Here is a 112,960-nt window from a genome sequence, read left to right as displayed (position 1 = left end):
GCGCCGACTGGGGGCTGCCTCCGTTGCCCGGCATCCGCCGCCTGCCGTACCTGCTGCGGGAAGTGTCCGGCCGCTACCCGATGGACGACCGGATGCTACTGGTCACGGACGGCGGGCACTACGAGAACCTCGGCTTGGTCGAACTACTCCGGCACGGCGTCACCACCGCCGTGTGCGTGGACGCCAGCGGGGGCTCCGGGGCCTTCGCTGCCGCCCTGGGCGAAGCCATCGCCCTGGCTCGGGAGGAGCTCGGCGTCGAGATCACGATCGAGCGCGAGGACTGGCAGAAACTCGTTCCCGGCAGCGCCCCTCCCCTCACACCCCAGCCGCCTCAGGCGGGCCTGCCGCCCCCGCCCAACCCACTGGCCGCCCTCGATCTCCGGCTCTCGGTCGACACAGTGGTCGAGGGCCAGATCGTCTACCCGTGCGCGCTGGTGGACGGGCACGGCCAACCACTGGGGACGCGGGGCCGGCTGATCGTCGCCCGGGCCACTCTGACCCCCGACATGTCCTACGCACTCCTCGCCTACGCTCAGTCCAACCAACAATTTCCGCACGACGGCACCAGCGACCAGTGGTTCGACAGCCGGCGATTCGACGCCTACCAGGCACTCGGTTACCGGATGGGCCTGCGGGTGGCGGAACTGCTCCCGATGGACTGCAGCGCGCCCAACTGGAGGCCGTGGCACCGAGGAGCAGGACCCGTGCGTGACGGCAGGGCGGGCGGAACAGTGACCTGAAAAACGACCCGTTCCGTGAGATGAGGCCTACGGCCAGAGGTGGAAGTTTCGCTGCCTCCTTGAGGAGGTGGCCGACACGCGGTGGGCTGCCTTCCTCGCCGGCGCGCCGGCATAGAACCCGACACGCCCCCCCGAGAGCACACCGAAACGCTGCTGGCTGGAGCGTGTTGTGGAAGTGCTGCTCCACAGGGTCCCGTTGAGGACTGTGACCGGAGTCCCCGATCATCACCGGCGGGCGCGGCCTGGCCTGCAGGCGCATCTACGACCGCAGGGTCGGCTGCTCGTCTCCGTGGTCCAGGAGGGCCTGTTCCGGTCCCTGTAGCCGGCCGCAGGTGACGGGCCCGGGCCCTGCCGGGAGTGCTCACACCCGCACGGGCCGGGGGCTTCTCCGTCGCAGCCAGGCGCGCAGTCCGCGCGCCGGTTGTGACGGGCCCTGGCCGGGCCTGTGGTGGTCCCGAGGGGCGGACGGCGGGGCCGACCGCGCCATCGTTCCGTGGTACCGCTCGAGGACCTGTTCTCCAAGTACCCTGCCGGGCCCGGCGGGTGGGGCCGGCGGTTCCGCGAGCCGGGTGACCGTGCGTGCCATCGGCGGGATGGGCCGGGGCGCCGTGCGCCTCACCGGTGCGGTGCGGCGGGCGGCCGGGCGCGGGGCGGACGAGTGGGTGCGGGCCTCCTCGACCGTGCGTGCCAGCTCGCTGCGCAGCCAGTCGATCTCGTCCGGGTCCTGAGCGGTCGTGATCTGCTCGGCGAGCTGGGCCGAGGGTGAACCGGGAGCGCCCTGGCCGACAGGCGCCGGCCGGAACCGGTTGACGTAGGCTCGCTCGTACGGGTCCTTTACCAGATCGGCGACTTCGACGGGCGTGAGGAAGGCGGCCAGGGCTCCGGCCCGCGCCCAGGGATCCTCGGCCTGCCGCAGCAGGAATCCGAGCCGGCGGCCGCGCCAGTTGCGGGCGCGCAGATCCACTCCTGCCGTCAGCTGGCTCCGCAGGGTCTCGGGCGTGCGCCCCTTGAGCAGACGCGCGTTCTGCGGACCGGACGTGAATTCCTGCAGCTCCTCGGCGAGATAGAGCCAGACCACCGTCCGGTAGCGGTTGAGGTAGAAGGTCACGGGCACGAGCAGGCCCAGGCGCGCGAGGCGGGTGAACCGGCCGGCCGGAATCTCCATGAGCGCGGCGCCCTCCGCGGTGCCCACGGCCCGCACGCGCTCGCGCACGGTTTCCGGGAAGCCGTCCTGCGCACGGAGCCGGTCGATCTCCGCACGCTCCACCCGGCGGCCCCCTCCCCCGCCCTCGTCGGGCACGGTCCGCACGCGGCCGAGCTGGACGGCGAGGTCGAACTCCCCTCGCTGGAGACCCAGTTCGCGGGCGGCGTGGCTCGCCGTGCAGGTGCCGGAGCGGGCCGGTCCGAAGGTGTTTGCCGACATGGTCGTACTCCCCCGTGGAGTGGTTGGCTCACGCCCTGTGCGATCGCCGTGCACACACCGTAGCCCGTGCGGCACATCGCGTGGCGGGCCTGTGGATAACTCCAAGGAGGCTCGGGAACCCGCTGGTCAGAGGTCCACGATGGGAGTCCGCTCGGGCTGTCGGGCGTCGACGCCGAGGTGCTCGCCGACTCGGTTGACGAGCAGGGTCATCTCGTAGGCGATCTGCCCGATGTCGGCCTCCGCCCCGCTGAGCACGCACAGACAACTGCCGGTGCCGGCCGCGGTCACGAACAGCACGGCGTCGTCGTACTCGATCATCGTCTGGCGCACCCTGCCCGCGCCGAAGTGGCGTCCGGAGCCCTTGGCCAGGCTGTGCAGCCCGGACGCCACCGCGGCCAGGTGCTCGGCGTCCTCCCTGCGAAGGCCCGTGCTCGCTCCGGTGACCAGGCCGTCGTTGGACAGGACCAGCGCGTGCCGCACATGGTCCACTCGCTCGGTCAGATCGTCCAGGAGCCAGCCGAGTCCCTGGTTCTGCCCCATTTCCGTCTCTCCCCGTGTGACGTCTCCCCCTGGCTGGAGGAACTTCCCCGCCAGCCTTCCCCACGTGCGCCGTCCGGGCAAGCAGGATGGGCGGCATGGCACAGAAGATGACCGACGAGGAGTGGCGGGCCTTCGTCTCGGAAGGCACCCGCACCGGCAAGCTGTCCACCGTTCGCGCCGATGGGAGCCCCCATGTGGCTCCGATCTGGTTTGTGATGGACGGGGACGAACTGGTCTTCAACACCGGCCAGGACACCGTGAAAGGGCGCAATCTCGCCCGTGACGGGCGGATCGCGCTTTGTGTGGACGACGACCGGCCGCCGTTCCACTTCGTGGTGCTGACGGGCCGCGCCCGGTTGTCGGAGGACCTGGACCAGGTGCGCCGTTGGGCCACCCGGATCGCCGCCCGGTACATGGGCGAGGACCGCGCCGAGGAGTACGGCGCCCGTAACGGCGTTCCGGGTGAGCTGCTGGTCCGCGTCACCATCGACAAGGTCGTGGCCGTGCGGGATCTGGCGGCCTGAGCGTCGGGCTCAGCCGACCGAGTCCAAGAGCCGGGCGGTGTGCATCCGCCCGGCGTACTCGACGAGCCGGATCAGCACCTCCTTGCCGGAGTTGCGGTCACGCGCGTCGCACAGCACCACGGGCGTACCGCGGTCGAGGTCGAGGGCCCGGGAGACGTCCTGGGCGCCGTGGGCGCGGGCCCCCGTGAAGCAGTTGACCGCCACCACGAACGGAATACGCCGGTGCTCGAAGTAGTCGACGGCGGGAAAGCAGTCCTCCAGGCGCCGCGTGTCGGCAAGGACGACGGCACCCAGGGCTCCCTGTGAGAGCTCGTCCCACAGGAACCAGAAGCGGTCCTGGCCCGGTGTGCCGAAGAGGTAGAGGGACAGGCCCGAGCGGATCGTGATGCGTCCGAAGTCCATGGCGACGGTCGTGGTGACCTTCTGATCCACGCCGTCGGTGTCGTCCACCAGCCGGCCCGCCTCGCTGAGCAGTTCCTCGGTGCGCAGCGGCCGGATCTCGCTGACGGCCCCGACCAGGGTCGTCTTGCCGACACCGAATCCGCCGGCGACCAGTATCTTCAGCGCCAGGGCGGAGTTGTCACCGGCGGTGTCGGTGTGCTCGGAGACCATGATCACTTCTCTCGGGAGGACTGGCTCTGGTCGACGTCTGGGTGCTCCGGTGGTGAAGCCAGCATCATGACAACCGGGGCACCGGTGCGGGCGGTTGGACCGAAACGAACCTGATGTGACCGGCTCGGGCCCGGTCGGTGGCACAACGAGTGCGGTTCGGTACGCTCGGGGACGTACGGCGGGTACGGAACGTTCATGTGCGGCGCTCGCGCGTCCTGTTCGTCTACAGCGCCCGCAGTCCCTCGATGACCTCGCGCAGAATCCGCTCATCGGGCAGGTGGGCCGGGGGCACGGGCCGGCTGACGGTCACGCGGCCCAGTCCCAGGAGGTCTCCGAGGAGCACCCTGACCACGCCGACGGGGAGGTCGGCGTCCGCGGCGAGTTCCGCGACCGACTGCGTCTCCGTACGGCACAGATCGATCAGGGTGCGGTGTTCGGGGCCCAACCCGGTGTCGTCGTCGAACGCCGGTGCGGCGGGGTCGAGGGTGACCAGCGCGATCAGTTCGAGGCGCACGCCCGTGGAGCCCGGCTGGGTACGTCCGCCCGTCACGGCGTACGGGCGGACCAGCGGCCCGGCCTCTCCGTCGTACCACTGGCTGCCCGGCTCCCGCGGGCTGCCCTTCGGGTCCTGGTCCATCCGTGCCGCCTCCCCGGCTCAACCTGCGGCGGGCGGCTGTGCCGCGAGACGCGGCGCGGTGCGGAGGTGCTCGCCGACCCGCTTGACGAGCCGCGCCATCTCGTAGGCGACGAGACCGATGTCCGCGGTGACGGCGGTGAGCACGGCCAGGCAGGATCCCTCGCCGGCGGCGGCCACGAAGAGGAACGCGTCGTCCATCTCGACCATGGTCTGGCGGACGCCGCCCGCTCCGAAGTGCCGCCCCGCCCCTTTGGCCAGGCTGTTGAAGCCGGAGGCGACGGCGGCGAGGTGCTCGGCGTCCTCGCGCCGAAGGCCGCTGGACGCGCCGACGGCCAGGCCGTCGTTGGAAAGCACGACGGCGTGCCGCACCTCCCCCACGCTCATCACCAGGTCGTCGAGCAGCCAGTCCAGTTCGCCGGACCGCCGGCCGGCCCTCGGGTTCGGGTCCTGGATCATGCCGGGTCTCCTTCAGTGCTTTCACGGTCCGTGCCGGGCCCGGGTGCGGCTCCGCGTCCGGGCTGCCTGCCGCCGCCGCGCACCCAGCCGTCGCGGTAGGCCGCCATGCGGTCCCGTACGAGTTCGGGCGTGCGCCGGTCGTCGCGCTGTGGTGCCGGTGCCGCCGTGGGCTCCTCGGGGCGCTGGTGCCGGAGTTGTGGGGCGAGGCTCGCCTGGCGCACTCGGCGCGGGAGGTCCTCGGAGAGGGCCTCGGAGTCGTTCGGCGGGCGGTGCGACCTCAAGGTGGTGACTCCGTGGGGCGGTGGCTCGTGTGCGGTGCGCCGGGGATTCGGCTCGTCCGGGGGGTCGTGCGGGACGGGGGCGCCGGTGGGAGGGACGGGGGCGCCGGTGTGCACGACGGGGGTGGTGGAGTGCGCGACGGGGGTGGTGGCCGCCAGGGCGGGCCGGTCCGGTGGTGCGGCGACGGCCTCCTGGTGCGGGGTCGCCTCGGGCACGCGCGCGTAGGCGGGTTCCGGCCGGTCGGGGCGAGCTTGCCCGCCGCGGTCGTGGAAACGTTCCGCCGGACTGCTGTGCAGCAGGGCGGTCGGCACCAGGACGACGGCCGTGGTGCCTCCGTAGGGGGAGGTCCGCAGGTGGACCTTGATGCCGTGCCGGGCGGCGAGCCTGCTGACCACGAAGAGTCCGAGGCGGTCGCTGTCGAACAGGTCCAGGGTTTCGGACTGTTCGATGCGCCGGTTGGCCTCCGCGAGGGTCTCGGCGCCCATGCCGAGTCCGCGGTCCTCGATCTCGAGGGCGTAGCCGTTGCCGACGGGTTCGCCGGTGACCCGCACGCGCGTGTGGGGCGGTGAGAACTGGGCCGCGTTCTCGACGAGTTCCGCGAGCAGGTGGGTGAGGTCGGCGACCGCGGCGCCGATGACGTGTGTCTCGGGGAGCTGGCGCACCTCCACGCGCGCGTAGTCCTCGACCTCCGACACGGCGGCCCTGGCGACGTTGGTCAGGGAGACCGGCATGCGCCAGGCGCGGCCGGGAGCCGCACCGGAGAGGATGATCAGGCTCTCGGCGTGACGTCGCATGCGGGTGGTGAGGTGGTCCAGACGGAACAGGTCGCTCAGTTCGTCGGGGTCGTCGGAGCGCCGTTCCATGCTGTCCAGGAGACTCAGCTGGCGGTGCACGAGCACCTGGCTGCGGCGGGCGAGATTGACGAAGACACCGGAGATGCCGCCGGCGAGTTCGGCTCGCTCCACGGCCGCGGTCAGGGCGGCTCGGTGCACGGTGGTCAGGGCCTCTGCGACCTGCCCGGCCTCGTCCTCCGCGGGTGGTCCGGCCGGGGCCTCGGCCTGGATGTCGATCTCCTCGCCCGCCCGCAGTCTCCGCATGGCCTCCGGGAGTTTGCGGCGCGCGATCTCCAGGGCGTCGTTGCGCAGGCTCACGAGTTCCACCACCAGCGCGCGTCCGATCCGGACGGAGATGACGAGTGAGGCGGCCACGGCGGCGAGACCGAAGAGCACGGCGGCGCCAGCGGGGCTGAACGCGCCGTGGGTGACCGGGTCCGCGCTGCCGGCCACGGCTCGGCCCGCGTCGGTCGCGATGGCCCGCATTCCGTCCTGCACGCGCGCGTGGGCGGCGTTCCAGGCGGCCTGCGGTGCCGCGTCGGCCGGCTTCGTTCGCGGCCCGGAGCGGAGAACCCCGTCCTCTGCGGCGACCAGGGCGGTGTAGGAGCCGCTGTCGGCGAGGTGGCCCCAGTCGGCACGCTGGGTGCCGGGCAGGTCGGCGACGGCCGTGTCGGTGAGGGTACGGCGTGCGTCCACGGCGGCTCCGAACAGCCGCAGCCGGTCGCCCTGCAGCGATCCCGCCGCCCGCGCTCCGCTCAGGACGGCGTCCTCCTGGGCGAGCGCCTCGGCGGCCCGGGAGAATTCGAGGAGCACGCGCGCGTGCGGGCCGACGTCGGACTGCTGGATGCCGGTGAGGGCGCCGTCCACGGCGAAGGCCGCCCCGATGATCTTCGTGTACTGCGCGAACGCCTCGTCCCAGCCGGTCGTGTGGTCGAGCACTGCGGTGCGCAGTGAGCGCAGGTGCTCGGCGCCGGTGACGAACGCGCTGAGGCGTCCGGAGACGCCCCCGGGCAGTTCCTCGCCGTCGGCGACCGTGCTGTCGCCGAGCCGCAGCCGGTCCACGGCGCGGTCGGTGCGAGCCGCCAGGCCCTGGAGGTCGTTGCCGTCCGTCGCGCCCGGGGCGCCGGCGTAGCGCACGGCCGCGGTGCGCTCGGCCTGGAGAGCGGCGACGGCGGCGGCCACCGGGGTGCGCAGATCGGCGTCGACCTGCTGGGACAGGCGCAGCCCGGCGATGTCCTGGGCGGTGCTGACAGTGGCGTACGCCCACAGGGCGAGCAGGGAGACGACGGGGACCATGAGCAGGCTGACGACCTTGGCGCGTACGGTCCGTGGCCGCAGACGCCGGCTCTTCACGCGCGCGCGAGCTTGGTCCGGGCCGGTTCCTCCCGGGAGGCGGGTGTCCTCCTCGGCGGGTGGCCCGGCGTGCGCGCGGCGGCCGCGCGGGGGGCGCCCCGGGGCGGCGTTCTCGGTGGTTCGGGGTGGGCGCATGGCCTCCTCGCTCGGGACGTGGGTCGGGGGCGCTCGGGCGGCTCCCGCTAGCGGGCGGCGCTCTCGACGGGCCGCTGGGCGGAAACGGACGCCTGGCGCTCGTCCGCCGTGGGCGAGAGGGCGACGAAGGCCGCGGTGATGAAGAGGTAGGACCCGAGACCGACGGCGAGGGGGAAGATGAACTGCATCGCCGTGGCCCCGGGCAGGACCTGGGGGGACGGGTGCACCCGCACGCTCACCGCGAACATCCCGGTGTAGTGCATGCTGCTGACGGCCGCCCCCATGACGAGAGAGGCTGCGGTCACCGCGCGCGGCGACCTGATGTTGAGTCCGGCCCACAGGGCCGCGGTCGCCGCCACCACGGCGATCAGCACCGACACCGCGACGAGGACGGGGTCGTATCCGACGTCGCCGTGCAGCCGGACGGCCGCCATGCCCAGGTAGTGCATGCTGGCGACGCCCACACCGGTGGCGAGTCCGCCGAGCACGAGGGCGCGGTTGCGGTCCCGGCTGTAGCCGACGACGAAGACGCCGGCGCAGACCACGCACACGGCGACGAGCAGGCTGAGGATGGTCAGCGGCACGTCGTAGCGGATGTCGGTGCCGCTGACGCGGAAGCCGAGCATGGCCACGAAGTGCATGGTCCAAATACCCGTCCCGATCGCGGAGGCGGCGGTGACGAGCCAGTTGCGGCGCGAGCGGCCGGTGGTGGCGAGCGCGCGGACGGTGCAACGCAGTCCGAGTGCGGCGCCTGTGCAGGCCATGACGTACGACAGCACGGGGGTCAGCCAGCCGAAAGCGGCGTGGTCCAGGTGTCCCATGGCCCCGGGACGCTAGCCGGGGCGGGGGCGCACAAGGGGGGCGCATTTCGAAAGGTGTTGGAATATGACACAGCGATGCGACGGAACGATCGCATCCGGCTCGAACGTGCGCACAGAGGCATCCCTCGTGACGGTGAGGAATCATGCGGAACATGAGCGACGACCACACACACGTCCAGGAGTTCTTTGCCGCCCGGGCCGCCGACTGGGACAACAGGTTCCCGGACGACGCTCCCGCGTTCGCGGCCGCCGTCGCCGCACTCGGGCTGCGAGCGGGTGACCGCGTATTGGACGCTGGCTGCGGAACAGGCCGCGCCCTGCCGCCGCTACGGGTCGCCGTGGGCCCCTCAGGGGTGGTGCTGGGCGCCGACCTGACCCCGGCGATGCTCGCGGCCGCCGTACGGGCGGGCAGGGCGCGTGAAGGGCTGCTGCTGCTCGCCGACGTGGCCGCGCTCCCGCTGCGCCCGGCATCCCTCGACGCCGTGTTCGCCGCCGGCCTGATCGCTCACCTGCCGCACCCGGTGGACAACCTGCGGGAGCTGGCCCGGGTGGTACGGCCGGGCGGGGCGCTCGCGCTGTTCCACCCCATCGGCCGCGCGGCCCTCGCCGCGCGCCAGGGACGGCAGCTCACGCCCGAGGATCTGCGGGCCGAGCCCAACCTCCGGCCGCTGCTCGCCCGTTCGGGGTGGCGCATGACGTCGTACACCGACGAGGACGCCCGCTTCCTCGCGCTCGCCGTGCGCGAGAGCTGAGGGCCGGGGAGGGTCAGACCCGTCCGGCGACGGCGGCCGCGAAGGCGTCGAGGGTGTCGAACATGACGTTGTGCCCGGCGTCTCGCACCGTCAGCACCCGCACCCCGGCGGCTTCCAGCCGCTCCCTGCCCGCGAGTTCACCGCTCCGCCCGCCCTGAGGTAGACGCGGTCGACGTCCAGGCCCTCCAGGACCGTGCGCATCACGGGGTCGGATCCCCGTCTCAGGGCGACGGCGCTGCGGTGCAGTGCGCGCGGGTCTGCCAGCCGCATGGTGGCCGCCCAGAGCGGACCGACGTTCTCCAGCACGCGCGCGTACTCGTTCTCGACGAACTCGTCCTCTCCGTGGGCGGCGATTCTGCTGCTGCCGGCGGTCCACGGCGGGGAGGCGTCCAGGTTGGCCTCGGCGAGGACCAGCCGGGAGACGAGGTCGGGCCGTCGGCGCGCGAGCACGATGGCGACCGCGCCGCCCATGCTGTGCGCGATCAGCTCCGCACGCGCGACTCCCGCCTCGTCCAGCGCCGCCGCGACCGCTTCGGCGTGCTCCTCCAGCGTGTATCCGAAGTGCCGGGGCCGGTCGCTGATGCCGTGTCCACCGACGAGAACCAGTGGTTCACCCTGCTGGCGTTCCTGCGGCATCTCAGGAACCCAGCGGCCCAGGCCGTCGTGCTGCGCCGCCGGCTGGCGTTCCTCGAGGAACCGGCGAGCTTCTTCTACGACGGCGACCGGCCGCTCGCCGCCGAGGAACTCAACGACCCGTTCCGGCGCGGGATCCTCACCATCGCGCGTGCCACGAGCCGGGCCGAACTCACCTGGCTGCGCGACACCCTCGCCTCACTCGAGGGGGCCGACCGCTGAGACGAACCGGTGCCACACCGGGCGACCGCGCGGCACTGGAAGCGGCACTGGAGCCGGCCAGACCCGATGTGGCCGCCCGTATGCCCCCGCTCGACGGATCCGCTTCAGCCCTCGACGCTCTTCACCGCGTCGTCCCTCTTCTGCTGTCGAAGCTCCAACTCTACGTTGAGTGGAAGTAGATGAGCGATCGGCAACAACCCCGTACCTGGGGAGGAGGGTGGTCCCGTGTTCGACACGATCCGCGCATACGCCGCCAGACTCCGCACCTCCACGCCCGCACAGCCGGCGGGCGCTCGACAGAGGCGCGCACACAACTTGTTCGAAGCGGCGGCCGTCTATGTGGCGGCCCGGGTGGAGGACGACCAGGACGGCGCCGACGAGGCCGCGGCCTGGGTGTCGCCGGAGGCGCTGTCGTTCGGCGTGAGCGAACTGGCCTGCCGGGCGGTCGTCACGCTGGCCCGGGAGCGGGGCGAGTCGCCGGGTGCGGTGGCCCGGGATCTCCTCGGCCTGCCCGCCGCGTGAGGAAGTCCCGTGGAGACTGTGGCCGTTTCGCCCCCGTCCAGGTGGAAACCTGCAGGTCCGCGTGGTGTGCGGAGTCGTGACAAGGGCCTTCCCGCCGCACTAGGGTGCGCGCCGATGGACGAACCACTGGGGAGGCAGGGATGGCCGGGCCGGACGATGAGGCCGTCGCCGCCGCGGACGATGCGCTGTATGTGCTGACGGCGGTACTGATGACGCCGGCGCAGTTCCCGAGCGTGCTGGGCGACGACTACCCGGAGGCGTGCGCGACGCTGGGGCTCGCCCCCCTCGCCGACGGGTACGGCCTGGTGCTGGGGCAGGACGGGGACGGCGCGCGCTGGACGGTCGTCATCGACGACGTCTCGCTGGTCGCCGTGGCGATCGCGTCCTGGGACTGCGGCATGGAGTACGAGCTGTCGCCGGACGAGCGCGCCGTCGTGACCGCCCTGCCGGGCTGGCCCCTGGCCGTGGCCGTCGCGGCACCCGGCGTCCCGGCCCCGCACGACCCCGGGCCCGACGCGGCGGACCGTCCCCCGCTGAGCCCCCCGGACACCAGCACCTGGGGTCCGGCCCAGCGCCGTCTCGGCGCCGACGAGATCGCCCTGCAGTGGACGGCGTGGCGGCAGCAGATCAACGACGACGAGTTCGCCAGGCCGGGCGACCGCACCCAGGCCGCCGAACCCTCCCCGGAACGCGCCGAGGTGGGTACGGGGAGCGCGCCGAAGGGCGGACACCGGGGCGTCAGGCGGGTGCTCGCTGAAGCGCGCGCCTATGTCGACTCGCCGCCGCCGCTCGGCCGTGTGCGCTCCTCGTTCGCCCCCGGCGACGCCCGCACGCTGCGCGCCGACGGCCCGGGCTGGTCGATCGTGGCCCGCACCGACGACATCGCGTTCGTCCTGCTCGACGACGAGCCGGGCGAGGTGCTGCCGATCGGCCGCGGCCCCGAGCTGCCGGGGCTGCTGGAGGCGCTCGACAAGATGGCCGTACGGCCCATCTGAGCCGATCCGCGCCCGCCCGTCGGGGGCCGTGCCTCCGCGGAGGCACGGCCTCCGACGGCTCCGCGGCTCCCTACGAGGCCCCGGCGGCGTGCCAGGCCGGGCGCGGTGATCGACGGCCCGCCCGCCGTCGCCTCAGCGGCCGACTTCCTTGCGGCTGATCCGGCGGAGCCTGCGCCGCTGCGAGGGGTCCAGCGTCAGGTACGCGGCCACGGGAACCCCCACGACGATCAGGAACGTCACCCACCAGGGCAGCCATATCAGCAGGATCAGACCGACCGCCACGCCCCCTGCGGCGATCTTCGCGTTCTTGGACATGAGCGTCGCCTCCTTCGCGGCCACTGCCGCTCTCTGCACTGAAAACGGCTTCCCGCTCGCCGCGGTTCCGGGCCTCGCCCCTGAGACATCCCTGAGGCACGCCCCCTAATGGTCCGACGACCCAACGTCGGACCACCCATCGATCGACCGGCTTCCGTCGAACAGATTGTGAAGCGGAAGAGGTCACGGCGCCAGCGTTGCGAAGCCCTCTCCGCCGAGTGCGTCCCGCGACGGCACGAGGCCGGGCAGGCATGACCCGCCGCGGGGTGAGGCGCGGCGGGGTGAGGCGCGGCGGGGTGAGGCGCAGGACGCTGTGAAAGGACCGGGGGTGGCACGAGCTCGTGCCACCCCCGGTCCTTTCACAGCGTCCTGCGCGCGTGGACGTCAGCCTCGCGCCCCCAGCAGGTGGTCCATCGCCAGCTGGTCGAGCTGCTCGAACGCCATGCCACGTGCGGCGGCCGCCTCCACGTCGAAGTTCTCGAACGCCGTGCGGTCGGCGAGCAGGGCCTGGAGGCCGTCGCCCGCGGTCGGCCGGGCCAGCTGGTCCAGACGCGCGGCGCGCAGCGCCTCCTGCACCTCCGGGTCGGCCCGGAAGGCTGCGGCACGCTCCTTGAGGATCAGGTAGTTGCGCATGCAGCCGGCCGCCGACGCCCACACACCGTCGAAGTCCTCGGTCCGCGGCGGCTTGAAGTCGAAGTGCCGCGGTCCTTCGTAGCCGGCGGTCTCCAGGAGGTCGACCAGCCAGAACGCAGCCCGCAGGTCGCCCGCGCCGAACCGCAGGTCCTGGTCGTACTTGATGCCGGACTGGCCGTTGAGGTCGATGTGGAAGAGCTTGCCCGCCCACAGGGCCTGAGCGATGCCGTGCGGGAAGTTCAGGCCGGCCATCTGCTCGTGACCGACCTCCGGGTTGACGCCGTACAGCTCGGGCCGCTCCAGGCGCTCGATGAACGCCAGGGCGTGGCCGACGGTGGGCAGCAGGATGTCGCCGCGGGGCTCGTTGGGCTTGGGCTCGATGGCGAAGCGGAGGTCGTAGCCCTGCTCGGTGACGTACTCGCCGAGCAGGTCGAAGGCCTCCTTCATGCGGTCCAGGGCGACGCGCACGTCCTTGGCCGCACCGGACTCGGCGCCTTCACGGCCGCCCCAGGCGACATACGTCCGGGCGCCGAGCTCGGCCGCCAGGTCGATGTTGCGGATCGTCTTACGCAGCGCGTAGCGGCGGACGTCCCGGTCGTTGGCGGTGAAGGCGCCGTCCTTGAAGACGGGGTGCGTGAAGAGGTTCGTGGTGGCCATCGGGACCGTCATGCCGGTGGCGTCCAGGGCCTGGCGGAACCGCTTGATGTGCGACTCGCGCTCGGTGTCCGAGGAGCCGAAGGGGATCAGGTCGTCGTCGTGGAAGGTCACTCCGTGGGCGCCGAGCTCGGCCAGGCGCTGCACCGACTCGACCGGGTCGAGGGCACGGCGGGTGGCGTCGCCGAACGGGTCCCTCCCCTGCCAGCCGACGGTCCACAGGCCGAAGGTGAACCTGTCGTCGGGGGTGGGCTGGTAGCTCATGCGGTGGCTCCTCAGTGCGTTCGACTATTTCGTCATGGCCGTTTACAAATTAGTATGCGGGCGCACGCCTGGGAAGAGACAAGATGACTTTTGAGAGCCGCGGAGCAGGGAGAGTCCGATGTCAGCAGCCGAGGGTCCGCTCGTCGTCGGCGTGGACACGTCCACCCAATCCACGAAGGCCCTGGTCGTCGACGCGGCCACCGGGCAGGTGGTGGCGAGCGGCCAGGCGCCGCACAGCGTCACCTCCGGCGCGGGCCGGGAGAGCGACCCGCGCCAGTGGTGGGACGCCCTGTGCGAGGCGCTGCGCCAGTGCGGCGACGCCGCCCACGAAGCGGCCGCCGTGTCGATCGGCGGCCAGCAGCACGGCCTGGTGACGCTCGACGAGCACGGCGAGCCGGTGCGCCCGGCGCTGCTCTGGAACGACGTCCGCTCGGCGCCGCAGGCCCGCCGGCTGGTGGAGGAGCTCGGCGGTCCGAAGGGCTGGGCGGAGCGGACCGGGAGCGTGCCCGGCGCCTCGTTCACGGTCACGAAGTGGGCGTGGCTGGCCGAGCACGAGCCCGAGGCGGTCCGCGCGACCAGGGCGGTGCGGCTCCCCCACGACTACCTCACGGAGCGCCTGACCGGGCAGGGCACCACCGACCGCGGCGATGCCTCCGGCACCGGCTGGTGGGCCTCCGGCACGGAGCGGTACGACGACGAGACGCTCGCGCACATCGGGCTCGACCCCGCGCTGCTGCCCCGGGTGGTGCGGCCGGGCGAAGTCGCCGGAACCGTGCGCGACAGCCATGACCTGCCGTTCTCCAAGGGCACGCTGGTGGCCCCCGGCACCGGCGACAACGCTGCCGCCGCCATGGGCCTAGGACTGCGGCCGGGCACCCCGGTGCTGAGCCTCGGCACGTCCGGCACGGTGTACGCGGTCTCCCGGCACCGCCCGGCCGATCCGACCGGCACGGTGGCGGGCTTCGCCGACGCGCACGGGGACTGGCTGCCCCTGGCCTGCACCCTGAACTGCACGCTCGCCGTGGACCGTGTCGCCGCCCTGCTGGGCCTGGACCGCGAGGCCGTGGCGCCCGGCGGCTCGGTGACCCTGCTGCCGTACCTGGACGGCGAGCGCACCCCGAACCTCCCGCACGCCTCCGGGCTGCTGCACGGTCTGCGCCACGACACCACCGGGGGCCAGCTGCTGCAGGCCGCGTACGACGGCGCGGTGCACGCGCTGCTCGGCGCCCTCGACCTGGTCCTCGACGAGGACGCGGACCGCTCGAGCCCCCTGCTGCTGATCGGTGGCGGCGCGCGGGGCACGGCCTGGCAGCAGACCGTGCGCCGGCTGTCGGGGCGTCCTGTCCAGGTACCCGAGGCGCGGGAACTGGTCGCCCTGGGCGCGGCGGCCCAGGCGGCCGGGCTGCTGAGCGGCGAGGACCCGGCGGCCGTGGCCCGCCGCTGGAACACGGCCGCGGGCCCGGTACTGGAGGCCGTGCGACGGGACGAGGAGACACTGGCCCGGATCAGCGGGGTACTCTCCGACGCGGCCCCACTGCTGGAGCGGGGGACGGACGCCCGCTGAGCCGCACGGCCCAGCCCCGGACCAGGAATCGACGGAGGCATGACCGCACCGCTGCACGAGGCCCGTCCACCGGGCGCGGGCCGGCCACTGCCGGACACCCAGCAGGGCATGCGCCGGCGCAACCTCGCCCGGGTGATGCACGCCGTCAGCGCCGAGGGTTCGCTGTCGCGGGCCGCGGTGGCCTCGCGCATAGGGCTGACGCGGGCGGCGGTGTCGACCCTGGTGGACGAGCTGATCCGCTCCGGACTGCTGGAGGAACTGGGCCCCGAGCGGCCCGGCCGGGTGGGCCGACCCGGATCGGCACTGGCGGTGAGTGGCCGTGGCCCCGCCGGTATCGGCGCGGAGATCGGCGTCGACCACCTCGCCGTGTGCGCGGTCGACCTGCGCGGCGCGGTCCGCGCGCGTGCCGTACGGCACGGCGGCAACCGGGGCCGCGCGCCCGAACCGGTGATCGAGGAGCTGACGGCGCTGGTGCGCCGGGTCGTCGCGGAGGCCGAGCGGGAGGAACTGTGGCCCGCGGGGCTCGCCGTCGCGGTGCCCGGCCTGGTAGCGAGGGACGGTCGTACGGTCGTACGCGCCCCCAACCTCGACTGGCGCGACACCGACCTCGGCGCCCTGCTGCCCGGCGGATGGCCGCTGACCGTGGGCAACGAGGCCAACTTCGGTGCCCTCGCCGAGTTGTGGCTCGGCAAGGGCACCCCGCCCGACTTCCTGCACGTGTCGGCCGAGATCGGCATCGGCGCCGCGGTCGTCGTCGCCGGACAGCTCCTGCACGGGACCAGGGGGTTCGCGGGCGAGCTGGGCCATGTACCCGTGCGGCCCGACGGGCCCGCCTGCCCGTGCGGTGGCCGTGGCTGCCTGGAGCAGTACGCGGGCGAGGAGGCGGTGCTCCGCGCGGCGGGCCTGGAACCGCGGGAGGACCTGGTCGGTCTGCTCGCGGAACGCGCCGAGGACGGCGACGAGGCCGTACGAGCGGCGCTGCGCGACGCCGGTAAGGCGCTCGGCATAGCCCTGACCGGAGCGGTGAACCTGCTCGACCCCGAGACCGTGGTCCTGGGCGGTGCCCTGGCAGGGCTCTCGCCCTGGCTGCTGCCCACCCTGGAAGCGGAGTTGACGGGCCGCACCGCCGGTCCGGCCTGTCCGGTGACGGTGTCCCGGCTGGGCCCCGAGGGCCCCCTGCTCGGCGCCGCGCACTCGGTCGTCCGGGCGGTACTGGACGATCCGGCGGCGGTGGCGGAACGATCCTGACGGCACTTCTCGCGCCGATCCGTGAACCGGGGGGAGACCGGATGACCGACTAGGTGCCGCGTGCGGACTGGATCAGGACTCAACCCCGGGCGCTGCTCGCCTCGTGCGTGATCATGCTGGACGAGCGGGATCGCGTCCTGCTGCTCCGCTACGGCCCGGGCGGTCCCGTCGCCGGACCATGGTGGCTGCCCGGCGGGATGCTGGATCACGGCGAGGATCCCTGGACGGCCGCGCGCCGGGAGATGCGCGAGGAGACCGGCATCGAGATCGGCCCGGTGCCCGCGCTGCTCGGAGTGGACCACCGAGTGGACGTGCTCGGCACCGGACCGGTCCTCGACTGCTTCTTCCACGGCGGCACCCTGGCCCGCGACGCCCGTGTGCGGCTCAGCGCGGAGCACGACCGTCACGGCCTGTTCGCGCCCGATGAACTGGACGGGCTGCCCCTCGCCGCGAAACGCGGCACGCTGACCGCGCTGTGCGCGGCGGCCAGGAACGGCAGTGCGGTGTACCTGCGGGAGGGCGAACCGCTCTGACGGGGCGGAGCCCCTTGCCGGGCCCGCCGTCGCCGCTGACCGGAAGGGGGCGGGGACCCCGGCCGCCCCGCCGGAGAGACCGGTCTTCGCCCGAATGGGTGGCCGAGTTGTCCACAGGCCTCCGTTTGTCCCCGGAAGTGCGGCGCACCCTTCTGCCCAACCCGCCCGCGCCGTACCGTGATTCGCACGAGACGGGACTGCCGGGCCGTCAGATCCGGCACACCGTCCGCGCGATGAAAGGGACACACGCACGTCGGACGGCAGTGGACTGACACGTATCGGGGGACGCATGCACGGGGAGACGACCGGGCTCTTGCGCCGCGACGCCATCGGGCTTCGCGAGGTCCTGTTCCAGAGCATCACGGCGATGGCGCCGGCCGCCGCGGTGGCCGCGTCGATTCCGTCCGGCGCCGCCTTCGCGGGCGGCAGCCTGCCGCTGGCGGTGCTGGTAGCCCTGGTGGCATGCCTCTTCACCGCCTCATGCGTCGCGGAACTCGCGCGGGAGCTGCCCGCGGCCGGCTCGGTCGCCACCTACACGGCCCGCGGACTGCACCCGGCAGTCGGCTTCCTGGTCGGCTGGGGCTACGTCTTCGTGGAGATGCTGGTCCCCCCGTTGCTGCTCCTGCAGCTGGGCTTCACGGTGGCGGGCACCCTGCACGACGAATGGTCCTCGTACCCGGTGGATCTGTGGTGGCCGTGGTCCCTGGCGGGCACCGTGGTGATCGCCGTCGCCGGATACCTCGGCGTCCGCGCCTCGGCCCGCTTCGGCACGGTGCTCGGCGTCTTCGAGGTTCTCGTCCTCCTGGTGTTCGCCGTGCTGCTCATCGCCAAGGCCGGTGGCGCCAACACCCTGTCGGTCTTCGGCACTTCCCACACCGCGCACGGGTACGGCGGAGTCGGTGGCGTGTTCGCGGGGTCCGTGTACACCGTGCTGGCGTTCGCCGGGTTCGAGGCGGCGGCACCGCTCGCCGAGGAGACGCGTGAACCTCATCGGACGATGCATCGCGCGGTCCTCGGCGCCGCCCTCGGCATCGGCCTGTTCTATGTGATCACCACCTATGCCATGACCGTCTACTTCGGCCCCGACCGCTTCGCCGGGTTCGGAGCGTCGGGCAAGGCGTCCTGGGAGGGAGTCGCCCGGGCCTCGTTCGGCCTCTTCTGGGTGCTGGTGTTCCTCGCGGTGGTCAACTCCACCATCGCCAACGCCAACGCCTGCGCGAACGTGTCGACCCGCACGGCCTTCGCCCTGGCCCGCATCCGGGTCCTGCCCCGGCTGCTCGCCACGCTCCATCCCCGGCACCGCTCCCCCGTGGCGGGCATCGCGGTGCAGACCGTCGTGGCGGTCGCCGCCGTGCTGGGACTGGGTTTCGGCTACGACCCGCAGACCGCCTTCCTGCTCCTCGCCACGGTAATCGTCACCGTCGTCATCGGCGTCTACATCGTGGTGAACCTCGCCTGCGCCGGCTACTTCCTGCGGGCCGGACGGGACGCCTTCAAGCCCGTACGGCATCTGCTGTTCCCGGTGCTGGGAATCGCGGCCTTCGTGCCCGCGCTGCTGACGGCCGCCGGGCTCCCGGTGTTCGACTTCGTGACCGAGCTGACCCCGCCGGTGTCCTACGCGGGCCCCGTCGTCGGCGTCTGGATGGCGGCGGGCGTGGTCGTGCTCATCCTGCTGATGCGCCGTCACCCGGCGCGAATAGCGGAGACCGCGCGGGTGCACGTCGACGAGTACGACCCCGCCCATCACCGCCAGGACGGAACCGTGCCCCGCTGACCCGCGACCGCACCCGGAACGGCGCGGCTCCGCGGGACCCGAACGGCCCCACCCCACGACCCCGGCCCACGTATTACACGTACAGGACCACCCGGGCAGTCCGGCCACCGCACCACCCGTGCTCGAAGACCGCCCCGCCAGAAGGGACCCATGTCACGATGACCGACCCCCGGATCCTCACCGTGCGCCCGGAGCCGGACCAGTACGCCTGGACGTTCGGCGGGGCGGCGCCCCTGGCGCGGATCGCGCCCGGCACGGTGCTCGACCTGTACACGGAGGACTGCTTCGCCGGCCGGGTCCGCTCCGAGAAGGACCTGGTGTCCGAGGTGTGCGAGTTCCCGTTCCTCAACCCCCAGACCGGCCCCTTCCACATCGAGGGGGCCGAACCCGGCGACACCGTGGCCGTGCACTTCGTCTCGGTCGAACCGGCCCGTGACTGGGCCGCGTCCACGACGGTCCCCCTCTTCGGCGCGCTCACCTCCACGCATGCCACGGCCACCCTCCAGCCGCCGCTGCCGGAGCGGGTGTGGATCTGGCAACTCGACCTCGCACGGCGCACCGCACTCTTCCAGGCACGGGACAGCGACATCGAGGTGGAGCTGCCCCTCGACCCGATGCACGGCACGGTGGGCGTGGCGCCCGCCGGTCTCGAAGTCCGCTCGGCGCTGGTCCCGGACGCGCACGGCGGGAACATGGACACCCCGGAGATGCGGGCGGGGGTCACCTGCTACCTCGGGGTGAACGTCGAGGGCGCCCTGCTCAGCCTCGGCGACGGGCATGCCCGTCAGGGGGAGGGCGAGACCTGCGGGGTGGCCGTGGAGTGCGCGATGAACACCGTGGTGATCGTGGACCTCCTCAAGGACGTGGCCACCCCCTGGCCCCGGATCGAGTCGGACACGCACATCGTCTCGACCGGCTCGGCCCGCCCGTTGGAGGACGCGTTCCGGATATCGCAGCTGGACATCGTGCAGTGGCTGGTGCGCGACTACGGGTTCAGTGAGCTGGACGCGTACCAATTCGCAACCCAGGCCGTCGAATCGCCGTTGGCCAACGTGTGCGACGCGAACTACACGTGCGTGGCCAAGCTCCGCAAGGAGTGGCTGCCCGCCCGGGAGACCTACCGCGGTGTGCACGCCCGGCTGCGGGAGACCGCACGGGCCCTGCGCCACTGACGGCTCCGCGGGCCCTGCGCCACCGACACCTCCCGCACCGCCGACGCCTCCCCCGCAGCTGACGCCTTCTCCACCCCCGACGCCTCCAGCGCACCGTCCGGAGCCCCCCACTTCCCGACTCCGCGACTCCCCCGCATCAGAAAGGCATCCCGCCCATGGACATGGACCTGAACCAGGCGAAGCCGCGCCTCAGCAGACGGCGGCTCCTGAAGGGCGCGGCCCTCGCCGCCGTACCGTACGCGCTGCTCACCGACCCGAGTGCCCGTGCGCAGACCGCTTCCGTCGACTACCCGCCCGCCGAGTGGCAGCCGGCGAGCGCCTCCAACTACACGTCGGCCGGCCGGCCCGCCGAGTACACCGTGGATCGCGTGATCATCCACGTGACGCAGGAGACGTACGGCAACACGCTGTCCATCTTCGCGAACCCGCAGAAGAAGGTGTCCGCGCACTATCTGGTCCGTTCGGTGGACGGGCACGTCGCCCAGTGCGTGCACGAGGCCGACATCGCCTGGCACGCCGGCAACTGGGGCTACAACACCCGCAGCATCGGCATCGAGCACGAGGGCTGGGTGGACCGGCCCGCCTACTTCACCAACGCGCTCTACGAGCAGTCGGCGCAGCTCACGGCGGCGATCTGCGACAAGTACGACATCGCCAAGGACAGGGAGCACATCATCGGCCACTATCAGGTGCCCGGCACCGACCACACCGACCCGGGCCCGGGCTGGGACTGGGTCCGCTACATCAGAATGGTCAATTTCGCCTGACGCAGGGCCGGCGACGTCGAACCGGTTGTCCGCGCGGACACGGCGCGTGACGATGGACCCGGCCATGGCACCGCCCATCGCCGGAGCATCACCGCCGTATCAGCGCGCATCACCGACCTGCCCCCTCGGAGGAGGCCGAGTTGACCGATCCGTGGGTGGCCCTGGAGCCCGGGGCCGACCCCGCCGAGCACGTCCGGGCGCTGCGCCGGGCGCACGAGACGTTCACCACGGCGGGTACGGTGCCGCGACCGGTGCGGTCGGTGGTGGCGGAGTCGTGGCGGCGCAGCGCTCGGGCCGGGGTCGGCCCGGACGGCACCGCGAGCGTGGAGCTGACCGAGGGCGACCTCGGCGCCTATCGGGCGGAGCATCCGCTCGCCCGGGTGATGCCGCTGTTCCGGGAGCTGATGGGCACGTTCGCCGCGGACGGCGAGCACCTGCTCGCCGTGTGCGACACGCACGGCAGGCTGCTGTGGGTGGAGGGGCATCCGGCGACCAGGCGCCTGGCGGACGGGATGAACTTCGTTCCGGGTGCGCGCTGGTCGGAGACGGCGGTGGGCACCAACGCTCCGGGGACCGCGGTCGCCGTGGACCGGCCGGTGCAGGTGTTCGCGGCCGAGCACTTCATACGGCGGGTGCAGCCGTGGACGTGCGCGGCCGCCCCGGTGCACGATCCGCGCACCGGCCGGGTTCTGGGCGCCGTCGACATCACCGGCGGGGACGGGTTGGCCCACCCGCACAGCCTCGGCTTCGTGCAGGCGGTGGCGCGGGCCGCCGAGGCCCAGCTCGCGCTGCTCGCCCCTCCCCAGCGTGCCGCGGACACGGCGTTCCTGAGCGTGCTCGGGCGGGACGAGGCCGAGCTCGTCCTGGCGGGGCGGCGGATCAGGCTCAGCCGTCGGCACAGCGAGATCGTCCTGCTGCTGTCCCGGCATCCCGAGGGGCTGACCGGTGACGAGCTGCTGTGCGCGCTGTACGCCGACGAGTCGGTGACCCCCGTGACGCTGCGGGCAGAACTGGCCCGGCTGCGCAGGCTGCTGGGTCCGGGCCTGCTCGCCTCCCGGCCGTACCGGCTGACGGCCGCGGTCGAGTCGGACGCGACGGTGGTGGAGCGGCGGCTGGAGTCGGGCGGGCTCACCGTGGCGGCGGAGGCGTACACCGGCCCGCCGCTGCCCGGTTCGCGGGCCCCGGCGATCGTCCGGCTGCGGGAGCGTCTCGCCGAGGAGCTGCGGACGGCGCTGATCGCGCACCGCGACCCCGACCTGCTGGCGCACTGGGCGCACGCGCCATGGGGCGAGGACGACGTCGAGGTGTGGCGGGCGCTCGCCGCGGTGCGTCCCACAGCCCCCGCACGGGCCCGGCTGGCCGCGCTGGAGGCCGAGTTGGCGGCACCGGCCGGCCGGGCGGTGCCCCGGACCTGCAGCGCAACGTGGTTGCAACGTCGGCCCGTCTAGCCTCTCGCCGAATGCTGCCCAAGGGCGGGCAGCGCTGCACCGGGAGGCAGACCAGCATGACTCGTTACGCGGCGCCGGGAACCGAGGGCGCGATCGTCTCCTACCAGGCGCGCTATGACCACTTCATCGGTGGCGAGTACGTGCCGCCGGCGCGCGGGCAGTACTTCGAGAACCCGTCGCCGGTCAACGGGCAGCCGTTCACCGAGATCGCGCGCGGCACCGCGGAGGACGTCGAGCGGGCGCTGGACGCGGCGCACGAGGCCGCTCCCGGGTGGGGACGTACGTCGGTGACGGAGCGCTCCGACATCCTGCTGAAGATCGCCGACCGCATGGCGGCCAACCTGGAGGCGCTCGCGGTCGCGGAGAGCTGGGAGAACGGCAAGCCGGTGCGGGAGACGCTGGCGGCCGACATCCCGCTGGCGATCGACCACTTCCGCTACTTCGCGGGGGCGATCCGGGCGCAGGAGGGGTCGCTGGGCGAGATCGACGACGACACGGTGGCGTACCACTTCCACGAGCCGCTCGGGGTCGTCGCGCAGATCATCCCGTGGAACTTCCCGATCCTGATGGCGACCTGGAAGCTGGCGCCCGCGCTGGCGGCGGGGAACGCGGTCGTCATCAAGCCCGCCGAGCAGACCCCGGCCTCCATCCACTTCTGGATGAGCCTGATCGCGGACCTGCTGCCGCCGGGCGTGGTGAACATCGTCAACGGCTTCGGGGTGGAGGCCGGCAAGCCGCTGGCGTCCAGCCCCCGGGTGGCGAAGGTGGCGTTCACCGGGGAGACCACGACCGGGCGGCTGATCATGCAGTACGCCTCGGAGAACATCAAGCCGGTCACCCTCGAACTCGGCGGCAAGTCGCCGAACATCTTCTTCGACGACGTCTGGGCGCACGACGACGACTTCCGGGACAAGGCGCTCGAAGGCTTCACGATGTTCGCGCTCAACCAGGGCGAGGTGTGCACCTGCCCGTCCCGTGCGCTGGTCCAGCGCGGCCACTACGCCGAGTTCCTGCAGGCGGCGGTCGAGCGCACCCGGGCGATCAAGCCGGGGCACCCCCTCGACACCGACACGATGATCGGCGCGCAGGCGTCCAACGACCAGTTGGAGAAGATCCTCTCCTACTTCGACATCGGCCGGCAGGAGGGCGCGAAGGTCCTCACGGGTGGTGAGCGCATCGAGTACGACGGCGAACTGAAGGGCGGCTACTACGTCCAGCCCACCATCTTCGAGGGCGACAACCGCATGCGGATCTTCCAGGAGGAGATCTTCGGCCCCGTGGTCTCGGTGGCGTCCTTCGACGACTTCGACGACGCCATCAAGATCGCCAACGACACGCTGTACGGGCTCGGCGCGGGCGTGTGGACGCGGGACATCAACAACGCCTACCGCGCGGGCCGCGCCATCCAGGCGGGCCGTGTGTGGACCAACTGCTACCACGCGTACCCCGCGCACGCAGCGTTCGGCGGCTACAAGCAGTCCGGCATCGGCCGCGAGACCCACAAGATGATGCTGGAGCACTACCAGCAGACGAAGAACATTCTTTGTTCATACAGCCCTAAGAAACTTGGCTTCTTCTAGAGCCTGAAGTCGGGTTGCCTGGAGGCATCGTTGGACTCCAGGCAACCCGACACGGTAGGTACCTGCTGTAATCAATCGGGTTCTTCGCGTTACCGTCTGGCATCCGAGAGAGTTCCCGCCGGACCAGTCGCGGACCAATAGCGCCGAAGGACATCACTCCACGCGCCGCCCGCTCGCGACCGCAGCGACCCGCCGATACTCGGCAGCGGCGCCCGAACAGCCGGCAGTTGGCGTCTCCGCCCGGGCGGCCAGTACTCCCAGGAGGCCCGAGTCGAGGTGGGCACGCCTGCCGAGCCCGACCGGGTCATCCACTTGGTAAGGGTTGTTGCTCACCAGCACGGCATCCGGCCCGTCCACGGTGAGCGGCCCTGCGCGCACCACCAGCTCCGGTCCCTCGTGGCGGGCCAGGAACTCGGGAAGGATGCGCACTGCCGTGCCGAGTTTGTCGTCCCGATAGGCGGGGTCCTGTACCAGGGCGGCATAGGCGCCGAACGACACGTTGTTGACGAAAACCCGCTGGCCTGCGTATCCCAGGTCCACGTGCAGTTCGACGCCATCCGTGAGGGCCTCCAGCGCGGCCGAAGGGTCCTCACGGTCCAGACCGAGATCCATCGCGAAATGGTTGCGGGTACCCGCCGGAACGACCAGGAGGGCAGGGCGCTCTCCGCAGCCACCTCGGCGACAAGCGCCTGCGTACCGTCTCCGCCGGCCACCCCCAGTAGATCCGCACCGTCCTCCACGGCACGTCGGGCGACAGTCGCCAGGTCCTGGGGCAGGGAATGACCGATCAGGAAAACCTGAGCTCCGAACGCACGTGCTCGTTCCGCGATGCGGAACCGGCTTGCTTTCCCTCCCCCGAACGCGGATTCACGATCAGATAGGGCCGCCGTGCGCCGGTCGTCAGCCGCGACGCCTTCTCGGTCACAGTACGTCCCCGGAAGCCGCATGCGTCAGCCCGGCGCACACCACTGTCGGCAGCGGGACTGCCGCGATCACGCCCGCGGCTGACAGCGCCGCCCCCCGCCGGGCCGACGGTCCGGCGATTGCACCTGCGGCCACCGCAACCATGGCACGTCCTTGGCAGTTACGACCTACGGCATCAGCTTGCGACTCGGCCGGGGCATCCGCACCTGGCGCAAGCACCGCCGCAGCCGGGCACGGCCGCCTCGATGCGACCCGCCGCAGCCCGTGCCAAGGCAGTCAAAGTGCGTCAGCGCGGAAACACCCGGCGAGGAGGTCTTGTCGTTTTCCCGCGACTGGGGCTGGGCACCCGATGACCATGGCGACGCGTCCGGTTCCGGTGCGAACCATCCTCGCCACCATCAGTCTGGTGCTCGCCACCTACGGCCTGCTCGAGCTGGTGGTCCAGGCTCGCCGGGTCCTGATCTGGGCGGTCATCGCGGTGTTCTTGGCCGTCTCACTTCATCCGGCGGTCGAAGCGCTGCAGCGACGGATGCCGCGGTGCCGACGGTCGGTGGCCACCTTGCTGGTCTTCCTTGCCGCGGCCGTGGCCGTCGGCGCAGTGGTCGCCCTGTTCGTCATTCCCCTGGCCCAGGAGGGAAGCCGGTTCGCCGGTCGTCTGCCCGCGATGATCAGGGACGCCCAGGTCGGCCGCGGGCCAGTCGGTAACCTGCTGGAGCGGACGCACGCTCTGCGGTATGTCCATCAGCATCAGGCGCAGATCCGCGCGTTCGCGACTGGGCTGGGCACGCCCGCCTTGAAGTTCATCCGCAGTGCCGCGAGCACCGTGGCAGGCGCTCTCACCATTTTCGTCCTGGCGTATCTGATGGTGCTGGAGGGCCCCAAGGCCGTGGATCGGTCGCTGTCCCTCGTGGACGAGGCGGCCGCGGCCCGGATACGCCGCGTCGGAGCCGCGTGCGCCCGTACCGTCAACGGCTACCTGACCGGAAACTTGCTGATCAGCGTCATCTGCGGGCTCCTGACCTACGTCATGCTTCTGGTTTCCGGAGTGCCGTTCGCCGGCCTGCTGGCCCTCTTCGTCGCTCTGACCGACCTCATTCCCCTGGTGGGGGCCACCATAGGAGCTGTCGTCGCCTCCACGGTGGCGTTCGTCCACTCCCTGCCGGCAGGCATCGGAGCCATCGTTTTCTTCATCGTCTATCAGCAGGCCGAAAACCACCTGCTGCAACCCGTCATCCTGTCCCGGACGGTGAAACTCAACCCCCTCACCGTGCTGCTGGCCATCCTGATCGCCGCCGAAGTCGCCGGGATCCTCGGTGCCCTCCTGGCGATTCCCGTCACCGGCATCATCCAAATCGTCCTCAAAGACATCTGGACTCACCGCGACGGTCGGCCGCCGGGGCTGCCGTTGCGGGCAGACAACAGCCCCGAGAAGGCCGACCGGTCCGACGGTCCCGAATGACCGCCGCATGGAAACAGGCCGCCACAAGCGCAGCGAGGAGCTGGCCCACTACGTGGTCACACCGTGGAAGGGTGCTTTTCCAGTTCTCTGGCTCGGGCGGAACGTGAGTGCGGCCCTGATGGGCCGATACCCGATACTGCCCCGGCCAATCGGGCGCGGCGCCCGACGGCATGATCGCCGTCACAGCCGCGCGCTACTGCGATGAGCGTGAAGGACCGCCCGCGGGCCGACAACCCCCGGAGGTTGCGCGGTGTCGCCGCTCGCCGCGTCCGGCCGATCCGCCCTCCGATCAGTGCTGGGGGTGCGGATGTGCGTGGAACAGCGGGCGCCGCTCGGTGGGCCTGCCGGCAGCCAGGTGGCCGATCTCGACGCGGGTCATGATGGCGCGTACGACCTCAGTCAGGCCCAGAACAATGGCCATGATGCCCACTACCAGGGTGAGTGTCGCGATGGAGGCGAACGGCATGATGATCATCACGATGCCGGCCATGGTGCCGATGATGCCGAAGGCCACGTGCCAGCCGCGGGCCGGCATGGCCTGGTCGGAGGCTGCGGCGACCGTCTCCAGGGTGCCTCGCATCAGCCAGCTGAAGCCGATCCACAGGGCGAGCAGGAAGGTCGACTCAAGGGGGCCCCGGAAGCAGATCAGTCCCAGCAGGACGGAGGCCGCGCCGGTGATGAAGTGCAGTACGCGAAGGTGCCGGGGTACGTGGGTGCCGAAGGCGGCGGCGAGTTGGAAGACACCGGTGGCCAGCAGGTAAACACCGAAGAGCACACCGACGACGCGAAGCGTCTCGCCCGGCCAGACCAGGGCGATGACGCCCAGGGCGATGGTGGCGAGGCCCATGGTGAGCAGGATCTGCCAGCCCATGTTCGCCAGGGCGGCCAAGCCTTCGGCCGGGCGACCCTGTGGTGGTTCGGTGCCGCGGGGCGGAACGGGGCCGGAGGATTCGGAAGGGGATGCCATGGCGTCTGCCTCCTCCTGAGAGCAGCGTGGTCACGTCCGTACATGTCCATCGTCACCCGATCAGCCTCATGTTGCTGGGTGGGAAAACGAGGGGGCACTGGGGCGAATGAGGCATGTCGAGTGTCCCGTTCAGGTTGACGACGGAATCCACCCATGGGGGGTGATGACGGCACGTCCTTGGATCCTGCCGTCGTGCAGGAGCTGGTACGCCTCGTTGGCGCGTCGCAGGGGAAAGTGCTCGACCAGCACTTTGATCTTTTCCTGCGCGCAGTGCTTCCGCGGCTCGCAACCCGGCCATCGATGCACCCACGATGACGATCCGGCCGCTGGCCCGGAACTCGCGCACCAGCTCCGCGACCGTTGCCCGCAAGGTCATGACGTCTCGCCCCGCTCCTCGCCGTCCAAGCGGTCGATCACGATCGCCTGCACCGGGCACGCCGCAGCGGCTCGCTCGACCTGCAGGCGCCGCTCGTCATCAGGGTTCGGCTCATAGGTGAGCGCCTCCTGACCGTTCAACCTGAAGACCTCGTGCGCCAGATACACGCACTGTGCGTATCCCTGACATCGATTCAGGTCCACGACGATCCGCATGGGCAGACTCCTTCCGCTCTGCCTCCGCCCCACGGCGACCATCGACCCGGTCATGCAGCCTCGATCATGAAGCCCAGGGCCGGTTTCTCAAGCCTCCCGTCAGGCGACGGGGCCGGATGCCCCACCCGCCGCCCCGGCCAAACCACCGAATGAGCAGGTTCGGTCCTGTTCGCTGCGCCGCTTCCTTCACGGTGACGCTTGTCGGCTGTGAGCGTGGGCGTAACAAGCAGGGGCGCTGCATCGACGGTGTCGGCATCAGGGTGTGCCCCGGTCGTCACGCCCCAAAAAAATTGAGCCGTCACTCCCCGGGGTCAGGCGATCTCCGGGCGGCTGAAGCCACCGATCACCAGGCCCCGCTCCGGCCGCCCTCTCGGCGTCCAACCAACCCGACCGCGTCCTGGCGCTTGCGCCGAGTGGACACACCGCCGCGGCCAAGGCAAGGACGGCCAGCGTGCCGAGAGGACCGCGACGGACAGCTCGCGCTGAAGAGCGACATCTGCTGGCACTTGTGCCAGCCGGTCAACGGTTACCTTCGTCACTTCGACATTTCCATACGACGTATGGTAACAATGGATACACGCTTCCATACGACGTATGGAACTGCTCGCTCGGACCGCACCGGGCGCCACACATCGCCTGGCAGAACCGCCGTTGGCGCAGATCACCCCCTCGAGAAGGAAAGATCATGAACAAGCTCGCGAAGCGCATCGCCCTCACTGTCTCCTCCGTCGCGGTCGCCGGTGCCGCCGTTCTCGGTGCCGGTGGCACCGCTTCGGCCGCGCCCCTTGCGTCCACGCACGCCCAGCGCCCGACCGACGGGGCCGTGGCCGCTGATTACAGCTGGGACCACGGTGTCGGCTACCTGCTCGAGCGGGGCTACTCCTGCGACGAGGCCCGCGGCTGGCACCAGGACCACCACGGCACGGATTCCGCCCGGCACGACTGCGACGGTCTCTACTACCGCGATGGCCACTTCTACCGCGGGGAGGGCGAGGGACACGGCTGGACGTCCGAAAGGTCCTACCGCCACGACGGGAACCGCTGCGAGCACGACGGCGTGGGCAGGCACCACCACGAGCTGAGCCGCGACGACCGGTGAGACGGGTATCGGCCATGTGCGCAAGCAGTTCCCCTCGGCCCTGTCCCTGCCGGCGGCGGGGATCCGTCCGGCGGTCCGGGGGCGGCGTCCCCGACCGCCGGCCGAGCGAGTGCAGCGCCACTCCTCATGCGGTGCGCCGGTGCCGTCCGGCGCCCGCGCCCTGCCGTACCGCCTCCAGCCGCGCTGCCTCTTCGCCACAGGCCGGTGTGAGGCACCGCCGAGCCATACCCGGGAGCGGAAGCCGATGAAGAAGTCCTTGAAGGCCGTGGAACGACGGGTGGCCGTACAGCTGGTTGTCTCGCACGTCCACTCGTTGCCCCTCCACGTACGTCTGCGCTACGAGCCCGCCGATCCCTATGTCGTCCGTGCCGCCTTCTTCGTCGACTGTGACGAGCCGGTCGAATGGGTCCTGGGGCGGGATCTTCTGGCTGACGGTCTGGAGGGTTCCGCAGGCCACGCGGACGTCCGGATCTGGTCGGCCACAGGGCGGGGTGACGAGTCGATCTACATCGCCCTCGGGTCCTCCGCAGGCACCGTCCTGCTCGAGGTCCCCGTGCAGGACATCTCGTCCTTCCTTCAGGACACCCAGGCTCTGGTGCCACGGGGGACCGAGTCCGGGCTCATCGACTGGGATGCCGAACTGGCACACCTACTCCCCCAAGGCTGACCGCCGACCATCCATGCTCAGAAGTAAAGGAACCAGTGTCATGTCCCAGCACCAGCTCCGCGTCTACACCCTGCGCAGCTCCGACGCGCTCGCCGCCTACGAGAAGATCTGGGCGCAGCACATTCCCGGTATGGCCAAGCACCGGATCACCACCCACGGCGTCTGGACGGTGCCCGCGGCGCCCGCAAGCGACACTCCCCGGCTGTACGCCCTCGTTTCCTACAAGGACGCCGACGACGTGCAGGAACGGCTGGAGGCATACCTGTCGAGTCCTGAATTCCGCGCGGACATGGAGGGCTTCGACATCAGCCAGATCGTCGGCCTCGACGAGATCCTGCTGACGCCCACCGTGGACTCTCCCTTGCACTGACGGTCGGCCTGCGACGGGTGACACGGCCAGAAGGGCCGCTACCCGGCGGCCCTGCGATGGTGGTTCCGGTGTCGTCGATGGCGACCCGCCAGTGGTGGCCCTTGCCGGTATCGATACCGATCCATGAGCAGGGCACCTGTGTGGTCATGTGCGTCTCCTCGGACTCGGACAGCGTGCCGTTCCGGTCCAAGGACGGCTCTGCCCTGCGTGACCGGGCCCGGCAGCCGCGGCCGGCGTCGAGGTGGGGACCGTGACGAGTCGGTTCACTACAACCACGACCGGTACAGAGTCGATCGCTGAGACCAAGGGCGCCCTTTGTCCGGCAGCCACCGTTGGCCACATCTCCGTGATGGCCCCGGCCGAAAGCAGTGGGCCGACCGCCACCGGTCCTTGCGGTAACCGCGTCTCTGTGCAGCCTCTTTGAATCCGACGACAGCCCTTCCGATGGCCCTCCCCGGATGACTCGAAGCACCAGGAGTAAGACCCAATGAAGTCATTGAGAACTGTGATCCAGGGGCTGCCTGTGAAGCTCGTCGGCGTGCATGCGACGTCCTTGTCCATGATCATGAATCTTCGGTACGAGCCGGGTGATCCCTATGTGGTCCATGCCGCATTCACCACCGATGTCGACAGCGACGAGCTGGTGGAATGGATCATCGGGCGCGATTTGCTGATCGCCGGCCTGGAGGGCCCTGCCGGCGAGGGAGACGTTCGCATATGGCCCACCGGCGAGGAGGGCTGCCGCGACGTGTACATCCTTCTCAACCCGCCGTCCGGTACGGCCCTGCTCAAGGCCCCAGCGCAGGAATTCAAGGCGTTCCTGCAGGAAACGGAGGCAGTGGTGCCCCGGGGGGCCGAGCTCGGCCACAGTGACTTCGACCGCTTGCTGGCGCACTTCCTCGCCGAAGGGTGAGTCCTGGCAGGGTGCGACCTCAGGCAGGCACACGGACGTCTGCGCCTCGGTGTTCACCGCCAGGGTGAGTGGATGTCGGCAGTCGCGGTGTCCTGGGCGGCCGGGCCGAAGCCAGGCTCGGTCAGGATGTCCGCCGCGACTCCGCGGCCGACCCGCCCCGGTGAGACCAGCCGCCACGCGGCAACCCGCTACCCGCGTCGCCCACCTTCCCGCGCTCCGTAGCTCGCCGCTCGTCGGCAGGCTCTGCCGCAAAGACGCACCTGAAGGCGTTTACGTCGTCGTGGTGCGCCCTGCAGCGGAAGTCTGGCAGCCGTTCGTCCGTTTCGCGCTCGCCCCGCAAGCCCGCTGGTGGACGACGGCCGAGTTGCGGTCAGCCGGAGTGCCGGCCGAGCCTGCTGAATGGCTCGACTCATGGACGGCTACTGGGTCGGGCGGCTGCTCCGATGAAGAGATCTCGCTTGAGTGAGCGGCTTCAACGCCGACCGTGCGCTCGCTGGGCCCCGCTCCCCGAACCCTGACGGGCTGTACACGCCGGTGCAGCGTAACGTCGTTTTGTGGACTTGCCTGCGGACAGTCTCGTGTCCCGTGCCGCGCGTGAGGTCAGCCTGCGGGCAGACCAGCTGATCCATGACGTCGAGCGGTGCCTGCAGCGTGGAGTCCCCGAGGTCTGGGAAGACCCCGACGTAGCCCGCATGACGGCAGAGAACGTCACCGAACATGTTCTCGCGGCGTTGGCCGGCCTGGTACACGGCATCGAGCCGGACCAGATCGAAACGCCGGCCGCAGACCCGGACCGCGCGCGCCGACTTGCTCGGCACGGGACACCCGTCAGCGTGATACTGCGGTCCTTCCAGCTGGGGCAAGGTGTCATGCTCGACCGGCTGCTCGAAGAGATGCCCCGGCTGACCGACGACGCCGGATTGATCAGTGCAGCGACGCGGAAGCTGATCTGGACGATGGCCGGGTACGTCGATCGCATGTCGGAGCAGGGCGTGGCGGTCTACCAGCGGGAACGGGACCGGCGACTGCAGTGGCGGCTGTCGATGGTGAACGAGGCGGGCAGGCGCATCGGCACCACGCTGGACATCGCCCGCACAGCCCAAGAGCTGGCGGACCTCGCCACCGAGAATTTCGCCGACCTCGTCACCGTCGACCTGCTCGACTCCGTGCTGCGCGAAAATGGCAGCCCTGTGAGCGGCCTTCCGACGCTCCGGCGGGTCGCTCAACGATCAGTGGTCGAGGGCGACCCGGAATCGACGATCCGACCGGAGCAGCTTCACGTCAGCCCGCGCGGTTCACCGTCGGCTCGCGCCCTCGACACCGGTCAGCCCTCCCGACACACCGGCCCGCCAGTGCCCCGTGACGCCGGCGACGCCGACGACCACCGGACCCACTCGACGCTGGTGGTACCGCTGCGGGCCCGAGACTCCACCCTGGGCGTCGCGCAGTTCATCCGGCACCGCAACCCCGACCCCTTCGACGACGAGGACCTGCTCCTCGCGCAGGAGATCGCCGCCAGGGCGGCGGTGGCTGTCGACAATGCCCGCCGCTACACACACGCCCGTGCGACTGCCCTCACCCTCCAGCGCAGCCTGCTCCCGCAGCACACCGCACAGCAGTCGGCCGTGGAGACCGCTTGTCGCTACCTGCCCGCAGGGGACCAGGCCGGCGTCGGCGGCGACTGGTACGACGTCATCCCACTGTCCGGAGCCCGCGTCGCCCTGGTGGTGGGCGATGTGGTCGGACACGGCATCCACGCCGCCGCCACCATGGGGCGGCTGCGGACCGCCGTCCGCACCCTGGCCGACATCGACCTGCCGCCCGACGAACTCCTCACCCACCTGGACGACGTCGTCATCCGCCTGTCCGCCGAATCCTCCACAGACCCGACCATCGAAGAAGCCGGGGACATCGGCGCCACCTGCCTGTACGCCGTCTACGATCCCATCTCACGCCAGTGCGTCCTCGCCCGCGCGGGGCATGTGCTGCCCGCCGTGGTGGGCCTTGACGGAACCGCCGACCTCCTCGAACTGCCACCCGGACCACCGCTGGGCCTGGGTGGCCTTCCGTTCGAAGCGGCGGAGTTCGACCTCCCCGAAGGCAGCGTCCTCGCCCTCTACACCGATGGCCTGATCAAAGACCGCGACCGCGACGTCGAAGCGGGTACCGCCCTGCTCCGCCAAGCCCTCGCACAGCCCGCTTCCTCCCTGCAAGCAACCTGCGACACCGTGCTCGAAGCCCTGCTGCAGGCTGATCGACCGCACGACGATGTCGCGCTGCTCCTCGCACGCACCCACGTCCTGAGCGCTCGCCAAGTCGCCAGCTGGGACCTGGACGCCGACCCCGTTTGCGTGTCCCGGGCCCGGTCGAACGTCGCTCAACAGCTGAGCGACTGGGGTCTGGAGGGGGCCGAGTTCTCCACCGGGCTCATCGTCAGCGAACTGGTCACCAACGCCATCCGCTACGGTCGTCCTCCCATACGGCTGCGCCTGATCCATGACCGTGCCCTCGTGTGCGAGGTCTCCGACACGAATAGCACCACCCCTCACCTGCGCCGGGCCCGCACCTACGACGAGGGGGGACGGGGCCTGCTCCTGGTCGCTCAGTTCGCCGAGCACTGGGGAACGCGGCACGCCCGACACGGCAAGACGGTCTGGGCCGAGCTGAGCGAGAAGGAGTCCGCTGGATTCCCGGCATGACATTCCCTGCAGGCGCGACGACGGACGGAGCTCTGCAGTAAGCGGACGCGTCGACCACTGGCTCGGGGGCTCAGTGGGAACGACGTTCGATGCACTGCTCGAACCAGATCGTCTGCGGCTCTGGCTGCGGCGGCAGCCCCAACGAGCGGTGAGGCCGCGTGCTGCTGGAGTCGGTGACCTCGCAGACCAGAACGCTGTGGCGGATCAGCCGCGGCTCCGCCGCCCGACGGCGGAGCCGCCCCAGCAACCCGGACCGCGGTGCTGCCGTGACGACCGCGGACGTCAGACCCACTTGCTCACGGCCGTTCCTTCAGGCCGGGCGGTCACCGTGCATCGGTGTCGAACAAGCGGCGGGCATTACGGGTGGTGAGGTCCCGCCAGGTAACGGTGGCGGACGGCTGCACAGCGGAGTCGATGGAGGTGACCTGAGCGAGCACCGCGTCGATGGGCGTCCAGCAGTAGTCGCTGCCGTAGAGGAGACGCTCGGTGCCGAACGCCGCGCCCAAGGCCGGGACCTGGCGCGGGAATGGCGTGCCGGCCATGTCGTACCAGAGCCGGCCGAGCTGCTCAACGGCGCTCGGGGAATCGACGGCGCCGCCGCCGACGTAGGTTCGGAAGAGTTCCATCCGGTCGGCGAGCAGCGGCAGCACACCTCCGCCGTGTGTCAGGATCCAGCGGATTCGCGGACGGCGGGCGAGGACACCGCGCAAGAGCAGGTCGCTCGCCGTGCGGGCAGTGTCGAAGAGGAACTCCAGCATCGGCCGTGGCCGGCCCAGAGCAAGCTCGTCGGCGTGGGGCGCAGACGTGGGGTGAACGAAGACGACGGCGCTGCGGCGGTCGAGCTCCTCCCAGAGCGGCTCGAACCGGGGGTCACCGAGGTAGAGGCCATGGTGGTTGGTTTCCACCACCACTCCGTCCGCACCGAGGACGTCGAGCGCGTGGGCGGCCTCGGCGAGCGAGCCCTCGACGTCCGGCAAGGGCAGGGAGGCGAAGAGACCGAACCGCTGCGGGTCCTCCGTGCGGACCCGGGCGCCGAACTCATTGACCTCACGCGCGAGAGCGCGGGCCTCGCTGTCGTCCCCGAAGTGCACTCCGGGCGAGGAGATCGACAGGTAGGACTTGTCGATCCCTGAGCGCTTCATCATGTCGAGATGCTCATCGACGCTCCACCCGGGCCAGCCGGGCATCCCGTCGGGATGTTCGACACCTGCGGCTCGAGCCGCCGCCACATAGCTGTCGGTGACGAAGTGGGCATGCACATCGATGAACCCGGTCGCGGCCATACGATTCCCCCTTTCTGCGGGGTCCCTGTCAGTGCCGGCCACCGTAAGGAAGCGTGCCGTACATTGGCAGCAGTGATTCCGATGAATGAAACGGCGACCGCCGACGGTGGTGCCCCCAGAAGACGCGGGGGCCGGCCGGCTGAGGGACAACCGGTGATCGACCGGGCTTTCGCCCTGCTCGGCAGCTTCGACGGTGACCATCGTGCGCAAACGCTTGCCGAACTCGCACAGCGAAGCGGCGTCCCCCGCAGCAGTGCTCTCCGGCTCGCCCGGTCTCTGATGAGAGTGGGCGCTCTGGAACGCCTCGGCGACGGTCGGTTCGTCGTGGGTCTTCGGCTGCTGGAGACCGCTTCCCTGGCCCCGCGCGGTCACGGGCTGCGATCGGTGGCGATGCCGTTCATGGAGGATCTCTTCCACGTCACACGTCAGCATGTCCTGCTCGCCGTGCGGGACCAGGGGGAGGCGCTGCTCGTCGAGCGGCTGTCAGCGCGTGATGCGAGCCCTGTGCGCTACCGCGTGGGAGGCCGCCTTCCTCTGGCATCCACCGGCGTGGGACTGGTGCTTCTCGCCTTCGCACCGCCGGCCGTCCAGGAGCAGGCCATCGCCGCCTATGCGCCGGAGCACGGCGACGACGACATCGGCACCCCCGCCGACCTGCGCCGTGTGCTGGCGGAGGTACGGCGCGGCGATCACGCTGTCGGCCACCAGAGCCGTCCTTGGCAGGTGAGCACCGTGGCCGCGCCGGTGCGTGACGGCGGCGAGGTGGTCGCGGCGTTGTCGGTCGTGGCGTCCGGCACCGGTTCGCCGAACCCGGGGTACGGCCCGGCCGTGCGCGCGACGGCGCGGGCGATTTCCCGCCGTCTCGTCGAGGACGGTGGTCGGACCATGCCAGTAGAAGCCGCGCACGGGCACCGGTAGCGTGCCCGGGCCGCCCGCGCCGGCTGCCGTTGTGCGCTCCTTCGAGCGTCCGGCCCGGTGGTACGGGGTGGACCCCTTGGGGCGGTACCCGACCCGCTACATGTGCACGACAGGTGCGGCGTTCTCGTCCTGCCGGGGCACACCCCGGCGGTAGAGCAGGGCCGTGACGATCAGGCCGGTGACGAAGACGGCCGCCGACCACCAGTAGGCCGTGGAGTAGCCCGCGAGGCCGGCCTGGGCCAGGACGCCGGGGTCCTTGGGATCGCGACCGGAGAGGTAGTCGGTGGCGGCGCCGGATGCCATCGTGCTGAGCAGGGCGATGCCGATGGAACCGCCTACCTGCTGCAGGGTGTTGACAGCGGCCGAGGCGACGCCGGCATCGGTTGCCTCCACGCCAGAGGTCGCCAGGCTCATGGCGGGCGCGATGACCGTGCCCAGCCCGATGCCGACGAGCACCAGCTGGGGCAGTACCTGCGTCACGTATCCGCTGTTCAGGTCCAGCCTCGTCATCCATATCAGCCCAGCGGCCGCAAGGGTCATGCCCAGCGGGACCACCGGCTTCGGTCCTATGCGCGCCACCAGGACGTTGTTGGCCACGGCGGAGGCGGACGACGAGGCCACTATCAGGGGCAGGAAGGCGAATCCGGTGTCCAGAGCGCTGTATCCGAGGCTCTGCTGCAGGTAGTAGGTCAGGAACAGGAACACGCCGAACATGCCCGCGCCGGTGACGAAGAGGGCGGCGAACGAAGCCCCGCGGTTGCGGTCCAGCAGGACCCGCAGGGGCAGCAGCGGAGACGCCGCCCTGCTCTGCCACCACACGAAGACGGCCACCAGGACGGCGCCGGCCGCCAGCAGGCCCCAGGTCGCCGGCGAACCCCAGCCGTGCGTCTCGGCGTTCGAGAATCCGTAGACCAGGCAGAACAGACCGATGGAGGCCAGCAGGGTGCCGGGTACGTCGAGCTTGGAGGACGTGTCGCGCGGGGTGCGGTGCAGCAGGGCCGCCCCACCGACGAACGCCACCACCGCGAAAATCACGTTGACGTACATGGTCCAGCGCCAGTCCAGGTACTGGGTGAGCACGCCGCCGAGGATCAGGCCGATGGCTCCGCCGGCACCGGCGACCGAGCCTGCGACGGTGAAGGCTTTGGCCCGCTCGCGCGGTTCGGTGAAGGTGGTCATCAGGATCGAGAGGGCGGACGGGGCCAGCAGCGCGGCGAACAGCCCCTGCACGGCACGCGCGATGACGAGCGCGTCGAAACCGTTCGCCGCGCCCGCAACCATGGAAGCGGCCGCGAAGCCAGCCAGACCCACCAGGAAGGTCACCTTCTGACCGGCAAGGTCGGCGACGCGGCCGCCGAGCAGCAGCAGGCTGCCGAAGGCCAGCGCGTAGGCGGTGACCACCCACTGCCGGTCGGCGTCGGAGAAGCCGAGGTCGTGCTGGGCGGACGGCAGGGCGATGTTCACGATGGTGCCGTCGAGGACGCCCATCAGCATGGACAGCGAAACGACCAGCAGAATCCACCAGCGCCGCTGGTGGACCTGCTCGGGCATGTTCTCAGGTGCGGTCTCGGCGCCGCGAGCAGCGGCGGTGGCGTTCTGGGACATGGGGGGGCAGTCCTCCGGACAGCTGATGTGGGGGATGGCGGAAGAGAGGAGAACGGCCGAGAGCAGGTACGGCTCGTCCGGCACGGGGCGCCACCTCGCGCTCGCGGCAGTAGTACTGGGCGCCATGGCCGCCTCGGTGAACAAATGGGTGACGCGGCTCGACGAGGCCGGCGATCTCCCGCTCGGGAAGGAGATCGGGAACAAGCCGACGACCATGGTCATTTCACGGGTCGGCACCATACGGCTGCCGTGCAGAGGCTGTGGAACCACCCCGCCGGGCGGCGTTCCTGGATGTGACGGGGGGGTGGCTCCCGCATGCCGCACCCTAAGATCCCCCGACTGCGAGGCGCGCTCAGGAGCCTGCCTGCGGCGCAGCGCCTCAAAAGGTGTGGCTCAAAGGCCGGTTTCCCGGCCGTCACGATCGCCGGTGAGCCGGCTTTCCAGACCGGTGATCAGCGTGTCCAGCACGAGGCGGAACATGTGGTCCTGGTCAGCGCCTTCTGGGACTACGTCCGCAGAGTCAGGGTGTGCACCCCCGTCACTGTCGTCGAAAGCGGAGGACTTGAGGGTCGACCACTGGTGGAGCGAGCCGTTGAGTTCGGCGGCGAGGACTCCGATGACGACGGCGACCATCAGTGCGGCGATCTCCGAGACCTCTGACCGCGGAACCCCGGCAGCCGCCACGATCGCGGTGAGCGCGGTCCAGAACGGGTCGTCGGGCTGGATGAAGTCCGGCTGGTGGCTGAAGGAGTAGGCCATCAGTTCGGGGTGGCGGTGTGCCAGCGTCCGGAAGTCCATGGCGAGCAGGCGGATCCGCTCCTGCCAGGGCGCGTCCTGAAGCGTCACGGTGCGGAACTGGGCTCCGACCATTCTCGTCACGCCCCGCAGCACGGCTTCCTTGTTCGGCACGTGGTGGTACAGCGACATGGGATTCGCGTCGAGTGCGGTGGCGAGTTTGCGCATGGTGAGCGCCTCGACCCCGTCCTCGTCGATGAGCCGCAGGGCAGCGGCGTAGATCCCGGCCTCGGTCAGAGGCACGTCCCTCTTCCTCGTTCCCCGCGGGGGACGCCTCACCTTTTGTTCCATACCTCGTACGGTATCAGTTTCGTACGCCGTATGGAATGACCTGAATCACAGCGCTCACCAGGGCGACCGAGCTTGCTTCACGCTTCCATACGACGTACGGTATCAATTCCATACGACGTATGTTTCCGTACGGCGCCACGGCATCGACCTGCGCAGCGCGCCCTTGCCCATCCCCTCCACCCCTCCGCAGAGGAGCAAGCCATGACCACGCACTCCGCGAACGACCTTCGCCCCATCCGGTCCCCGCGTGGGATGCCCCTGCTCGGCAACACGCCGCAGATCCCCGACACCAACCCGGTCGAGTACTTCGCCGAGCTGTCCAAGCAGTTCCCCGAGGGCATCTACGGCTTGGACATCGCCGGTATCGAGCAGATCTTCGTCTACGACCCGGACCTGGTGGCCGAGGTCTCCGACGAGACGCGGTTCTTCAAGCAGATCGAGAGGACGCCGCTGCAGCACGTCCGGGACTTCGCCGGCGCGGGCCTGTTCACGGCCCACCAGCACGAAGAGGAATGGGGCATGGCGCACCGGATCCTCCTGCCGGCCTTCAGCCAGCGCGCCATGAAGGCTTACTTCGGGCAGATGCTGGAGATCGCCCAGAACCTGGCGGGCAAGTGGGAGCGCCGGGAGGGCCAGCCGGTCAACATCACCGACGACTACACCCGGCTGACGCTGGACACCATCGCCCTGTCGGGGTTCGGCTACAGGTTCGACTCCTTCGCGAAGGAGGAGCTGCACCCCTTCCTCAAGGCGCTGCTGGAGGCGCTGATCGAGTCGCTGCGGCGCTCGCAGGAACTCCCGATGATGACCAAGCTCCGCAAGGCCGATGCCAAGAGGTACGGCGCGAACATCCAGATGATGCAGGAGCTGGTCGAGAGTGTGATCAAGGAGCGCCGCGAGGGGCATTCCAGCGGTGAGGACGACCTGCTGGGTCTGATGCTTCAGGCCACCGACCCGGAGACCGGCAAGAAGCTGGACATCGACAACGTCCGCGACCAGGTGCTGACGTTCCTGATCGCCGGTCACGAGACCACCAGTGGTCTGCTGTCGTTCGCCACGTACTCGCTGATGCGCAACCCGTCCGTGCTGGCCCAGGCGTATGCCGAGGTGGACCGCCTGCTGCCGGGCGACACCGTTCCGGACTACGACACGATCATGCAGATGGACGTCATCCCGCGGATCCTGGATGAGACGCTGCGCCTGTGGGCTCCCATCCCGTCGTTCGGCAAGACGGCGCGGGAGGACACCGTCATCGGCGGCTGCTACGAGCTGAAGAAGGACACGAAGGTCCTCATCCTCGAGGGCCCGCTGCACACCCACCCCAAGGCGTGGGAGCGGCCCGACGAGTTCGACATCGACCGGTGGCTGCCGGAGAACCGGGTCAACCACCACCCGCACGCCTACAAGCCGTTCGGCAACGGCCTACGTGCCTGCATCGGCCGGCAGTTCGCGCTCGTCGAGGCCCGCCTGGCCCTGGCGCTGGTGCTGCAGAAGTTCAAGTTCGCCGACACCAGCGACTACAAGATGGACCCCCGGGAGGCGCTGACGCGCAAGCCCGGCGGCTTCGAGCTGGTCGTGCGCCGTCGGCAGGAGCACGAGCGGACCGTCTTCGGCGTCGCGGATGTGCAGACCGGCGACACGCAGGCGCAGGCCGCGGTCAGCGGTGTCGGGGTGAACCTGACCGTCGCCTACGGCTCCAGCCTCGGCTCCTGCGAGGACCTGGCGCGTACCATCGCCGACCGCGGTGAGCGCTCCGGGTTCGGCACCACGCTGGTGAGCCTGGACGAGCTTGGTGACAACCTGCCCACCGAGGGCCTGCTCACCGTGGTGGCCGCCAGCTACAACGGCAAGGCCCCCGACAACGCCCAGCGCTTCGACGACCTGCTCGCCGCCGGGCTGCCCGAGGGCTCGCTGAAGGATGTGCGGTTCGCGCTGCTGGGCGCCGGCAACACCCAGTGGGTGGCCACCTACCAGGCATTCCCCAAGCGGATCGAGGAAGGTCTGCTGGCCGCCGGCGCCACCCCGATCGTGGAGCGCGGCATCGCGGACGCCGCCGGTGACTTCGACGGCATGGCCACGCGGTGGATGGACAACCTGTGGGCCACCCTGGCCGAGGAGTACGCCGCCGACACCTCCGAGGCGAGCGGCCCGCGCTACCAGGTCCAGCTGCTCACCGAGTCCGACGTGCGTCCCGCGATCGTCTCCGAGCAGGCGTACCCGCTCACGGTGGTGGCCAACGAGGAACTCGTGGCCGACGCGACCGGCCTGTGGGACTTCAGCATCGAGCCGCCGCGCCCGTCCGCGAAGTCCATCACCGTCGAGCTGCCCGAGGGCGTCACCTACGACACCGGCAACCACCTGGCCGTCTTCGCCAAGAACGAACTCGCCCTGGTGGAGCGCGCACTGAGGCGGCTCGGTGTCGAGTACGACCAGGTGCTCCGGCTCGACCAGCCGGCCGGTGGCCGCACCCACCTGCCGGTAGGGACTCCGGTCACCGCGGGCATCCTGCTCACCGAGTTCGTGGAGCTGCAGGACGTGGCCACCCGCTCCCAGATCCAGACGCTGGCCGAGTACACCGAGTGCCCGTGGACCCGGCCGCAGCTCCAGGCGTACACCGCCGACACCCAGGAGGCCGAGGAGCGCTACCAGAAGGAGATCCTCGGCAAGCGCATCTCGGTGCTGAACCTGCTGGAGCGCTTCCCGGCCGTCGAACTGCCGCTGGCGGTCTTCCTGGAGATGACGGGCCCGATCCGCCCGCGCTTCTACTCCATCTCCTCCGCCCCGTCGGCCAACCCCCGCCATGTGCGCCTGACCGTCGGCCTGCTGGAAGGTCCGGCCCTGTCCGGCGACGGCCAGTACCGCGGCACCTGCTCCGCCTACATTGCGGCTCTCGAGCCCGGGGACGTCGTCTACGGCTACGTCCGCGTCCCCTCCCCCACCTTCGCACCGCCCGCCGACCCCGCCACCCCGCTGATCCTCATCGGCCCCGGCACCGGCATCGCACCGCTGCGCGGATTCCTGGAGGAGCGGGCGACACAGCACGCGAACGGCACCCAGGTGGGCCTGTCCCAGGTGTTCGTCGGCTGCCGCCACCCGGAGCACGACTACTTCTACCGCCAGGAGATGCAGGACTGGGAGCAGACGGGGATCGCACAGATCCACACCGCCTTCTCCGCGGTGACCGGCCACCCGGCCCGGTTCGTGCAGAACGCCATCGCGAACGCCGCCGACACCGTCTGGCAGGCCATCCAGGACGGCGCGTACATCTACGTCTGCGGCGACGGCCGCCGCATGGCACCCGCTGTCCGCGAGGCACTCGCGGCCATCCACCGCCAGAAGACCGGCAGCGACGACGCGACCGCCCAGCAGTGGCTCGCCCAGCTGGAGGCGGACGAGCGCTACCAGCAGGACGTCTTCGCCTGATCCCCCAAGACGCCGGGAGGCGTGCGGCCCCGTCCTGCCACTCCCCGCACGCCTCCCGGCCACCACAAGCCATGCAGAGACCCTGTGGCACCGATGTCCCGAACCGTCGGGCGGTGCCGCTCACAGAAAGCAGATCGTCATGGACACCATGCTCGCCGGACGCTTCCACCTGGACAGCAAGAAGTTCGCCGTGGAAGAGGTCCCCATCCCCGTGCCCGGTCCGGGCGAGGTCCTCGTCGAGGTGAAGGCCGCCGGCGTCTGCCTCTCGGACGTCCACCTGCTCGACGGCTCCCTCGTCCCGCTGTTCGCCACCTCCGACACGGTCACCGTCGGCCACGAGGTCTCCGGTGTGATCCACACCCTCGGCCCCGACCTCAAGCGCGGTCTGCCCGTCGGCACCCGCGTCACCCTGGAGGCCGGCAAGACCTGCGGCACGTGCGCCGGATGCGTGCGCCGCCGGCCCTGCACCCAGATGCTGACCGCCGGCATCGACTACGACGGCGGCTGGGCCGAGTACGTGGTCGTCCGCGAGGACACCCTCATCCCCATCCCCGACAGCCTGCCCTTCGACCAGGCGGCGATCATCCCCGACGCGGTCTCCACCCCCTACGCCGCCGTCGTCGCCACCGCGGGCGTCCGTCCTGCCCAGTCCGTCGGCGTCTGGGGCGTGGGCGGAGTCGGCGCGCACAACGTACGCCTCGCCCGCCTGGTCGGCGCCGCCCCGATCATCGCCGTCGACCCGCTGCTCACCGCCCGCGAACGCGCCCTGGCCTTCGGCGCGGACTACGCCCTGGACCCGGCAGCCCCCGACTTCGCCGACCAGGTCCGCACGGCCACCGGCGGACGCGGCCTCGACTTCGCCTTCGACTGCGCCGGCGTACCCGCCGTCCGCGACCAGGCCGCCTCCGTGCTCGGCCTGGGCGGCTCCCTGATCCTGGTGGGCATCACCCCCCGGCCGCTGACCATCACCGAGGGCCTGACCTTCAACTACCTGCAGAAGCAGGTCCGCGGCCACTACGGCGGTAGCCCCGAGTCCGTCTCCGAGCTGGTGCAGCTGACCGCGGCCGGACGCCTCGACCTGGCCCCCTCCATCACCGACCACATCCCGCTCATCGACGCGGCCAACGCGGTCAGCCGTCTGGAGAACAAGATCGGCGACCCGATCCGCCTCATCCTCGTCCCCTGACACCCGTCAGCAGGACACCAAGCCACCCTGGGCAGGGGTGAGTGGGCGCCGGTGCTTGAGGGAGCACCGGCGCCCACGATTTCCCGGCAGCCAGAACCCGTGGAGATGGAGTCATGCACACCACCGAAGCACCGGGCCGCACTCCGCAGCGCAGCGACGCTCGTTCGAACCGCCGACGCATCCTCGATGCTGCTCAGCGGAGACTGCGGGACGATCCCGACGCGAGTCTCGACAGCATCGCGCTGGCGGCCGGCATCGCACGACGCACCCTCTACGGGCACTTCTCCAACCGGCATGCGCTGATCGCCGAGTTGACGCAGGAAGCAGCCCGGGCCCTGCAACAGGCGTTCGCCACAACCCGTATACCGGGTGCTGATCCGCTGGAGGCAATGACGCGGATGGCCCTGGCGGCCTGGGCGGTGGGCGACCAGTACCGCATGCTGATCTCCCTGGGGCGACACCATCCGGGAGAGGAGATGGTCCGCGCCACCTTGGCACCGGCCCGCGCAGAGGCCATCGCGGCCATACGCCGTGGCCAGCACGAAGGCGTGTTCGCGGACCACGTCCCCGCACCTGTCCTCGCCCAGGCACTGGAAGCCCTGATGCTGGCCCTCGCCGAGGAGAACACCACGCCCACCTGGGCGAACCCCACCGGTGAGGCTGCGGCGACCGCGTTGCTCGTCGCTGCCGGCGTAGCACCCCAGATCGCATCGCGCCGAGTTCGGGCCGTGTTGCGTGAGTGAGCGTGACGCCCGGTCGGGACGGCTGTACCCACTCGTTGACCAGCGTCGATCGAGACGCAGCTAGAGGGAGGGTCCGTGCCGTGTCGCGCGTGCCTGCGGCACGAGGCTTCGGCCTCTTCATTGTCCCTGTGCCGCTGTGTCGCTTTTGTCCAGAGATTCACCCTTGTAGGAGTTCATTCATGCCCGCCATCCTGATCCACGGCGTACCCGACACCCACCATGTGTGGGACGGCGTGCGCGAGCATCTCACCCGCAGCGACGTGGAGGCTTGGGACCTTCCCGGTTTCGGTTCGCCGCGACCCGAGGGCTTCAACTGCACCAAGGAGGAGTACGTCTCCTGGCTCATCGAGCGGTTGGAGGTAATCGGCGAGCCGGTCGACCTGGTCGGCCATGACTGGGGCTGCCTCCTCACCGCGCGCGTGGCTTCCGTACGGCCGGACCTGATCCGCACGTGGGCCGGCAGCAACGGTCCGGTCAACGCCGAGTACGTCTGGCATCCGCTGGCCAAGCTGTGGCAGGACCCGGTCGCGGGCGACCGCTGGGCCAAGGAGTACGACGCGGCCGCGTTCGCCGAGGACCTGACCGACAACCTCCAGATCCCGGCTGAGCTGGCCGAACAGACGGCCGGCCGCGTGGACGAGACCATGCGCGACAGCATTCTCAAGCTGTACCGTTCCGCATTGACGGTCGGTGCGGAGTGGGAACCGGATCTGGCGGACCTGGCCGGACCGTCCCTGGTGTTCTGGGGGGCGTTCGACCCCGTCTGCCCCGTCGAGTTCGGCGAGAAGATGGCCGCTTCCGTGCGCGCCACCCGTTTTCTGAGGCTGGACAGCAGCCACTGGACGCCGATCCAGAAATCGGCCGAGGTCGCCGCCGCCCTCGAGGAACACTGGAGCAGCTCCCGGGGGTGACTGGCGCGCCCCGCCACGAGCGCCCCTGGGTGCGCTTCGGGCGGCGCTCACACCGTGCCGCCCGAAGCACGCCGGCGGCGGCTTCGTGGTGGGCGTCGCTGACGTCCGGCTCACCGGCATCGATGAAAAGGCTCACCGGCTGAGAACCCGCTGAGCGTGGCGACCGCCGCGGGCCCTCGGCCGATCTCGCGGCGGGTCCGACGCGATAGGGCCGTGGGCCTGGGCCGATGACACCGCAGGCGACCCAGTCCGCAGGCAGGGGCCGCCATGCGCAACCGGTGTCCACGTCCTCGTGGATCGCCGGCGGCCCGGCTGCAGTGCGACGGTTGCCGTCGTACGGGGTCCCTCGCGCCTCGGCCGGCGGCGGCGCACATCGCGCCGGACTTTCAGGCGAGATCGGGCAGCGGGCGCCGGGTGACGTCGTGCGCTTCGTCCGGGGGGAGGCCCAGCATGCGCAGGACCATCGCGGCCAGGTCGGAGGCGGCCTCGTCGCCGTCGAGGTCGGGGCGGGCCAGCCGCAGCGCGACCAGGGACAGCAGGGTCCCGCCCAGAGCGGACAGGGCCGTGGTCGGGTCGATGCCGGTGAAGCGGCCCGAGGCGATGCCGCGTTCCAGATCACGAAGCGCTCGTGGGGACAGGCCACTCTCGGAGTGGATGTGGGCCAGGCCGCGGTCGCGCAGGATCCGCATGAGCTCGGGGTGTGAGTCCACCATCCGTGCGGTGAGCCGGAAACCCGCCGCGACGAGCTCGGCGGGGTCCTCGATCCCTTCCACACGCTCGTCGATGACCTGGCCGAACTCCTCCAGGGCGTCGGTCACCGCGGCGTCGAACAGCTCCGTCTTGGACTCGAAGTGGTTGTAGAAGGAGCCGAAACCGACGTCCGCGCGCTCGGCGATGGCCTGGATGCTGGCGCTGGTGTCCCCGGTCTCCGCGAGGATCTGCCGGGCCGCACGGATCAGTGCCTGACGAGTCTCGGCGCGGCGCCGTTCGAAGCGGTTGCGGGGTGGGGCTGACGTCGGCATGCGACCGATTGTAACAACCAGGGCGATGACACCTCCATGACTGATGATTCTCTCAGTTCTTTGTGTCTGCTCTATTGACGATGAGCAACGGCAAAGTTGATGATTTCCTCATTACGGCAATGTTGCTTGGAGGGCACCATGTCCCACACCCCCGTTAACAGGGCCGATCGCCAGACGCCCCACCAAGATCTCCACAGCGAGCTGGGCGCCCTGCGCGGTGAGCACCCCGGACGAGCGCGAAACCCCGTGATCAAGGCGGCGGACCTGGCCTGGCTGGAGTTCGAGAAGCCGGACCTGGACCGGGCCGAGGTGTTCGCGCGTGACTTCGGGTTCGCGATCGCCGCCCGCACCGAGCGGGAGCTGTGGCTACGCGGCACGTTTGCGGGCTCACCGTGCATGGTCATCCGGCGGGGGCAGGCGTCCCGCTTCGTCGGGCCGGCGTTCCGTGCGGCCGAACGGGCCGATCTGGACCGGCTGGCCCGGGCGACCGGCAGTGACGTCCGCGACATCGACGTCCCTGGCGGCGGACAGGCGGTCGCCCTGCTCGATCCCTCGGGCTTCCCGGTCCGGGTCGTGCACTGCGCCGAGCAGCTGCCCGCTCTGCCCGAGCAGCAGCCGCTGATCCTCAACACCGGCACCGAGTGCCGTCGTACGAACGCCACCCAGCGACCGCCCCGCGAGCCCTCGCGCATCCAGCGGCTCGGTCACGTGGTGCTGGAGACGCGCGTCTTCATGCGGGCCCTGGACTGGTACCTGGACACCCTCGGGATGATCGTGTCCGACTTCCTGTTCCTGGACGGGCAGCGCGGGCGCGGGCCGACCATGGCGTTCATCCGCTGTGACCTGGGAAGAGTGCCGGCGGACCATCACACGCTGGCCCTGCACCTGGGGCCCGGCGCCGGGTACGTGCACTCCGCCTACCAGGTCACCGACCTCGACGCGATCGCCGCCGGCGGCGAGTACCTGACCGAGCGCGGCTACCAGCGCAGCTGGGGCATCGGCCGACACATCCAGGGCAGCCAGCTCTTCGACTACTGGCGCGACCCCGACCGCTTCATGCTGGAGCACTTCGCCGACGGCGACCTGTTCTCCTGCGACCTCGAACCCGGATGGGCTCCGATGTCGGCGAGCGGCCTGGCCCAGTGGGGGCCGCCCGTCACCCGCGACTTCCTGGGCACCAGCCCGTCCCCCGCCAAGCTTCGCGAGGTCATGACGGCCCTGCGCGGCGACAACGAACTCGACCCCGCACGCCTGCTGGGCCTGATGAAAGCGATGACCTCATGAGCACCAACGTTCTGCGCACCCCCGACGGCTGGTGGGCCGTCCGGGACGAACGCGCCGTCCGCATCGAGACCAAGGCGGTCACCACCGCCGAACTGCTCGCCGACCGGGCCGCCGTGCGGGAGGCCGCCGCCTCCACCGACAGCGGCACGCCCGTCGCCGACCTGGTGGCCCTGCCCCCGGTCACCACCCCGTGCCGGGTGGTCGCCCAGATGGTCAACTACCGCAGCCACGCCAAGGACTCGGGCTTCACCGGCGACATCCCGCCCACCTTCTTCCGCAAGGCATCCGGCTCCATCAGCGGCCCCCACGACACGATCGTCCGCCCAGCCCACGTGAACTTCCTCGACTACGAGGTGGAACTCGGCCTCGTCATGGGCGCACCCCTGCCGGTGGGCACCGTCGTCGAGGAGCAGGACCTGCCGCGCTACGTCGCCGGGCTCGTCCTCACCAACGACGTCAGCGCCCGCGACGTCCAGCTGACCAAGACCCAGTTCTACGAGAGCAAGTCCTACCCGACCTTCACGCCCACCGGGCCGTACCTGGCCCTGCTGGAGCCCGAGGACTTCGCCCATCTGCTGAACCTGCGGCTGCGGCTGAACGTCAACGGCGTACCGCGCCAGGACCGCACCCTCGCCGACATGATCGTGCGGCCCGCGCAGGCGCTCACCCTGCTCGCCCGCTTCCAGACCCTCGACCCGGGCGACCTGCTGCTCACCGGCACACCCGGCGGCACCGCCCTGAAGGCCCCGCCCAAGCCGGTCGAGAAGATCGCGGCCCTGCTGCCGCCCGCGCTGAAGTGGAAGGCGTTCTTCAACGGCCAGGCCAAGAACCCCCTGTACCTGCGCGACGGTGACCTCGTGACCGCCACCATCGCCACCCCGGACGGGCGGATCGACCTGGGCGAGCAGCGGACCGCCGTGGGGGCCGCGACGTGAGCGCCACAGCCCGCAGGCCGGTGGTGATCATCGGCGCGGGGCCCGTGGGAGTCACGGCCGCGCTCCTGCTCGCCCGACACGGGGTGCGCAGCCTGCTCCTCGAACGCCACCCGGACGTCTACCCCCTGCCGCGCGCCGTCGTCGTGGACGACGAAATCCGCAGGGTCCTGCAGAGCGTCGGCGTCCACGAGGAGTTCGCCGTCATCGCCCGTCCGGCGCCCGGGCTACGGCTGCTGGACGCCCGGCGCCGCGTGATCAGCGAGTTCCCGCGGTCCATGCACGGACTCCACGGCTTCCCGCAGCTGAGCATGTTCAACCAGCCCGAACTGGAACGCCTGCTGCGCGACGCTCTGGCGCGCCGCCCGGAGTGCGAGCTGTGGAGCGGGGTGGAGGTCGTGTCCGTCACCCAGTCCGACACGCCGGACACCGGCGCACCCGACGATCCGACGGGTCCCGTCCGGGTCACCTTCCGGCGCGTCGGCAGCAGCGAGGAGGAGCACCTGTGGGCCGATGCCGTCCTCGGTTGCGACGGTGCCGGCAGCCTCACCCGGGAGGCCATCGGCGCCACCTGGGAGGACCTGCACTTCCAGGAGAGCTGGCGGGTCATCGACGTGCGCACCAGCCGGTCGGTGCGTACCTGGGAAGGCGCCGAGCAGATCTGCTGTCCCACCCGGCCGGCCACCTTCATGCGCATCGGCGCGGACCGCTACCGCTGGGAGTTCAGGCTGGCCGACGACCAGAACCTGGAGGGCCCGGACGGATGGGAGCGCCTGCGCGGGCTGGTCGCCCCCTGGGTGGACCTGCCGGCCTCGCGGAGCGACGACTTCGAGGTGATACGGCAGGCGCAGTACACCTTCCAGGCCCGTCTCGCCGACCGGTGGCGCAAGGGGCGTGTCTTCCTGCTGGGCGACGCCGCCCACCTGACCCCGCCCTTCGTCGGGCAGGGTCTGTGCTCCGGCCTGCGCGACGCCAACAACCTCACCTGGAAACTCGCCCGGGTCCTCCGACAGGGCGCGCCCGAGGAACTGCTGGACACCTACGAACGCGAGCGCAAGCCGCACGCCCGCCATGTGATCCGCGTTGCGGTGGCCGTCGGCTGGGCCATGACCGGCGGCCAGGACCGCGGCGCGGCGTTCCGCCGGGCCGTCGTGGGCACGCTCTGTCGCATCCCCGGCGTGACCGAGGCGGTGAGCCGTGACCTCAGCCCCGCTCTGGCCGCCGGCCCACTGGTACGGCGCCGGCCCAGGCCGGCCGGCCGCGCGCTGGCCGGCACCTTCTGCCCGCAGCCCTGGATACGGCACGACGGCCGGCGAGTGCGCCTCGATGACGCCGTCCGGGACGCCTTCGTCGTCCTGACCGCTGTGCCGCCCACGGCGCGGATGACGGCCGTGGCCACGGCACTGGGCGCCCCGACGATCCACGTCGACGACCTGGGCGACGACGGCACCCTGGCCGCCTGGCTGGCACGCGGCCGGGCCGACGCCGCCCTGCTGCGCCCCGACCGCGTCGTACTGGACGCCGTCCCCACCGGCACCGGCGACTTCACCGACGCCGCCGCCTGGGCTCCCCTGCTGCACACGGCCCGCCGCCCCGCCGAAGCCCGGCCCGCACCCTGACGAGGAACACCACACCATGACCGCCCCGCACTCCACGCCTTGCCCGGAGCCCTTCCTCTCGCCCGACCCGACGACGGCCGCCGGCAGCCGCATCGCGGACTTCGCCCGCTGGGCCGCCCGGCACCGGGGCGTCGAAGGGATCCAGGACCCCATCGACTACCAGGCCCTGCACCACTGGTCCGTCACCGACCTGAAAGGCTTCTGGGCCGCGGTGTGGGAGTACTTCGACATCGACACGACGGCTCCGTACGAGCGGGTACTGGCCGAGGAGACCATGCCCGGCGCACGCTGGTTCCCCGGCGCCACCCTCAACTACGCCCACCACGCGCTGCGCAACCTGCACCCGGACGCACCCGCGATCATCGCGCTGGACGAGACCGGAGCCGCCTACGAGATCACGGGCCGGCAGCTGCGCGCCCAGGTCGCCTCCGTCGCCGCCACCCTGCGCGACCTGGGCGTCGAACCGGGCGACCGGGTGGTCGGCTACCTGCCCAACACCCCCCACGCCGTCATCGCCTTCCTCGCCACCGCCAGCCTGGGCGCAGTGTGGTCCGTGTGCGGCCAGGACTACGCCCCCAAGGCCGCAGCCGACCGCTTCGCCCAGCTCGAACCCACGGTGCTCGTCACCGCGGACGGCTATCTCTTCAACGGCACGCGGCACGACCGCCGCGCAGCCTCGCTTGACCTCGCCGCGGCCCTTCCCACCCTGAAGGCCACGGTGCTCGTGGACCACCTGGGCCTCACCTGGCCCGAGACCCAGCACAGCAGCCTGGCAGTGCCCTGGGAAGACGCCGCCACCCGCACCGAATACCTCACCATCACGCCGGTGCCTTTCGACCATCCACTGTGGATCGTCTTCTCCTCCGGCACCACCGGCCTGCCCAAGGGCATCGTCCACGGCCACGGAGGCGTCCTGCTCGAACACCTCAAGATCCTCGGCCTGCACTGCGACCTGGGCGTCGAGGACCGCCTGTTGTGGTACACCACCACCCACTGGATGATGTGGAACCTGGTCGTCTCCACCCTGCTGACCGGCGCCACCACCTGCACCTACGACGGCAGTCCCGCGCCGGTGGCACGCCCGGACGTCCTGTGGGAGCTGGCGGCCCGCCACAAGGTCACCATCTTCGGCACCAGTCCCCAGTACCTGCTGGCCATGGCCAAGCTGGGCATCGAACCCGGCGTACACGACCTGACGGCCATCCGGGTCATCGGCAGCACCGGCTCCGCCCTGCCCGCCTCCGCCTATCCGTGGGTCCGCGACCACGTGGGCGCAGGCATCCAGCTGGCCTCCACCAGCGGCGGTACCGATGTCGTCTCCGGCTTCGCCGGCAGCGCCCCCATCACCCCTGTCTGGGCGGGCGAGGTGTCCGCCCCCAACCTCGGTGTGGCGCTCGCGGCGTACGACGGCGCCGGACGGCCGGTCGTCGACCAGGTCGGTGAACTGGTCGTCACCCGCCCGATGCCCTCCATGCCGCTGTACTTCTGGAACGACCCCGATGGCAGCCGCTACCGCGACACCTACTTCACCGCCTACCCGGGCGTGTGGCGGCACGGCGACTGGATCACGGTCACGGGTCACGGCTCGGTCATCGTCCACGGCCGCTCCGACGCCACCCTCAACCGCAACGGCGTACGCCTGGGCAGCGCCGACATCCACGACATCGTCGAACGCCTCCCCGAGATCAACGAAGCCCTCGTCATCGGCGCGGAGGAACCCGACGGCGGCTACTGGATGCCACTCTTCGTGGTCCTCGCCGACGGAATCGAGCTGGACGAGTCCCTGCGCGACCGGATCCGCGACGCGATCCGCGTCGGCGCCTCCCCCCGCCATGTCCCCGACGAGATCGTCGCCGTGCCGGCCATCCCGCACACGAAGACCGGCAAGAAGCTCGAGGTCCCGGTCAAGCGCCTCCTCCAGGGCGCCCCCGCTGAGCAGGTCCTCCAACCTTCCGCGGTCGACAACCCCGACCTGATCGCCTACTTCACCGGCCTGGGAGCCGAACGCCGCCATGCCCGCCGCCCGCACACCCCCGAAGGCGTCTCGTGATCCTGTCCGCCTCCCTGACCTGTCTCATCGCATTGAGCTTCGCCCTGCTGGGCGCGGCCAAGATCCTGGCTCTCGGCCCGATGTCCGAGCTGGCCGCCCACGCCGGCTTCACCACCGCGGCCTACCGGGTCATCGGCGGGCTGGAGCTGGCGGGCGCCATCGGCGTGGCCCTCGGCCCGGTCGTACCGTTGTGCGGCGGCCTGGCCGGCATCGGACTGCTGATGCTGCTCGCCGGTGCCGTGACCACGCACGTACGCAAGGGCGACGGGCTGACCAGGCTCCTCCCCGCGGTGACGTGCGCGGCCCTGGTCGCCTGGTATCTCGTACTCCTCGCCGGCCTCTGACCCGTTGCGGGGGGCTGTCGGCGGCCACTCGTCCTGTGAGCGAGCCCGCGGCGGGGCTGGCAGACTGAATCTGTGGTTCCGCTGATGGTCGCGGCGGATGAGATCGCGTCCTCATCGCTTACCGGCGCCAGTGTGGTGTCAGCCTGCGCACTGCTCTTCACCGTCGCGTCGTTCTGGTGGCTCAACGCCCGACAGGGACGCCTGCAGGCGTGGGAGCCTCATTCCTTCGCGACGATCGTCCACGGTTCCACGGCACGCCTACGACTGCCTCTCGTCCTGCACAACACCGGTCCCAAGCCGATCGTCGTGCAGGACCTCATCCTGACCTTCCCTGACGAGCCCGCCTCTCATCTGCCACTCCTGTGGGTGTCCTCCCCCTCCCGGCTCCAACCGGGGCCGGACGAGGAGGCGAAGCTGCCGGCGGGGTTCGTCGTGCCCGGCAGAGAAGCGCGACAGCTCTTCCTCGAGTTCGAGGCACCGTTTTCCGGATTCCTCCCGGAGGCCCGTGACTACAAGGCCCAGATACAGGTGCGGGTCGGCCACCGCAAGGGTTGGCGCCCCTTGCTGACGTTCAGCTTGAGGGCCGCCAACATCATCGATCCAGATCGCTACACCGTTTACAACAACGCACCGCTCGAGCTGACGAAGGAAGACCAGAAAAGAGCGGATGCCGCGCTCCTCGAACTGCTGGAAGAGCACGGGGACGGCTCCCCTCCGGGCGGCCGGAGACAGGAAGGCCCTCCCAATGACGAAGGTGACGCCGACACGAGCCGCTGACATCGCCGTCCGTCCTCTGACGTGGACAGCGGTGACACCGGGCCCGCCGGGCCACTCGGTCGCCAAGGGCCCCGACCGGATTTGCCGAGCACTCGACGCGAGAGCGCAGGGAGGAGAACCCGGGGGCGCCGGAGCTGCAGCACGCCCGTCCGGAAGCCCCCGCCGGCGCTGCTATTCCGCACCCGCCCTGGAGTGACGTGGGCGCCCGAAGACGGCCCTACAACCTGTGCCATGTCGTACCGCAAGACTCGCACGCCAACACCGCAGATCACGCAGCAAGATCCGGACCAGGTGCGGACCAACTGGGCTCAGCAGCAGACGAAGAAGCCGGGTTTCTTCTAGGCGCGGGAAACGGGCGCCTGACCTGGGCAGATGCCCGGCAGGCGCCCTTCCTGGCGCACATCCGCTCCCACCGGGCCGGCGCGCGCACTGTGCGGGGTCGACGCCGGAGGCCGACCAGAACGAGCCGCCTGCGTGCCGCAGGTCGTGGGGGACGCTTCGCCACCTTGAACACCGGTCCGGCCGGCCCGAGGGCGACCGGATACAGTGCGCGGGACGGCAGCCCGGTCAGGGAGGGGAAGCGTGACCGACACCAGCAACACCCGGCCCGTCGAGGGTGTGGCGCAAGCACCGCGGCAGAACCGGCTGCACCGCCTGATGCGCCACATCCCCCTGATCGCCCCCGTCCTGCTGTGGGCCGTGCCCTGCTGGGTGCTCCTGTACAGCGGCCAGCACTGGCCGCTGCCCGTCGCGTCGGCCGGCACCCTCCTGTTCGCCCTCGGCCTCATCGGTATGCCGCTCGCGATGGTGCGCGGCCACGGCCGGCGTCAGCAGGACCGGGCGGCGATCGTCGGTGACACCCTGCTGGGCACCAGCTGGGTCCTGTTCACCTGGTCGTTGCTGCTCGGCGTCCTGTTGCGACTCGTCCTGCTCCTGGCCGGCGTCGGCGGGAGTCAGGATCGGGCCCGGATCGTCACCTGGGCCGTCCTCGGCGTGACCGCCGCGCTTCTCGCCTGGGGGTACGCCGAGGCCCGTCGCGTGCCCCGGGTGCGCCGGCTCGACGTGCCGCTCCCGCGGCTGGGTGCCGGGCTGGACGGCACCCGTGTCGTCCTCATCACCGACACCCACTACGGCCCGCTCGATCGCGCTCGCTGGTCGGCGCGGGTGTGCGAGACGGTGAACTCCCTGGAAGCCGACCTGGTCTGCCACACCGGCGACATCGCGGACGGTACGGCCGAACGCCGCCGCGCCCAGGCCGTCCCCCTCGGTACCGTGCGGGCCACCCGCGCCCGTGTCTACGTCACCGGCAACCACGAGTACTACAGCGAGGCCCAGGGCTGGGTCGACCTGATGGACGAGCTGGGCTGGGAGCCGCTGCGCAACCGCCATCTGCTGCTCGAACGCGGAGGCGACACCCTCGTGGTCGCCGGCGTGGACGACGTCACCGCCGAGTCCTCCGGCCTGGAAGGCCACCGCGCCCACCTCGCCGGTGCCCTGCACGGCGCCGACCCCGACCTGCCCGTGCTGCTCCTGGCACACCAGCCCAAGTTCGTCGACCGGGCGGCAGCCGGCGGCATCGACCTCCAGCTCTCCGGCCACACCCACGGTGGCCAGATCTGGCCCTTCCACCACCTGGTCCGCATCGACCAGCCGGCCGTCGCCGGGCTCAGCCACCACGGCGCCCGCACGCTCCTCTACACCAGCCGCGGCACCGGCTTCTGGGGCCCACCGTTCCGCGTCTTCGCCCCCAGCGAGATCACCCTGCTGGTGCTCCGCTCCCCGCACCTGCCCGCTTCGCCGTAGCACGAGGCGGGCCGGCACGGGCGCTCGGAAGCGACGCGTGTGGCCCGCGCCCCGTGTTCGTCTCAGCCGCCGCGCCGCACCCGGGCCGCCTTACGGGCCTCCGCGAGCTTGCGGGCCTCGCTGCTCTTGCGGGACGACCCGCCGCCCGAGCCGCCCTTCGCGTCCTTGGTGCTGCCCAGGCCGCGGAACGGGGCGTTGTGGTTCTTGGGGCGCGGCACGGCCGGCCCGCCGTCGAGAGGCCGTCCGGAGGGGGCCTTGGCGCCGGTGATCCGGCTCAGCTCCGCCTCGCCGGAGCGCACTTTGGTGACCTTGGGGGCGACGCCGGCGTCATCCATGACCTGGCTCGTCTCGCGGCGCTGGCCCGACATGGCGAGTGTCACGACGGTGCCGGATCGGCCGGCCCGGGCCGTGCGGCCCGCACGGTGCAGGTAGTCCTTCGGGTCGGTGGCCGGGTCGACGTTGACCACGAGGTCGAGGTCGTCGACGTGCAGGCCGCGTGCGGCGACGTTCGTCGCCACCAGCGCGGTGACCTGGCCGTTCTTGAACTGGGCCAGGGTCCGGGTGCGCTGCGGCTGGGACTTCCCGCTGTGCAGGGCGTCGGCGGCGACGCCGTTGGCCCGCAGGTGGCGCGTGAGCTGGTCGACGCCGTGCCTGGTGTCCAGGAACAGCAGGACGCGGCCGTCCCGGGCGGCGATCTCCGTGGTCACGGCGTAACGGTCCGGGCCGTGCACGAGGAGGACGTGGTGCTCGATCGAGGAGACCGCGCTGGACGAGGGATCCACGGAGTGGACGGCGGGGTCGCGCAGGTAGCGCTGCACCAGCTCGTCGACGTCGCGGTCGAGGGTGGCGGAGAACAGCATCCGCTGCCCGTCCGGACGGACCTGGTCCAGCAGCTCGGTGACCTGCGGCAGGAACCCCATGTCACACATCTGGTCGGCCTCGTCCAGGACCGCGATGCGCACCCGTCCCAGTCGGCAGCCCTTGCGCTCGACCAGGTCGTGCAGCCGGCCGGGCGTGGCGACGACGATCTCGACGCCGTCCCGCAACGCGGCGGCCTGCCGTCCGATGGACACTCCGCCCACCACGGTCGCGAGCCGCAGCCGCAACGCCTCGACGTACGGGGTGAGCTCCTCACCGACCTGCTGCGCCAGCTCCCTGGTGGGCACCAGGACGAGCGCCAGCGGCTCCTTCGGCTGCGCACGCTGCCCGGCGGTCCGGGCGAGCATCCCCAGGCCGAAGGCGAGCGTCTTCCCGGATCCCGTGCGGCCCCGGCCCAGGACGTCCCGTCCCGCGAGCGCGTTCGGCAGCGCCGCCGCCTGGATGGGGAAGGGCACGGTGACGCCGTGCTCGTCGAGCACCCGCAGAATCTCGGCCGGCAACCCCAGCTGCGCGAAGGACGCCGTCGTGGGCACGGCCGAAGCGGCGCGCGACGCCTCGGACACCTCGTCCTGCTGCCGGGCATCGGCACGTGCTGATTCGCTCACAGTGAGCCTTCCTCCGAAGGGACCGTACCGAGGAAGGCGCGGCGGGGACGCGACGACCGGCCGGCGACACCGAACGGGGCACCGGCACAGCGACGCCGCAAACGCACAACGCTAGCACGGGTCGCGCCGCCCGGGCCTCCCGGTCGCGCCGCTCAGCCGGGCGACGACAGCCGGATCCGCCTGTGCGGATCGCCTCGGGCGTCGATCCGGTCAGGAATCGGCTGAAGGACGCCGGGACTTTGCGCAAGGGCTGTTCGAAGCGGTGGATCAGCGGTGTGATGGAAGCGGTTCCAGGGAGGATCGCCGGCCGGGCAGCGCGCGGCCGGCCGGGTGCAGAACGGTGGATGCGATGTCCGAGTCCAGACCGCCCTCGGCCGCCCGCGTCGTGGTGGGGGTGAGCGGCTCGCCGGGGAGCCTCGACGCGCTCGGCCGCGCGGCCGTCGAGGCCAGGCGCCGCGGAGCGGAGCTCTGGCCGGTGCTGGCCTGGGAGCCGCCGGAGGGAGACCCGACCGCCCGCAGGTTCCCGGCCGCGGCCGCCATGGCCGGGAAGTGGGAGCGGCTGGCACGGGAGCGGCTCGACGAGGCGCTGTGCGAGGTGTTCGGCGGCGCCGACCCGGGGGTGCCCGGGCGGGCGCTCGTCGTAAGGGGTGCCCCGGGACCGGCGCTGGTGCGGACCGCCGACCGGGACGACGACATCCTCGCGATCGGCGCCGGCGGACGGGGCCGGCTGCTGCGCGTCCTGCGGCCGTCGGTCGGCCGGCACTGCCTCGCGCACGCCACCTGTCCCGTTCTCGTGGTGCCGCCGTCCCCGCTCCAGGCCGCGCTGGCGGCGGCCCACCGCCGCAACATCTGGCGGCTGCGGCTGGACACCGGCCATGTGCAACGCGAGTTCGGGATCCTCCCGCCCGACGCCTGAGGCCGGCAGCCGCGCCGAGACGACGAGCGCGCCGGCCAGCGCGCCCAGGATCCGCTGCCGCTCCCGTGCGGCGGGCGCCGGGACAGGCAGGCTCGCCACGCCTCCGGGGCCGGTGACGCCGTTCGAAGATCTCGGCGGCGTACGCTCGTGCGCATGGTTGGGCATCGGATGGTCGACGTGAACGGCGTTCGCCTGCACATCGCCGAGCAGGGCGACGGCCCTCTGGTGGTGCTCCTGCACGGCTTCCCCGAGTCCTGGCACTCCTGGCACCGCCAGTTCGGCCCGCTGGCCGACGCGGGCTTCCGGGTGGTCGCCCCGGACCAGCGCGGCTACGGACGCAGTGACCGCCCCGAGAACGTCGACGCGTACACCATCCTCCATCTGGTCGGCGACGTCGTCGGGCTGATCCGGGCCCTCGGCGAGGAGAAGGCGTACGTCGTCGGGCACGACTGGGGTGCGCCCGTCGCCTGGCACACCGCGCTGCTGCGGCCGGACATGGTGCTCGGGGTGGCCGGCCTGAGCGTGCCGCCGCCCTTCCGGGGCTCGGAGCCCCCGCTGCCCGCCATGGAGAAGCGGTTCGGCGGCCGCTTCTACTGGAACTACTTCAACCGCCCCGGCGTCGCCGACGCCGAGTTCGCGAAGGACACCCGCACCGCTCTGCGGAAGTTCGTCTGCTGGGGTTCCGGCGACGGCCTCGGCGGCGGCGAGGTCGGGCAGCCGCTGGTCGACCCCGAGCGCGGCTGGCTGGCGGACATGCCGGATCCCGAGGTGCTGCCGGGGTGGTTCACCGAGGAGGACCTCGACGCGCTCACCGAGAGCTTCTCCAAGGGCTTCACCGGGGCCCTCAACTGGTACCGCAACCTCGACCGCAACTGGGAACTGACCGCTCCCTGGCAGGGCGCCACCATCACCCGGCCCGCGCTGTACGTCTACGGCGACCGCGACGTCGTCCCCGCCTTCCCCGGGACGCCCGAACTCATCACGAGGCTCCCCGCCCTGATGCCCAGCCTGTGGCGCGAGCCCGTCGAACTGCCCGGTTGCGGGCACTGGACCCAGCAAGAGCGTCCGGACGAGGTGAACGCTGTCCTGGTCGAGTTCCTCACGGCGCTCTCCCGGGCCTGACCGCTTCCCGGGCCCCTGCCGTCACTCGGGGGCGAAGGAGAAGCTGCGCCACAGCCCCGTGGTCATGACGACCTGGTCCGACGCCCCGATGTCCAGGTAGTTGCTCGCCCCGCCCGGCGGCACCGTGCAGTCGGGCGTGGTGAACAGGAGCAGGTTGCTCTGCGTCTGGTTGTTGACGTGCGTCACGCCGTCGAGGAACCGATGGCATCCGTGGATCGGCGGGTTCGAGATGGTCTCCACGAGCCTGACACCGTTGCGCGCCACGATCTGACCGGACGCCTGGTCCTCGCAGGCGGTGAGCGCGATGCCGAGCACCATGATGCCGGTGAGCGCGACCAGCGACCGTGAAGAGGGCATCGAGCCTCCTGAGGGACGGGGAGCTGCGAGGGACGTGATCCCGCCACCACTATCCGTCAGAGCCGTCGGACCCGCCCGGTGGGTACGACCGTTGCGGGCACGAGACGGGACCGGTCGCTCGATGGCGGTGATTGGCCGGCCGCCGCGCGGGGGCACGAGGCGAAGGGTCCCGCGTCGGCCCCCACGACCAGCGTGTACCGCGCGGACCGGGCCCGGCGGGCCGGAGCCGGATCTCCAGCTTACGCTGATCGGAAGGGGGGTGCATTCGGGTGAATCGGACACCGAGAGGGGTGCTTCGATGGGCGACTATCCCCTGATCGAGAACCACGGTCTGGTCGGCGATCTGCAGACGGCGGCGCTCGTGACCACCGACGGGACCGTCGACTGGCTCTGCCTCCCCCGGTTCGACTCGCCCAGCGTGTTCGGCGCGCTCCTGGACAGGGGCAAGGGCGGCCACTGCACGGTCCGTCCGGGCCACGAGACGTACGCCACCAAGCAGTTGTACCTGCCGGACACGGCGGTCCTGGTCACGCGGTTCATCACCGAGGCCGGCGCCGGGGAGGTCCTGGACTTCATGCCCGTGACCGGGCCGGTGGCCACGCCCAGTCACCGGCTGGTGCGCATGGTCCGCTGTGTGCGCGGCAGCATGACGTTCGACGTCGGCATCGCGCCGCGGTTCGACTACGGCCGCAGATCGCACCGGCTGCACATCAGGGAGCAGGGAGCGGTGTTCGCCGCCGAGGACGGCACGGAGCTCACCGTGCACCCCGTCCGCGAACCCGACGACGACCGGCTGGTGGACGTTTTCACCGACCGGGGGGACGATCTGCACTTGACCCTGTCCCTGCAGGCGGGCCAGCAGCGCGGGCTGGTCCTGGAGTCGGCGGCCGCCGGGCCGCCCAGGCAGATCCGGCTCGCCGAGTACCAGGAACTCTTCGAGGAGACCGTCAGGTTCTGGCGCTCGTGGCTGACCCAGTCGCAGTACTCGGGACGCTGGCGGGAGACGGTGGAGCGCTCCGCGATCACGCTGAAGCTCATGACGTACGCGCCGAGCGGCGCCCTCGTGGCCGCCCCGACGACGGCGCTCCCCGAACAGCTGGGCGGGGAGCGCAACTGGGACTACCGGTTCACCTGGATCCGTGACGCCTCGTTCTCGGTGTACGCCCTGCTGGGGCTGGGGTTCACCGAGGAGGCCAGGGCGTTCATCGACTGGCTGTCCGACCGGGTCAGGGAACGGGCGGGCAGCGACGGGGACTCCGGGCCGCTCAACATCATGTACCGGGTCGACGGCTCCTCCGACCTGGAGGAGGAGATCCTCGACCACTGGGAGGGCTACGAGCGTTCCGCGCCGGTGCGGATCGGCAACGGTGCCGCGACACAGCTCCAGTTGGACATCTACGGCGAGGCGCTGGACAGTATCCACTTCGCGCACCGGCACGGGATCCAGATGGGGCACCAGGACTGGACCTCGCTGCTGACGAACCTGGAGTGGCTGGTCGACCACTGGGACCAGCCGGGAGAGGGCCTGTGGGAGACCCGCGGCGGCCGCCAGCACTTCACGTACGGCCGCGTGATGTCCTGGGTGGCGTTCGACCGCGCGCTGCGGCTCGCCGAGGCGAACGGCCGGCCGTCCGTGGCCGAGCGCTGGAGCCGTGAACGGGACGCGATCTACGAGCAGATCATGGCGAACGGGTGGAGCGAGGACCGGCGGGCCTTCGTCCAGCACTACGGCAGCGACGTGCTGGACTCCTCGCTGCTGCGCATGGCGACGGTCGGCTTCATCACCCCCGAGGATCCGCTGTGGACGTCGGCCCTCGACGCGATGGAGGCGGAACTGGTCAGCGACAGCCTGGTCTACCGCTACAACCCGGAGGCCTCGCCTGACGGCCTGCGCGGCTCGGAGGGCACCTTCTCGCTGTGCACGTTCATGTACGTCGACGCCCTGGCGCGTGCGGGGCGTACCAACCGGGCGCGGCTGGTGTTCGAGAAGATGATGGGGTACGCCAACCATCTCGGGCTGTACTCGGAGGAGATCGGCCTGACCGGCCGTCAACTCGGCAACTTCCCACAGGCGTTCACTCATCTCGCCCTGATCGACGCGGCGCTGACCCTGAACGAGGCCCTCGACCGGCGCTAGCCCGGGGCCGGTTCGGCCGGCGGCGCGGGTCCGAGGAGCACGAGTGTGTCGCCCGGCTGCGCGCCGACCGGCAGGGTCTCGGTGACGGGTTCCAGCCGGCCGTCGCGCCGTACGACGAACAGGGCGTCGTGTCCCGGCGGTTGGGGTGCCGACGCGGGCTGTACGTGGAAGCGGGCGCCCCGCTCGTGGCGGGCGGCGAGGGCGTGGCGCACGAGGGTGGGGCCGAAGAGGGTGCCGCGGGCGGTGTAGGGGGCGACGACGCCCGGGCTGCCGGGAGGCGGTGCCACACGGTGGACCGGGCCCTCGACGCTGTCCTCCATGACGATGGAGGCGAGGGCGTTGAAGTCGTCGTCGTCCGTGAGCAGGAGGACCGAGGTGATGCCCTCCAGCCGGCCGCTGGGGTCGGCCGCGACGGCCATCAGCTCCCCGGCGGCCAGTTCGAGCCCCGCCTCCCGGATGCGCTCCCGCTCCTGCGTCGAGCCCGCCCACATCAGCACGTCCAGACCGGCGGTGCGCAGCGACCGGGCGAGGTCGACGACCCAGGGCTCGCCGCCCACCAACAGGGGGCGCGCCCGCGCGGGCAGGGCGACGCCCAGCGCTCCGGCCACGGGTCTCGCCGTCAGGGCGTAGATCACGACGGTTCCGACGATCACCAGGAAGGTGACGGGGAGGATCTTCGCGGCGCCGCGCAGTCCCGCGGCGGTGAGCGAGGCCGAGAAGGTCGTGGCGGTGGACGCGGCCACGATGCCGCGCGGGGCCATCCAGCCGACGAAGGCCCTTTCGCGGTGCGTCAGTTCCGTCCCGGTGGTGGACAGCACGGCCACCAGGGGCCGGACCACCACGACGAGCACGACGACGAGTACCGCCGTGGGAAGCAGCACCGGGACCAGGGACCTGGGCGTCACGGTGGCCGAGATGGACACGAACAGCAGGCCGATGATGAGCTGGACGAGCGTCTCGAAGAACGGCCGGCGGGCGGGCATGTCGAACCCCGGGAGGTTCGCGGCGGCGAGTCCGGTGACGATCGCGGCGATGAGTCCGGTGTCGTCGAACACCATGTCGCAGCCCGCGGCCACCACGACCACGGTGGCCAGTTGGGCGAGCGTGCCGAGCGTCTCGCCGAGGCGGAGCCGGCGGAGGGTGAGCCACAGCAGCGCGGTGCCCACCGCGCCCCCGGCGATGCCGACGGCGAGGCCGGCGACGAACGAGCCGACGCGGAAATGGCCGCTCTGCAGGCCGCCGGAGACGATGGAGTGGAACACGACGGCGCCGAGGATGCCGCCGACGGGGTCGATCAGGGAGCCCTCCCACATCAGGACCCGCCGGACCCTGTCCGCCGGCCGGACGTGGTCCAGCACGGGACCGACCACCGTGGGCCCGGACACCACGAGAATCACACCGGTCATGCTGGCAACGGCCGCCGGCACCCCGAACAGGGCCGGCCCCAGGCCCATGACACTCCCCCAGGTGAGCAGCACCCCGAACGCCATAAGGCGCAGCACGACGCGGCGGGTGGCGCCCCTGAGGTGGCGCAGGTCGAGTCCCAGTCCGGAGTCGTAGAGGATGATCGCCACCGCCACCGACACCAGCGGGGAGAACGCCGGCCCGAGGAGCTTGTCGGGGCGGACGACGCCGGTCAGGGCTCCGGCGGCGAACCCGGCCGGCAGCAGGGCGAGCAGGGCCGGGATGCGCAGCCGGCTCGCGAGGATCTGGCACCCGACGGCGAGGGCCACGGTGAGGCCGATGCCCAGCAGGATGTCGTCCGTGCTCACCCGGGACCCGCCGGGCGGTCAGGCCTCGTCACCGATGTCGCCGCGCCGCAGATCGGCGTCGGTGAGGCCCTCCAGCTCGCCGTGGGTGTCCAGCCAGTAGAGCGCGGCGACGGCGGGGACGATGAAGACGACGGCGACCAGGGTGACCAGGCCCAGCCAGCGCAGTGTGCTGTGCGCGCCCGCCCCGGCGGCGACGGTCAGGGAGGTCGGGATGAGGTAGGGGCGCTGGGCCATGCCCCAGGCGAGGATCGACGACGCGACCACGCCGACCGCCGTGACCCTGGACCAGGCTCCCGAGGGGCGCCACAGCAGCCAGGCGGTGGCGAGCGTGCTCAGCGCCGCGAGGACGACGAAGACGAGGCCCACGCCGTGCGTGAGCCCGTGCCACACGTAGAGGGCGTCCCCGTGGGTGACGCCCAGTGTGATCACGGCGAGAACGGCCACGGCGGCCAGGGCGGCCCATGCGCGCCGCCGGAAGTAGGCGTCCAGGTCGGGCGCGTCGAAGCGCCGGGCGTCCGCGGCGAGGAAGACCGCGCCGAGCATCGCGGTGGTCGCGATGGCGAGGAGGCCGAACAGCAGGGACGTGGGGTTGGCCCAGACGTCCGTCGACGCCTGGGTCGTGGCGGTCACCCGGCCCGAGGCCACTCCCCCGGCCGCGGCACCGAGGAAGAACGGTGTCAGCAGCGAGGAGACGGCGAACACCGCACCGTACAGGCGGCGGCCGGCCAGCTTCGTCAGGGGCTTGCGCAGTGCGAAGCCGGCCCCGCGGAGCACGGTGCCGACGGCGGCCAGGGCCAGCGGCAGCCACATGGTGGTGAACACCTGCTGGAAGAGGACGGGGAAGCCCGTCCACATGATGACCAGTACGAAGATCAGCCAGACGTTGTTGACCTCCCACACGGGAGCCATCGCGTGGTCGATCAGCCAGCGTGCGCGTCTGCCGCGCTCCGCACCGCCCGCGATCAGGTCCCAGAAGCCGGCTCCGTAGTCGGTACCGCCGCCGCAGGCGTAGGCGGCGACCGCGAGCAGCAGGACGACGGCGATGACCCCGGCGATCACAGCCGGCTCCCCGTGGAGCGGGGCCCGTAGGGGGTGTCCGTCTCCGGTGTCTCCCGCGCTTCCCGCGGCCCGCCGGTCCGGTCGGCGAGCCGCCAGCGGGTGCGCATCTTCAGCAGCACCGCCAGGAACGACCCGAAGACGAAGACGTAGACGAGGACGATCAGGCCGAACATGGTCCACAGGCTGCCGGAGCGGGTGGCGGTCACCGCTTCGGCGACTCGCATGTTCTGGTACACGATCCAGGGCTGGCGGCCCACTTCGGTGGTGATCCAGCCGCACTCGACGGCGACGACGGAGGCGACTCCGGCGACGGCCGCGCACCGGAGGAACCAGCGGGATTCGGGCGCCCTGCGGCGCAGCAGCCACATCGCCGCGTACCAGAGCGCGAGCAGCACCAGTGCCGAGCCGATGCCGACCATGGTGTCGAAGGTCCAGTGGGCGATGGTGGCCTCGGCGGGTGTCGGCCGGTCGGCCGCGGGCACGGAGGTGAGCCCGGTGACCTGGGTGTCCGGGCGGAACCCGGCCAGGATGGAGTCGAGTTGCGGGATCCGGATGCCGCCGGAGATGGTGCCGTCCGGATGCAGCCGGCCGTAGATGTACTCGGGCTCGTGGGTGTCGGTCTTCCAGACGATCTCCATGGCGGCGAACTTCACCGGCTGCTTGTGGAAGACCTGCCGGGCGATGGAGTCGCCGAGCACGAACTGCACCGGGGTGAGCACCGCGGCCAGCGTGAAGGGGATGGTGAAGCCGAGCCGGTGGTAGTGGTTCCGGCGGCCGCGCAGCAGGCCGACGGCGTACACGCCGGCCACCACGAAGCCCGCCGTCACGAACATCGCCACGACGAAGTGCCAGTACTGCGGGCCGAACATGGGCGTGAAGACGGCCTTCCGGACGCTCACGTCGACGGGGTTGCCGGCGGAGTCGAGGGTGAAGCCCCGGGGGGTGTTCATCCACGAGTTGGCGGCCAGGATGCCGAAGGCGCCGAGCAACGCGGCGAAGGGCAGCGGCAGTCCGAGCAGGAAGTGCGTCCGAGAGGGCAGTCTGCGCCAGCCGTAGAGGTAGATGGCGATGAGGACGGCCTCCAGGAAGAACGCCCACGCCTCGACGCCGAACCCGATGCCGAAGACATCGCCCCACCGGCCCATCATGCCCGGCCACAGCAGTCCGAACTCGAACGACAGCACGGTGCCGGTGACGACCCCGATCGCGAACTGGACCGCCATCACCGCCGACCAGCGGCGCGCCAGCAGCAGGGCGGTGGGGTCGCCGCGGCGCAGGCCGTAGCCGTGCATGACGAGCGTGATCAGCGGCAGCGCGACGCCGAGGGGGACCAGGATGATGTGGGAGGCCAGGGTGAAGGCCATCATCGACCTGGCCGGCAGCGTCTGCGGCGGGACGTCGGCCGCCAGCAGCAGGACCGTGTGCATGTGTGCCTCTCGGGCCGACGCGGGTGGGGTGTGTCAGCCGCCGGTGGCGAAGCCGGGGAAGAGCGTCATCCCGCCGTCCACGAAGAGGGTGGTGCCCACGACGTAGTCCATCAGGTCGGAGGCGAGGGCGACGACGGCGTTGGCGATGTCCTCGGGGTCGCCGATCCGCTTGTACGGGATCAGCCGCATCAGGTCCTCCTCGGCCTCCGGCGTCTCCCAGGCGTCGCGGTTGATGGGCGTCCTGATGGCCCCGGGGGCGACCGCGTTCACACGGATCCCCTTCGGGGCGAGTTCCTGCGCCAGGGTCGCCATCATCATCTGCACGCCGCCCTTGGACGCCGCGTAGTTCACATGGCCGGTCCACGGGATGATCTGGTGCACCGAGCTCATGCAGATGATCTTCCCTGCGGCCGACGACACCTCGGGGACGACCCCGCGGCGCAGGAACTCCTTGGCCGCCTCGCGAGCACAGAGGAACTGCCCGGTGAGGTTGACGTCCAGGACCTTCTGCCACTGGGCGAGGGTCATCTCCGCGAGCGCGGCGTCCCGCTGCAGTCCCGCGTTGGCGACCAGGATGTCGATCGTCCCGAACTCCTGGACCATCCGGTTCATCATGGCGACGACCTGGTCCTCGTCGGACACGTCGGCTTCGTAGGCCTCGGCCCGCACGCCGAAGCCGGTGATCTCCCGCACCACCTTCTCGGCCTCGTCGCGGCCGGCCACGTAGTTCACCACGACGTCGGCACCGGCGCGGCCGAGGGCCACGGCGGTCGCCCTGCCGATCCCGGAGTTGGCGCCGGTGACGATCGCCTTCTGGCCCTTCAGCAGGTGGGAGGGGGGAATCACGGCCTGGGGTGTGCCCTCGGTGGAACTCACGATGTGCTGCTCCTCCACTGCGTGCCCGGACGGCCGGGCACCTGGCCCGGAGGGTCAGGCACCAGGCAATCACCGGGTGGCCGTACCCGCATGCCGCGGCGGACGCGGTTGCGCTGCCCGGCTGAGGAACTTCGCCCGGTCGGACTCCGGGGCGGGGCGGCGGGCGTCAGCCCAGCCGCCGCAGCAGGTGGTCGCCCACGCGGAGGGCGTTGGCGATGGCCGTCAGGGACGGGTTGACCGCGCCGATGCTCGGGAAGAAGCTCGTGTCCACCACGTAGAGGTTGTCCAGGTCGTGGGCCTTGCAGTCGAGGTCCAGCGCCGAGGAGGCCGGGTCGGTGCCGAAGCGCACGGTGCCCGCCTGGTGTGCGGTGGCCCCGATGGGCATGCCCTTGTGCAGGTAGATGCTGCGGGAGAGCAGGCGGTGCTCGTGCATGCCGAGATGGCCGAGCATGCGCTGGAGCTTGTGCCGCAGGCGCTCCAGGCCCGCGATGTTGTTCGATTCGTCGAGCGTCAGCCGGATGCGGCCGTCGGCCTCCAGGGTCACCCGGTTGTCCGGCCTCGGGAGGTCCTCGCCGCACAGCCAGAAGTCGACGGCGTGGTGGGCCAGGACCTCAAAGGGCATGTCCGGTGCCACCGATCCGGCCCAGCGCGGTGCCTGGCCGTGGATCTGCTCGGAGTCGGACTTGCCGAGCATCTGGATCCCGCCGAGAGGGTACTCGAAGTCGTCCGCGCCCAGGTACCAGTCGTGCAGGGCGAGCGTCTTCTGGAACTGGGTGTCGTTGGGCTCCTTCGAGATGGCCATCAGGGCGAGGTTGTTGTGGCGCATGTAGTTCCGGCCGACCACGTCCGAGCTGTTGGCGAGGCCCCGGGGGTGTTTGTCGTCGGCCGAAGCGAGCAGCAGCGCGGCGGAGTTGACGGCCCCGCAGGCCACGACCACGACGTCCGCCGAGAAGCGGGCCTCCTCGTCACCGGGGAGCCGGGCGACGACGGTGGTGACGCTGCGTCCGGTCGGGTCGGTCTCCAGTCTCGTCACGCGGGCGTGGGTGACCATGTCCACGTTGGGGTGTTCCAGCGCCGGCTCCACGCAGATGACCTGCGCGTCGGACTTGGCGCGGACCAGGCAGGGGAAGCCGTCCACCCGGTCGCAGCGGATGCAGGCGCTGGTGTGCGTGGCGCCGCCGTACTCGTCCTGGGTGAGGTTGACCCCGATCGGCAGGTGGAAGGGGTGCAGCCCCTGCTTCTCCAGGTCGTGGCTCAACTGCTCGATGCGCGGCTCGTGTTCGACCGGCGGGTAGGCGTACTGCGCGCTGCTCGGCCCTTCCCACGGATCCTCGCCGTGCCGGCCGTGCACCAGGTAGAGGTGCTCCGCCTCGGTGTAGTACGGCTCCAGGTCCTCGTAGGCGAGCGGCCAGGCGGGCGAGACGCCGTCGTGGTGGCGGAGTTCACCGAAGTCCTCGGGGCGCAGCCGGAACAGGGCCGCGCCGTAGAACTTGGTGTTGCCGCCGACGTAGTAGTTCACCTCGGGCGGGAACTCGTTGCCGTGTCTGTCGAGCCAGAACTCCGGGGCCCGGTACTTGGCCTTGACGAACACGGCCGTGGAGTCCCAGTTGTCGCGCTCGCGCCGCAGGTAGCCACCGCGTTCGAGGATGAGCACCCGTTTGCCGGAGGGGGCGAGGCGGTGGGCGATGGTGCCGCCGCCGGCACCGGTGCCGATCACGATGACGTCGTAAGGGGGCAGGGCGTCCACGGCAACCACCGTCCTTGTCGTGCGGTCCGACCGGTGCGGGCTTCGCCTCTTCGAACGTACGCGCCATACGGCGGTGCGGCACCTGGAACGGGCGGCGCCGGCCCGGGTCAGAGAACGGCGACGGGGTTCACCGGCGAGCCGGTGGCGGCCGGCAGCCGCAGCGGCGCGACCACGCACAGGAAGTGCCAGCGTCCCCGCTGTTCGCACACCGGTACCAGTTCCTCGAAGTCCAGGTAGTCCAGCAGGTACAGCCCCATGGCGTTGACGGCCAGCACATGCACCGGGAACCCGATCCCCGGCACCGCGCTCGGCGCCGTGTCGCTGTTGCCGTCCGAGCCCAGGACGGACACCTGGCGCTCGGCCGGGAAGTCCATCGCGGTGGGGTGGAGTCCCGCCCGGGCCCGCGCGACGTCCCAGGCGCCGAGCGTCCGGCGGCGCAGACGGTGCCCCAGGCGCACGAACAGCAGATCGCCGGGTCCGACCGTGGTCCGCTGTGCGGTCTCGGCCGCGGCCAGCTCCTCCGCGGTCACCTGGTCGCCGGGGTCGAGCCAGGGCACGCCGCGCAGACGCGGGATGTCCAGCAGCACACCGCGGCCGACGATGCCGTCCCGCACGAGATCGAGGCTCAGGGACTCGGCACCCTGCGGTGTCACGGTGCTCGCCGGGACCCCGCCGTACAGCTCGCCGTCGAAGATCACGTGGCACAGGGCGTCGAGGTGGCTGTCGACGTCGCCGTGCACGTTCATGGCGAACCGGTCGCGGGCGAACACGAGTCCGTGCTCCGTGTCCTCCCGGGCCGTCGGTGCCGTCATCCGGTGGGACGCGGGCTCCGGGCTGTCCGGGCCGGGCCGGGTCTCGACGGGCGCGGCCAGTGACACCGTGCGCCCTGAGCGGACCTCGGCGGCGGCCGCCACCACCCGCTCGGGCGTGAGCCGGGCCGGCGCGCCGCGCGGCTCCCCGCCGGCCGCGGCCTGGTCCCGGAGCCGGCGGTACAGATCGCGGAAGGCCGCTTCGGACATGGGCGTCCCGGGATCCATGGGTTGCTGCCGCGAAGTCATCGGGAACCCCTCCTCGTCCGCACCGGCCGGTGCTCGGGGCCGTCGTCCCAGGTGGCGGCGGGCCGGCCGTCACGAAGCCGCTCACGGCCGCGAGGATCACCACGGGGACCATCGCGGCGCTGCCGAGCACCAGGACGACCAGCGGCACGCTGCTGACCGGGAGCCGCAGCGCGGCGGCGCCATGCCCGCCGCCATGCCGGGGAGCCCGCCGCGGGCCCGAGGAACAGCGACGGAAAGACGGGACCGCCCCGGAGGCTGCCGAGGCAGCGTGCGCACGCCGCTCCCTTGCAGAGCAGGGTTCCTCCCGCGTTTCGGCCCGGATTCGCCTGCGGTGCGTCGAACTCCTCGGCGCGCCTCTCGTCATTGGAGCACCCGCTCGCGGGCCCCGCACGTCCGGGACGGGCCCCGCAGGTCCGGGCCCGGCGGGCGTCCGGGGTTCCGGGCCGGGCGCGCTTCCGGCAGCCGCCGTCCGGGGTGCCGACGTGGCCCGGGCGTCCACCCGATCCGCCGGGTGCCGGCGTAGCCCGGGCATGTGCCCGATGTGCCGGTGGCCGACGTGGCCCGGGCATCCGCTCGATGTGCCGGTGGCCGACATGACCCGAGTGCCCCACCCGGTGTGTGCCGCGGGCCGTTCGGGTGCCGGTGGGGCCCGGGCGCCGCACCCGGTGTGCGGGGCACGGCCGTGCACTCTTCACTGGAGGGAACAGGTCGTTCCTAGGTCACGGGAGTCGCGTCATGACAGACCATTGGAGACGGGGTGCGGCGGCGGCGTTGCTGGCCGCGGTCGCGATCGCGACGGCCGGGTGTTCCGGCGGTTCCGGGAACACGTCCGGCAACGCGAGCAAGGCGGCCTCGGCGGCCGCCTCCGCCGCCTCGTCCCTCGCCTCCCGGGGGACCGACGCGCTGGCCTCGGCCTCGGCGGAGGCCAAGCGCAAGCTCGACGAGGCCAAGGGCGGGGTGAACGCGAAGGACGAGGTGACCCTCGGCTCCGCGGCCGTCGGCGCCGACGGCCGCGCCGCGGTCAAGGTGACCGCCAAGAACACCGCGGGCTCCGCCAAGTCGTTCGCCGTCCAGGTCAACTTCACGGACAAGAGCGGCAATCTGCTGGACGTCACCGTGGTGACGGTCAAGGACGTGGCCGCCGGCGCCACGGGCGAGGGCACGGCCCAGAGCAACCGCAAGCTGACCGGCGAGGTGAAGGCGGCCGTGGGCACGGCCCTGCGCTACTGACCGCCGCCCCGCCCCCGTACGACTCCCCGGCTCCGCCTCGGCCACCGGCCGTGGTGGCGGCGCCCGCCGCCACCACGGCCGGCTCGGCGTGCCCGGGGACCGGGGGCCGGGTCCGGCGCCCGCGAGGCGTGTCGCCGCCTCGCATTCGCTCGTTGTTCCCGGCGCGCGCAAGCCGCATGAGTGAACCGCCATTCGGGTGAACCGTAGGGCGCTCAAACCGTGCGGGACCACGGGAGACGGTCTCATCGGGGATATCTCGCGAGCATGTGCGATCGCTTCGAAGTGGCACACCTGCCGTTGAGCTGTCCAAACTGAACTCGCAGTTGGTGATCAGGAATGAGCATGCGCGATCCAGAACGTTTTTCAGGAGATCGAATGGTGGAGCAGTCCTCCGAGATCGATATAAACGGGCCGGACGCACGTGCCGTCACCTTGAACGGCGCCGGCCCGACCCCCGCGGACACCGAGCGACAGCTCGCGGTCGCCCTGGCCGAGCTCGTGAACACCGAGCACGTCCCGGTCGACAGTCACTTCTTCGCCGATCTCGGCGCCAACTCCCTGGTCATGGCCCAGTTCTGCGCACGGGTGCGCAAGCGGGCGGACCTGCCCTCCCCCTCCATGCGGGACATCTACCGGTATCCCACGATCCGGAGCCTGGCGGCCGCGCTCACGGAGGCGCCCGCGCCGGTGGATGCGCCGGCGACCGCGCCGGTGGCGCCCCCGGCGCCGCCCACGCCGGCGACACGCGCGAGCCGGCTGAACCACATTCTCTGCGGCACGGTCCAGTTGCTGGTCTTCCTCGGATATTCCGTCGTCTCGGGGTTCGCCACCGCCACGGGTTACGAATGGATCGCCGGCGGTTCCGGGCTCGCCGACATCTATCTGCGGTCGCTGCTCTTCGGGGGCATCGGGTTCATCGCCCTGTGCGCGTTCCCGGTCATCGTGAAATGGACGCTCGTCGGCCGCTGGAAATCGACGGAGTTTCCCGTGTGGGGCCTGGCGTACCTGCGCTTCTGGCTCGTCAAGGTGCTGCTCCACGCCAATCCGATGATCTTCCTGGTCGGAACCCCGCTGTACGTGATGTACCTGCGGGCCCTCGGCGCACGGATCGGCAAGGGGGTGACGATCCTCTCCCACTCCGTCCCGGTCTGCACCGACCTGCTGACCATCGGCTCCGGCACGGTGATCCGCAAGGACTCGTTCTTCCTCGGCTACCGGGCCTACGCCGGCCGCATCCAGACCGGCGGCATCACGCTCGGCCGGGACGTGTTCATCGGCGAGAAGACGGTCGTGGACATCGACACCGCTATGGGCGACGGCGCGCAGCTCGGCCACTCCTCGGCGCTGCACCGGGGCCAGACGGTCCCCGACGGCCGGCGCTGGCACGGCTCTCCCGCGGAGCCCACGGAGACCGACTACGTCAGGATCGCGCCGGCCAGGTGCGGCACCGCCCGCCGGACCTGGTTCGGCCTCGGCACGCTGCTCCAGATGTTCCTCGTCTACATCCCGCTGGCCGTCGGCGGCATCTACATGCTGTTCACCGAGGTACCGGCGATCGGCAAGCGACTCGACCCGCAGACGGCCCCGTTGACGCGCTCGGAGCTGCTCTCCGACGCGCTGGTGCTGTCCGTCGTGCTGTTCTTCGGGTTCGTCGTCCTCGGCATCGTGACCCTGTACACGGTGCCGCGGCTGCTCGGACTGGTCGTCAAGCCCGACAAGGTCTATCCGCTCTACGGGTTCCACTACGCGCTGCAGCGGACGACGGCCCGCCTGACGAACGTCAAGTTCTTCGCCTGGCTCTTCGGCGACAGCTCCTACATCGTGCACTACCTGCGGGGGCTGGGGTACGACCTGTCACGGGTCGAGCAGACCGGCTCGAACTTCGGCACCGAGGTGCAGCACGAGACGCCTCTGCTGGTCTCCGTCGGCAGCGGCACGATGGTGGCCGACGGACTCTCCATCGTCAACGCCGACTTCTCCAGCACGTCCTTCCGCCTCGCCCGGGTGTCGATCGGCCCGCACAACTTCCTCGGCAACAACATCGCCTATCCGGCGGGCGGCAGGACCGGCGAGAACTGCCTGCTCGCGACGAAGGTGATGATCCCCCTCGACGGCGAGGTCCGCGAGGGCGTGGGGCTGCTCGGTTCGCCGTGCTTCGAGATCCCGCGCACGGTGGAACGCGACGCGCGGTTCGACCACTTCAGGTCCGGCGACGCGTTCCGGCGCCAGCTCGCCGCGAAGAACCGCTTCAACCTCCGCTCGATGGTCGCCATGCTGCTCGCGCGGTGGCTGCACACCTTCGCGCTCACCCTGTTCGGTCTCGCCTCGGTGGACCTGTACGGCGTGGTCGGGCACCTGGTGATCGGCGGGTACCTGGCGTTCACGCTCGCGTTCTCCGCCGCGTACTTCATCCTGGTGGAGCGCTGCATCGGGAGGTTCCGCGCGCTGCGCCCCCAGTTGTGCTCCATCTACGAGCCGTACTTCTGGTGGCACGAGCGGCTGTGGAAGGTGCCCGACCAGTTCCTCAACATCTTCAACGGCACCCCCTTCAAGAGCCTGGTCTGGCGGCTGATGGGCGTGCGCATCGGCCGCCGGGTGTTCGACGACGGCTGCTACCTGACCGAGCGGACGCTGACCACCATCGGCGACGACTGCACCCTCAACGTCGGCAGCAAGATCCAGTGCCACTCGCAGGAGGACGGCACCTTCAAGTCCGACGGCACCACGCTCGGCGCCGGCTGCACGCTGGGCGTCGCCGCCCATGTGCACTACGGCGTGACCATGGGCGACGGCTCCGTGCTGGCCCCCGACTCCTTCCTCATGAAGGGCGAGGAAGTCCCCCCGAACGCACGGTGGGGCGGCAATCCCGCGGTGGACATGCCGGAGGCCGACGGCCCGTCCGGCGCCGTCCGCCGGGCCCCGTCACAAGCCGGCGCCACTGCGACGAACGTGAGCTGAGAAAGGCCGATCGATGGGAACGCGCGTGGAAGCGGACCGGGAGTTCTGGAGCCGTGTGCTGACCGCCGGCGGTGCCACCACGGTGCCCCGGTGGGTGCCGGAACCGGTTCCGGGAGCGGCCGAGCACGAGGTGCAGGTGCCAAAGGACGTGGCGGAGGCGGTGCGTGACCTGGTCCGCCACCGGGACGTGCCGGTCAGCGCGCTGCTGCTGGCCGCGCACGCGAAGGTGCTGGCCGCGCTGTCCGGCGAGCCGGAGGTGGTGACCGGCTACACCACCGGGGTGCGCGGCGAGCCGCTGCCGTGCCGGCTGGCGGTCCCCCGCGGCTCGTGGCAGGACCTGGTGGCGGCCGCCGAGCGCGCCGAGGCGGAGGTGCTGGCGCACCGGGAGTTCCCGGTGGAGAAGCTGCGGCGCGAACTGGGCGTGACGGAGCCGCCGTACGAGGTCGTGTTCGGGCCCATCGGGGCCGACGAGGACCACGCCGACGACGGCGTCCTGCATGTGCGCTGGTCCGACCGCGGCGGACGGCTGACGCTGCGCCTGCGCCACCGCACGGACGTACTGGACGCCGCGGCCGCGGCCCGGGTCGGCGGTTACCACCTGACGGCCCTCCGGCTGCTGGCGGCCGACGCGGACGCGGACCACACCCGGCAGAGTCTGCTGTCGGCCGACGAGGTGCACGAGCAGCTGGAGGCACTGGCCGGGCCCCACCGGCCGCTGCCGGACGCACGCGCCCACGAGCTGTTCGAGCAGCGGGTACGGACGCACCCGCGGGCCGTGGCGGCCGTGCACGGCACCCGGGAGTGGACGTACGAGGAACTCAACCGGCGCGCGAACCGGCTGGCGCGGGCGCTGCTGGAGCGGGGACTGGGCCGCGAGGGCGTGGTCGCCGTCGTCACCGAGCGCAATCTCGACTGGCTGGCGGCGACGCTGGCGGTGTTCAAGGCGGGCGGCGCCTACCTGCCGGTCGAGCCGCACTTCCCGGCGGGCCGTATCGCGGCGACGCTGTCCCGGGCGGGCTGCCGCCTCGTCCTGACCGAGACGGGCAGCACCGACACCCTCGACCAGGCCCTCGCCTCCGTACCGGGCGCCGAGAAACTGCTGGTCGACACGGCGTACGCGGAAGCCCACGACGACGGCGACCTCGGCGTGCGGGTCGACGCGGACCAACTGGCCTACATCTACTTCACGTCCGGCTCCACCGGCGAGCCCAAGGGCGCGATGTGCGAGCACGCGGGCATGCTCAACCACCTCCACGCCAAGATCGACGACCTGGGGATCGGCGAGGGCTCCGTGGTGGCGCAGACGGCCCCGCAGTGCTTCGACATCTCCCTGTGGCAGCTGGTGTCCGCGCTGCTGGTCGGCGGGCGCACCCTGCTGGTCGAGCAGGACGTGATCGTGGACGTGGAGCGCTTCTGCGACACGCTGGTGCACGGCCGGGTCGCCGTGGCCCAGGTCGTGCCCTCCTATCTGGAGGTCGTGGTCTCGTACCTGGAGCGGCACCCCCGCGCACTGCCGGACCTGCGGTGCGTGTCGGTGACCGGGGAGGCGCTCAAACGGGAGCTGGCGCAGCGCTGGTTCGCCATCCAGCCGGGGATCAGGCTGCTCAACGCCTATGGGCTGACGGAGACTTCGGACGACACCAACCACGAGGTCCTGGACGGGGTGCCCGACCGGATCCTGCTCGGGCGTGCGGTCAACAACGTGCGCGTCCTCGTCGTGGACGAGCATCTGTCACTGGTGCCGCTGGGCGCCCCCGGGCTGATCGCGTTCTCCGGTGTCTGTGTGGGCCGCGGCTACGTCAACGACCCCGAGCGCACCCGCGAGGCCTACCGCACGGACCCGTACCGGCCCGGTGAGCGGCTCTACCTCGGCGGGGACTGGGGACGCTGGCACCCGGACGGCAAGCTGGAGTTCCTCGGCCGCCGGGACAACCAGGTCAAGATCCGCGGCTTCCGCATCGAGATCGGCGAGATCGAGAACTCGCTGCTGCGGGTGGACGGGGTGCGCGACGGCGCGGTGGTCGTCACCGAGCGGGCCGGCGGGAACAAGCACCTGATCGCCTTCTACACCGGCGGCCGCCTGCGGGCGGAGGCGCTGCGCGAGGAACTCGGCACGGTACTGCCCGCCTACATGGTGCCCTCGGCCTTCCACTGGCAGGAGGGGCTCCCGCTGACCGCCAACGGCAAGATCGACCGAAAGGCGCTGACCAGGCTGGCCGAACAGACGGCGCCCGCCGCCGAGGAGGACGTGCCCGCCGAGGACACGCCGCTCAGCCCGGCCGAGCGGAGGCTGGCCTCGGTCTGGGCCGGGCTGCTGGGCGTCCCCGAGCACCGGATCCGCCGCACCGACCACTTCTTCGACTCCGGCGGCACCTCGCTGACCGCGGTCAGGCTCACCATCGCGCTCGACCGCGCGGTGTCCCTGAAGGACATCACCCGGCACCCGGTGCTCGCCGACCTGGCCGGTCTCCTCGACGGGGCGACCCGGCAGCACGGCGAGCTGTTGCAGCCGCTGGCGGAGACCGACGGCACGCCGGAGGGAACGCTGGTGTGCTTCCCGTACGCGGGCGGCAACGCGGTCAACTACCAGCCGATGGCGAGCGCGCTGGCGGGCAGCGGCCTGGCGGTCCTCGCGGTGGACCTGCCCGGTCACGACCTGGCCGCGCAGCACGAGCCGTTCGCCTCGATCGCGCAGGTGGCCGAGCAGGTCGCCGCCGAGATCACCGCGCGCGGACTGACCCGGGTGATGCTGTGGGGCCACTCCTCGGGCGCCGCGCCCGCCGTCGAGACGGCCAGGCTGCTGCAGAAGCGGGGCGTGCGGGTGACACGGGTGTTCCTCGGCGCGCAGCTGCTCGGCACCGCCGAGGAGCGGCGCGCGGCCGTCACCGAGCTGACGGGCCGCGGCGACACCGAGATCGCGGCACGGCTGACCTCGGACAGCGGCTACACCGAACTCGCGGAGCTGAACGGGCCGCACGCCGAGCACATCGGCGCCGCGTACCGCCACGACTGCGTCTCCGCGCACCGCTACTTCTGCGCGGCCCTGGAGACGCCGCCGCGGGCGAGGCTGTCCGTGCCGGTCACCGTCGTCGTCGCGGCCGACGACCCGCACACGGCCGGCCACGACCGGCACCACCGGGACTGGCTGCTCCTGGCGGACCACGTCGATCTGCACGAACTCGCCGACGGCGGCCACTACTTCCCGCGCACCCGGCCCACCGAGGCGGCGCAGGCCGTGCTGCGCGCCGCCGTCCCCATGGCCACGTCCTGAGCCCCGATGAACCTCCAGACGGGCAACCGAAAGGATACGGAGATGCCGTTCTCATCCCTTGCAGCACCGCTAGAGGTGGAGCTGCGGCCCGACAGACCGGCGCTGTTGCGCGTCGGTCCCCCGGGCGACGTCCCGGGCTGGGCAGCCGAGTACCGCGAGGCGCTGCGTGCGCAGGTCACGGAGCACGGGGCGCTGATGGTGCGCGGTCTCGGGCTGCGGGACGCGGACCAGGTCGGTGCCGTCCTCACGGCGCTCGCCGGTGAACTCATGACCGAGCGGGAGCCGTTCGCCCCGCGCGAGGCGTACGGCCGGGGGGTGTACGCCTCCACGACGTGGCCGGCGAACCAGCCGATGTGCATGCACCACGAGCTGAGTTACACGCTGGAGGTGCCCGGTCTGATGCTCTTCGCGTGTCTGACCGCCCCCGGCGACGGCGGGGCGACCGCGGTGGCCGACGCCGAACAGGTGCTGCAGGCGCTGCCCGCCTCGCTGACCGAGCGGTTCGAGCGTGAGGGCTGGCTGCTGACCCGCACCTACAACGACGAGATCGGGGCGTCCCTGGAGGAGTCGTTCGGCACCGGCGACCGCGCCGAGATCGAGCGCTACTGCCGGGCCAACGCCATCGACTTCACCTGGCGGTCGGACGGTTCGCTGCACACCGAGCAGCGCCGCAGCGCCGTCGTGCGGCACCCGGTGACGGGCAGGCGCTGCTGGTTCAACCAGATCGCCTTCCTCAACGAGTGGACGCTGGCCCCGGAGGTGCGCGAGTACCTGGTGGAGGAGTACGGCGAGGACGGGCTGCCCTTCAACACCCGCCACGGCGACGGCAGCCCGATCGGCGAGGAGGTGGTCGAGCTGCTCAACACGACCTATGAGGCGCACACCCGGCGCGAGCCCTGGCAGGCCGGTGATCTGCTGCTCGTGGACAACATCCGTACCGCGCACAGCAGAGAGGCGTTCACCGGAGAGCGGCAGGTGCTGGTCGGCATGGCCGAGCCCCGCCGGCTGCCCGACGGCTGCCCGACCCCGGAGGCGAGCGAGCGATGACCGATCTGCTGTCGACCGCCGGCCGGGCGGCCGCGCCCGGCCGTGATCCGGTGCCGACGTTCTCCGTGATCTCCGGCGAGCAGGTGCAGCGGGCCCTGAGCGGGCACGAGAAGGAGCTGGTGGAGCTGGTCGAGGCCACCTACCGGCTGCACGGTGCCGGGGACTCGGTGAATCCGCCGTCGTACTTCCTGCGCTTCCCCGACCGTCCCTCGGCGCGGATCATCGCGCTGCCGGCCTCCGTCGGCGGGTCGGTCCACGTGGACGGCGTGAAGTGGATCTCCAGCTTCCCGGAGAACGTGAGCGCCGGCCTGCCGAGGGCCTCCGCGGTCCTCATCCTCAACGACCCCGTGACGGGCTATCCGTTCGCCTGCCTGGAGAGCTCCATCATCAGCGCCACCAGGACCGCGGCGTCCGCCGCGCTGGCGGCCGACTGGCTCAGCCGCAGCCGGGCCTCCCGCCCCACGCGGGTCGGGTTCTTCGGCACCGGGCTGATCGCCCGGTACATCCACACCTTCCTGGCCGGCACCGGCTGGACGTTCGAGGACGTCGGCGTGCACGACCTGTCCGCGGACAGCGCCGAGGGCTTCAGCGGCTATCTGCGCCAGTCCGGCGCGGGCGGCCGGATCACCGTCCACGACAGCGCCGAGGACCTCGTCCGCTCCAGCGAACTCGTGGTCTTCGCGACCGTGGCGGGCAAGCCGCATGTCACCGACGCGGCGTGGTTCGGCCACAACCCCCTGGTCCTGCACGTGTCCCTGCGGGACCTCTCCCCCGAGATCCTGCTCGGCTCGGCCAACTTCGTCGACGACGTCGAGCACTGCCTGAAGGCCGACACCTCACCCCACCTGGCCGAACAGCGCACCGGCGACCGGGACTTCCTGAACGGCACGCTCTACGACGTGATGCTGGGACGGGCCGCGCCGCCGACCGACCGGCCGGTGATCTTCTCACCCTTCGGACTCGGTGTCCTCGACCTCGCCGTCGGCAAGTACGTCTACGACGAAGTATCCCGGGCGGGCAATCTCCGCCTCATCGAAGACTTCTTCCACGACCTGCGCCGCTACGGCTGAGGCCGTTCCCTCGGCCTGGCACCAGGAGGCCCGCCGTGCCTGTCATTTCCGCTCCTTACGCCTTCAACGAGGGCCATCTCTTCGTGGACCTCGAGTCGATCTGCGGACAACCCCTCTTCCTGAAGTGCGAGGGCTTCAACTTCGCCGGCTCCATCAAGCTGAAGGCGGCGAACGAGATGGTGGAGAGCGCCGAGGGTGACGGAATCCTGAGGCGGGATTCCGTGCTCGTCGAGTCCTCGTCGGGCAACCTCGGCGTCGCGCTCAGCATGATCGCCGCGAGCAAGGGTTACCGGTTTCTGTGTGTGACGGACTCCCGTTGCAACCTGTCGACCAGACTGCTGATGGAGGCACTGGGCAGCGAGGTGCACGTCATCGCCGACCAGGACTCCAACGGTGGGTTCCTCGGCACGCGGATCGAGTACGTCCGCCAGCTGTGTGCGTCCGACGACCGGTACGTCTGGCTCAGCCAGTACACCAACGCGGGCAACTGGCGGGCGCACTACCGCACCACGGCCCCGGAGATCGCCGCCCAGTTCCCGCGGCTGGACGTCCTGTTCATCGGCGCGGGTACCACCGGCACGCTGATGGGCTGCGCCCGCTACTTCCGTGAGTGGCAGCGGCCCGTGCGGATCGTCGCCGTGGACAGCGTGGGCTCGGTGGCCTTCGGCGGCGAGCCCGGCCGCCGGATGATCCCGGGCCTGGGCATGAGCATGCGCCCGCCGCTGCTCGACGAGTCCTTCGTGGACGAGGTGATCCGGGTCGAGGAGGCGGACACCATCCGGATGTGCCACCGCCTGGCCAGGCGCGGCTTCCTGTTCGGCGGCTCCACCGGGACCGTGGTCAGCGGCGCGGCGGACTGGCTGGCACAGCACGACCCCCGCGGTCTGACCGCGGTGGCCATCGCGCCGGACCTCGGCGAGCGCTATCTGGACACCGTCTACCAGGTCAACTGGCTCCAGGACCTGTACGGCGACCACGTCCTCGACACGGTACGGACGGACGAGGAGGTGGACACGGTGTCCGAGCAGGTCGAGTCCGCACCCCCGGCGCCGGGCTGTCGGCACGAACCGTAGGAGCGCACGGAGGGCGGCCCCCGGGGCAGGCGGTTCGGCGGCGGGCACGCGATGCTGGTGAGCGAGTGACCCTGCGATGACGCCAGGAGGCTCGGCCGGTGATCGCCGTCAATCCGCTGGACAGCGCCTCGGTGCTGGCCGCCTTCGGCGCGCTCGGGGTGCTGGCGGTGATCTTCGCGGAGTCGGGCCTGCTGGTCGTCGGCTTCTTCCTGCCCGGGGACACGCTGCTGTTCCCGGCCGGTGTGCTGTGCGCCGGGAGCGCCGGGCAGCCGCCGCGGCTGGCACTGTGGCAGGTGCTGGTGTGCGCGGCCGTCGGGGCGGTGGCCGGTGGCCAGGTGGGCTATCTCATCGGGCGGCACGGCGGGCGGGCCCTGCTGGCGCGCTCGTCCAGCCGCCGACTGAAGGGGGCGGCAGGGCGGGCCGAGGGCCTGCTGTGCCGGTACGGGTACGGCAAGGCGCTGGTGATCGGCCGGTTCGTGCCGCTGCTCCGGTCGGTCCTGCACCCGGTGGCGGGGGCGCTGGAGGTGCCCACGCGGACCTTCACGCTCTGGCAGTGCGTGGGCGGGGTGCTGTGGTCACAGGCCCTCGTCCTGGCCGGATACACCCTGGGCGCGTCCGTCCCCCAGGTGGACGACTATCTGCTGCTGCTGGTCGCCGTGGTCGTGGTCCTGTCGATGCTGCCGCTGCTGGTCGAGGCCCGCCGGGAGCGGCGCGAGCGGCGCGAGTCCGAGGGGTGAACCCGCACCGTCGCGGGCGCGCTGCAGTCCGGCGGCCCGATGGGTGGGCCGCCCCGCCACCACCGTGAGCAGCACCGGCAGCTCGGCCAGGTCGGTGTCGGGCGCCTCCGGCGGGTCCTCGGCCAGCACCGTGAGGTCGGCGCGGTGGCCGACGGCGAGCCGCCCGGCGTGCCCTTCCTCCCCCGCCTCCCAGCCGGCGTTCACGGTCATCGCCCGCAGAGCCTGCAGGGCGGTGAGCGCCTGGTCGGGGCCGTGCGGCGGCAGGGACAGATCGGCGGGGCGGCGGTGCCGGGCGCCGGCCATGACCTGCAGCGGCGGGTACGGCGCGATGGGCCGGTCGGAGCCGAGGACCACCCGGGCTCCGGCCTCCCCCAGGTCACGGCAGCGGAACGCGCGCGCCGCGCGCTGCTCACCGAGCCGCCGCGACCAGTTGTCGGTGTGGTCCGCCCGGGTGAACTCGCAGCAGTGGGTGGGCCGCATGGACGCGGCCACGCCGAGGGGCGCGAACCGCCGTACGGTGTCGTCCGGGACGGTCTCCATGTGTTCGACGCGGTGGCGCACGGCGCCCGCGCTCTCGGCCTGTGCCTTCTCGACGTGGGCGTGCGCCGACTCGCCGTGGCAGTCGGGGGTCTCCAGCCGGGCGGTGCCGTTGTCGACGGTGCCGTCCATGAACGCCTTCACGCCCGCCACCCGCCACAGCGCGCCGCCGGTGCCCTGCATCCCGGCGAGTGCCGCGACCGCGTCGTCGTCCGCCTCGGGGCGGGACCAGGGGGCGATGCGCAGCCGCAGCGGCAGGGCGTCCTCGGTCTCCAGCGCGGCGTAGACGGCCAGGCTGTCCCCGCCTGCGTCCATGGCGTGCCCGCCGGTGAGGCCGGTGGCGGCCGTGGCGCGCAGCACCTCGGCGGCACGGGCCCGGACCTCGGCCTCGGTGGGCCGGGGCGCGACGGCCTCGGCGAGTTCGCAGGCGGCGTCCTCCAGCAGCAGACCGGTGGGCCGGCCCGTGTCGTCGCAGACGATCTCCGAGCCCTGCTCGAAGGTGCGCGGTCCGTCGATGCCCGCGAGTTCCAGCGCCCGCTCGCCGGCCGGCAGCGAGTGGGCGTCGAAGAGGGCGAGGAGGGCGGGGAGGCCGTCGAGGACCGGGCCGAGTGCGGCGTTGCCGACCGGCGCCGTGCCGAAGGCGTTGGGGTCCAGGCTCCAGCCGCGCAGCCAGGCGCCGGGCCGCAGGTCCCGTGCCGCCTCGGCGAGCGCGGTGCGCAGGGCCGTCAGGTCGCGGCAGGCGGACAGGTCGACGCCCATGGTGCGCTCCGCGCCGGAGACCGGGTGCAGGTGCCCGCCGGTGAGCCCCGGGGTGACGACGGCGCCGCGCAGGTCCGCCACCGTGCTGCCGGGTCCGGCGCCACCGACATCCTGCTGCGCCGCAACCGCTACGACGGCCCCGCCCTCGCCGACGAGTCCCCCACCGGGCCCTTCTGGCACACGGCGGGCGTCAACTGGTCCGGCGCGGGGGCCCTTGCGGCGGGCGTGGCCGCCTCCGCCGTGTGCGTCGACACCGTCTACACCGGCCCCGTGGCCGCCGCGCTGGGCGGAGTGGACCTGTCGCTGCCGGTGGGCCTGGTGGTGGCGTCGGCGGTGTACGCGCTGCTGGTGCGCGGCCGCCGCTCCACGGCCGCGTGACAGGAAGTCAGCGCGGTCCGCGGGCCCTGCGCGGCTTCCGGTTCGGGCGGCGGAGGCGGTGGACGGTGTCCAGCTCTCCGATCGCCGCGCGCACATGCGGCGGGTCCCCGGGGCCCTGGCCTCCGGCGCACCACCAGGAGGGCCGTCCGGCCTCCTCGCGCACGTGCATGCCGAGCCCGTGGAGGGTGCACAACGGCCACGCCTGCCACAGGAGTTCGGTGACCGTGTCCTGCGCGGCTTCGGCGACGGCCAGGAGCGTCGCGGCGGCGGACGGCACCGCCACCAGGCAGTTGCCGTGCGAGTCGCCGCCGGCCAGCGCCACATGGACCGCCTCGGGCCCGCCCTCCTCCCCTGCCGGCCACGCGATGAGGCACAGCGGCCGCTCCTCGGGCAGGGTCACCGCCAGGTCGCGGTTGACGGCCGCCAGCGCCTCGTCCCAGAGCGGGTGTTCGCCGGGCGGCACGAAACGCCGCTCGGGCCACGGCGAGGGGAAAGGACGCATGCCCGCATCCTCTCAGCCGGGCCGCCGGGCTAGTGTGGCCGCCCGTCCGCACCCGACCACCGAACAGGGGAGCCGCGAGATGCAGGTACGTCGTGTCGTGCCCAACCTCCGGTCGACCGCGCTGCCCGAGAGCGCGGAGTTCTACGGCGTGCTCGGGCTGGAGGAGGTCATGAACCACGGCTGGATCATGACCCTCGCCTCACCCGGGAACCCGGCCGTGCAGCTCAGCCTCATGAGCGAGGACCGCACCGCGCCCGTCGCCCCGGACCTGAGCATCGAGGTCGAGGACGTCGACGCGGCGTACGCGGCGCTGCGGCAGCGCGGCGCGGAGATCGTGCACCCGCTGACCGACGAGGAGTGGGGCGTACGCCGGTTCTTCGTACGGGACCCGAACGGCCGTGTGGTGAACGTGCTCGGCCACCGCTGACCCGTTCGGAACGGGGAACGACGCGGTGTGGACGGGCTCCTGGGGGAACCGTGAGACTGGGTGGGATCCGACACCCCCGGCTCCCCAGGACGGTGACATGGAAGACGAAGTCCCCCGCGTCGAACTCACCCCGCAGGCCGCGGAGTTGGTGCGACGGCTGCATGCCGAGCACGGTCCGCTGATGTTCCACCAGTCGGGCGGCTGCTGCGACGGCAGCGCGCCCATGTGCTACCCGGACGGCGAGTTCCGCACCGGCGGCTCGGACGTGCTGCTCGCGGAGCTGGCCGTCGAGGGTGTCGAAGAGCCCGTCACCTTCTGGATGTCCAGGAGCCAGTACGAGGCGTGGAGCCACACCCGGCTGATCGTGGACGTCGTACCGGGCCGGGGCAGCGGTTTCTCCCTGGAAGCACCCGAGGGGGTGCGTTTTCTCACCCGTTCTCGCGTAGTCGACGCCTAGTCCGCCCGCAGGCCGTCCCCGTCTGGTGCACTGCCCCTGAAAGCAGGGTCAGTTGACGAGACATCAGGGGGCACGGTGACCAGACGAAGCAGGCGTGCGGCAGCGGGCAGAGCGGGTCTCACGGTGGCCACGGCGTTCGGCCTGCTGGCCGGCGCGGCCCTGGCGGGTGCGGCACCGGCGGGTGCCGCACCGGCGGCCCGGAACATCGCGCCGGGTGTCGGCTACCGGCAGTTCGACGTCGACGCGGCGGCCGGCACGGCACACGCCCATCTGCTCACGGTCGACCTGGGCAATCCCCACGTCCACGTCGACCTGCTGTACCCGGGCGCGGTCGCGGCCCGGGCCACGGTCTCCCGGCTGGCGGACTCGGCCAGGGCGTTCGCGGGGGTCAACGGGGACTTCTTCGACATCACCGAGACGCAGCACCCGGGTGTCGAGGCCACCGGCGCGAGCGTCGGACCGGCCGTCGCCGACGGGAAGGTACTCAAGGCCGCGGTGCCGAACGGCCAGCGGTTCGGGCCCGCGTTGCCACCGGGGACGAACACCCAGGAGGTCTTCGGCGTCGGCATCGACCGGCGGGCCCGCCTCGACCGCCTCTCCCTCGTCGGCTCCGTGCGGACACCGCACGGCAAGCTGCCGCTGAAGGGACTCAACCAGTACGCGCTCGCCCAGAACTCCGTCGGCGCCTTCACCTCCCGCTGGGGAAGCGCCTCCCGGAGGCGCGCCGTCTGCGGCACCGACACCGACCGGGCGGCGGCGTGCAGCACCGACACCCGAGAGGTGCGGGTGCGGGGCGGCCGGGTGGTCTCCGCCTCGGACACCCCGGGCAGCGGTGCCATCGCGGCGGGCACCACGGTCCTGGTGGGCCGGGAGGAGGGTGCGCGGCAGCTGCGGGGGCTCGCGGTCGGGGACGCGGTGACCGTCACGCACAAGCTGGTCGCGGCCAGGTCCCGGGTCCCGTACGCCTTCGTGATCGGCGGCTTCCCGGTCCTGCGCGCCGGCAGGCCGCTGCCCGGACTCGACGACGCCACCTCCGCGGTGCGCACGGTCGTGGGCTTCGAGGACGGCGGACGGAAGCTGCTGATCCTGGCGCTGGACGGCGCCGCCGCCTACCGCACCGGCATGACGGTCGCCGAGGAGGCCGCCACCATGCGCTCCCTGGGTGCGTCCGACGCGTTCAACCTCGACGGCGGCGGGTCCAGCGAGCTGGTCACCCGGGACGCGGGCGCGACCGCGGTGACGGTCCGCAACCACCCGAGCGCCGGTGCCGAGCGCCCCGTCGCGAACGGGGTCGGCGTCTTCGAGACCCCGTGAGCCGGTCTCCCGGGCCTCAGGGCCGCAGGCTGCCCACCAGGTCGGCCGTCGCGGTGAGCCCGCTGTGGATGGTGGGCGCCATGCTCGTGCCGGCCAGATAGAAGCCGAGCAGCATGCAGACCAGGGCGTGGGAGACCTTCAGCGCGCCGTTGCGCATGAAGATCACGGCCAGGATCAGGAGCAGCAGCACCACAGAGATGGAAACGGCCATCGGGAACCTCCTCCGCCACGCCCATGAACGGCGTTCGGCCGCAAGTGTGGCGTAGCGGAGGGTTCGTCCGGGCGGCTGACGTGTCCTCCGATCGTGTGGTGTTACGCGGAGGGGCGGGCGTCGAGGAAGGCCTGCAGGCCCGCGAGGTCGTCGGTGTTGAGCCAGTCGACGCCGGCGGCGAGCAGCTCGGTCCACAGGGCGTCCCGGGCCGCGCCCGCGGTGTCGGGGGTGACCCAGAACCGGACCTGCTGGCCGCGCTCGTGTGCGGTGCCGGTGATGTCGCACAGCTTTTGCCGCTCGGCGTCCGGGAACGGCCCCTCGCCCGCCCAGCTGAAGTTCAGCGTCCAGTTGTCGCTGATCAGCGGGATGAAGGAGGCGGGGGCCGTGCTGCCGAGGTCGCTGAGCCGGCCGTCGTAGAACGCGCGCCGCTCGGTCTGGGCCTCCATGGGGCCGCGGGCGGCGCGGTCGCCGGAGACGACGGCGGTGACGGGGGCGGGGTGGACCCGGCCGTGGGCGTACCGGGTGAACAGGTGCGGGTAGCGCCTGAGGTGGCGGTCGAGTTCGAGGTACGTGGCGGAGCCCTCGGTCTTGATGTCGACGAGGAGCTGCACCGGCCGCCTGTGGCCGCGGTAGACCGTGCCGTGGTTGGCCTTCACCCGGGCGGCGAGCGGGTCGAGGTAGAGGGATTCGAGGGTGCGGGCCGGGTCCAGCTCCGAGGCGTCGTGGCCGACGAGGAGCTGGTCGCCGACGAGGAAGATGTCGGCCTCGACGCTGCCGAAGCGGTGGTCGAGGGCGTCGAACAGGGGCCGGGGGTGCTCGTAGTCGTTGTGGGCGTGGGCGTGCCACAGGGGGTGCGGGCCGGGCCGGGCGTCGGCCGCCCGGGCCTGCGCGGCGGGGAGGGTGACGACGCCGGCGAGCGCGGTGCCGAGGCTGGTGAGGGCTCTGCGACGGGTGGTGAGTGCCATGCTCTGCCTCCCTTGCGGTACCGGATGGGACCGAAAGGGAGTATGCGTGCGACCGTCGCCCAAGTACCCGTTCCTCGCGAGTAGTTGGCTGGGTATTCACCTCCCTGGCGCACAGGACTGAGGCCCGCCCGGGCGGGGCGGGCCTCGTACGCCCTGGGTCAGGGCGCCTGGAGGTCGGCCAGTGCGGCCAGGGCCTCGCGGTGGGCGCCCGCGGTGCCGTAGGCGATCGAGTCGGCCTTGGCCCGTTTCAGGTGGAGGTGGACGGGGTGCTCCCAGGTCATGCCGATCCCGCCGTGCAGCTGCAGCGCCTCCTCGGCGGCGTGCACGGCGACGGGGCCGGCGTAGGCCTGGGCGACGGCCACCGTGATGTCGGCGTCCTCGCCGGTGGCCAGGGCGTCGGCGGCGGCCCGGGCGGCGGCGCGGAGGTTGACGACCTCCAGCCACAGCTGGGCGAGCCGGTGCTTGAGCGCCTGGAAGCCGCCGACCGCCCGGTTGAACTGCTTGCGGTCCTTGAGATAGCGGACCGTGTCGGTCAGCACCCGGTCGGCGATGCCGAGTTGCTCGGAGGCGAGCAGTCCGGCGGCGGCGCGCAGGGCCCGTCGTACGGCGGGGCCGGCGTCGCCGACGCGGCGGCCGGCCGCGCCGTCGAGGGTGACGGTGGCGAGGGGCCGGGTCAGGTCGAGGGAGACCTGGGGGGTGATCGTCACGGCGTCGGCGGCGACGGCGTACAGGCCCCCGTCGTCGGCGGGGACGAGCAGCACGTCGGCGACGGCGGCGTCCGCGATGCCGGTCAGCTCGCCGTGCAGGGCGCCGCCTTCGAGACGCACGGTACGGACACCGGCACCGGGGGCCGAGTGCAGCCCGACCGCGAGGACGCCGATGGTGCGCCCTGCGGCCAGCTTGCCGAGAAGCTCCTCGTCACCGCAGGCGAGCAGCGCCTCGGTGGCCACGACCGCGCTGGTGAGGTACGGGACGGGGGCTACCGCCCGGCCCAGTTCCTCCAGGACCACGGCGACCTCGCGGTGGGAGGCGCCCTGGCCGCCCTGCGCCTCGGGCACCAGCAGTCCGGCGAGGCCCATGCCGTCGGCGAGGGACTTCCACAGGGCGAGGTCGTGCGGGGCGTCCGACTCGGTGCGGGCGATCACGTCGGCCGGGGGGCAGTGGTCGTCGAGCAGGTCGCGGACGGCGGCGCGCAGCGCCTCTTCCTCCTCGGAGTAGAGGAGATCCGGCTGTGTGCTCATCGGGCCAGGTCCTTCCAGGCGACGTCCTTGTCGGTGCGGGGCTCGGAGGGCAGGCCGAGGACCCGTTCGGCGACGATGTTCAGCAGGATCTCGCTGGTCCCGCCCTCGATGCTGTTGCCCTTGGCGCGCAGATAGCGGTAGCCCGTGTCACGGCCGGTGAAGTCGACCAGCTCGGGCCGGCGCAGGGTCCAGTCGTCGTACAACAGGCCCTCGGCGCCGCGCAGTTCCACCTCCAGGCCGCTGATCTCCTGGTTGAGGCGGGCGAAGGCGAGCTTCATGCCCGCGCCCTCGGGGCCGGGCTGGCCGACGGAGAGCTGCTGGCGCAGGCGTTCCCCGGTGAGGCGGACGACCTCGGCCTCCACCCACAGTTGGAGCAGCCGCTGGTGCAGGTCGTGGGTGCGCAGCTCCGGGCGCGCGCGCCAGGTCGCGGCGACCGGGCCGATCATGCCGCCCTCGCGGGGCAGCCGCATGCCGCCGATGGCGACGCGTTCGTTGTTCAGGGTGGTCTGAGCGACCCGCCAGCCGTCGCCGGTCTCGCCGAGCCGGCGGGAGTCGGGGATGCGGACGTCGGTGAGGAAGACCTCGTTGAACTCGGCCTCGCCGGTGATCTGGCGCAGCGGCCGCACCTCGACGCCCGGGTCGGTCATGTCGCAGACGAAGTAGGTGATGCCCGCGTGCTTGGGCACGGTCGGGTCGGTGCGGGCGATGAGGATGGCCCAGCGGGCGTTGTGCGCGCCGGAGGTCCACACCTTCTGCCCGTTGACGACCCAGTCGCCCCCCTCCTCACGCACGGCCCGGGTGCCGAGCGCGGCCAGGTCGGAGCCGGCGCCGGGCTCGCTGAACAGCTGGCACCAGACCTCCTCCCCCACCCACAGCGGCCGCAGGAAGCGCTGCTTCTGCTCCTCCGTGCCGTACTTCAGGATGGTCGGCGCGGCCATGCCGAGCCCGATGCCGTTGCGGCGCGAGTCGTTGTCGGGGGCGCCCGCGGCCTCCAGTTCGGCGTCCACGACGGCCTGGAGGGAACGCCGGGCGCCGAGCCCGCCGAGGCCCTCCGGATAGTGCACCCAGGCCAGGCCGGCGTCGAAGCGGGCGCGCAGGAAGTCGAGGCGCTCGGTCCGGGTGGGCGGGTGCGCGGCCAGGAACTCCTGTGTACGGCGCCGCAGTTCGGCTGCGTCGGTCATGCCGCCTCCTCCGTCACCACGGCGATCCGCCCGGTGGACCGGCCGTCGGCCACCTTCTGCACGGCGGCGGCGGCCTCGCCCAGCGGCACCCGCTCGCTCACCAGCGGCTTGATCGCGCCCCGCGCGGCCAGCTCGGTGAGCTGCTCGTGGCAGTGCTGGACCAGCTTGGGGTTCTTGGTGTTGTACAAGCCCCAGTGGAGGCCGACGATCGAGTAGTTCTTCACCAGCGCGTGGTTGAGCGCCGGGGCCGGGATGGTTCCGCCGGCGAAGCCGACGACGACGATCCGGCCCTCGAAGGCGACCAGCTTGGCGGACTGCGCGTAGGCCTCGCCGCCGACGGGGTCGTAGACCACGTCGGCGCCCCGGCCGCCGGTGGCCTCCTTCACGGCCGCGATGACGTCCTCGGCGCGCCGGTCCACGACCACGTCGCAGCCCAGCTCCCGCGCGACGGCCGCCTTCTCCGGGCCGCCGACCACGCCGATCACGGTGGCGCCCGCCGCCTTGCCCAGCTGTACGGCGGCACTGCCGACGCCACCGGCCGCGGCGTGCACCAGCAGGGTCTCCCCCGCCTCCAGGCCGGCCCGGCGGTGCAGCCCGAACCAGCCCGTCTGGTAGCCGATGTGCAGGGCGGCGGCCTCCGCGTCGTCCAGCGACTCGGGCGCGGGCAGCAGGGCACGGGCGTCGGCGACGGCGTACTCGGCGAAACCGCCGTACGGCAGTGCCGGGTTGGCGATCACCCGGCGGCCGTCCTCGGTCTCGCCGCAGATCTCCACCCCCGGCGTGAAGGGAAGGGGCGGACGCACCTGGTACTGGCCCCGGCACAGCAGCGCGTCGGGGAAGTTGATGTTGGCGGCACGCACGCGCAGCAGCACCTGGCCCTCACCGGGCGTGGGCCGCTCCACCTCGGCCAGGCGCATCACCTCGCTCGGCTCGCCGTTCTCGTGCACTTGCCATGCCTGCATGCGGGGCCTCCACGGACTGCTTCGTCTGACCGGGTTCCGTTCGCATACTAAGCGGTCGCTTGCCGATCGGGGAACAGTCACGGACATCACTCCCGCCGGGGCCGCGCCCGCACGTGCATGCGCTCCCCCTGCGGACCGAACAGACTCAGGAACTCCACCGGGCCCTCCCCGGCCGACCCGAACCAGTGCGGCACCCGGGTGTCGAACTCGGCCGCCTCTCCGGCCGAGAGCACCACGTCGTGCTCGCCGAGCACCAGCCGCAGCCGCCCGGAGAGCACGTAGAGCCACTCGTACCCCTCGTGGGTGCGCGGATCCGGCTCCTGTGCGCGCTGGGGTTCCACGACCTTGAAGGCCTGCAGGCCGCCCGGCTGGCGGGTCAGCGGCCAGAAGGTGCGGCCCTGCCGCTCCAGCGGCTTGGCCCGCACCCGCGGGTCGCCGACCGGCGGGGCGCCGACCAGCTCGTCGAGCGGGACCTGGTGGGCCTGGGCGATCGGCAGCAGCAGCTCCAGACTGGGCTTGCGCAGGCCCGACTCCAGTCGGGAGAGCGTGCTGACGGAGATGCCCGTGGTCTCGGACAGCGCCGCCAGGGTCACCTCCCGCTCCTTACGGATCCGCCGCAGCCGGGGACCCACCTCCGCGAGAACGTCGTCCGTCGTCATACCGACATTGCAGATTCGGCAAACACATTTGTCAATCCGGAACGGCGTGGGCGACCGTCGGACGCGGAGGTGGTCACCTTGACCGAGCAGTACGAAGTGGTCGTCGTCGGGGGTGGCGCGGCCGGCCTGTCCGCCGCGCTGGTGCTGGGCCGGGCCCGGCGCCGCACGCTGGTCGTCGACGCGGATGAGCCGCGCAACGCGCCGTCCGCGCACCTGCAGGGCTTTCTGACCCGGGACGGCATGTCACCCGCCGAGTTCCTCGCCACCGGCCGCGAGGAGATCGCCCGCTACGGCGTGGAGCTGGTCCGGGACCGGGTGGTGGACGCGGCCCGGGAGGACGGCTTCACCGTCGCGCTCGCGGGCGGACGCACCGTCCGGGCCCGGCAGCTGGTGATCGCCACCGGACTGAAGGACGAGCTCCCGCCGGTCCCGGGCCTGGCCGAGCGGTTCGGCCGGGACGTCGTGCACTGCCCGTACTGCCACGGCTGGGAGGTCCGCGACCTGCCGACCGGGGTACTGGGGACCACCCCGCTGAGCGTGCACCAGGCGCTGATGGTCACCCAGTGGACGAAGGACGTGCGGTTCTTCCTGCACGAGGTGCGGGAGTCGGAGCTGGCCGACGAGGACCTGCGCCGGCTGGCGGCCGCGGGCGTCGCGGTCGTGCCCGGTGAGGTGGCGGAGCTCGTCGTCGCCGACGACCGGCTGACCGGGGTGCGGCTCGCGGACGGCACCGTGCACGAACGCGCGGTGCTGTACGCCGCCCCGCGCGCCGTCCCCGGCAACGACCTGCTGCTCCGGCTCGGCGCCGAGATGGCCGAGACGCCCTTCGGCAGCTACCCGGTGATCGACGAGCGGGGCCTGACGAGCGTGCCCGGGCTGTGGGCGGCGGGCAACGCGAGCGGGTTCGCGGAGCAGGTGGTGAACGCGGCCAGCCGGGGGTACCGGGCCGGCGCGGCGATCAACGGGGAGCTGCTGTTCGCGGATCTCGACGCGGCCGCCCGAGTGTAGAGCGGACCCCCGCGGTGCACCCTGGGGGCATGCTGCTGACCCGGCTCGCCGAGGTGTCCAGGGAGGTCGCCGCCACGGCGGCCCGGTCCCGGAAGACCGCGCTGCTCGCGGAGCTGTTCCGGGAGGCGGAGCCGGACGACGTGCCGGTCGTCATCCCGTACCTGGCCGGACGGCTGCCGCAGGGGCGGCTCGGCGTCGGCTGGAAGGTGCTGAGCCGTCCGGTGCCGCCCGCCGCCGGACCCACGCTCACGGTCCGCGAGGTGGACGCCCTCCTCGGCGAGCTGGGCAAGGTGTCCGGCCCGGGGTCGCAGGCGGAGCGGGCCCGGCTCGTCGGGGACCTGATGGGCGCGGCCACCGAGGAGGAGCAGCGCTTCCTGCTCGGTCTGCTCACCGGCGAGGTGCGGCAGGGCGCGCTGGACGCGGTCGCGGTGGAGGGCCTCGCCCGGGCGACCGGCGCGGGCCCCGCCGACGTGCGGCGGGCGGTGATGCTCTCGGGGTCGCTGCAGACGGTGGCCCAGGCCCTGCTCGGCGAGGGGCCCGGCGCCCTCGACCGGTTCCGGCTCACCGTCGGCCGCCCGGTGCTGCCCATGCTGGCGCACAGCGCCTCCTCGGTCGCCGAGGCGGTGGAGAAGCTGGGCGCCTGCGCGGTGGAGGAGAAGCTGGACGGCATCCGGGTCCAGGTCCACCGGGACGGCGACACGGTCCGCGTGCACACCCGCACCCTGGACGACATCACCGACCGGCTGCCCGAAGTGACCGCCGCCGCACGGGAGTTGCGGGGCGAGCGCTTCATCCTGGACGGGGAGGTGATCTCCTTCGACGCCGCCGGGCGGCCCCGGTCCTTCCAGGAGACTGCGGGCCGGGTCGGCTCCCGGACGGACGTGGCGAGGGCCGCCGAGGAGGTCCCGGTCTCCCCCGTCTTCTTCGACGCCCTCTCGGTCGACGGCCGCGACCTCCTCGACCTGCCGTTCACCGACCGGCACGCGGAACTGGCCCGGCTGGTGCCCGAGCCGATGCGGGTGCGGCGCACGCTCGCCGCCGGCCCCGGGGACATCCCCGAGGCGGAGCGGTTCCTCGCCGACACCCTGGGCCGGGGCCACGAGGGCGTGGTGGTCAAGGCGCTGGACGCGCCCTACAGCGCGGGCCGGCGCGGCGCCTCCTGGCTGAAGGTCAAACCCGTCCACACGCTCGACCTGGTGGTGCTGGCCGCCGAGTGGGGCCACGGCCGCCGCACCGGCAGGCTCTCCAACCTCCATCTCGGCGCCCGCGACCGGGACGGCGGCTTCGCGATGCTGGGCAAGACGTTCAAGGGCATGACCGACGCGATGCTCGCCTGGCAGACCGGCAGGCTCCAGGAGCTGGCGGTCGAGGACGACGGCTGGGTGGTCAGGGTCCGCCCCGAACTCGTCGTGGAGATCGCCTACGACGGGCTGCAGCGCTCGACCCGCTACCCGGCCGGCGTCACCCTGCGCTTCGCCCGGGTGATCCGCTACCGGGAGGACAAGCGCCCCGAGGAGGCCGATACGGTGGAGACCCTGCTGGCGGCCCATCCGGAGGTCAGGCCGTGACGGTGCGTACGACGAAGCGCAGCGCGGGACTGCTGTTGTTCCGGCGCACGGATGAGGGACTCGAGGTTCTGCTCGGCCATATGGGCGGCCCCCTCTGGGCGAAGAAGGACACGGGGGCGTGGACCGTCCCGAAGGGCGAGTACGAACCCGGGGAACCCGCCTGGGAGGCGGCCCGGCGCGAGTTCCGGGAGGAGCTGGGTCTCGCGCCGCCCGACGGGGAGGCCGTACCGCTGGGCGAGGTCGTCCAGCGGAACGGGAAGATCGTCACGGCCTGGGCCGTCGAGGCGGACCTGGACGTCGGGGACTTCGTGCCCGGGACCTTCTCCATGGAGTGGCCGCCGAGGTCCGGCCGCGTGCAGGAGTTCCCGGAGCTGGACCGGGTGGAGTGGCTCGCCCTGGACCGGGCCCGTGCCGTGATCATCACGGCCCAGGCCACGTTTCTCGACCGGCTGGCGGAGCACTCGGTCTGACCAGGAGCCTTTCGCGTTGCGACTTGCCCGGCCGCGCGCGAAGGTCGAAGCAAGCCCGCTCCCAGGGAGGTCAGCCATGCCCATCGCGACGGTGAACCCGGCGAACGGCGAGACGCTCAAGACGTACGAGCCCATGGGCGAGGAGGAGCTGGAACGCCGGCTCCAGCTCGCCGAGGCCACGTTCCGCACGTACCGGACCACGACGTTCGCCGAGCGCGCCCGACTGCTGAACAAGGCCGCCGACCTGCTGGACGAGGACCAGCGGGAGATCGGCCGGGTCATGACCACCGAGATGGGCAAGCCCGTCAGACAGGCGCGGGCGGAGGCCGCGAAGTGCGCCAAGGCGATGCGCTGGTACGCCGATCGCGCCGAGGGGCTGCTCGCCGACGAGGAGCCCGACGGGTCGGACGTGACGGACTCCGGTGCCTCCCGGGTGCGGGTCCGCTACCGGCCGCTCGGGCCGGTCCTCGCGGTGATGCCCTGGAACTTCCCGCTGTGGCAGGTGGTCCGGTTCGCCGCGCCCGCGCTGATGGCCGGCAACGTGGGCCTGCTCAAGCACGCCTCCAACGTCCCCCAGACCGCCCTGTACCTGGAGGACCTGTTCCACCGGGCGGGCTTCGCGGAGGGCTGCTTCCAGACGCTGCTGATCGGCTCCGGCGCGGTGGACGACATCCTGCGCGACGAACGGGTGAAGGCCGCGACGCTGACGGGCAGCGAGCCGGCGGGCCGGGCGGTCGCCTCCACCTCCGGGGAGATGATCAAGAAGACGGTGCTGGAACTGGGCGGCAGCGACCCGTACGTGGTGATGCCGTCCGCCGACCTGGACCGGGCGGCACAGGTCGCGGTGACCGCACGGGTGCAGAACAACGGGCAGTCCTGCATCGCCGCCAAGCGGTTCATCGTGCACACCGACGTCTACGACGCCTTCGCCGAGCGGTTCGTCGCGGGCATGAAGGCGCTCAGCGTCGGCGACCCGCTGGAGGAGGACACCGAGGTCGGGCCGCTCTCCAGCGAGCAGGGCCGCGAGGACCTGGAGGAGCTGGTCGACGACGCCCGGCGCGCCGGTGCCGAGGTGCTGTGCGGCGGGCGGCGCCCGGACGGGCCGGGCTGGTTCTATCCGCCCACCGTGCTCGCCGGCATCACCCGGGAGATGCGCATCCACCGGGAGGAGGCGTTCGGGCCGGTGGCCACGCTGTACCGGGCCGGGGACCTGGACGAGGCGCTGCTCATCGCCAACGACACGCCGTTCGGACTCAGTTCGAACGTGTGGACGCGCGAGGAGAGCGAGGTCGAGCGGTTCGCGCGGGACCTGGAGGCCGGGTCCGTGTTCGTCAACGGGATGACGGCCTCCCATCCGGCTTTCCCGTTCGGCGGTGTGAAGCGCTCGGGGTACGGGCGTGAGCTGTCCGTGCACGGAATCCGGGAGTTCTGCAACATCACCACGGTTTGGCAGAGTGCGTGAGCACTGCGCGGCTACCATCCCCTTTTGTGAACCGCGAAGTGACCCTGCCTCTGATCGTCGACGACCGCGGTGCCCTGCAGGTGGCTGCGGCCGATGTGAGCAAGCTGCTGCGGACCGTGGGTGGGCGGTGGCTGCATCTCGTCGAGGCCGGGGAGCACGGGCTCGACGAGGACACGGTCGCCGCGTTGACCATCGAGCTGGCCAAGCTGGCGGACCGCATCGACGTGGCGTGCATCGCGCACAGCAGTGGGGCGAAGCCCTAGGCGGACGGTCCCAGCGCGGCCCAGAACATCGCCTCGTAGGTCCCCAGCAGCCTCCCGTAGGTGTGTGCGCGTTCCGCGTCCAGTGAGCCGGCGTCCAGGGCGTCCTGCACCGCTGCCGCCGCCAGGGCGTCCAGGTCGGGGGACGGCCCGGCGAAGAAGTCGAAGAAGGCGCAGGCCTCGTCCGAGAAGCCGTGGTGCGCGCGCAGACCGGCGGCGATCCGGGCGCAATAGCCGCCCCACGCCGAGAAGTTGGCCGTGAGGGCCACGACGGCGTCCGGCGGGGACGCGTTCAGGGCGAGCCAGGCCACGTACGCCGGATAGGCCTGACAGCCCGGCCGGGGCACGTACGCCCGCGATCGCTCGTCCGTGACACCGCACGCGCGTGCGAACGCGGTGAGGTACCCGGCCGCCAGCTCCTCCCCCGCCGCCAGGGCCGAGAAGAAGGCGGCGGACCCTGGCTCCGCGCGCGCCGCCAGGTACTGGAAGGCGGCGCGGTCGGCGGGAATCACCCACTGCTGCTCCAGGGCCAGCGTGGCCAGCGTCTCCAGGGGGGCCTCACCGCGCTCGACGAGCGGCACCAGGGGGTTGGCCGCCGGGTCGGGGGCGAGGGCGCCGACGGCCCTCCCCAGCAGCTCCTTCGCAGTAACAGTCGCCATGGTGTTTTCCCTCGTCCGGCACCGGAAGTCCTCCTTCGAGCCTGACACGGGGTCCCCGATTCGGAGTAACCCAACGCGAGATCGTCGCTCTCCCGGGTGACGGTGGGTTCAGCACCTCCTGAGGTGAACCCACCTTCTGACCGGTGGGCGAAGGCCCCCGGAACAGCGAAAGCAGGGACGGTTCATGGCGACTTTGTGCAGACCCTCGGTGTCGGTCCCGGAGCACGTGATCACGATGGAGGAGACGCTGGAGCTGGCGCGCTCCCGCCACGAGGACCACCCCCAACTGGCGCTCGCGCTGCGCCTGATCGAGAACACCGGCGTGAAGACCCGGCACATCGTGCAGCCCATCGAGGAGACCCTGAAGCACCCGGGCTTCGAGGAGCGCAACAAGCTCTACGAGTCCGAGGCCAAGGCCCGGGTCCCGGCGGTGATCCAGCGGGCGCTGGACGACGCCGAGCTCCTCACCACCGACATCGACGTGATCATCTACGTGTCGTGCACGGGCTTCATGATGCCCTCGCTCACGGCCTGGCTGATCAACGAGATGGACTTCGACAGCACCACGCGTCAGCTCCCGATCGCCCAGCTGGGCTGCGCGGCCGGCGGCGCGGCGATCAACCGGGCGCACGACTTCTGCTCGGCGTACCCGAACGCCAACGCGCTCATCGTGGCCTGCGAGTTCTGCTCGCTGTGCTACCAGCCCACCGACCTCGGCGTCGGCTCGCTGCTCTCCAACGGCCTGTTCGGCGACGGCATCGCCGCGGCTGTGGTCCGCGGCCACGGCGGCACCGGTGTCCGGCTGGAGCGCAACGGCTCCTACCTCATCCCGAAGACCGAGGACTGGATCGCGTACGACATCCGGGCGACGGGCTTCCACTTCCTGCTGGACAAGCGGGTGCCCACCACCATGGAGCCGCTCGCCCCGGCACTCAGGGACCTGGCGGGTCTGCACGGATGGGACGCGGCCGACCTGGACTTCTACATCATCCACGCCGGCGGGCCCCGCATACTCGACGACCTCAGCAAGTTCCTCGAGGTCGACCCGCACGCGTTCCGGTTCAGCCGGTCCACGCTCACCGAGTACGGCAACATAGCCAGCGCCGTCGTACTGGACGCGCTGCGACGGCTGTTCGACGAGGGCGGCGCCGAGGACCGGGCGCGCGGACTGCTCGCCGGGTTCGGTCCCGGAATCACCGCCGAGATGACGGTGGGCCGCTGGGTCAACGCGGACGGGGACTCGCGATGACCGCCGAGGACACGACGCTCACCGAGACCCTGCCGCCCGTGCGGCAGTGGCCGGCGTGCGACCTCACCGGGACGGAGTTCGACCCGGTGCTGGCCGAGCTGATGCGCGAGGGTCCGGTGACCCGCATCCAGCTGTCCAACGGCGAGGGCTGGGCGTGGCTGGTCACCCGGTACGACGACGTGCGCATGGTGACCAACGACCTCCGGTTCAGCCGGGAGGCGGTCATGGAGCAGTCGGTCACCCGGCTCGCGCCGCACTTCATCCCGGACCGGGGCGCGGTCGGCTTCCTGGACCCGCCCGACCACACCCGGCTGCGCCGTTCGGTCGCCGCCGCCTTCACCGCCAAGGGCGTGGAACGGGTCCGGGAGAAGTCGCGCGCCATACTGGACGAACTGGTCGAGGAACTGCTCCAGGACGGCCCGCCGGCCGACCTGACGAGCGCGGTGCTCGGTCCGTTCCCGATCGCGGTGATCTGCGAGCTGATGGGTGTGCCGGCCGGTGACCGGCACGACATGCACACCTGGACGCAGCTGATCCTGTCCTCCGCACACGGCAGGGAGGTCAGCGAGAAGGCCAAGCGCGAGATGAGCGCGTACTTCTCCGACCTCATCCGCCTGCGCGAGAACAGCACGGCCGAGGACGTCGCCTCGCTGCTCGGCTCCGCCGTGGGGCGGGGCGAGGTCACCCTGGCGGAGGCCGTCGGCCTCGCCGTCCTCCTCCAGATCGGCGGCGAGGCGGTCACCAACAACAGCGGGCAGATGTTCTACCTGCTGCTGACCCGCCCCGACCTCACCGACCGGCTGCGGTCCGATCCGGCGATCCGGCGCAGGGCGATCGACGAGCTGCTGCGGTACATCCCGCACCGCAACGCGGTCGGGCTGTCCCGGATCGCCCTGGAGGACGTGGAGATCAGAGGCGTGCGCATCCGCGCGGGCGACCCGGTCTACGTGTCGTACCTGGCCGCCAACCGCGACCCGGAGTTCTTTCCCGACCCGGATACCGTCGACTTCGCCCGCAGCCCCAACCCGCACGTGTCGTTCGGCTTCGGCCCGCACTACTGCCCGGGCGGCCAGCTCGCCCGGCTGGAGTCGGAGCTGCTGGTCGACGCCCTGCTGGACCGGATGCCAGGACTCAGGCTGGCGGTGCCGCCGGAGCAGGTGCCCTTCAGGAAGGGCGCGTTGATCCGCGGTCCCGAGGCCCTTCCCGTGACGTGGTGAGGACCGATGACGACGACCGAAGGAGTGGCGGTACCGGAGGGACCCGCGGCACGAGGCGTGGCCCCGGCCCAGGCGGATCCGCCGCTCCATGAGGAGACACCGGTCGACGGGCTGCTCGTGCCGCCGGGCCACGGCCGCGTGGTCGAGACGCCCGCCCAGCGCGTGACGTTCAAGGTCACCGGCACGCACTCGCGGACGTCCTCCACCTTCGAGGTGGAGGTCCCGCCGGGCTTCGACGTCGGCGCCCATGTGCACACGCGCAGTGAGGAGTTGTTCTACGTCCTGGAGGGCGAGCTGGACGTGCTCGCCTTCGAGCCGCTCATCCGCACACCCGACAACTGGCGCCGCTGGAAGTCGAGTTCGGGTGGGCGGGTGGTCCGGGCGACCCCGGGCACGGTCATCGTCGTACCCCCGGGGTGCCCGCACGCGTTCGCGAACCCGACGGACACGCCCGCGAAGATGTTCTTCCAGGCGAGCCCGCCCCCGGACCACGAGCGCTACTTCGAGGAGCTGCTGGAGATCCTCGGCGACGGCGGCCCACCCGACCAGCAGGCCATCGAGGCGCTGCGGGCGAAGTACGACATCGAGCAGCTCACGCCTCTCAGGCACCGGTGAGCATGAGCACGGGGAGCCGCCCGGCCGGCCACGGCGGACCAGTGGCCGGCCGGGCGGCTCCCCGGTGGTGCTACCGGATCGGCATCCCGGCCAGCGTGCGCGCGATGACGAGCCGCTGGATCTCGCTCGTCCCCTCGAAGATCGTGTAGATCGCGCTGTCCCGGTGCATCCGCTCCACCGGGTACTCCCGGGTGTAGCCGTTGCCGCCGAGGATCTGTATCGCCTGCGCCGTCACCTTCTTCGCGGTCTCGCTCGCGAACAGCTTGGACATCGAGCCCTCGGCCGCGTTGAACGGCCTGCCGTTGACCGCCATCCACGAGGCGCGCCAGACGAGCAGGCGGGCCGCGTCGATCTGCGTCCGCATGTCCGCGAGCTGGAAGGCGACCCCCTGGTTGTCGATGATGGGGCGCCCGAACTGCTCGCGGGTCCTGGCGTAGTCGAGGGCGACCTCGTAGGCGGCCCGCGCGGTGCCGATCGCCATGGCGCCGACCGCCGGCCGCGAGGCCTCGAAGGTCGCCATCGCGGCGTTCTTCACCCGCTCACCGCCGGCAGCCTTCGCCTTCTCCCGGGCGCGGGCGAGCCGCTCGTCGAGCTTGTCCTTGCCGCCGAGCAGACAGGAGCCGGGGACGCGGACGTTGTCGAGGATGACCTCGGCGGTGTGCGAGGCGCGGATGCCGTGCTTCTTGAACTTCTGGCCCTGGGCCAGCCCCGGGGTGCCCGGCGGGACGATGAAGGAGGCGTGGCCCTTGGAGCCCAGCTTCGGGTCGACGCTGGCGACGACGACGTGGACGTTGGCGATGCCGCCGTTGGTCGCCCAGGTCTTCGTGCCGTTGATCACCCACTCGTCCTTGGCCTCGTCGTACACGGCGCGGGTGCGCATGGAGGCGACGTCGGAGCCGGCGTCGGGCTCGGACGAGCAGAACGCGGCGACCTTCACGTCGTTCTGGTCGCCGTACATCTGCGGGATCCAGGTGCCGATCTGTTCCTCGGTTCCGTTGGCGAGAACGCCCACGGCGGCGAGCCCGGTGCCCACAATGGAGAGGGCGATGCCCGCGTCGCCCCAGAACAGCTCCTCCATGGCCGTCGGGATGCCGAGGCCGGTGGGGTCGAAGTACTGCTGCGCATAGAAGTCGAGGGAGTAGATGCCGACCTTCGCGGCCTCCTGGATCACCGGCCAGGGAGTCTCCTCGCGTTCGTCCCACTCGGCTGCCGCCGGGCGGATCACGTCCGCGGCGAAGCCATGGAGCCAGTCCCGGACCTCTTTCTGTTCGTCGTTCAGCTCCATGGTGAACTCGGCCATGTCCCCTCCTGCGGCAGTACGTGTTACTAGCGGTAACCCGAGTCTGTTACCGACGGGTAGGAAAAGTCAACCGCCGATGGCGCCTCGGCATCCCGTTCGATGCCAGGCACACAGACAGTGTTAGTTTGCGCAGGCGTCACCGAAACAGCACGGGTGGGGAGAGCACATGGACACCACACAGCGGACCGATCAGCAGCGGTCCGCCGACCGCCGACGGCGCGAGCTGCTGGAGGCCGCGGACAGGGTGGTGCTGCGCGACGGCCCGCAGGCGTCGATGAACGCGATCGCGGCGGAGGCGGGCATCACGAAGCCGATCCTCTACCGCCACTTCGGCGACAAGGGCGGTCTCTACGCCGCGCTCGCCAAACGGCACACGGACGCGCTGCTCGCCTCTTTGCGCGCCGCGCTGGACGCTCCGGCCGAGCGCCGGGAGCGGGTCGAGTCCACCCTGGACACCTATCTCGCCGCGATCGAGGCACGGCCCCAGGTGTACCGGTTCCTGATGCACCCCGCCGAGGGGAGCGTCGGCAGCGACCAGGGGTTCGACGTGGGCAAGCACAGCGCCCCGCTGCTGCGGCGGATGGGCGAGGAACTGGCCCAGGTCATCGAGGAGCGCGTGGACCTCGGCCCGGGCAGCCAGCAGCTGGCCCGGGTGTGGGGGCACGGGATCGTCGGGATGATGCACGCGGCCGGTGACTGGTGGCTGGGCGAACGCCCCTGCTCACGCGCGGAGTTGGTGCGGTCGCTCGCGGATCTCCTGTGGGGCCGCCTGGCCGCCGCGGGCGACCGGGTCGGGGGGCCCGGGTTCTGACGGCCCCGGCGCGGTCCCGCTCACCCGCGCCATGAGGCCCGGGAGATCTGCCGGCCCAGCCGCCATCTGCGCCAGCCCGTGAGGTGGTCCGCGTACACGCGGCCCGCCAGATGGTCGCACTCGTGCTGCAGGCACCTGGCGAAGAACCCCGTGCCGTGCACGGTGACCGGCTCCCCGGTCACCGTGAACCCCTCGACGACCGCGTGGTCGTACCGCTCCGTACCCGCCTCCAGGCCCGGCAGGGACAGGCAGCCCTCCGGTCCCCGGATCACCACTCCGTCCGCCTCCACCAGCCGCGGATTCACCACATGTCCGAGATGCCGGACATCCTCGTCGTCCGGGCAGTCGTACACGAACACCCGCAGGGGCACCCCGATCTGATTCGCGGCCAGTCCCACCCCCTGGGCCGCGTACATCGTGGCGAACAAGTCCTCCACGAGGGCCGCCAGATCGGCGCCGAAGTCGGTGACTTCCCGGCATTGCTCGCGCAGCGCCCCGTCGCCGAGCAGGGTGAGAGGCCGGACTCGCCCGTGGGCGCCCGGAATGGAACCGTGTCGCATGGCGGCAAGGGTACGGTTCGTTCAGCTCATGCCCGCCGCACTGGTGTGGACCGGGATTCGGGTGTGCGAACGGATCTCGATAGGCTGAGGTTCCCACCACGCTGCCGGATGGCCCCAGGCGCGGCGCGTACGCAAGGAGGATCGAGAACTGATGGCAGGCAACTCGGACCCGCTCTCGCCGCGGGCCAAGCTGGCCGTGACCGCGGGCAAGGCGGTCGCCGCGGCATCGCGTGCGGCCGGGCGCGGCAGCGGGTCGGTGATCGGCGGCAAGGTGGCCCTGAGGCTCGACCCCGACCTGCTCGGACGGCTCGCCCAGAACCTGGACGTCGTCCTGGTGTCCGCCACCAACGGCAAGACCACGACCACCCGGCTGATCGCGGAGGCGCTGCGCGCCGCGGGCCCGGTCGTGTCGAACGCGCTCGGCGCCAACATGCCGGCGGGCATCACCTCCGCCCTCGCGGGCGGCACGGAGTCGAAGTTCGGTGTCATCGAGGTCGACGAGAAGTACCTGGCCGGAGTGGCCCGGGACACCGACCCGAAGTGCATCGCGCTCCTCAACCTCTCCCGCGACCAGCTCGACCGCGCCGCCGAGACGCGGATGCTCGCCGAGAACTGGCGCGAGGGGCTGGCCGGGACCAAGGCCGTCGTCGTCGCCAACTGCGACGACCCGCTGGTCGTCTGGGCCGCCTCCTCGTCCCCGAACGTGATCTGGGTCGCGGCCGGGCAGATGTGGAAGGACGACGCCTGGTCCTGCCCGTCCTGCGGCGGCGTGATGCAGCGGCCCGGCGAGGACTGGTTCTGCGGCGAGTGCGGGTTCCGCCGACCGACGCCGACCTGGGCGCTGTCCGGGGACCACGTCCTCGACCCGCACGGGTCCGCCTGGCCGATCCACCTCCAGCTGCCGGGCCGCGCCAACAAGGCCAACGCGGCCAGCTCGGCCGCCGTGGCCGCCGTCTTCGGGGTGCCGCCGCAGGTGGCCCTGGAGCGGATGTACCAGGTGCAGGCCGTGGCCGGCCGGTACGACGTGGTCCAGTTCGAGGGCCGTGACCTGCGGCTGCTGCTGGCGAAGAACCCGGCCGGCTGGCTGGAGACGTTCTCCCTGATCGACCCGCCGCCCGCCCCGGTGATCCTGTCCGTGAACGCGCGCGGTGCCGACGGCACCGACACCTCCTGGCTGTGGGACGTCGACTACACCCGGCTCACCGGCCACCCGATCTTCGTGATCGGCGACCGGAAGCTGGACCTCGCCGTCCGTCTGGAGGTCGCCAACCAGCACTTCCAGGTCTGCGACAACCTCGACCAGGCCGTGCAGATGTGCCCGCCCGGACGGATCGAGGTCATCGCGAACTACACCGCGTTCCAGGACCTGCGCCGCCGCGTCGGCAACTGATCTTCGAAGGGCGATCACCTCATGAGCGACAACCAACTGCGGCTGGTGTGGATCTACCCGGACCTGCTGAGCACCTACGGCGACCAGGGCAACGCGCTCGTCGTGGAGCGCCGGGCCCGGCAGCGGGGCCTGGACGTGGCCCGCCTCGACGTGCGCAGCGACCAGCCGATCCCGACCTCCGGCGACATCTACCTGATCGGCGGCGGCGAGGACCGGCCGCAGCGGCTCGCGGCCGAGCGGCTGCGCCGGGACGGCCATCTTCAGCGGGCGGTGCAGAACGGCGCGATCGTCTTCTCGGTCTGCGCCGGGTACCAGATCCTCGGCCACGAGTTCATCAACGACCTCGGCCAGCGCGAGCCGGGCCTCGGCCTGCTCGACGTGGTCTCGGTGCGCGGCGAGGGCGAGCGGTGCGTCGGTGACGTGCTGGCCGACATCGACCCGCAGCTCGGGCTGCCCCCGCTGACCGGCTTCGAGAACCACCAGGGCGTCACCCACCTCGGCGCCACCGCGCGCCCCTTCGCCCGGACCAAGATCGGCAAGGGCAACGGCACCGGGGACGGAACGGAGGGCGCGTACAACGGCACGGTCTTCGGCACGTACATGCACGGGCCGGTCCTCGCCCGCAACCCGCAGATCGCCGACCTGCTGCTCAAGCTGGCGCTCGACGTCAACGCGCTGCCGCCGATCGACGACCGCTGGTACGAGGCGCTGCGCAACGAGCGCATCGCGGCCGCCCAGCAGCCCGCGTAACCCGCCGCGCCCGTGCAAGCGCCGTCTCAGCAGCGCTTCAGCGCCGTTTCAGCACCTTCCGGCAGACTCTCGGTGGGCCCGCCTGACAGCCCGTCCGCTCACATGTGCGGGCGCGTCCAGCAGGCGGACGCCCGCTACGGAGCGACCCCCTCACGCCGGTAGGGTGACCGGGAATCCGCCGGACAACGTGGTCCGGTTTCCCGGCCCACGTTGAGAAGGTAATTCGGGCTATGCGCATTGGTGTCCTCACGTCCGGCGGCGACTGCCCCGGCCTGAACGCCGTCATCCGGTCCGTCGTGCACCGTGCCGTCGCCGACCACGGCGACGAGGTCATCGGTTTCCGGGACGGCTGGAAGGGCCTCCTGGAGTGCGACTATCTGAAGCTCGACCTCGATGCCGTAGGCGGCATCCTGGCGCGCGGCGGCACCATCCTCGGCTCCTCCCGGGTCCGTCCGGAGCACCTGCGGGACGGCGTCGAGCGGGCCAAGGGCCATGTCGAGGAACTCGGTCTGGACGCGATCATCCCGATCGGCGGCGAGGGCACGCTGAAGGCGGCCCGGCTGCTGTCGGACAACGGGCTGCCGATCGTGGGCGTGCCCAAGACGATCGACAACGACATCGCCGTCACGGACGTCACGTTCGGCTTCGACACGGCCGTCACCGTGGCGACCGAGGCGCTCGACCGGCTGAAGACCACCGCCGAGTCCCACCAGCGCGTGCTGATCGTGGAGGTCATGGGCCGCCACACCGGCTGGATCGCGCTGCACTCCGGCATGGCGGCCGGCGCCCACGCCATCGTCGTCCCCGAGCGGCCCTTCGACATCGGCGAGTTGACGAGGAAGGTCGGCGAGCGGTTCGAGGCGGGCAAGCGGTTCGCCATCGTGGTGGCCGCCGAGGGCGCCAAGCCCCGCCGGGGCGGCATGGACTTCGACGAGGGCGGCAAGGACATCTACGGCCACGAGCGCTTCGCGGGCATCGCCCGGCAGCTCTCGGTGGAGCTGGAGGAGCGCCTCGGCAAGGAGGCGCGGCCGGTGATCCTCGGACATGTGCAGCGAGGGGGCACGCCGACCGCCTACGACCGGGTGCTCGCGACCCGCTTCGGCTGGCACGCGGTGGAGGCGGTGCACCGGGGCGAGTTCGGGATGATGACGGCCCTGCGCGGCACCGACATCGAGATGGTGTCCCTCGCGGAGGCCGTGGAGACCCTCAAGACCGTTCCGGTGGAGCGGTACGACGAGGCGGAGTGCGTCCTGTAGTTCGGACGAGCACCCCGGACGAGAAGTCCGGACGAGCACCCCGGACGAGAAGTCCGGACCACAAGTTCAGGTGAGAACAAACCGCCCCCGGTCAAGGTCGTGACCGGGGGCGGTTCTACTCTTGGGGCGGACAACTCGCACAACCCCCACGAAACAGGAGCCGCCGGATGGATCACAGCGGGCACGGCATGATGATGGATCTGCCGCCGTTCACGCTGGGGCGGGGGCTCCAGTGGTCGGCGGACCCCTTCTTCCTCGTCGCCTGCCTGCTCGGGCTGGGCCTGTACGGATGGGGTGTGGTGCGGCTGCGCCGGCGCGGCGACGCGTGGCCGGTGGGCCGTACCGTCTCGTACGCCGTCGGTGTGCTGACCATCGGGCTGATGATGTGCACCGGGCTGAACGACTACGGCATGGTCATGTTCAGCGTGCACATGGTGCAGCACATGGTGATCAGCATGCTGTCGCCGATCCTGATCCTGCTCGGCGCCCCGGTCACGCTGGCGCTGCGCGCGCTGCCGACAGCCGGCCGGGGCCGCAAGGGCCCGCGCGAGCTGCTGCTGGCGCTGCTGCACAGCCGGTACATGCGGGTCATCACCCACCCGGTGTTCACGATCCCGCTGTTCATCGCGAGCCTGTACGCGCTGTACTTCACCCCGATCTTCGACTTCCTCATGGGGTCGAAGGCCGGGCACGTCGCGATGATGGTGCACTTCCTCGCCGTGGGCGTGGTGTTCTTCTGGCCGATCATCGGCGTGGACCCGGGCCCGCACCGGCCCGGCTACCTGATGCGGATGCTGGAGCTGTTCGCGGGCATGCCCTTCCACGCGTTCTTCGGCATCGCGCTGATGATGGCGTCGACCCCGATGGTGGCCACGTTCCGGCATCCGCCCGCCTCACTGGGCCTGGACGCCCTCGCCGACCAGAACGCGGCGGGCGGCATCGCCTGGGCGTTCAGCGAGATCCCGTCCGTGCTGGTGCTGATCGCGCTGCTCTTCCAGTGGTACCGCTCCGAGCAGCGGCACGCGCGGCGCACCGACCGGGCCGCCGACCGGGACGGCGACAAGGAGCTGCAGGCGTACAACGCCTATCTGGCCTCGCTGAACGCGCGCAAGAGCTGAATCCCGGGCACACCCGGGTATGCCGAACGGGCGACACCCGGGGCACCATGGTCGTGGACGGACCATGAGGAGGGTGTCGCGATGCCCGGTTCCACGAACGGTTCCACCAAGGCGATGGGCGCGCTCACGGTCGGCGGACTCGTCGTCGTGACCGCCTACACGGTCGCGCTCGGCAGCAACGGCTGGCTGTGGTTCGGATGGGTGGTGCTGGGCCTGCTGACACTCGCCATGATCGTCACACAGTCCTAGGGCCCGTCCTGCGGCGCGGGGCTGATTACAGTGCCCGCATGAACAGCAGGACGCCGTCGTTCGACGACCTCGACCGCAAGATCATCACCGCGCTGATGGCGAACGCCAGGACCAGCTTCGCCGAGATCGGCGCGGCGATCGGGCTGTCCGCCACGGCGGTCAAGCGGCGCGTGGACCGGCTGCGGGAGACAGGGGTGATCACCGGGTTCACGGCCACGGTGAAGCCGCTGGCGCTCGGCTGGCGCACCGAGGCGTACGTCGAGGTGTACTGCGAGGGCGCGGCCCCGCCCCGGCGGCTGGCGGAGGTCGTCCGCAACCATCCGGAGATCACGGCGGCCATGACGGTGACCGGCGGCGCCGACGCGCTGCTGCACGTGCGGGCGCGCGACGTGGAGCACTTCGAGGAGGTGCTGGAGCGCATCCGCACCGAGCCGTTCATCCGGAAGACGATCAGCGTGATGGTGTTGTCCCACCTGCTCCCGGAAAGCCCGGAAGCGGGCGCCACCCACGCCGCCCCGGAGTGAGCCGCGGACATGCGCAGCAGGCGTGCGCGTGCGACGATCACAACGCAGCGATGCTGCGCATCCACGCAGCCTTATGTTCTTGTCGCACGTATCCCTCCCTTCCTACCTTGGTGTCACCCCTCAGTGACACACAGGAAAACGGAGGAAACCCTCTGTGTCCGAAAGCCGTGTGCCGCGCCTCAGGCGCTTTCTCGTCTGCGAACCCAGGCACTTCGCGGTGCAGTACGCGATCAACCCCTGGATGCATCCCGACCGGCCCGTCGACGTGGATCTCGCCCAGGCGCAGTGGCGTGCGCTGATCGACGCCTACCGGGCCCACGGCCACACCGTGCACGCCGTCGAGCCGGTCCCCGGGCTGCCGGACATGGTCTTCGCCGCCAACGCCGCGTGCGTGGTCGGCGGGCGGGTCTTCGGCTCCCTGTTCCACGCGCCCGAGCGGCGCCCCGAGTCGGTGCACTACGACACCTGGTTCAAGGCGGCGGGCTACGACGTCTACCGCCCCGAGTCGGTGTCCGAGGGCGAGGGCGACCTGGTGTGGACGGGCCGCTACGTGCTCGCCGGCACCGGGTTCCGCACGACCCGGGAGGCGCACCGGGAGGCGCAGGAGTTCCTGGGCCACCCGGTGATCGGCCTGACCCTGGTGGACCCGTACTTCTACCACCTGGACACGGCGTTGTTCGTGCTCGACGACGACAACGTCTGCTACTACCCGGAGGCGTTCTCGCCGGGCAGCCGGGAGGTGCTGCGGCGCCTGTACCCGGACGCGGTGCTCGCCACCCGGGAGGACGCGATGGCGTTCGGCCTGAACTCCGTCTCCGACGGCCGGCACGTCTTCATCGCGCCCCACGCCGAGGCGCTCGCCGAGCGCCTCGCCGGCCACGGTTACGTCCCCGTCCCCGTCGACCTGTCGGAGTTCCACAAGGCCGGCGGTGGCATCAAGTGCTGCACCCAGGAGATCCGCTGATGACCGCACCCGCGCGCACCCGTACGTCCGACGACCTGATCCGTGCGGAGGAACCGGTCCTCGCGCACAACTACCACCCGCTGCCGGTGGTCGTGGCCCAGGCCGAGGGCAGCTGGGTGGAGGACGTCGAGGGCCGCCGCTACCTCGACATGCTCGCCGGGTACTCGGCGCTCAACTTCGGCCACCGGCACCCGGCGCTGATCGAGGCCGCGCACCGCCAGCTGGACCGCCTGACACTCACCTCCCGCGCCTTCCACAACGACCGGCTCGCCGAGTTCGCCGAGCGGCTCGCGGAGCTGACCGGCCTCGACATGGTGCTGCCGATGAACACCGGTGCCGAGGCGGTGGAGAGCGGCATCAAGGTGGCCCGCAAGTGGGCGTACGACGTCAAGGGCGTCCCGGACGGGCAGGCGACGATCGTGGTCGCGGCGGACAACTTCCACGGCCGTACGACGACGATCGTCAGCTTCTCCACCGACGAGACGGCCCGGTCCGGATTCGGCCCGTTCACCCCCGGCTTCCGGGTGGTGCCGTACAACGACCTCGCCGCGCTTGAGGCGGCGGTCGACGAGACGACGGCGGCGGTGCTGATCGAGCCGATCCAGGGCGAGGCCGGCGTGCTCATCCCGGACGACGGCTATCTCGCCGGCGTCCGTGAGCTGACCCGGCGCAAGGGCTGCCTGTTCATCGCGGACGAGATCCAGTCGGGCCTCGGCCGCACGGGCCGCACCCTCGCCGTCGAGCACGAGGACGTCGTGCCGGACGTGCTGCTCCTCGGCAAGGCGCTCGGCGGCGGCATCGTGCCGGTGTCGGCGGTGGTGGCGCGGCGCGAGGTGCTGGGCGTGCTGCACCCGGGCGAGCACGGCTCCACCTTCGGCGGCAACCCGCTCGCCGCGGCGGTGGGCACGGCCGTGGTCGAGCTGCTGGAGACCGGTGAGTTCCAGAACCGGGCCGCCGAGCTGGGCGTGATCCTGCGCGACGGGCTGACCGAGCTGGTGGGCCGGGGCGTGGTCGGTTTCCGCGCGCGCGGTCTGTGGGCGGGTGTCGACGTCGACCCGGCGATCGGCACCGGCCGCGAGATCAGCGAGCGCCTGATGCGGGAGGGCATCCTGGTCAAGGACACCCACGGCTCCACGATCCGGCTGGCGCCCCCGCTCACCGTCACGGCGGAGGAGCTGCGCTCCGCGCTGGCGACGCTGGAACGCGTACTGGCCTGAGCCGCGGCGGGTCCGGGGGGTGTGCCGTGGCGCGGGAACCCTGGCTCGCGAGGGGCCTACGACGCGCCGTCCGGTTCGAGTGCGGGCACGGTGGTCAGGGGGTCTCCATCCCTGGGTGGAGACCCCTCAATCGACCCGTGGGTGGTGGTGATCCACTGACCGCGCGGAGCAGTCTTGAGGCATGACATCGCTTCATTCGGCGCTCGTCACGCTCACCGGCGTCTGCGTCGTGATCTTTCTCGTGGCCTGGCTGCTGGGTGCCGTCTACTTCGGGATCCGGAGCCACTCCGGTCCGCGCGGCTGGCTGCGCGGGCTGCGGCGCACCCTGCCGCGCCGGGTGCTGCTCGTCGTGGGCGCGTACGCGTTCTCCATACTGGTGGGGCACTTCGCGGGTGTCTGGCGCCACCTTCGGTACTGGCAGCCGGAGCTCGCGCTCCTGGGCGCCCTGCTCGCCGTCGCCTCCACCGCTCTCCTGCTGTGGGCCCGCTGGGTTCTCGGCACGATGTGGGCCAGCGTCCCGATGGTCCGCGACCACCACGAGCTGCGGACGGACGGGCCGTACCGGCTGGTCCGCCACCCCATCTACACCGGCCTGCTCGGCCTGGTCACCGGCGGCATGCTCGCCTGCGGCTTCGGGGTCTGGATACCCCTGCTGGTGGTCGCGGTCCCCTGGCTGCTGCGCCGGGTCCGGGTCGAGGACGGCCTGATGGCCGGTCAGTTCGGCGCCTCCTACGAGGCCTACCGCGCCCACGTCCCGGCGCTTGTCCCGTGGACCCGCCCGGCTCGCCCGGCCCGGACGCCCGGACGCCCCGCAGGCGCCTGACGACGCCGACCGCGCGGTGGGTGGGCGGCCGAGGAGAGGCCGGCGGACGGTCCCCCGAACCTCCCGCAGGACCGTCGCCCGTACCCGGGCCGCTCAGTCCTCCGCGTGGGCCAGCCACAGGTCGGGGCCGAAGACCTCGTAGCGGATGTGCCGTGCGGAGATGCCGGCTCGGAGCAGTTGGGGGCGGACGGCGCACATGAAGGGAAGCGAACCGCACGGATAGACGTCGGCGTCGGCGGGGAGGTCCGGGCCGGCGAGGTTCATGAGGCCCAGGTGGCAGCCGGGTTCTCCGGGGACGTCCTGTTCGTACCAGAACTCGGCGCAGGCGTCGGGCAGTTGCCCGACCAGCCGTCGGATTCCCGGGGCCGCGGTTCCATGGGGCCCAACGGTCCCTCTCGGCGCGGCTGGAGCGGGCCCGGGCGGCGCGTGCCGGGCGGGCCGGACGGCCGGGTCCGTGTCGGTGGGAGCGTACGGCTCACCGCCCGCCGGAGTCCGGCGGGCGCGGGCGCCCACCCGGTCCGTCGGTCCGGGCCGCCAAGTCCGGGGCCGGGCGGAGCCGTTCCGCCGCGGTTCGGGACGGGTGGCCCCTGTCCCTGGGCCGGAGGGCCCTCGTCCCGTCACCCGCCGGCGTCGCACACTGAGGCGTCGGTTTCCTTCGACCCGTCCGGAAGGCGGGACATGAACACCCCCACCCTGCTACGCGCGCTCCCCGCCGACGACAGGCGGCGGATCATGGGCTCCGCCCGAGAGGTGCCCTTCCCGCCCGGAACGCGCATCTTCGACGAGGGCGCCCGCGCGGACCGGTTCTGGATCATCCGCTCCGGCTCCATCGAGCTCGACACCCGTGTGCCGGGCCGGCGTCGCGCCGTCGTCGAGATGCTCGGGCCGGGCGAACTTGTCGGCGTCTCCTGGCTGTTCGCCCCGCACGTCTGGCATCTGGGCGCCACGGCCGCGTCACCGGTGCGGGCGTACGAGTGCGACGCGGCCGATGTCCGCTCGCTGTGCGCGGACGACCCGGCCCTCGGCCAGGCCGTCACCCGGTGGGCCGGCGAGGTCCTCGCCCACCGGCTGCGGTCCACCAGGACCCGGCTGCTCGACCTCTACGCCCCCTACGGCGCCGGCAGCCTCGTCTGAGGACACCGGAGCATCGGGCGGCGCAGTCCGCGGCCGGCCGCCCGATGCCTTCCGCCGGGGCCGCGGGACATCCGCCCTCAGTGGCCGTTCTGACTCTGCCGGTCCCTGACCTGCGCCGCGATCACGGCCGCCTGAACTCGCCGCTCCACACCGAGCTTGGCGAGCAGACGGGAGATGTGGTTCTTCACCGTCTTCTCGGCGAGGTAGAGGCGCTGGCCGATCTGGCGGTTGGTCAGCCCCTCTCCGATCAGGGCCAGGATCTCCCGCTCCCGGTCGGTGAGGCCGGGCAGCGCGTCCGGCTCCTCCTCCTGCCGACCGCCGCGCAGCCGGGCCATCAGCCTGGTGGTGGCGCTCGGGTCGAGCAGGGACTGGCCGGCGGCCACGGTGCGCACGGCCGAGACCAGGTCCGATCCCCGGATCTGCTTCAGGACGTACCCGGAGGCGCCCGCCATGATGGCGTCCAGCAGGGCCTCCTCGTCGTCGAACGAGGTCAGCATCAGACACGCCAGCTCCGGCATGCGCGAGCGCAGTTCCCGGCACACGCTCACACCGTCGCCGTCGGGCAGCCGGACGTCCAGGACCGCCACCCGCGGGCGCAGCGCGGGGACGCGCACCAGGGCCTGTTCGGCCGTGCCGGCCTCGCCGACCACCTCGATGTCCGGCTCGTCGTCCAGCAGGTCCCGCACGCCGCGCCGTACCACCTCGTGATCGTCCATCAGGAAGACGCGAATCGGTTCGCCGGGGCCCTGCTGCTCGCTGTGTGCCATCCATCGCTCCCTGTTCCGGCGTGCTCCGCCGCTGTCCATCCCGGGAATCCTTCTTGCCGCCGGGCCCGGGGTCCAGGGCCGATCGGCCCTTTCTTCTCGTGGTCTCCCCCGCCTTCTCCTGGTCTTCCCGGCCCGGCGCGGCCTCGGCGGGCGGGGTCCGAGCCGTCCCGCACGGCCGCCGCGGGGCTGTCCGGGTGCGGGCGAGGGCCGAACGGCCCTGGTGTGGAGTGGTCCGGCCCGGTTCCATGGGCTGGTCACGTCTGTCCGCGGCGGGCGCCCCGCCATTCCGCCTCGGGCGGGGCCCGTTCGTATCCCGGCACGTCGACCCGAGACACACGGCAGTGAGCCACCAGACCGCACGGAAGCCCGCCATGACCATCGAGAACCCCGAGACCCTCCCCTCCGGGCCGCGCCGGAGCATCGATCTTGACCGCGACGAGGCCCTGCGGCTTCTGGGCAGTGTCTCCTTCGGCCGGATCGTCTTCACCCGGCACGCGCTGCCGACCGTGCGCCCGGTGAACCACGTCCTGGACGGCGGCGACATCGTCATCCGCACGCACGAGGGCGCGGCCCTCACCTCCCGCGCCCGGGAGGCCGACGGCGCCGGTGTCGTCGTCGCCTACGAGGCCGATGTCATCGACCCGGACACGCACCTCGGCTGGAGCGTGATGGTCACCGGTTACGCCCGTCAGGTGAGCGACCCGGACGCGCTGGCCCGGTACCGGGCCCTGCTGGTGCCCTGGGTGCAGCAGCCCATGGACTGCGCGGTGCGCATCCGTCCCGATCTGATCACCGGTGTCCGTCTGACGGCCGACGACCGCGCGGCCGCCGGGGAGCACCATGTGGGCGGCGCCTGATCGCGGACAGGGTCGTCCTCGCTGACGCGTCATCAGGTGTCACCGTGCGGGGCCAGCATGAGTCGCGCCGAACGTGGTTACAGATGACTACGGACGCACAGGGGCCGGGTGCCGCGACGCGCGCGTCGACCTGCGCGGCCCCCGGTCAGCAGCGGACCTTCTGGAGTGAGAGGCGAGCCGTGTTCTACTACCTGCTCAAGTACGTGCTGTTGGGTCCCCTGCTCAGGCTGGTGTTCCGGCCCCGGATCGAGGGCCTGGAGAACGTGCCGGCGGCGGGGCCGGCCATCGTCGCCGGGAACCACCTGTCCTTCTCCGACCACTTCCTGATGCCGGCGATGCTGAAGCGCCGCATCACCTTCCTCGCCAAGGCGGAGTACTTCACCGGGCCGGGCCTCAAGGGCCGGCTCACCGCGTTCTTCTTCCGCAGCGCCGGGCAGATCCCGGTGGACCGCTCGGGCAAGGAGGCCGGTCAGGCGGCGATCCGCGAGGGCCTCGGCGTGCTGTCCAAGGGCGAGCTGCTCGGCATCTACCCGGAGGGGACGCGGTCGCACGACGGGCGGCTGTACAAGGGCAAGGTCGGGGTCGCCGTGATGGCGCTGACGGCGGGCGTCCCCGTCGTGCCCTGCGCGATGATCGGCACGTTCGAGGCGCAGCCGCCGGGCACGGTGATCCCGCGGATCCGTCCCGTCACCATCCGCTTCGGCAAGGCCCTCGACTTCTCCCGCTACGCCGGTATGGAGCACGAGAAGGCGGTGCTGCGGGCCGTCACCGACGAGATCATGTACGCGATCCTGATGCTGTCCGAGCAGGAGTACGTGGACCAGTACGCGGCCGTCGCGAAGGGGCAGCGGTCCGCGGAGAAGGGCGAGCGGGAGCGCAGGTTCCCCCGGGCGCCGCTCAGCTGACCTGGCGGAGTGACCGGTTCCCTCGGCCGCGCGGCAAAGGCTCCTGGTCCGGGACGTGGGCGAGGGGCGGCCGGAGTGTCCGGCCGCCCCTCGTCACGGTGAGAGCGGTGTTACGGCTTGGGCGTGGCGTGCGGGCCGCAGGTCACGTCCGCGCCGTCCAGCTTGCCGTCGACCAGGTAGGCGTCGACGCGCTGGTTGATGCACGGGTTGACCAGGCCGGTCACGCCGTGCGAGCCGGCGTCCTTCTCGGTGATGAGACGGGAGCCCTGGAAGCGCTGGTGCAGCTCGACGGCGCCGGGGTACGGGGTGGCGGCGTCGCGGGTGGACTGCACGATCAGCACCTGCGGCAGACCCTTGTGGGTCTTCACGTCCACCGGCGACTGCTGCTTCACCGGCCAGGTGGCGCAGGGCAGGTTCATCCAGGCGTTGGCCCAGGTCATGAACGGGTAGTCCTTGTTGAGCCGGGTGTTGTCCCGGTCCCACTTGTGCCAGCTGGTGGGCCACTTGGCGTCGGTGCACTCGACGGCCGTGTAGACGGCGTTGGAGTTCTCCGAGGCGATGTTGCCCGCGGTGTTCGACAGGTCGGGGGCGGCCGCGTCGACCAGCGCCTGGGTGTTGCCGGCGACGTACTTGCTGAAGACCGTCGCGACCGGCACCCACGAGGAGTCGTAGTACGGCGCGCTCTGGAAGAAGGAGATCAGCTCGGCCGGGCCGACGACCCCGCCGATGGGGCTCTTCTTGGCGGTGGCGCGCAGCTGGAGCCACTTGTCCTGGACGGCGGCGCGGGTG

General features: G+C 71.6%; 101 protein-coding genes and 5 pseudogenes (2 of these 106 only partly in view). 67 read left to right on the top strand and 39 right to left on the bottom strand.

The annotated features are described in order from the left end of the window. Positions 1-740, top strand: partial view of a hypothetical protein gene (locus ACZ7FF_RS17180; RefSeq protein WP_470813014.1) — the 3' portion only. It extends 2,170 nt beyond the left edge of the window; the window shows 740 of its 2,910 coding nt (coding positions 2,171-2,910); its start codon lies off the left edge, out of view; its stop codon occupies positions 738-740. Between the two features lie 361 nt (positions 741-1,101). On the opposite strand, the gene ACZ7FF_RS17175 is transcribed toward ACZ7FF_RS17180, so the two are convergent. Then, the gene (locus ACZ7FF_RS17175; protein WP_470813013.1) at positions 1,102-2,163 is read right to left on the bottom strand and encodes a DUF6397 family protein; all 1,062 of its coding nucleotides are present in this window, start codon (positions 2,161-2,163) and stop codon (positions 1,102-1,104) included. 126 nt (positions 2,164-2,289) lie between these two features. After that, a complete protein-coding gene (locus tag ACZ7FF_RS17170; protein ID WP_470813012.1) occupies positions 2,290-2,703 on the bottom strand; it encodes a roadblock/LC7 domain-containing protein in 414 nt (137 codons plus the stop codon). Positions 2,704-2,798: 95 nt separating this feature from the next. On the opposite strand from ACZ7FF_RS17170, the gene ACZ7FF_RS17165 reads away from it, so the two are divergent. Then, positions 2,799-3,227 carry a PPOX class F420-dependent oxidoreductase gene (locus tag ACZ7FF_RS17165; RefSeq protein ID WP_470813011.1) on the top strand — a complete coding sequence of 143 codons (429 nt, stop codon included), beginning with the start codon at positions 2,799-2,801 and terminating at the stop codon, positions 3,225-3,227. Positions 3,228-3,236: 9 nt separating this feature from the next. Here ACZ7FF_RS17165 and ACZ7FF_RS17160 read toward each other — a convergent pair whose 3' ends face one another. The 5 genes from ACZ7FF_RS17160 to ACZ7FF_RS17140 all read right to left on the bottom strand — a co-directional run bounded on the left by ACZ7FF_RS17160 (position 3,237) and on the right by ACZ7FF_RS17140 (position 8,353). After that, a complete protein-coding gene (locus tag ACZ7FF_RS17160; RefSeq protein ID WP_470813010.1) occupies positions 3,237-3,839 on the bottom strand; it encodes a GTP-binding protein in 603 nt (200 codons plus the stop codon). A 223-nt stretch (positions 3,840-4,062) separates the two neighbouring features. Beyond that, positions 4,063-4,476: a DUF742 domain-containing protein gene (locus ACZ7FF_RS17155; RefSeq protein WP_470813009.1), complete on the bottom strand. Its 414-nt coding sequence runs from the start codon at positions 4,474-4,476 to the stop codon at positions 4,063-4,065. Between the two features lie 18 nt (positions 4,477-4,494). Then, positions 4,495-4,932, bottom strand: coding sequence for a roadblock/LC7 domain-containing protein (locus ACZ7FF_RS17150; protein ID WP_470813008.1), 438 nt, complete (start codon positions 4,930-4,932; stop codon positions 4,495-4,497). Next, positions 4,929-7,532, bottom strand: coding sequence for a sensor histidine kinase (locus ACZ7FF_RS17145; RefSeq protein WP_470813007.1), 2,604 nt, complete (start codon positions 7,530-7,532; stop codon positions 4,929-4,931). Before ACZ7FF_RS17145 ends, ACZ7FF_RS17150 begins: the two co-directional genes overlap by 4 nt. Positions 7,533-7,579: 47 nt before the next feature. Then, on the bottom strand, positions 7,580-8,353 hold the full coding sequence (locus ACZ7FF_RS17140) for an MHYT domain-containing protein (protein ID WP_470813006.1): 774 nt from the start codon (positions 8,351-8,353) through the stop codon (positions 7,580-7,582). A gap of 152 nt (positions 8,354-8,505) precedes the next feature. Between ACZ7FF_RS17140 and ACZ7FF_RS17135 the strand changes: the two genes are divergently transcribed. Then, positions 8,506-9,105 (top strand): class I SAM-dependent methyltransferase, encoded by a 600-nt coding sequence (locus ACZ7FF_RS17135; protein ID WP_470813005.1) that lies wholly within the window; start codon positions 8,506-8,508, stop codon positions 9,103-9,105. Positions 9,106-9,118: 13 nt separating this feature from the next. On the opposite strand, the pseudogene ACZ7FF_RS17130 reads toward ACZ7FF_RS17135, so the two are convergent. Then, a pseudogene (locus ACZ7FF_RS17130) lies at positions 9,119-9,741 on the bottom strand (alpha/beta fold hydrolase). Between ACZ7FF_RS17130 and ACZ7FF_RS17125 the strand changes: the two are divergent. From ACZ7FF_RS17125 to ACZ7FF_RS17115, 3 genes and pseudogenes are all read left to right on the top strand, one after another. Next, positions 9,697-9,960, top strand: a pseudogene (locus ACZ7FF_RS17125) (PadR family transcriptional regulator); the annotation flags it as partial. The pseudogenes ACZ7FF_RS17130 and ACZ7FF_RS17125 sit on opposite strands and share 45 nt — an antisense overlap. Positions 9,961-10,185: 225 nt before the next feature. After that, on the top strand, positions 10,186-10,482 hold the full coding sequence (locus tag ACZ7FF_RS17120; RefSeq protein WP_470813004.1) for a hypothetical protein: 297 nt from the start codon (positions 10,186-10,188) through the stop codon (positions 10,480-10,482). Positions 10,483-10,622: 140 nt separating this feature from the next. Next, on the top strand, positions 10,623-11,477 hold the full coding sequence (locus ACZ7FF_RS17115) for a hypothetical protein (RefSeq protein WP_470813003.1): 855 nt from the start codon (positions 10,623-10,625) through the stop codon (positions 11,475-11,477). 132 nt (positions 11,478-11,609) lie between these two features. Here the strand turns inward: ACZ7FF_RS17115 and ACZ7FF_RS17110 are convergent, their stop codons facing one another. Together ACZ7FF_RS17110 and xylA are read right to left on the bottom strand one after the other, a co-directional pair. Beyond that, on the bottom strand, positions 11,610-11,792 hold the full coding sequence (locus ACZ7FF_RS17110) for a hypothetical protein (protein WP_470813002.1): 183 nt from the start codon (positions 11,790-11,792) through the stop codon (positions 11,610-11,612). Between the two features lie 384 nt (positions 11,793-12,176). Then, entirely contained in the window at positions 12,177-13,343 is a 1,167-nt protein-coding gene (gene xylA / locus ACZ7FF_RS17105) for a xylose isomerase (protein WP_470813001.1), read from the bottom strand. Positions 13,344-13,461: 118 nt separating this feature from the next. On the opposite strand from xylA, the gene xylB reads away from it, so the two are divergent. The 8 genes from xylB (at position 13,462) to exaC (ending at position 23,429) form a co-directional block, all read left to right on the top strand. After that, positions 13,462-14,907, top strand: a complete 1,446-nt coding sequence (gene xylB / locus ACZ7FF_RS17100) for a xylulokinase (protein ID WP_470813000.1) — start codon at positions 13,462-13,464, stop codon at positions 14,905-14,907. 39 nt (positions 14,908-14,946) lie between these two features. Further along, positions 14,947-16,155: an ROK family protein gene (locus ACZ7FF_RS17095; RefSeq protein WP_470812999.1), complete on the top strand. Its 1,209-nt coding sequence runs from the start codon at positions 14,947-14,949 to the stop codon at positions 16,153-16,155. A 53-nt stretch (positions 16,156-16,208) separates the two neighbouring features. Beyond that, the gene (locus tag ACZ7FF_RS17090; protein ID WP_470812998.1) at positions 16,209-16,688 is read left to right on the top strand and encodes an NUDIX hydrolase; all 480 of its coding nucleotides are present in this window, start codon (positions 16,209-16,211) and stop codon (positions 16,686-16,688) included. A 289-nt stretch (positions 16,689-16,977) separates the two neighbouring features. Further along, complete coding sequence (locus tag ACZ7FF_RS17085; protein WP_470812997.1) at positions 16,978-18,462, top strand: APC family permease; 1,485 nt, start codon at positions 16,978-16,980, stop codon at positions 18,460-18,462. A 158-nt stretch (positions 18,463-18,620) separates the two neighbouring features. Then, a complete protein-coding gene (locus tag ACZ7FF_RS17080) occupies positions 18,621-19,634 on the top strand; it encodes an acetamidase/formamidase family protein (RefSeq protein ID WP_470812996.1) in 1,014 nt (337 codons plus the stop codon). Between the two features lie 161 nt (positions 19,635-19,795). Beyond that, positions 19,796-20,401 carry an N-acetylmuramoyl-L-alanine amidase gene (locus ACZ7FF_RS17075; RefSeq protein ID WP_470813094.1) on the top strand — a complete coding sequence of 202 codons (606 nt, stop codon included), beginning with the start codon at positions 19,796-19,798 and terminating at the stop codon, positions 20,399-20,401. Between the two features lie 140 nt (positions 20,402-20,541). Further along, positions 20,542-21,849, top strand: a complete 1,308-nt coding sequence (locus ACZ7FF_RS17070; RefSeq protein ID WP_470812995.1) for a GAF domain-containing protein — start codon at positions 20,542-20,544, stop codon at positions 21,847-21,849. 56 nt (positions 21,850-21,905) lie between these two features. Then, a complete protein-coding gene (gene exaC / locus ACZ7FF_RS17065) occupies positions 21,906-23,429 on the top strand; it encodes an acetaldehyde dehydrogenase ExaC (RefSeq protein WP_470812994.1) in 1,524 nt (507 codons plus the stop codon). 153 nt (positions 23,430-23,582) lie between these two features. On the opposite strand, the pseudogene ACZ7FF_RS17060 reads toward exaC, so the two are convergent. Next, positions 23,583-24,376: pseudogene (locus tag ACZ7FF_RS17060) on the bottom strand (diacylglycerol/lipid kinase family protein). 326 nt (positions 24,377-24,702) lie between these two features. Between ACZ7FF_RS17060 and ACZ7FF_RS17055 the strand changes: the two are divergent. Continuing rightward, positions 24,703-25,812: an AI-2E family transporter gene (locus tag ACZ7FF_RS17055; RefSeq protein ID WP_470812993.1), complete on the top strand. Its 1,110-nt coding sequence runs from the start codon at positions 24,703-24,705 to the stop codon at positions 25,810-25,812. Between the two features lie 289 nt (positions 25,813-26,101). On the opposite strand, the gene ACZ7FF_RS17050 is transcribed toward ACZ7FF_RS17055, so the two are convergent. Then, positions 26,102-26,779, bottom strand: coding sequence for an HdeD family acid-resistance protein (locus ACZ7FF_RS17050; protein ID WP_470812992.1), 678 nt, complete (start codon positions 26,777-26,779; stop codon positions 26,102-26,104). Between the two features lie 372 nt (positions 26,780-27,151). Further along, positions 27,152-27,370 carry a ferredoxin gene (locus tag ACZ7FF_RS17045; RefSeq protein WP_470812991.1) on the bottom strand — a complete coding sequence of 73 codons (219 nt, stop codon included), beginning with the start codon at positions 27,368-27,370 and terminating at the stop codon, positions 27,152-27,154. A gap of 685 nt (positions 27,371-28,055) precedes the next feature. Between ACZ7FF_RS17045 and ACZ7FF_RS17040 the strand changes: the two genes are divergently transcribed. The 5 genes from ACZ7FF_RS17040 (at position 28,056) to ACZ7FF_RS17020 (ending at position 33,118) form a co-directional block, all read left to right on the top strand. Continuing rightward, positions 28,056-28,469 carry a hypothetical protein gene (locus tag ACZ7FF_RS17040; protein ID WP_470812990.1) on the top strand — a complete coding sequence of 138 codons (414 nt, stop codon included), beginning with the start codon at positions 28,056-28,058 and terminating at the stop codon, positions 28,467-28,469. 244 nt (positions 28,470-28,713) lie between these two features. Beyond that, a complete protein-coding gene (locus ACZ7FF_RS17035; protein WP_470812989.1) occupies positions 28,714-29,136 on the top strand; it encodes an SsgA family sporulation/cell division regulator in 423 nt (140 codons plus the stop codon). Positions 29,137-29,176: 40 nt separating this feature from the next. Further along, entirely contained in the window at positions 29,177-29,506 is a 330-nt protein-coding gene (locus ACZ7FF_RS17030) for an NIPSNAP family protein (protein WP_470812988.1), read from the top strand. Positions 29,507-30,029: 523 nt separating this feature from the next. Further along, positions 30,030-30,419 carry an SsgA family sporulation/cell division regulator gene (locus ACZ7FF_RS17025; RefSeq protein ID WP_470812987.1) on the top strand — a complete coding sequence of 130 codons (390 nt, stop codon included), beginning with the start codon at positions 30,030-30,032 and terminating at the stop codon, positions 30,417-30,419. A gap of 554 nt (positions 30,420-30,973) precedes the next feature. After that, entirely contained in the window at positions 30,974-33,118 is a 2,145-nt protein-coding gene (locus ACZ7FF_RS17020; protein ID WP_470812986.1) for an ATP-binding SpoIIE family protein phosphatase, read from the top strand. Positions 33,119-33,441: 323 nt separating this feature from the next. Here the strand turns inward: ACZ7FF_RS17020 and ACZ7FF_RS17015 are convergent, their stop codons facing one another. Beyond that, positions 33,442-34,401 (bottom strand): amidohydrolase family protein, encoded by a 960-nt coding sequence (locus tag ACZ7FF_RS17015; protein ID WP_470812985.1) that lies wholly within the window; start codon positions 34,399-34,401, stop codon positions 33,442-33,444. 153 nt (positions 34,402-34,554) lie between these two features. Between ACZ7FF_RS17015 and ACZ7FF_RS17010 the strand changes: the two genes are divergently transcribed. Next, positions 34,555-35,319, top strand: coding sequence for an IclR family transcriptional regulator (locus ACZ7FF_RS17010; protein WP_470812984.1), 765 nt, complete (start codon positions 34,555-34,557; stop codon positions 35,317-35,319). A 96-nt stretch (positions 35,320-35,415) separates the two neighbouring features. On the opposite strand, the gene ACZ7FF_RS17005 is transcribed toward ACZ7FF_RS17010, so the two are convergent. Both ACZ7FF_RS17005 and ACZ7FF_RS17000 read right to left on the bottom strand, forming a co-directional pair. Further along, positions 35,416-36,924 (bottom strand): MFS transporter, encoded by a 1,509-nt coding sequence (locus tag ACZ7FF_RS17005; RefSeq protein WP_470812983.1) that lies wholly within the window; start codon positions 36,922-36,924, stop codon positions 35,416-35,418. Between the two features lie 393 nt (positions 36,925-37,317). Continuing rightward, entirely contained in the window at positions 37,318-37,962 is a 645-nt protein-coding gene (locus ACZ7FF_RS17000) for a TetR/AcrR family transcriptional regulator (protein ID WP_470812982.1), read from the bottom strand. 249 nt (positions 37,963-38,211) lie between these two features. Between ACZ7FF_RS17000 and ACZ7FF_RS16995 the strand changes: the two genes are divergently transcribed. The 4 genes from ACZ7FF_RS16995 to ACZ7FF_RS16980 all read left to right on the top strand — a co-directional run bounded on the left by ACZ7FF_RS16995 (position 38,212) and on the right by ACZ7FF_RS16980 (position 44,273). Then, positions 38,212-41,433 carry a bifunctional cytochrome P450/NADPH--P450 reductase gene (locus ACZ7FF_RS16995; protein WP_470812981.1) on the top strand — a complete coding sequence of 1,074 codons (3,222 nt, stop codon included), beginning with the start codon at positions 38,212-38,214 and terminating at the stop codon, positions 41,431-41,433. A 139-nt stretch (positions 41,434-41,572) separates the two neighbouring features. Further along, entirely contained in the window at positions 41,573-42,619 is a 1,047-nt protein-coding gene (locus ACZ7FF_RS16990; protein WP_470812980.1) for a zinc-binding dehydrogenase, read from the top strand. Positions 42,620-42,732: 113 nt separating this feature from the next. Further along, entirely contained in the window at positions 42,733-43,362 is a 630-nt protein-coding gene (locus ACZ7FF_RS16985; protein WP_470812979.1) for a TetR/AcrR family transcriptional regulator, read from the top strand. A 179-nt stretch (positions 43,363-43,541) separates the two neighbouring features. Next, the gene (locus ACZ7FF_RS16980; protein ID WP_470812978.1) at positions 43,542-44,273 is read left to right on the top strand and encodes an alpha/beta fold hydrolase; all 732 of its coding nucleotides are present in this window, start codon (positions 43,542-43,544) and stop codon (positions 44,271-44,273) included. A gap of 386 nt (positions 44,274-44,659) precedes the next feature. Here the strand turns inward: ACZ7FF_RS16980 and ACZ7FF_RS16975 are convergent, their stop codons facing one another. Next, the gene (locus ACZ7FF_RS16975; RefSeq protein WP_470812977.1) at positions 44,660-45,295 is read right to left on the bottom strand and encodes a TetR/AcrR family transcriptional regulator; all 636 of its coding nucleotides are present in this window, start codon (positions 45,293-45,295) and stop codon (positions 44,660-44,662) included. Between the two features lie 138 nt (positions 45,296-45,433). Between ACZ7FF_RS16975 and ACZ7FF_RS16970 the strand changes: the two genes are divergently transcribed. The 7 genes from ACZ7FF_RS16970 (at position 45,434) to ACZ7FF_RS16940 (ending at position 54,104) form a co-directional block, all read left to right on the top strand. Beyond that, the gene (locus ACZ7FF_RS16970; protein ID WP_470812976.1) at positions 45,434-46,579 is read left to right on the top strand and encodes a VOC family protein; all 1,146 of its coding nucleotides are present in this window, start codon (positions 45,434-45,436) and stop codon (positions 46,577-46,579) included. Then, positions 46,576-47,514, top strand: coding sequence for a fumarylacetoacetate hydrolase family protein (locus ACZ7FF_RS16965; RefSeq protein WP_470812975.1), 939 nt, complete (start codon positions 46,576-46,578; stop codon positions 47,512-47,514). Before ACZ7FF_RS16970 ends, ACZ7FF_RS16965 begins: the two co-directional genes overlap by 4 nt. Then, entirely contained in the window at positions 47,511-49,130 is a 1,620-nt protein-coding gene (mhpA, locus tag ACZ7FF_RS16960) for a bifunctional 3-(3-hydroxy-phenyl)propionate/3-hydroxycinnamic acid hydroxylase MhpA (protein ID WP_470812974.1), read from the top strand. The genes ACZ7FF_RS16965 and mhpA overlap by 4 nt, the downstream gene beginning before the upstream one ends. A 16-nt stretch (positions 49,131-49,146) precedes the next feature. Continuing rightward, positions 49,147-51,180 (top strand): acetoacetate--CoA ligase, encoded by a 2,034-nt coding sequence (locus ACZ7FF_RS16955; protein WP_470812973.1) that lies wholly within the window; start codon positions 49,147-49,149, stop codon positions 51,178-51,180. Beyond that, positions 51,177-51,524, top strand: a complete 348-nt coding sequence (locus ACZ7FF_RS16950) for a DoxX family protein (protein WP_470812972.1) — start codon at positions 51,177-51,179, stop codon at positions 51,522-51,524. The genes ACZ7FF_RS16955 and ACZ7FF_RS16950 overlap by 4 nt, the downstream gene beginning before the upstream one ends. Positions 51,525-51,596: 72 nt before the next feature. Further along, positions 51,597-52,301, top strand: coding sequence for a hypothetical protein (locus tag ACZ7FF_RS16945; protein ID WP_470812971.1), 705 nt, complete (start codon positions 51,597-51,599; stop codon positions 52,299-52,301). A 582-nt stretch (positions 52,302-52,883) separates the two neighbouring features. After that, complete coding sequence (locus tag ACZ7FF_RS16940) at positions 52,884-54,104, top strand: metallophosphoesterase (protein ID WP_470812970.1); 1,221 nt, start codon at positions 52,884-52,886, stop codon at positions 54,102-54,104. A 62-nt stretch (positions 54,105-54,166) separates the two neighbouring features. On the opposite strand, the gene ACZ7FF_RS16935 is transcribed toward ACZ7FF_RS16940, so the two are convergent. Further along, entirely contained in the window at positions 54,167-55,588 is a 1,422-nt protein-coding gene (locus ACZ7FF_RS16935) for a DEAD/DEAH box helicase (RefSeq protein ID WP_470812969.1), read from the bottom strand. A gap of 349 nt (positions 55,589-55,937) precedes the next feature. On the opposite strand from ACZ7FF_RS16935, the gene ACZ7FF_RS16930 reads away from it, so the two are divergent. Both ACZ7FF_RS16930 and ACZ7FF_RS16925 read left to right on the top strand, forming a co-directional pair. Beyond that, positions 55,938-56,504 (top strand): universal stress protein, encoded by a 567-nt coding sequence (locus ACZ7FF_RS16930; RefSeq protein WP_470812968.1) that lies wholly within the window; start codon positions 55,938-55,940, stop codon positions 56,502-56,504. A gap of 153 nt (positions 56,505-56,657) precedes the next feature. Further along, positions 56,658-57,626 (top strand): alpha/beta fold hydrolase, encoded by a 969-nt coding sequence (locus ACZ7FF_RS16925; RefSeq protein ID WP_470812967.1) that lies wholly within the window; start codon positions 56,658-56,660, stop codon positions 57,624-57,626. 21 nt (positions 57,627-57,647) lie between these two features. Here ACZ7FF_RS16925 and ACZ7FF_RS16920 read toward each other — a convergent pair whose 3' ends face one another. After that, positions 57,648-57,983, bottom strand: a complete 336-nt coding sequence (locus tag ACZ7FF_RS16920; RefSeq protein ID WP_470812966.1) for a hypothetical protein — start codon at positions 57,981-57,983, stop codon at positions 57,648-57,650. Between the two features lie 298 nt (positions 57,984-58,281). Here ACZ7FF_RS16920 and ACZ7FF_RS16915 point away from each other — a divergent pair, with 298 nt between their 5' ends. After that, positions 58,282-60,120 (top strand): glycoside hydrolase family 15 protein, encoded by a 1,839-nt coding sequence (locus ACZ7FF_RS16915; protein WP_470812965.1) that lies wholly within the window; start codon positions 58,282-58,284, stop codon positions 60,118-60,120. On the opposite strand, the gene ACZ7FF_RS16910 is transcribed toward ACZ7FF_RS16915, so the two are convergent. From ACZ7FF_RS16910 to ACZ7FF_RS16885, 6 genes are all read right to left on the bottom strand, one after another. Continuing rightward, positions 60,117-61,892, bottom strand: a complete 1,776-nt coding sequence (locus tag ACZ7FF_RS16910) for a cation:proton antiporter (RefSeq protein WP_470812964.1) — start codon at positions 61,890-61,892, stop codon at positions 60,117-60,119. The genes ACZ7FF_RS16915 and ACZ7FF_RS16910 overlap by 4 nt on opposite strands. A gap of 18 nt (positions 61,893-61,910) precedes the next feature. Further along, positions 61,911-62,951, bottom strand: coding sequence for a cytochrome d ubiquinol oxidase subunit II (locus tag ACZ7FF_RS16905; RefSeq protein WP_470812963.1), 1,041 nt, complete (start codon positions 62,949-62,951; stop codon positions 61,911-61,913). Further along, complete coding sequence (locus tag ACZ7FF_RS16900; RefSeq protein ID WP_470812962.1) at positions 62,948-64,378, bottom strand: cytochrome ubiquinol oxidase subunit I; 1,431 nt, start codon at positions 64,376-64,378, stop codon at positions 62,948-62,950. The genes ACZ7FF_RS16905 and ACZ7FF_RS16900 overlap by 4 nt, the downstream gene beginning before the upstream one ends. 33 nt (positions 64,379-64,411) lie before the next feature. Then, on the bottom strand, positions 64,412-65,206 hold the full coding sequence (locus tag ACZ7FF_RS16895) for an SDR family oxidoreductase (RefSeq protein ID WP_470813093.1): 795 nt from the start codon (positions 65,204-65,206) through the stop codon (positions 64,412-64,414). 214 nt (positions 65,207-65,420) lie between these two features. Continuing rightward, the gene (locus tag ACZ7FF_RS16890; RefSeq protein ID WP_470812961.1) at positions 65,421-67,010 is read right to left on the bottom strand and encodes a GMC oxidoreductase; all 1,590 of its coding nucleotides are present in this window, start codon (positions 67,008-67,010) and stop codon (positions 65,421-65,423) included. A 98-nt stretch (positions 67,011-67,108) separates the two neighbouring features. Beyond that, complete coding sequence (locus tag ACZ7FF_RS16885) at positions 67,109-68,020, bottom strand: cyclase family protein (RefSeq protein ID WP_470812960.1); 912 nt, start codon at positions 68,018-68,020, stop codon at positions 67,109-67,111. Between the two features lie 774 nt (positions 68,021-68,794). Between ACZ7FF_RS16885 and ACZ7FF_RS16880 the strand changes: the two genes are divergently transcribed. From ACZ7FF_RS16880 to ACZ7FF_RS16850, 7 genes are all read left to right on the top strand, one after another. Next, complete coding sequence (locus ACZ7FF_RS16880; RefSeq protein ID WP_470812959.1) at positions 68,795-69,289, top strand: hypothetical protein; 495 nt, start codon at positions 68,795-68,797, stop codon at positions 69,287-69,289. 375 nt (positions 69,290-69,664) lie between these two features. After that, positions 69,665-72,247 (top strand): Pls/PosA family non-ribosomal peptide synthetase, encoded by a 2,583-nt coding sequence (locus ACZ7FF_RS16875; RefSeq protein ID WP_470812958.1) that lies wholly within the window; start codon positions 69,665-69,667, stop codon positions 72,245-72,247. 13 nt (positions 72,248-72,260) lie between these two features. Next, the gene (locus tag ACZ7FF_RS16870) at positions 72,261-75,518 is read left to right on the top strand and encodes a non-ribosomal peptide synthetase (RefSeq protein ID WP_470812957.1); all 3,258 of its coding nucleotides are present in this window, start codon (positions 72,261-72,263) and stop codon (positions 75,516-75,518) included. 42 nt (positions 75,519-75,560) lie between these two features. After that, complete coding sequence (locus tag ACZ7FF_RS16865) at positions 75,561-76,565, top strand: TauD/TfdA family dioxygenase (protein WP_470812956.1); 1,005 nt, start codon at positions 75,561-75,563, stop codon at positions 76,563-76,565. Beyond that, complete coding sequence (sbnB, locus tag ACZ7FF_RS16860) at positions 76,562-77,635, top strand: 2,3-diaminopropionate biosynthesis protein SbnB (protein WP_470812955.1); 1,074 nt, start codon at positions 76,562-76,564, stop codon at positions 77,633-77,635. Before ACZ7FF_RS16865 ends, sbnB begins: the two co-directional genes overlap by 4 nt. 35 nt (positions 77,636-77,670) lie before the next feature. After that, a complete protein-coding gene (sbnA, locus tag ACZ7FF_RS16855) occupies positions 77,671-78,708 on the top strand; it encodes a 2,3-diaminopropionate biosynthesis protein SbnA (RefSeq protein WP_470812954.1) in 1,038 nt (345 codons plus the stop codon). Positions 78,709-78,806: 98 nt separating this feature from the next. Beyond that, entirely contained in the window at positions 78,807-79,445 is a 639-nt protein-coding gene (locus ACZ7FF_RS16850) for a DedA family protein (RefSeq protein ID WP_470812953.1), read from the top strand. Positions 79,446-79,469: 24 nt separating this feature from the next. Here ACZ7FF_RS16850 and ACZ7FF_RS16845 read toward each other — a convergent pair. After that, positions 79,470-80,921, bottom strand: a pseudogene (locus ACZ7FF_RS16845) (amidohydrolase); the annotation flags it as partial. On the opposite strand from ACZ7FF_RS16845, the pseudogene ACZ7FF_RS16840 reads away from it, so the two are divergent. Further along, positions 80,841-81,119: pseudogene (locus tag ACZ7FF_RS16840) on the top strand (nitrate reductase); the annotation flags it as partial. The pseudogenes ACZ7FF_RS16845 and ACZ7FF_RS16840 sit on opposite strands and share 81 nt — an antisense overlap. A gap of 7 nt (positions 81,120-81,126) precedes the next feature. Here ACZ7FF_RS16840 and ACZ7FF_RS16835 read toward each other — a convergent pair. Beyond that, positions 81,127-81,621 carry a hypothetical protein gene (locus ACZ7FF_RS16835; protein WP_470812952.1) on the bottom strand — a complete coding sequence of 165 codons (495 nt, stop codon included), beginning with the start codon at positions 81,619-81,621 and terminating at the stop codon, positions 81,127-81,129. 79 nt (positions 81,622-81,700) lie between these two features. Between ACZ7FF_RS16835 and ACZ7FF_RS16830 the strand changes: the two genes are divergently transcribed. From ACZ7FF_RS16830 to ACZ7FF_RS16820, 3 genes are all read left to right on the top strand, one after another. Next, positions 81,701-82,048: a VOC family protein gene (locus tag ACZ7FF_RS16830; RefSeq protein ID WP_470812951.1), complete on the top strand. Its 348-nt coding sequence runs from the start codon at positions 81,701-81,703 to the stop codon at positions 82,046-82,048. A 97-nt stretch (positions 82,049-82,145) separates the two neighbouring features. Next, positions 82,146-82,505 (top strand): DUF779 domain-containing protein, encoded by a 360-nt coding sequence (locus tag ACZ7FF_RS16825; protein ID WP_470812950.1) that lies wholly within the window; start codon positions 82,146-82,148, stop codon positions 82,503-82,505. 75 nt (positions 82,506-82,580) lie between these two features. Beyond that, positions 82,581-83,819, top strand: coding sequence for a phosphodiester glycosidase family protein (locus ACZ7FF_RS16820; RefSeq protein WP_470812949.1), 1,239 nt, complete (start codon positions 82,581-82,583; stop codon positions 83,817-83,819). A 16-nt stretch (positions 83,820-83,835) separates the two neighbouring features. Here ACZ7FF_RS16820 and ACZ7FF_RS16815 read toward each other — a convergent pair whose 3' ends face one another. The 6 genes from ACZ7FF_RS16815 to ACZ7FF_RS16790 form a co-directional block, all read right to left on the bottom strand. Continuing rightward, entirely contained in the window at positions 83,836-84,030 is a 195-nt protein-coding gene (locus tag ACZ7FF_RS16815; RefSeq protein WP_470812948.1) for a hypothetical protein, read from the bottom strand. A 101-nt stretch (positions 84,031-84,131) separates the two neighbouring features. Next, positions 84,132-84,995 carry a phosphatidylinositol-specific phospholipase C/glycerophosphodiester phosphodiesterase family protein gene (locus ACZ7FF_RS16810; protein ID WP_470812947.1) on the bottom strand — a complete coding sequence of 288 codons (864 nt, stop codon included), beginning with the start codon at positions 84,993-84,995 and terminating at the stop codon, positions 84,132-84,134. A 158-nt stretch (positions 84,996-85,153) separates the two neighbouring features. Next, a complete protein-coding gene (locus tag ACZ7FF_RS16805; RefSeq protein ID WP_470812946.1) occupies positions 85,154-86,236 on the bottom strand; it encodes an acyl-CoA dehydrogenase family protein in 1,083 nt (360 codons plus the stop codon). Continuing rightward, complete coding sequence (locus ACZ7FF_RS16800; RefSeq protein ID WP_470812945.1) at positions 86,233-87,417, bottom strand: acyl-CoA dehydrogenase family protein; 1,185 nt, start codon at positions 87,415-87,417, stop codon at positions 86,233-86,235. The genes ACZ7FF_RS16805 and ACZ7FF_RS16800 overlap by 4 nt, the downstream gene beginning before the upstream one ends. Further along, positions 87,414-88,379, bottom strand: coding sequence for an NADPH:quinone oxidoreductase family protein (locus tag ACZ7FF_RS16795; RefSeq protein WP_470812944.1), 966 nt, complete (start codon positions 88,377-88,379; stop codon positions 87,414-87,416). The genes ACZ7FF_RS16800 and ACZ7FF_RS16795 overlap by 4 nt, the downstream gene beginning before the upstream one ends. A gap of 86 nt (positions 88,380-88,465) precedes the next feature. Continuing rightward, the gene (locus ACZ7FF_RS16790) at positions 88,466-89,038 is read right to left on the bottom strand and encodes a helix-turn-helix domain-containing protein (RefSeq protein WP_470812943.1); all 573 of its coding nucleotides are present in this window, start codon (positions 89,036-89,038) and stop codon (positions 88,466-88,468) included. 69 nt (positions 89,039-89,107) lie between these two features. Between ACZ7FF_RS16790 and ACZ7FF_RS16785 the strand changes: the two genes are divergently transcribed. The 5 genes from ACZ7FF_RS16785 to ACZ7FF_RS16765 all read left to right on the top strand — a co-directional run bounded on the left by ACZ7FF_RS16785 (position 89,108) and on the right by ACZ7FF_RS16765 (position 93,809). Next, positions 89,108-90,046, top strand: a complete 939-nt coding sequence (locus ACZ7FF_RS16785; protein WP_470812942.1) for an NAD(P)/FAD-dependent oxidoreductase — start codon at positions 89,108-89,110, stop codon at positions 90,044-90,046. Between the two features lie 29 nt (positions 90,047-90,075). Continuing rightward, positions 90,076-91,614, top strand: a complete 1,539-nt coding sequence (locus ACZ7FF_RS16780) for an ATP-dependent DNA ligase (protein WP_470812941.1) — start codon at positions 90,076-90,078, stop codon at positions 91,612-91,614. Continuing rightward, positions 91,611-92,084 carry an NUDIX hydrolase gene (locus ACZ7FF_RS16775; RefSeq protein ID WP_470812940.1) on the top strand — a complete coding sequence of 158 codons (474 nt, stop codon included), beginning with the start codon at positions 91,611-91,613 and terminating at the stop codon, positions 92,082-92,084. The genes ACZ7FF_RS16780 and ACZ7FF_RS16775 overlap by 4 nt, the downstream gene beginning before the upstream one ends. A gap of 76 nt (positions 92,085-92,160) precedes the next feature. Beyond that, entirely contained in the window at positions 92,161-93,546 is a 1,386-nt protein-coding gene (locus ACZ7FF_RS16770; RefSeq protein WP_470812939.1) for an NADP-dependent succinic semialdehyde dehydrogenase, read from the top strand. Positions 93,547-93,572: 26 nt separating this feature from the next. Then, entirely contained in the window at positions 93,573-93,809 is a 237-nt protein-coding gene (locus ACZ7FF_RS16765; RefSeq protein ID WP_470812938.1) for a DUF6213 family protein, read from the top strand. Here the strand turns inward: ACZ7FF_RS16765 and ACZ7FF_RS16760 are convergent. After that, positions 93,806-94,465, bottom strand: a complete 660-nt coding sequence (locus ACZ7FF_RS16760) for a heme oxygenase-like domain-containing protein (protein WP_470812937.1) — start codon at positions 94,463-94,465, stop codon at positions 93,806-93,808. The two genes, ACZ7FF_RS16765 and ACZ7FF_RS16760, sit on opposite strands and share 4 nt — an antisense overlap. A 184-nt stretch (positions 94,466-94,649) precedes the next feature. Between ACZ7FF_RS16760 and ACZ7FF_RS16755 the strand changes: the two genes are divergently transcribed. The 3 genes from ACZ7FF_RS16755 to ACZ7FF_RS16745 are packed head-to-tail and all read left to right on the top strand — an operon-like array spanning position 94,650 to position 97,546. After that, positions 94,650-95,714 carry a type III polyketide synthase gene (locus ACZ7FF_RS16755; RefSeq protein ID WP_470812936.1) on the top strand — a complete coding sequence of 355 codons (1,065 nt, stop codon included), beginning with the start codon at positions 94,650-94,652 and terminating at the stop codon, positions 95,712-95,714. Beyond that, complete coding sequence (locus ACZ7FF_RS16750; RefSeq protein ID WP_470812935.1) at positions 95,711-96,931, top strand: cytochrome P450; 1,221 nt, start codon at positions 95,711-95,713, stop codon at positions 96,929-96,931. The genes ACZ7FF_RS16755 and ACZ7FF_RS16750 overlap by 4 nt, the downstream gene beginning before the upstream one ends. Positions 96,932-96,937: 6 nt before the next feature. Next, a complete protein-coding gene (locus tag ACZ7FF_RS16745) occupies positions 96,938-97,546 on the top strand; it encodes a cupin domain-containing protein (protein ID WP_470812934.1) in 609 nt (202 codons plus the stop codon). A gap of 70 nt (positions 97,547-97,616) precedes the next feature. On the opposite strand, the gene ACZ7FF_RS16740 is transcribed toward ACZ7FF_RS16745, so the two are convergent. After that, a complete protein-coding gene (locus ACZ7FF_RS16740; protein WP_470812933.1) occupies positions 97,617-98,846 on the bottom strand; it encodes an acyl-CoA dehydrogenase family protein in 1,230 nt (409 codons plus the stop codon). Between the two features lie 166 nt (positions 98,847-99,012). On the opposite strand from ACZ7FF_RS16740, the gene ACZ7FF_RS16735 reads away from it, so the two are divergent. After that, the gene (locus ACZ7FF_RS16735; protein ID WP_470812932.1) at positions 99,013-99,657 is read left to right on the top strand and encodes a TetR/AcrR family transcriptional regulator; all 645 of its coding nucleotides are present in this window, start codon (positions 99,013-99,015) and stop codon (positions 99,655-99,657) included. Positions 99,658-99,677: 20 nt separating this feature from the next. Here the strand turns inward: ACZ7FF_RS16735 and def are convergent, their stop codons facing one another. Beyond that, entirely contained in the window at positions 99,678-100,217 is a 540-nt protein-coding gene (gene def, locus ACZ7FF_RS16730; protein ID WP_470812931.1) for a peptide deformylase, read from the bottom strand. 151 nt (positions 100,218-100,368) lie between these two features. Here def and ACZ7FF_RS16725 point away from each other — a divergent pair, with 151 nt between their 5' ends. The 9 genes from ACZ7FF_RS16725 (at position 100,369) to ACZ7FF_RS16685 (ending at position 108,508) form a co-directional block, all read left to right on the top strand. Then, on the top strand, positions 100,369-101,607 hold the full coding sequence (locus tag ACZ7FF_RS16725) for a MurT ligase domain-containing protein (RefSeq protein WP_470812930.1): 1,239 nt from the start codon (positions 100,369-100,371) through the stop codon (positions 101,605-101,607). A gap of 21 nt (positions 101,608-101,628) precedes the next feature. Further along, complete coding sequence (locus ACZ7FF_RS16720; protein ID WP_470812929.1) at positions 101,629-102,357, top strand: type 1 glutamine amidotransferase; 729 nt, start codon at positions 101,629-101,631, stop codon at positions 102,355-102,357. 230 nt (positions 102,358-102,587) lie between these two features. Next, positions 102,588-103,613 carry a 6-phosphofructokinase gene (locus ACZ7FF_RS16715; RefSeq protein ID WP_470812928.1) on the top strand — a complete coding sequence of 342 codons (1,026 nt, stop codon included), beginning with the start codon at positions 102,588-102,590 and terminating at the stop codon, positions 103,611-103,613. A 167-nt stretch (positions 103,614-103,780) separates the two neighbouring features. Next, on the top strand, positions 103,781-104,731 hold the full coding sequence (locus tag ACZ7FF_RS16710; protein ID WP_470812927.1) for a cytochrome c oxidase assembly protein: 951 nt from the start codon (positions 103,781-103,783) through the stop codon (positions 104,729-104,731). An 81-nt stretch (positions 104,732-104,812) separates the two neighbouring features. Continuing rightward, positions 104,813-104,980 (top strand): hypothetical protein, encoded by a 168-nt coding sequence (locus tag ACZ7FF_RS16705; RefSeq protein WP_351607810.1) that lies wholly within the window; start codon positions 104,813-104,815, stop codon positions 104,978-104,980. Between the two features lie 38 nt (positions 104,981-105,018). Continuing rightward, on the top strand, positions 105,019-105,504 hold the full coding sequence (locus tag ACZ7FF_RS16700) for an Lrp/AsnC family transcriptional regulator (RefSeq protein WP_470812926.1): 486 nt from the start codon (positions 105,019-105,021) through the stop codon (positions 105,502-105,504). 154 nt (positions 105,505-105,658) lie between these two features. Further along, positions 105,659-106,468 (top strand): dimethylargininase, encoded by an 810-nt coding sequence (ddaH, locus tag ACZ7FF_RS16695; RefSeq protein ID WP_470812925.1) that lies wholly within the window; start codon positions 105,659-105,661, stop codon positions 106,466-106,468. Continuing rightward, complete coding sequence (gene rocD / locus ACZ7FF_RS16690) at positions 106,468-107,685, top strand: ornithine--oxo-acid transaminase (RefSeq protein ID WP_470812924.1); 1,218 nt, start codon at positions 106,468-106,470, stop codon at positions 107,683-107,685. Before ddaH ends, rocD begins: the two co-directional genes overlap by 1 nt. 181 nt (positions 107,686-107,866) lie before the next feature. After that, complete coding sequence (locus ACZ7FF_RS16685) at positions 107,867-108,508, top strand: methyltransferase family protein (RefSeq protein ID WP_470812923.1); 642 nt, start codon at positions 107,867-107,869, stop codon at positions 108,506-108,508. A gap of 93 nt (positions 108,509-108,601) precedes the next feature. Here ACZ7FF_RS16685 and ACZ7FF_RS16680 read toward each other — a convergent pair whose 3' ends face one another. Continuing rightward, a complete protein-coding gene (locus tag ACZ7FF_RS16680) occupies positions 108,602-108,772 on the bottom strand; it encodes a hypothetical protein (RefSeq protein ID WP_470812922.1) in 171 nt (56 codons plus the stop codon). Positions 108,773-109,186: 414 nt separating this feature from the next. Between ACZ7FF_RS16680 and ACZ7FF_RS16675 the strand changes: the two genes are divergently transcribed. Further along, complete coding sequence (locus ACZ7FF_RS16675; RefSeq protein ID WP_470812921.1) at positions 109,187-109,642, top strand: Crp/Fnr family transcriptional regulator; 456 nt, start codon at positions 109,187-109,189, stop codon at positions 109,640-109,642. Between the two features lie 77 nt (positions 109,643-109,719). On the opposite strand, the gene ACZ7FF_RS16670 is transcribed toward ACZ7FF_RS16675, so the two are convergent. Continuing rightward, positions 109,720-110,409, bottom strand: a complete 690-nt coding sequence (locus tag ACZ7FF_RS16670; protein WP_470812920.1) for a response regulator — start codon at positions 110,407-110,409, stop codon at positions 109,720-109,722. A 371-nt stretch (positions 110,410-110,780) separates the two neighbouring features. On the opposite strand from ACZ7FF_RS16670, the gene ACZ7FF_RS16665 reads away from it, so the two are divergent. Next, on the top strand, positions 110,781-111,266 hold the full coding sequence (locus ACZ7FF_RS16665; RefSeq protein ID WP_470812919.1) for a pyridoxamine 5'-phosphate oxidase family protein: 486 nt from the start codon (positions 110,781-110,783) through the stop codon (positions 111,264-111,266). A 179-nt stretch (positions 111,267-111,445) separates the two neighbouring features. Further along, positions 111,446-112,171, top strand: a complete 726-nt coding sequence (locus ACZ7FF_RS16660; protein WP_470813092.1) for a lysophospholipid acyltransferase family protein — start codon at positions 111,446-111,448, stop codon at positions 112,169-112,171. A gap of 110 nt (positions 112,172-112,281) precedes the next feature. On the opposite strand, the gene ACZ7FF_RS16655 is transcribed toward ACZ7FF_RS16660, so the two are convergent. Next, positions 112,282-112,960, bottom strand: the 3' portion of a protein-coding gene (locus ACZ7FF_RS16655) for an alpha/beta hydrolase (protein WP_470812918.1). It continues 920 nt past the right edge of the window; the window shows 679 of its 1,599 coding nt (coding positions 921-1,599); the start codon falls outside the window, past its right edge; the stop codon is at positions 112,282-112,284.

The organism is Streptomyces sp. NPDC037126, from assembly GCF_055605965.1.
Note: the sequence above shows the minus strand (reverse complement) of the source record. Positions and strands in the feature narration are given on the sequence as shown.

What these genes read in the sequence shown, in the direction of transcription:
- ACZ7FF_RS17175 (WP_470813013.1), bottom strand. Translation starts at nt 2,163, where the DNA reads ATGTCGGCAAACACCTTCGGACCGGCCCGCTCCGGCACCTGCACGGCG.
- ACZ7FF_RS17170 (WP_470813012.1), bottom strand. Translation starts at nt 2,703, where the DNA reads ATGGGGCAGAACCAGGGACTCGGCTGGCTCCTGGACGATCTGACCGAG.
- ACZ7FF_RS17165 (WP_470813011.1), top strand. Translation starts at nt 2,799, where the DNA reads ATGGCACAGAAGATGACCGACGAGGAGTGGCGGGCCTTCGTCTCGGAA.
- ACZ7FF_RS17160 (WP_470813010.1), bottom strand. Translation starts at nt 3,839, where the DNA reads ATGGTCTCCGAGCACACCGACACCGCCGGTGACAACTCCGCCCTGGCG.
- ACZ7FF_RS17155 (WP_470813009.1), bottom strand. Translation starts at nt 4,476, where the DNA reads ATGGACCAGGACCCGAAGGGCAGCCCGCGGGAGCCGGGCAGCCAGTGG.
- ACZ7FF_RS17150 (WP_470813008.1), bottom strand. Translation starts at nt 4,932, where the DNA reads ATGATCCAGGACCCGAACCCGAGGGCCGGCCGGCGGTCCGGCGAACTG.
- ACZ7FF_RS17145 (WP_470813007.1), bottom strand. Translation starts at nt 7,532, where the DNA reads ATGCGCCCACCCCGAACCACCGAGAACGCCGCCCCGGGGCGCCCCCCG.
- ACZ7FF_RS17140 (WP_470813006.1), bottom strand. Translation starts at nt 8,353, where the DNA reads ATGGGACACCTGGACCACGCCGCTTTCGGCTGGCTGACCCCCGTGCTG.
- ACZ7FF_RS17135 (WP_470813005.1), top strand. Translation starts at nt 8,506, where the DNA reads ATGAGCGACGACCACACACACGTCCAGGAGTTCTTTGCCGCCCGGGCC.
- ACZ7FF_RS17115 (WP_470813003.1), top strand. Translation starts at nt 10,623, where the DNA reads ATGGCCGGGCCGGACGATGAGGCCGTCGCCGCCGCGGACGATGCGCTG.
- ACZ7FF_RS17110 (WP_470813002.1), bottom strand. Translation starts at nt 11,792, where the DNA reads ATGTCCAAGAACGCGAAGATCGCCGCAGGGGGCGTGGCGGTCGGTCTG.
- xylA (WP_470813001.1), bottom strand. Translation starts at nt 13,343, where the DNA reads ATGAGCTACCAGCCCACCCCCGACGACAGGTTCACCTTCGGCCTGTGG.
- xylB (WP_470813000.1), top strand. Translation starts at nt 13,462, where the DNA reads ATGTCAGCAGCCGAGGGTCCGCTCGTCGTCGGCGTGGACACGTCCACC.
- ACZ7FF_RS17095 (WP_470812999.1), top strand. Translation starts at nt 14,947, where the DNA reads ATGACCGCACCGCTGCACGAGGCCCGTCCACCGGGCGCGGGCCGGCCA.
- ACZ7FF_RS17085 (WP_470812997.1), top strand. Translation starts at nt 16,978, where the DNA reads ATGCACGGGGAGACGACCGGGCTCTTGCGCCGCGACGCCATCGGGCTT.
- ACZ7FF_RS17080 (WP_470812996.1), top strand. Translation starts at nt 18,621, where the DNA reads ATGACCGACCCCCGGATCCTCACCGTGCGCCCGGAGCCGGACCAGTAC.
- ACZ7FF_RS17075 (WP_470813094.1), top strand. Translation starts at nt 19,796, where the DNA reads ATGGACCTGAACCAGGCGAAGCCGCGCCTCAGCAGACGGCGGCTCCTG.
- exaC (WP_470812994.1), top strand. Translation starts at nt 21,906, where the DNA reads ATGACTCGTTACGCGGCGCCGGGAACCGAGGGCGCGATCGTCTCCTAC.
- ACZ7FF_RS17055 (WP_470812993.1), top strand. Translation starts at nt 24,703, where the DNA reads ATGACCATGGCGACGCGTCCGGTTCCGGTGCGAACCATCCTCGCCACC.
- ACZ7FF_RS17050 (WP_470812992.1), bottom strand. Translation starts at nt 26,779, where the DNA reads ATGGCATCCCCTTCCGAATCCTCCGGCCCCGTTCCGCCCCGCGGCACC.
- ACZ7FF_RS17045 (WP_470812991.1), bottom strand. Translation starts at nt 27,370, where the DNA reads ATGCGGATCGTCGTGGACCTGAATCGATGTCAGGGATACGCACAGTGC.
- ACZ7FF_RS17040 (WP_470812990.1), top strand. Translation starts at nt 28,056, where the DNA reads ATGAACAAGCTCGCGAAGCGCATCGCCCTCACTGTCTCCTCCGTCGCG.
- ACZ7FF_RS17035 (WP_470812989.1), top strand. Translation starts at nt 28,714, where the DNA reads ATGAAGAAGTCCTTGAAGGCCGTGGAACGACGGGTGGCCGTACAGCTG.
- ACZ7FF_RS17030 (WP_470812988.1), top strand. Translation starts at nt 29,177, where the DNA reads ATGTCCCAGCACCAGCTCCGCGTCTACACCCTGCGCAGCTCCGACGCG.
- ACZ7FF_RS17015 (WP_470812985.1), bottom strand. Translation starts at nt 34,401, where the DNA reads ATGGCCGCGACCGGGTTCATCGATGTGCATGCCCACTTCGTCACCGAC.
- ACZ7FF_RS17005 (WP_470812983.1), bottom strand. Translation starts at nt 36,924, where the DNA reads ATGTCCCAGAACGCCACCGCCGCTGCTCGCGGCGCCGAGACCGCACCT.
- ACZ7FF_RS16995 (WP_470812981.1), top strand. Translation starts at nt 38,212, where the DNA reads ATGACCACGCACTCCGCGAACGACCTTCGCCCCATCCGGTCCCCGCGT.
- ACZ7FF_RS16990 (WP_470812980.1), top strand. Translation starts at nt 41,573, where the DNA reads ATGGACACCATGCTCGCCGGACGCTTCCACCTGGACAGCAAGAAGTTC.
- ACZ7FF_RS16985 (WP_470812979.1), top strand. Translation starts at nt 42,733, where the DNA reads ATGCACACCACCGAAGCACCGGGCCGCACTCCGCAGCGCAGCGACGCT.
- ACZ7FF_RS16980 (WP_470812978.1), top strand. Translation starts at nt 43,542, where the DNA reads ATGCCCGCCATCCTGATCCACGGCGTACCCGACACCCACCATGTGTGG.
- ACZ7FF_RS16975 (WP_470812977.1), bottom strand. Translation starts at nt 45,295, where the DNA reads ATGCCGACGTCAGCCCCACCCCGCAACCGCTTCGAACGGCGCCGCGCC.
- ACZ7FF_RS16970 (WP_470812976.1), top strand. Translation starts at nt 45,434, where the DNA reads ATGTCCCACACCCCCGTTAACAGGGCCGATCGCCAGACGCCCCACCAA.
- ACZ7FF_RS16965 (WP_470812975.1), top strand. Translation starts at nt 46,576, where the DNA reads ATGAGCACCAACGTTCTGCGCACCCCCGACGGCTGGTGGGCCGTCCGG.
- ACZ7FF_RS16955 (WP_470812973.1), top strand. Translation starts at nt 49,147, where the DNA reads ATGACCGCCCCGCACTCCACGCCTTGCCCGGAGCCCTTCCTCTCGCCC.
- ACZ7FF_RS16930 (WP_470812968.1), top strand. Translation starts at nt 55,938, where the DNA reads ATGTCCGAGTCCAGACCGCCCTCGGCCGCCCGCGTCGTGGTGGGGGTG.
- ACZ7FF_RS16925 (WP_470812967.1), top strand. Translation starts at nt 56,658, where the DNA reads ATGGTTGGGCATCGGATGGTCGACGTGAACGGCGTTCGCCTGCACATC.
- ACZ7FF_RS16920 (WP_470812966.1), bottom strand. Translation starts at nt 57,983, where the DNA reads ATGCCCTCTTCACGGTCGCTGGTCGCGCTCACCGGCATCATGGTGCTC.
- ACZ7FF_RS16915 (WP_470812965.1), top strand. Translation starts at nt 58,282, where the DNA reads ATGGGCGACTATCCCCTGATCGAGAACCACGGTCTGGTCGGCGATCTG.
- ACZ7FF_RS16900 (WP_470812962.1), bottom strand. Translation starts at nt 64,378, where the DNA reads ATGCACACGGTCCTGCTGCTGGCGGCCGACGTCCCGCCGCAGACGCTG.
- ACZ7FF_RS16885 (WP_470812960.1), bottom strand. Translation starts at nt 68,020, where the DNA reads ATGTCCGAAGCGGCCTTCCGCGATCTGTACCGCCGGCTCCGGGACCAG.
- ACZ7FF_RS16880 (WP_470812959.1), top strand. Translation starts at nt 68,795, where the DNA reads ATGACAGACCATTGGAGACGGGGTGCGGCGGCGGCGTTGCTGGCCGCG.
- ACZ7FF_RS16875 (WP_470812958.1), top strand. Translation starts at nt 69,665, where the DNA reads ATGGTGGAGCAGTCCTCCGAGATCGATATAAACGGGCCGGACGCACGT.
- ACZ7FF_RS16870 (WP_470812957.1), top strand. Translation starts at nt 72,261, where the DNA reads ATGGGAACGCGCGTGGAAGCGGACCGGGAGTTCTGGAGCCGTGTGCTG.
- ACZ7FF_RS16865 (WP_470812956.1), top strand. Translation starts at nt 75,561, where the DNA reads ATGCCGTTCTCATCCCTTGCAGCACCGCTAGAGGTGGAGCTGCGGCCC.
- sbnB (WP_470812955.1), top strand. Translation starts at nt 76,562, where the DNA reads ATGACCGATCTGCTGTCGACCGCCGGCCGGGCGGCCGCGCCCGGCCGT.
- ACZ7FF_RS16835 (WP_470812952.1), bottom strand. Translation starts at nt 81,621, where the DNA reads ATGCGTCCTTTCCCCTCGCCGTGGCCCGAGCGGCGTTTCGTGCCGCCC.
- ACZ7FF_RS16830 (WP_470812951.1), top strand. Translation starts at nt 81,701, where the DNA reads ATGCAGGTACGTCGTGTCGTGCCCAACCTCCGGTCGACCGCGCTGCCC.
- ACZ7FF_RS16825 (WP_470812950.1), top strand. Translation starts at nt 82,146, where the DNA reads ATGGAAGACGAAGTCCCCCGCGTCGAACTCACCCCGCAGGCCGCGGAG.
- ACZ7FF_RS16815 (WP_470812948.1), bottom strand. Translation starts at nt 84,030, where the DNA reads ATGGCCGTTTCCATCTCTGTGGTGCTGCTGCTCCTGATCCTGGCCGTG.
- ACZ7FF_RS16810 (WP_470812947.1), bottom strand. Translation starts at nt 84,995, where the DNA reads ATGGCACTCACCACCCGTCGCAGAGCCCTCACCAGCCTCGGCACCGCG.
- ACZ7FF_RS16805 (WP_470812946.1), bottom strand. Translation starts at nt 86,236, where the DNA reads ATGAGCACACAGCCGGATCTCCTCTACTCCGAGGAGGAAGAGGCGCTG.
- ACZ7FF_RS16800 (WP_470812945.1), bottom strand. Translation starts at nt 87,417, where the DNA reads ATGACCGACGCAGCCGAACTGCGGCGCCGTACACAGGAGTTCCTGGCC.
- ACZ7FF_RS16795 (WP_470812944.1), bottom strand. Translation starts at nt 88,379, where the DNA reads ATGCAGGCATGGCAAGTGCACGAGAACGGCGAGCCGAGCGAGGTGATG.
- ACZ7FF_RS16790 (WP_470812943.1), bottom strand. Translation starts at nt 89,038, where the DNA reads ATGACGACGGACGACGTTCTCGCGGAGGTGGGTCCCCGGCTGCGGCGG.
- ACZ7FF_RS16780 (WP_470812941.1), top strand. Translation starts at nt 90,076, where the DNA reads ATGCTGCTGACCCGGCTCGCCGAGGTGTCCAGGGAGGTCGCCGCCACG.
- ACZ7FF_RS16770 (WP_470812939.1), top strand. Translation starts at nt 92,161, where the DNA reads ATGCCCATCGCGACGGTGAACCCGGCGAACGGCGAGACGCTCAAGACG.
- ACZ7FF_RS16760 (WP_470812937.1), bottom strand. Translation starts at nt 94,465, where the DNA reads ATGGCGACTGTTACTGCGAAGGAGCTGCTGGGGAGGGCCGTCGGCGCC.
- ACZ7FF_RS16755 (WP_470812936.1), top strand. Translation starts at nt 94,650, where the DNA reads ATGGCGACTTTGTGCAGACCCTCGGTGTCGGTCCCGGAGCACGTGATC.
- ACZ7FF_RS16750 (WP_470812935.1), top strand. Translation starts at nt 95,711, where the DNA reads ATGACCGCCGAGGACACGACGCTCACCGAGACCCTGCCGCCCGTGCGG.
- ACZ7FF_RS16745 (WP_470812934.1), top strand. Translation starts at nt 96,938, where the DNA reads ATGACGACGACCGAAGGAGTGGCGGTACCGGAGGGACCCGCGGCACGA.
- ACZ7FF_RS16740 (WP_470812933.1), bottom strand. Translation starts at nt 98,846, where the DNA reads ATGGCCGAGTTCACCATGGAGCTGAACGACGAACAGAAAGAGGTCCGG.
- ACZ7FF_RS16735 (WP_470812932.1), top strand. Translation starts at nt 99,013, where the DNA reads ATGGACACCACACAGCGGACCGATCAGCAGCGGTCCGCCGACCGCCGA.
- def (WP_470812931.1), bottom strand. Translation starts at nt 100,217, where the DNA reads ATGCGACACGGTTCCATTCCGGGCGCCCACGGGCGAGTCCGGCCTCTC.
- ACZ7FF_RS16725 (WP_470812930.1), top strand. Translation starts at nt 100,369, where the DNA reads ATGGCAGGCAACTCGGACCCGCTCTCGCCGCGGGCCAAGCTGGCCGTG.
- ACZ7FF_RS16720 (WP_470812929.1), top strand. Translation starts at nt 101,629, where the DNA reads ATGAGCGACAACCAACTGCGGCTGGTGTGGATCTACCCGGACCTGCTG.
- ACZ7FF_RS16715 (WP_470812928.1), top strand. Translation starts at nt 102,588, where the DNA reads ATGCGCATTGGTGTCCTCACGTCCGGCGGCGACTGCCCCGGCCTGAAC.
- ACZ7FF_RS16710 (WP_470812927.1), top strand. Translation starts at nt 103,781, where the DNA reads ATGGATCACAGCGGGCACGGCATGATGATGGATCTGCCGCCGTTCACG.
- ACZ7FF_RS16705 (WP_351607810.1), top strand. Translation starts at nt 104,813, where the DNA reads ATGCCCGGTTCCACGAACGGTTCCACCAAGGCGATGGGCGCGCTCACG.
- ACZ7FF_RS16700 (WP_470812926.1), top strand. Translation starts at nt 105,019, where the DNA reads ATGAACAGCAGGACGCCGTCGTTCGACGACCTCGACCGCAAGATCATC.
- rocD (WP_470812924.1), top strand. Translation starts at nt 106,468, where the DNA reads ATGACCGCACCCGCGCGCACCCGTACGTCCGACGACCTGATCCGTGCG.
- ACZ7FF_RS16685 (WP_470812923.1), top strand. Translation starts at nt 107,867, where the DNA reads ATGACATCGCTTCATTCGGCGCTCGTCACGCTCACCGGCGTCTGCGTC.
- ACZ7FF_RS16680 (WP_470812922.1), bottom strand. Translation starts at nt 108,772, where the DNA reads ATGAACCTCGCCGGCCCGGACCTCCCCGCCGACGCCGACGTCTATCCG.
- ACZ7FF_RS16675 (WP_470812921.1), top strand. Translation starts at nt 109,187, where the DNA reads ATGAACACCCCCACCCTGCTACGCGCGCTCCCCGCCGACGACAGGCGG.
- ACZ7FF_RS16670 (WP_470812920.1), bottom strand. Translation starts at nt 110,409, where the DNA reads ATGGCACACAGCGAGCAGCAGGGCCCCGGCGAACCGATTCGCGTCTTC.
- ACZ7FF_RS16665 (WP_470812919.1), top strand. Translation starts at nt 110,781, where the DNA reads ATGACCATCGAGAACCCCGAGACCCTCCCCTCCGGGCCGCGCCGGAGC.